Source organism: Achromobacter sp. T5-5, assembly GCF_055397965.1.
This window is the reverse complement of record NZ_AP027919.1, coordinates 3,052,182-3,164,973: the sequence shown is the minus strand read 5'-3', so window position 1 is coordinate 3,164,973 and position 112,792 is coordinate 3,052,182. Positions and strand designations below refer to the sequence as shown.

103 protein-coding genes and 3 pseudogenes (2 of these 106 only partly in view) are annotated in these 112,792 nt (G+C 67.4%); 57 read left to right on the top strand and 49 right to left on the bottom strand.

All coding sequences use genetic code 11. The annotated features are described in order from the left end of the window. Both ACZ50Q_RS14310 and ACZ50Q_RS14305 read left to right on the top strand, forming a co-directional pair. Positions 1–1,128 carry the 3' portion of a hypothetical protein gene (locus ACZ50Q_RS14310; protein WP_464078724.1) on the top strand. The gene continues 336 nt to the left of window position 1, outside the view, so only the last 1,128 of its 1,464 coding nucleotides appear in the window; the start codon falls outside the window, past its left edge; it ends in the stop codon at positions 1,126–1,128. A gap of 113 nt (positions 1,129–1,241) precedes the next feature. Beyond that, positions 1,242–1,895, top strand: a complete 654-nt coding sequence (locus ACZ50Q_RS14305; protein WP_464078723.1) for a ProQ/FinO family protein — start codon at positions 1,242–1,244, stop codon at positions 1,893–1,895. An 84-nt stretch (positions 1,896–1,979) separates the two neighbouring features. Here ACZ50Q_RS14305 and ACZ50Q_RS14300 read toward each other — a convergent pair whose 3' ends face one another. Further along, positions 1,980–2,576: a DUF4202 domain-containing protein gene (locus tag ACZ50Q_RS14300; protein ID WP_464078722.1), complete on the bottom strand. Its 597-nt coding sequence runs from the start codon at positions 2,574–2,576 to the stop codon at positions 1,980–1,982. Between the two features lie 289 nt (positions 2,577–2,865). Here ACZ50Q_RS14300 and ACZ50Q_RS14295 point away from each other — a divergent pair, with 289 nt between their 5' ends. The 14 genes from ACZ50Q_RS14295 to ACZ50Q_RS14230 all read left to right on the top strand — a co-directional run bounded on the left by ACZ50Q_RS14295 (position 2,866) and on the right by ACZ50Q_RS14230 (position 18,377). After that, positions 2,866–3,600, top strand: coding sequence for a FadR/GntR family transcriptional regulator (locus ACZ50Q_RS14295; RefSeq protein ID WP_464078721.1), 735 nt, complete (start codon positions 2,866–2,868; stop codon positions 3,598–3,600). A 215-nt stretch (positions 3,601–3,815) separates the two neighbouring features. Then, positions 3,816–5,321 (top strand): ABC transporter substrate-binding protein, encoded by a 1,506-nt coding sequence (locus tag ACZ50Q_RS14290; protein WP_464078720.1) that lies wholly within the window; start codon positions 3,816–3,818, stop codon positions 5,319–5,321. A gap of 105 nt (positions 5,322–5,426) precedes the next feature. Next, positions 5,427–6,344, top strand: a complete 918-nt coding sequence (locus tag ACZ50Q_RS14285; protein ID WP_464078719.1) for an ABC transporter permease — start codon at positions 5,427–5,429, stop codon at positions 6,342–6,344. Continuing rightward, positions 6,341–7,210, top strand: coding sequence for an ABC transporter permease (locus tag ACZ50Q_RS14280; protein ID WP_464078718.1), 870 nt, complete (start codon positions 6,341–6,343; stop codon positions 7,208–7,210). Before ACZ50Q_RS14285 ends, ACZ50Q_RS14280 begins: the two co-directional genes overlap by 4 nt. A gap of 4 nt (positions 7,211–7,214) precedes the next feature. Continuing rightward, complete coding sequence (locus ACZ50Q_RS14275) at positions 7,215–8,213, top strand: ABC transporter ATP-binding protein (protein WP_464078717.1); 999 nt, start codon at positions 7,215–7,217, stop codon at positions 8,211–8,213. Further along, positions 8,210–9,022, top strand: coding sequence for an ATP-binding cassette domain-containing protein (locus tag ACZ50Q_RS14270; protein WP_464078716.1), 813 nt, complete (start codon positions 8,210–8,212; stop codon positions 9,020–9,022). The genes ACZ50Q_RS14275 and ACZ50Q_RS14270 overlap by 4 nt, the downstream gene beginning before the upstream one ends. Next, the gene (locus ACZ50Q_RS14265) at positions 9,019–10,152 is read left to right on the top strand and encodes a lactonase family protein (RefSeq protein WP_464078715.1); all 1,134 of its coding nucleotides are present in this window, start codon (positions 9,019–9,021) and stop codon (positions 10,150–10,152) included. Before ACZ50Q_RS14270 ends, ACZ50Q_RS14265 begins: the two co-directional genes overlap by 4 nt. A gap of 67 nt (positions 10,153–10,219) precedes the next feature. Then, on the top strand, positions 10,220–11,215 hold the full coding sequence (locus tag ACZ50Q_RS14260; protein ID WP_464078714.1) for a TRAP transporter substrate-binding protein: 996 nt from the start codon (positions 10,220–10,222) through the stop codon (positions 11,213–11,215). Next, positions 11,215–11,691 (top strand): TRAP transporter small permease, encoded by a 477-nt coding sequence (locus tag ACZ50Q_RS14255; RefSeq protein WP_464078713.1) that lies wholly within the window; start codon positions 11,215–11,217, stop codon positions 11,689–11,691. The genes ACZ50Q_RS14260 and ACZ50Q_RS14255 overlap by 1 nt, the downstream gene beginning before the upstream one ends. Before the next feature lie 2 nt (positions 11,692–11,693). Then, on the top strand, positions 11,694–12,977 hold the full coding sequence (locus ACZ50Q_RS14250) for a TRAP transporter large permease (protein ID WP_464078712.1): 1,284 nt from the start codon (positions 11,694–11,696) through the stop codon (positions 12,975–12,977). Beyond that, positions 12,974–13,903, top strand: coding sequence for an HpcH/HpaI aldolase/citrate lyase family protein (locus ACZ50Q_RS14245; protein ID WP_464078711.1), 930 nt, complete (start codon positions 12,974–12,976; stop codon positions 13,901–13,903). The genes ACZ50Q_RS14250 and ACZ50Q_RS14245 overlap by 4 nt, the downstream gene beginning before the upstream one ends. Beyond that, a complete protein-coding gene (locus ACZ50Q_RS14240) occupies positions 13,900–15,612 on the top strand; it encodes a thiamine pyrophosphate-binding protein (RefSeq protein ID WP_464078710.1) in 1,713 nt (570 codons plus the stop codon). Before ACZ50Q_RS14245 ends, ACZ50Q_RS14240 begins: the two co-directional genes overlap by 4 nt. An 18-nt stretch (positions 15,613–15,630) precedes the next feature. After that, a complete protein-coding gene (locus tag ACZ50Q_RS14235) occupies positions 15,631–16,881 on the top strand; it encodes a Zn-dependent hydrolase (RefSeq protein WP_076520768.1) in 1,251 nt (416 codons plus the stop codon). Beyond that, positions 16,878–18,377, top strand: coding sequence for an aldehyde dehydrogenase (locus tag ACZ50Q_RS14230; protein WP_464078709.1), 1,500 nt, complete (start codon positions 16,878–16,880; stop codon positions 18,375–18,377). Before ACZ50Q_RS14235 ends, ACZ50Q_RS14230 begins: the two co-directional genes overlap by 4 nt. Positions 18,378–18,390: 13 nt before the next feature. Here the strand turns inward: ACZ50Q_RS14230 and ACZ50Q_RS14225 are convergent, their stop codons facing one another. The 5 genes from ACZ50Q_RS14225 to garD form a co-directional block, all read right to left on the bottom strand. Beyond that, entirely contained in the window at positions 18,391–19,584 is a 1,194-nt protein-coding gene (locus ACZ50Q_RS14225) for a Fic family protein (RefSeq protein WP_464078708.1), read from the bottom strand. A 103-nt stretch (positions 19,585–19,687) separates the two neighbouring features. Beyond that, positions 19,688–20,041, bottom strand: a complete 354-nt coding sequence (locus ACZ50Q_RS14220) for a hypothetical protein (RefSeq protein ID WP_464078707.1) — start codon at positions 20,039–20,041, stop codon at positions 19,688–19,690. A gap of 149 nt (positions 20,042–20,190) precedes the next feature. Further along, on the bottom strand, positions 20,191–21,168 hold the full coding sequence (locus tag ACZ50Q_RS14215; protein WP_464078706.1) for a Bug family tripartite tricarboxylate transporter substrate binding protein: 978 nt from the start codon (positions 21,166–21,168) through the stop codon (positions 20,191–20,193). 71 nt (positions 21,169–21,239) lie between these two features. Beyond that, a complete protein-coding gene (locus ACZ50Q_RS14210; RefSeq protein WP_076520763.1) occupies positions 21,240–22,289 on the bottom strand; it encodes an SMP-30/gluconolactonase/LRE family protein in 1,050 nt (349 codons plus the stop codon). Between the two features lie 60 nt (positions 22,290–22,349). Beyond that, positions 22,350–23,918, bottom strand: coding sequence for a galactarate dehydratase (gene garD, locus ACZ50Q_RS14205; RefSeq protein ID WP_092576210.1), 1,569 nt, complete (start codon positions 23,916–23,918; stop codon positions 22,350–22,352). Positions 23,919–24,161: 243 nt separating this feature from the next. Between garD and kdgD (ACZ50Q_RS14200) the strand changes: the two genes are divergently transcribed. Next, the gene (gene kdgD / locus ACZ50Q_RS14200) at positions 24,162–25,076 is read left to right on the top strand and encodes a 5-dehydro-4-deoxyglucarate dehydratase (protein ID WP_076520761.1); all 915 of its coding nucleotides are present in this window, start codon (positions 24,162–24,164) and stop codon (positions 25,074–25,076) included. 116 nt (positions 25,077–25,192) lie between these two features. Next, on the top strand, positions 25,193–26,776 hold the full coding sequence (locus ACZ50Q_RS14195; RefSeq protein ID WP_464078705.1) for an aldehyde dehydrogenase (NADP(+)): 1,584 nt from the start codon (positions 25,193–25,195) through the stop codon (positions 26,774–26,776). A gap of 107 nt (positions 26,777–26,883) precedes the next feature. Here ACZ50Q_RS14195 and ACZ50Q_RS14190 read toward each other — a convergent pair whose 3' ends face one another. Further along, positions 26,884–27,807, bottom strand: coding sequence for a LysR family transcriptional regulator (locus tag ACZ50Q_RS14190; RefSeq protein ID WP_464078704.1), 924 nt, complete (start codon positions 27,805–27,807; stop codon positions 26,884–26,886). A gap of 68 nt (positions 27,808–27,875) precedes the next feature. On the opposite strand from ACZ50Q_RS14190, the pseudogene ACZ50Q_RS14185 reads away from it, so the two are divergent. Beyond that, positions 27,876–28,493, top strand: a pseudogene (locus ACZ50Q_RS14185) (LysE family transporter). A gap of 52 nt (positions 28,494–28,545) precedes the next feature. Here ACZ50Q_RS14185 and ACZ50Q_RS14180 read toward each other — a convergent pair. Next, entirely contained in the window at positions 28,546–29,532 is a 987-nt protein-coding gene (locus ACZ50Q_RS14180) for a Bug family tripartite tricarboxylate transporter substrate binding protein (protein ID WP_092582903.1), read from the bottom strand. Positions 29,533–29,802: 270 nt separating this feature from the next. Between ACZ50Q_RS14180 and kdgD (ACZ50Q_RS14175) the strand changes: the two genes are divergently transcribed. From kdgD (ACZ50Q_RS14175) to ACZ50Q_RS14145, 7 genes are all read left to right on the top strand, one after another. Further along, the gene (gene kdgD, locus ACZ50Q_RS14175) at positions 29,803–30,717 is read left to right on the top strand and encodes a 5-dehydro-4-deoxyglucarate dehydratase (RefSeq protein ID WP_464078703.1); all 915 of its coding nucleotides are present in this window, start codon (positions 29,803–29,805) and stop codon (positions 30,715–30,717) included. 251 nt (positions 30,718–30,968) lie between these two features. Further along, on the top strand, positions 30,969–31,694 hold the full coding sequence (locus ACZ50Q_RS14170) for a FadR/GntR family transcriptional regulator (RefSeq protein ID WP_076520755.1): 726 nt from the start codon (positions 30,969–30,971) through the stop codon (positions 31,692–31,694). A 395-nt stretch (positions 31,695–32,089) separates the two neighbouring features. Beyond that, positions 32,090–33,106, top strand: coding sequence for an amino acid ABC transporter substrate-binding protein (locus ACZ50Q_RS14165; RefSeq protein WP_092582896.1), 1,017 nt, complete (start codon positions 32,090–32,092; stop codon positions 33,104–33,106). A gap of 97 nt (positions 33,107–33,203) precedes the next feature. Next, positions 33,204–34,412, top strand: a complete 1,209-nt coding sequence (locus ACZ50Q_RS14160) for an aminotransferase class I/II-fold pyridoxal phosphate-dependent enzyme (RefSeq protein WP_464078702.1) — start codon at positions 33,204–33,206, stop codon at positions 34,410–34,412. A 3-nt stretch (positions 34,413–34,415) separates the two neighbouring features. Beyond that, positions 34,416–35,606: an amino acid ABC transporter permease gene (locus ACZ50Q_RS14155; RefSeq protein WP_464078701.1), complete on the top strand. Its 1,191-nt coding sequence runs from the start codon at positions 34,416–34,418 to the stop codon at positions 35,604–35,606. 1 nt (position 35,607) lies between these two features. After that, a complete protein-coding gene (locus ACZ50Q_RS14150; RefSeq protein ID WP_464078700.1) occupies positions 35,608–36,708 on the top strand; it encodes an amino acid ABC transporter permease in 1,101 nt (366 codons plus the stop codon). Positions 36,709–36,726: 18 nt separating this feature from the next. Next, positions 36,727–37,467, top strand: a complete 741-nt coding sequence (locus ACZ50Q_RS14145) for an amino acid ABC transporter ATP-binding protein (protein WP_076520751.1) — start codon at positions 36,727–36,729, stop codon at positions 37,465–37,467. A gap of 124 nt (positions 37,468–37,591) precedes the next feature. Here the strand turns inward: ACZ50Q_RS14145 and ACZ50Q_RS14140 are convergent, their stop codons facing one another. The 14 genes and pseudogenes from ACZ50Q_RS14140 to ACZ50Q_RS14075 form a co-directional block, all read right to left on the bottom strand. Continuing rightward, the gene (locus tag ACZ50Q_RS14140; RefSeq protein ID WP_464078699.1) at positions 37,592–37,915 is read right to left on the bottom strand and encodes a hypothetical protein; all 324 of its coding nucleotides are present in this window, start codon (positions 37,913–37,915) and stop codon (positions 37,592–37,594) included. A gap of 371 nt (positions 37,916–38,286) precedes the next feature. Continuing rightward, a complete protein-coding gene (locus tag ACZ50Q_RS14135) occupies positions 38,287–38,673 on the bottom strand; it encodes a hypothetical protein (RefSeq protein ID WP_464078698.1) in 387 nt (128 codons plus the stop codon). Between the two features lie 194 nt (positions 38,674–38,867). After that, a pseudogene (locus ACZ50Q_RS14130) lies at positions 38,868–39,044 on the bottom strand (RHS repeat-associated core domain-containing protein); the annotation flags it as partial. A gap of 86 nt (positions 39,045–39,130) precedes the next feature. After that, the gene (locus ACZ50Q_RS14125; protein ID WP_464078697.1) at positions 39,131–39,385 is read right to left on the bottom strand and encodes a hypothetical protein; all 255 of its coding nucleotides are present in this window, start codon (positions 39,383–39,385) and stop codon (positions 39,131–39,133) included. Then, positions 39,382–40,110 (bottom strand): annotated as a pseudogene (locus ACZ50Q_RS14120) (RHS repeat domain-containing protein); the annotation flags it as partial. The gene ACZ50Q_RS14125 and the pseudogene ACZ50Q_RS14120, both read right to left, overlap by 4 nt. 1,124 nt (positions 40,111–41,234) lie before the next feature. After that, positions 41,235–42,317: a porin gene (locus tag ACZ50Q_RS14115; RefSeq protein WP_464078696.1), complete on the bottom strand. Its 1,083-nt coding sequence runs from the start codon at positions 42,315–42,317 to the stop codon at positions 41,235–41,237. A gap of 14 nt (positions 42,318–42,331) precedes the next feature. After that, positions 42,332–43,501, bottom strand: coding sequence for an acetyltransferase domain-containing protein (locus ACZ50Q_RS14110; RefSeq protein WP_464078695.1), 1,170 nt, complete (start codon positions 43,499–43,501; stop codon positions 42,332–42,334). 265 nt (positions 43,502–43,766) lie between these two features. Beyond that, positions 43,767–44,744: a Bug family tripartite tricarboxylate transporter substrate binding protein gene (locus ACZ50Q_RS14105; RefSeq protein WP_464078694.1), complete on the bottom strand. Its 978-nt coding sequence runs from the start codon at positions 44,742–44,744 to the stop codon at positions 43,767–43,769. Between the two features lie 91 nt (positions 44,745–44,835). Further along, the gene (locus ACZ50Q_RS14100; protein WP_464078693.1) at positions 44,836–45,711 is read right to left on the bottom strand and encodes an HpcH/HpaI aldolase/citrate lyase family protein; all 876 of its coding nucleotides are present in this window, start codon (positions 45,709–45,711) and stop codon (positions 44,836–44,838) included. A gap of 11 nt (positions 45,712–45,722) precedes the next feature. Beyond that, a complete protein-coding gene (locus tag ACZ50Q_RS14095; RefSeq protein ID WP_464078692.1) occupies positions 45,723–46,496 on the bottom strand; it encodes an enoyl-CoA hydratase/isomerase family protein in 774 nt (257 codons plus the stop codon). A 1-nt stretch (position 46,497) separates the two neighbouring features. After that, entirely contained in the window at positions 46,498–47,694 is a 1,197-nt protein-coding gene (locus ACZ50Q_RS14090) for a CaiB/BaiF CoA transferase family protein (protein ID WP_464078691.1), read from the bottom strand. Between the two features lie 36 nt (positions 47,695–47,730). Beyond that, positions 47,731–48,663, bottom strand: a complete 933-nt coding sequence (gene kce, locus ACZ50Q_RS14085; RefSeq protein WP_464078690.1) for a 3,5-dioxohexanoate:acetyl-CoA acetone transferase — start codon at positions 48,661–48,663, stop codon at positions 47,731–47,733. A 53-nt stretch (positions 48,664–48,716) separates the two neighbouring features. After that, entirely contained in the window at positions 48,717–49,883 is a 1,167-nt protein-coding gene (locus tag ACZ50Q_RS14080) for an acyl-CoA dehydrogenase family protein (protein WP_464078689.1), read from the bottom strand. 84 nt (positions 49,884–49,967) lie between these two features. Beyond that, positions 49,968–50,432, bottom strand: a complete 465-nt coding sequence (locus ACZ50Q_RS14075) for a MaoC family dehydratase (RefSeq protein ID WP_464078688.1) — start codon at positions 50,430–50,432, stop codon at positions 49,968–49,970. Positions 50,433–50,565: 133 nt separating this feature from the next. Between ACZ50Q_RS14075 and ACZ50Q_RS14070 the strand changes: the two genes are divergently transcribed. Both ACZ50Q_RS14070 and ACZ50Q_RS14065 read left to right on the top strand, forming a co-directional pair. Further along, positions 50,566–51,588, top strand: coding sequence for an NADP-dependent oxidoreductase (locus ACZ50Q_RS14070; protein ID WP_464078687.1), 1,023 nt, complete (start codon positions 50,566–50,568; stop codon positions 51,586–51,588). Beyond that, a complete protein-coding gene (locus ACZ50Q_RS14065; protein WP_464078686.1) occupies positions 51,589–52,113 on the top strand; it encodes a MarR family winged helix-turn-helix transcriptional regulator in 525 nt (174 codons plus the stop codon). 112 nt (positions 52,114–52,225) lie between these two features. Here ACZ50Q_RS14065 and ilvA read toward each other — a convergent pair whose 3' ends face one another. Further along, entirely contained in the window at positions 52,226–53,797 is a 1,572-nt protein-coding gene (gene ilvA / locus ACZ50Q_RS14060; RefSeq protein WP_464078685.1) for a threonine ammonia-lyase, biosynthetic, read from the bottom strand. Positions 53,798–54,415: 618 nt separating this feature from the next. Here ilvA and ACZ50Q_RS14055 point away from each other — a divergent pair. Then, on the top strand, positions 54,416–56,644 hold the full coding sequence (locus tag ACZ50Q_RS14055) for an NADP-dependent isocitrate dehydrogenase (protein ID WP_464078684.1): 2,229 nt from the start codon (positions 54,416–54,418) through the stop codon (positions 56,642–56,644). A 205-nt stretch (positions 56,645–56,849) separates the two neighbouring features. Here the strand turns inward: ACZ50Q_RS14055 and ACZ50Q_RS14050 are convergent, their stop codons facing one another. The 3 genes from ACZ50Q_RS14050 to ACZ50Q_RS14040 form a co-directional block, all read right to left on the bottom strand. Continuing rightward, positions 56,850–57,602 carry an amino acid ABC transporter ATP-binding protein gene (locus ACZ50Q_RS14050; RefSeq protein ID WP_464081997.1) on the bottom strand — a complete coding sequence of 251 codons (753 nt, stop codon included), beginning with the start codon at positions 57,600–57,602 and terminating at the stop codon, positions 56,850–56,852. A 31-nt stretch (positions 57,603–57,633) separates the two neighbouring features. Then, positions 57,634–58,287, bottom strand: a complete 654-nt coding sequence (locus ACZ50Q_RS14045) for an amino acid ABC transporter permease (RefSeq protein ID WP_056561483.1) — start codon at positions 58,285–58,287, stop codon at positions 57,634–57,636. 128 nt (positions 58,288–58,415) lie between these two features. Continuing rightward, positions 58,416–59,207, bottom strand: coding sequence for an amino acid ABC transporter substrate-binding protein (locus ACZ50Q_RS14040; protein WP_092578084.1), 792 nt, complete (start codon positions 59,205–59,207; stop codon positions 58,416–58,418). Between the two features lie 178 nt (positions 59,208–59,385). Here ACZ50Q_RS14040 and ACZ50Q_RS14035 point away from each other — a divergent pair, with 178 nt between their 5' ends. Further along, the gene (locus tag ACZ50Q_RS14035; protein ID WP_464081928.1) at positions 59,386–60,258 is read left to right on the top strand and encodes a TlpA family protein disulfide reductase; all 873 of its coding nucleotides are present in this window, start codon (positions 59,386–59,388) and stop codon (positions 60,256–60,258) included. 9 nt (positions 60,259–60,267) lie between these two features. Here the strand turns inward: ACZ50Q_RS14035 and ACZ50Q_RS14030 are convergent, their stop codons facing one another. From ACZ50Q_RS14030 to ACZ50Q_RS14015, 4 genes are read right to left on the bottom strand one after another with little or no spacing between them, the layout of a single operon-like run. Beyond that, positions 60,268–60,594: a Zn-ribbon domain-containing OB-fold protein gene (locus tag ACZ50Q_RS14030; protein WP_092578086.1), complete on the bottom strand. Its 327-nt coding sequence runs from the start codon at positions 60,592–60,594 to the stop codon at positions 60,268–60,270. After that, the gene (locus ACZ50Q_RS14025) at positions 60,591–61,745 is read right to left on the bottom strand and encodes a thiolase family protein (protein WP_464081927.1); all 1,155 of its coding nucleotides are present in this window, start codon (positions 61,743–61,745) and stop codon (positions 60,591–60,593) included. The genes ACZ50Q_RS14030 and ACZ50Q_RS14025 overlap by 4 nt, the downstream gene beginning before the upstream one ends. Continuing rightward, positions 61,742–63,055: an MFS transporter gene (locus tag ACZ50Q_RS14020; protein WP_464081926.1), complete on the bottom strand. Its 1,314-nt coding sequence runs from the start codon at positions 63,053–63,055 to the stop codon at positions 61,742–61,744. Before ACZ50Q_RS14020 ends, ACZ50Q_RS14025 begins: the two co-directional genes overlap by 4 nt. 37 nt (positions 63,056–63,092) lie before the next feature. After that, the gene (locus ACZ50Q_RS14015; protein ID WP_464081925.1) at positions 63,093–64,661 is read right to left on the bottom strand and encodes an ATP-dependent acyl-CoA ligase; all 1,569 of its coding nucleotides are present in this window, start codon (positions 64,659–64,661) and stop codon (positions 63,093–63,095) included. Positions 64,662–64,798: 137 nt separating this feature from the next. Between ACZ50Q_RS14015 and ACZ50Q_RS14010 the strand changes: the two genes are divergently transcribed. After that, positions 64,799–65,707, top strand: coding sequence for a LysR family transcriptional regulator (locus tag ACZ50Q_RS14010; protein WP_464081924.1), 909 nt, complete (start codon positions 64,799–64,801; stop codon positions 65,705–65,707). Here the strand turns inward: ACZ50Q_RS14010 and ACZ50Q_RS14005 are convergent. Beyond that, complete coding sequence (locus tag ACZ50Q_RS14005; RefSeq protein ID WP_464081923.1) at positions 65,692–66,870, bottom strand: alpha-hydroxy acid oxidase; 1,179 nt, start codon at positions 66,868–66,870, stop codon at positions 65,692–65,694. The genes ACZ50Q_RS14010 and ACZ50Q_RS14005 overlap by 16 nt on opposite strands. A gap of 177 nt (positions 66,871–67,047) precedes the next feature. Here ACZ50Q_RS14005 and ACZ50Q_RS14000 point away from each other — a divergent pair, with 177 nt between their 5' ends. From ACZ50Q_RS14000 to ACZ50Q_RS13990, 3 genes are all read left to right on the top strand, one after another. Continuing rightward, entirely contained in the window at positions 67,048–67,947 is a 900-nt protein-coding gene (locus ACZ50Q_RS14000) for a LysR family transcriptional regulator (protein ID WP_092578094.1), read from the top strand. Positions 67,948–68,172: 225 nt separating this feature from the next. Continuing rightward, positions 68,173–69,216 (top strand): hydroxyacid dehydrogenase, encoded by a 1,044-nt coding sequence (locus tag ACZ50Q_RS13995; RefSeq protein ID WP_464081922.1) that lies wholly within the window; start codon positions 68,173–68,175, stop codon positions 69,214–69,216. A 79-nt stretch (positions 69,217–69,295) separates the two neighbouring features. Then, complete coding sequence (locus ACZ50Q_RS13990) at positions 69,296–70,315, top strand: Bug family tripartite tricarboxylate transporter substrate binding protein (protein ID WP_464081921.1); 1,020 nt, start codon at positions 69,296–69,298, stop codon at positions 70,313–70,315. A gap of 6 nt (positions 70,316–70,321) precedes the next feature. Here the strand turns inward: ACZ50Q_RS13990 and argC are convergent, their stop codons facing one another. Next, entirely contained in the window at positions 70,322–71,254 is a 933-nt protein-coding gene (argC, locus tag ACZ50Q_RS13985) for an N-acetyl-gamma-glutamyl-phosphate reductase (protein WP_464081920.1), read from the bottom strand. 205 nt (positions 71,255–71,459) lie between these two features. On the opposite strand from argC, the gene ACZ50Q_RS13980 reads away from it, so the two are divergent. The 6 genes from ACZ50Q_RS13980 to ACZ50Q_RS13955 all read left to right on the top strand — a co-directional run bounded on the left by ACZ50Q_RS13980 (position 71,460) and on the right by ACZ50Q_RS13955 (position 76,917). Continuing rightward, positions 71,460–72,365 (top strand): LysR family transcriptional regulator, encoded by a 906-nt coding sequence (locus ACZ50Q_RS13980; protein ID WP_092578099.1) that lies wholly within the window; start codon positions 71,460–71,462, stop codon positions 72,363–72,365. A gap of 104 nt (positions 72,366–72,469) precedes the next feature. Continuing rightward, positions 72,470–72,922, top strand: a complete 453-nt coding sequence (locus ACZ50Q_RS13975) for a MarR family winged helix-turn-helix transcriptional regulator (RefSeq protein ID WP_092578101.1) — start codon at positions 72,470–72,472, stop codon at positions 72,920–72,922. Positions 72,923–73,041: 119 nt separating this feature from the next. Continuing rightward, a complete protein-coding gene (locus tag ACZ50Q_RS13970; RefSeq protein WP_092578102.1) occupies positions 73,042–74,205 on the top strand; it encodes an HPP family protein in 1,164 nt (387 codons plus the stop codon). A 56-nt stretch (positions 74,206–74,261) separates the two neighbouring features. Further along, positions 74,262–75,701, top strand: coding sequence for a sensor histidine kinase (locus tag ACZ50Q_RS13965; RefSeq protein WP_464081919.1), 1,440 nt, complete (start codon positions 74,262–74,264; stop codon positions 75,699–75,701). After that, positions 75,698–76,312, top strand: coding sequence for a response regulator transcription factor (locus ACZ50Q_RS13960; RefSeq protein ID WP_076520726.1), 615 nt, complete (start codon positions 75,698–75,700; stop codon positions 76,310–76,312). The genes ACZ50Q_RS13965 and ACZ50Q_RS13960 overlap by 4 nt, the downstream gene beginning before the upstream one ends. Before the next feature lie 116 nt (positions 76,313–76,428). Continuing rightward, positions 76,429–76,917 (top strand): GlcG/HbpS family heme-binding protein, encoded by a 489-nt coding sequence (locus ACZ50Q_RS13955; protein ID WP_464081918.1) that lies wholly within the window; start codon positions 76,429–76,431, stop codon positions 76,915–76,917. 109 nt (positions 76,918–77,026) lie between these two features. Here ACZ50Q_RS13955 and ACZ50Q_RS13950 read toward each other — a convergent pair whose 3' ends face one another. Then, the gene (locus ACZ50Q_RS13950) at positions 77,027–78,592 is read right to left on the bottom strand and encodes a hypothetical protein (protein ID WP_464081917.1); all 1,566 of its coding nucleotides are present in this window, start codon (positions 78,590–78,592) and stop codon (positions 77,027–77,029) included. Between the two features lie 217 nt (positions 78,593–78,809). Next, positions 78,810–79,328, bottom strand: a complete 519-nt coding sequence (locus tag ACZ50Q_RS13945) for a Dps family protein (protein ID WP_092578109.1) — start codon at positions 79,326–79,328, stop codon at positions 78,810–78,812. 225 nt (positions 79,329–79,553) lie between these two features. On the opposite strand from ACZ50Q_RS13945, the gene ACZ50Q_RS13940 reads away from it, so the two are divergent. The 4 genes from ACZ50Q_RS13940 to ACZ50Q_RS13925 all read left to right on the top strand — a co-directional run bounded on the left by ACZ50Q_RS13940 (position 79,554) and on the right by ACZ50Q_RS13925 (position 83,663). Further along, on the top strand, positions 79,554–81,515 hold the full coding sequence (locus tag ACZ50Q_RS13940) for a PAS domain-containing sensor histidine kinase (RefSeq protein WP_464081916.1): 1,962 nt from the start codon (positions 79,554–79,556) through the stop codon (positions 81,513–81,515). Next, positions 81,512–82,162 (top strand): response regulator transcription factor, encoded by a 651-nt coding sequence (locus ACZ50Q_RS13935; RefSeq protein WP_092578113.1) that lies wholly within the window; start codon positions 81,512–81,514, stop codon positions 82,160–82,162. Before ACZ50Q_RS13940 ends, ACZ50Q_RS13935 begins: the two co-directional genes overlap by 4 nt. A 115-nt stretch (positions 82,163–82,277) precedes the next feature. Beyond that, positions 82,278–82,664, top strand: coding sequence for a response regulator transcription factor (locus ACZ50Q_RS13930; RefSeq protein ID WP_092578115.1), 387 nt, complete (start codon positions 82,278–82,280; stop codon positions 82,662–82,664). A 162-nt stretch (positions 82,665–82,826) separates the two neighbouring features. Next, positions 82,827–83,663 (top strand): alpha/beta fold hydrolase, encoded by an 837-nt coding sequence (locus ACZ50Q_RS13925; RefSeq protein ID WP_076520719.1) that lies wholly within the window; start codon positions 82,827–82,829, stop codon positions 83,661–83,663. Here ACZ50Q_RS13925 and ACZ50Q_RS13920 read toward each other — a convergent pair whose 3' ends face one another. Further along, entirely contained in the window at positions 83,664–84,497 is an 834-nt protein-coding gene (locus ACZ50Q_RS13920) for a DUF4189 domain-containing protein (RefSeq protein ID WP_464081915.1), read from the bottom strand. A 308-nt stretch (positions 84,498–84,805) separates the two neighbouring features. Between ACZ50Q_RS13920 and ACZ50Q_RS13915 the strand changes: the two genes are divergently transcribed. Then, on the top strand, positions 84,806–85,372 hold the full coding sequence (locus tag ACZ50Q_RS13915; RefSeq protein WP_464081914.1) for a hypothetical protein: 567 nt from the start codon (positions 84,806–84,808) through the stop codon (positions 85,370–85,372). Here the strand turns inward: ACZ50Q_RS13915 and ACZ50Q_RS13910 are convergent. The 4 genes from ACZ50Q_RS13910 to ACZ50Q_RS13895 all read right to left on the bottom strand — a co-directional run bounded on the left by ACZ50Q_RS13910 (position 85,357) and on the right by ACZ50Q_RS13895 (position 89,773). Further along, positions 85,357–86,988 carry a PepSY-associated TM helix domain-containing protein gene (locus ACZ50Q_RS13910; protein ID WP_464081913.1) on the bottom strand — a complete coding sequence of 544 codons (1,632 nt, stop codon included), beginning with the start codon at positions 86,986–86,988 and terminating at the stop codon, positions 85,357–85,359. The genes ACZ50Q_RS13915 and ACZ50Q_RS13910 overlap by 16 nt on opposite strands. Positions 86,989–87,005: 17 nt before the next feature. After that, complete coding sequence (locus tag ACZ50Q_RS13905) at positions 87,006–87,314, bottom strand: hypothetical protein (protein ID WP_464081912.1); 309 nt, start codon at positions 87,312–87,314, stop codon at positions 87,006–87,008. After that, positions 87,301–87,588, bottom strand: a complete 288-nt coding sequence (locus tag ACZ50Q_RS13900; protein WP_464081911.1) for a hypothetical protein — start codon at positions 87,586–87,588, stop codon at positions 87,301–87,303. Before ACZ50Q_RS13900 ends, ACZ50Q_RS13905 begins: the two co-directional genes overlap by 14 nt. A 76-nt stretch (positions 87,589–87,664) precedes the next feature. Continuing rightward, entirely contained in the window at positions 87,665–89,773 is a 2,109-nt protein-coding gene (locus ACZ50Q_RS13895) for a TonB-dependent receptor (RefSeq protein WP_092578129.1), read from the bottom strand. A gap of 570 nt (positions 89,774–90,343) precedes the next feature. Here ACZ50Q_RS13895 and ACZ50Q_RS13890 point away from each other — a divergent pair. Continuing rightward, positions 90,344–91,678, top strand: coding sequence for an MFS transporter (locus ACZ50Q_RS13890; RefSeq protein WP_464081910.1), 1,335 nt, complete (start codon positions 90,344–90,346; stop codon positions 91,676–91,678). Positions 91,679–91,681: 3 nt separating this feature from the next. On the opposite strand, the gene ACZ50Q_RS13885 is transcribed toward ACZ50Q_RS13890, so the two are convergent. Both ACZ50Q_RS13885 and ACZ50Q_RS13880 read right to left on the bottom strand, forming a co-directional pair. Then, positions 91,682–93,595 (bottom strand): B12-binding domain-containing radical SAM protein, encoded by a 1,914-nt coding sequence (locus ACZ50Q_RS13885; RefSeq protein WP_076520716.1) that lies wholly within the window; start codon positions 93,593–93,595, stop codon positions 91,682–91,684. Positions 93,596–93,677: 82 nt separating this feature from the next. Continuing rightward, positions 93,678–94,883, bottom strand: a complete 1,206-nt coding sequence (locus tag ACZ50Q_RS13880; RefSeq protein ID WP_464081909.1) for an alpha/beta hydrolase family protein — start codon at positions 94,881–94,883, stop codon at positions 93,678–93,680. Between the two features lie 267 nt (positions 94,884–95,150). Here ACZ50Q_RS13880 and ACZ50Q_RS13875 point away from each other — a divergent pair, with 267 nt between their 5' ends. Genes ACZ50Q_RS13875 through ACZ50Q_RS13855 form a run of 5 tightly spaced genes read left to right on the top strand, consistent with a single transcriptional unit; the run spans position 95,151 to position 100,036 of the window. Next, positions 95,151–95,804: a hydrolase gene (locus tag ACZ50Q_RS13875; protein ID WP_092578137.1), complete on the top strand. Its 654-nt coding sequence runs from the start codon at positions 95,151–95,153 to the stop codon at positions 95,802–95,804. Positions 95,805–95,817: 13 nt separating this feature from the next. Next, complete coding sequence (locus ACZ50Q_RS13870) at positions 95,818–96,117, top strand: XapX domain-containing protein (protein WP_076520713.1); 300 nt, start codon at positions 95,818–95,820, stop codon at positions 96,115–96,117. Continuing rightward, positions 96,110–98,023, top strand: a complete 1,914-nt coding sequence (locus ACZ50Q_RS13865; RefSeq protein WP_464081908.1) for an amidohydrolase — start codon at positions 96,110–96,112, stop codon at positions 98,021–98,023. Before ACZ50Q_RS13870 ends, ACZ50Q_RS13865 begins: the two co-directional genes overlap by 8 nt. Further along, positions 98,020–98,430: a DoxX family protein gene (locus tag ACZ50Q_RS13860; protein ID WP_076520711.1), complete on the top strand. Its 411-nt coding sequence runs from the start codon at positions 98,020–98,022 to the stop codon at positions 98,428–98,430. The genes ACZ50Q_RS13865 and ACZ50Q_RS13860 overlap by 4 nt, the downstream gene beginning before the upstream one ends. After that, positions 98,417–100,036, top strand: a complete 1,620-nt coding sequence (locus tag ACZ50Q_RS13855; RefSeq protein ID WP_464081907.1) for an MFS transporter — start codon at positions 98,417–98,419, stop codon at positions 100,034–100,036. The genes ACZ50Q_RS13860 and ACZ50Q_RS13855 overlap by 14 nt, the downstream gene beginning before the upstream one ends. A gap of 15 nt (positions 100,037–100,051) precedes the next feature. Here the strand turns inward: ACZ50Q_RS13855 and ACZ50Q_RS13850 are convergent, their stop codons facing one another. After that, positions 100,052–101,164 (bottom strand): Crp/Fnr family transcriptional regulator, encoded by a 1,113-nt coding sequence (locus ACZ50Q_RS13850; RefSeq protein WP_464081906.1) that lies wholly within the window; start codon positions 101,162–101,164, stop codon positions 100,052–100,054. A 284-nt stretch (positions 101,165–101,448) separates the two neighbouring features. Between ACZ50Q_RS13850 and ACZ50Q_RS13845 the strand changes: the two genes are divergently transcribed. Then, positions 101,449–102,360, top strand: a complete 912-nt coding sequence (locus ACZ50Q_RS13845; RefSeq protein ID WP_464081905.1) for a helix-turn-helix domain-containing protein — start codon at positions 101,449–101,451, stop codon at positions 102,358–102,360. A gap of 36 nt (positions 102,361–102,396) precedes the next feature. Here ACZ50Q_RS13845 and ACZ50Q_RS13840 read toward each other — a convergent pair whose 3' ends face one another. Both ACZ50Q_RS13840 and ACZ50Q_RS13835 read right to left on the bottom strand, forming a co-directional pair. Continuing rightward, the gene (locus ACZ50Q_RS13840) at positions 102,397–103,323 is read right to left on the bottom strand and encodes a helix-turn-helix domain-containing protein (protein WP_464081904.1); all 927 of its coding nucleotides are present in this window, start codon (positions 103,321–103,323) and stop codon (positions 102,397–102,399) included. Positions 103,324–103,464: 141 nt separating this feature from the next. Then, the gene (locus tag ACZ50Q_RS13835; RefSeq protein WP_464081903.1) at positions 103,465–104,370 is read right to left on the bottom strand and encodes an alpha/beta fold hydrolase; all 906 of its coding nucleotides are present in this window, start codon (positions 104,368–104,370) and stop codon (positions 103,465–103,467) included. Between the two features lie 196 nt (positions 104,371–104,566). Here ACZ50Q_RS13835 and ACZ50Q_RS13830 point away from each other — a divergent pair, with 196 nt between their 5' ends. Beyond that, entirely contained in the window at positions 104,567–104,953 is a 387-nt protein-coding gene (locus ACZ50Q_RS13830) for a MerR family transcriptional regulator (RefSeq protein WP_076520706.1), read from the top strand. 52 nt (positions 104,954–105,005) lie between these two features. Next, positions 105,006–106,790, top strand: a complete 1,785-nt coding sequence (locus ACZ50Q_RS13825) for a SulP family inorganic anion transporter (protein WP_464081902.1) — start codon at positions 105,006–105,008, stop codon at positions 106,788–106,790. A 73-nt stretch (positions 106,791–106,863) separates the two neighbouring features. Here ACZ50Q_RS13825 and ACZ50Q_RS13820 read toward each other — a convergent pair whose 3' ends face one another. Further along, entirely contained in the window at positions 106,864–107,340 is a 477-nt protein-coding gene (locus ACZ50Q_RS13820; protein WP_092578150.1) for a YMGG-like glycine zipper-containing protein, read from the bottom strand. Between the two features lie 335 nt (positions 107,341–107,675). On the opposite strand from ACZ50Q_RS13820, the gene sorT reads away from it, so the two are divergent. From sorT to ACZ50Q_RS13805, 3 genes are read left to right on the top strand one after another with little or no spacing between them, the layout of a single operon-like run. Next, positions 107,676–108,902, top strand: a complete 1,227-nt coding sequence (gene sorT / locus ACZ50Q_RS13815) for a SorT family sulfite dehydrogenase catalytic subunit (RefSeq protein ID WP_464081901.1) — start codon at positions 107,676–107,678, stop codon at positions 108,900–108,902. 2 nt (positions 108,903–108,904) lie between these two features. After that, the gene (gene sorU / locus ACZ50Q_RS13810) at positions 108,905–109,294 is read left to right on the top strand and encodes a SorU family sulfite dehydrogenase c-type cytochrome subunit (RefSeq protein ID WP_464081900.1); all 390 of its coding nucleotides are present in this window, start codon (positions 108,905–108,907) and stop codon (positions 109,292–109,294) included. Between the two features lie 27 nt (positions 109,295–109,321). Further along, entirely contained in the window at positions 109,322–110,155 is an 834-nt protein-coding gene (locus tag ACZ50Q_RS13805; protein ID WP_464081899.1) for an alpha/beta fold hydrolase, read from the top strand. On the opposite strand, the gene ACZ50Q_RS13800 is transcribed toward ACZ50Q_RS13805, so the two are convergent. The 4 genes from ACZ50Q_RS13800 to ACZ50Q_RS13785 form a co-directional block, all read right to left on the bottom strand. Beyond that, a complete protein-coding gene (locus ACZ50Q_RS13800) occupies positions 110,152–110,703 on the bottom strand; it encodes a sugar O-acetyltransferase (RefSeq protein ID WP_464081898.1) in 552 nt (183 codons plus the stop codon). The genes ACZ50Q_RS13805 and ACZ50Q_RS13800 overlap by 4 nt on opposite strands. 98 nt (positions 110,704–110,801) lie before the next feature. Then, complete coding sequence (locus ACZ50Q_RS13795) at positions 110,802–111,239, bottom strand: hypothetical protein (RefSeq protein ID WP_464081897.1); 438 nt, start codon at positions 111,237–111,239, stop codon at positions 110,802–110,804. After that, the gene (locus tag ACZ50Q_RS13790; protein ID WP_464081896.1) at positions 111,236–111,655 is read right to left on the bottom strand and encodes a hypothetical protein; all 420 of its coding nucleotides are present in this window, start codon (positions 111,653–111,655) and stop codon (positions 111,236–111,238) included. The genes ACZ50Q_RS13795 and ACZ50Q_RS13790 overlap by 4 nt, the downstream gene beginning before the upstream one ends. 94 nt (positions 111,656–111,749) lie before the next feature. After that, positions 111,750–112,792: the 3' portion of a citrate synthase gene (locus ACZ50Q_RS13785; RefSeq protein WP_464081895.1), read on the bottom strand. It continues 124 nt past the right edge of the window; only the last 1,043 of its 1,167 coding nucleotides appear in the window; its start codon lies beyond the right edge, outside the window; its stop codon occupies positions 111,750–111,752.

The following is a 112,792-nucleotide window of genomic DNA, read 5'->3' as shown; positions in this document are numbered from 1 at the left end:
GGGCCGTTCGCCGAGTCCGCGACCGGCTTTGGCGTGGGCATGCTGGGCACCGTCATGCTGATCCGCCCGCTCGACCTGAAGCCGCGCGACACCATGGTGTTCGCGCTGCTCAGCCAGACCCTGATCCCTTGGGGCGCGATGGGCAGCGGCACGCTGCTCGCATCGGCTTATGCGCGCGTTCCGCCGACGCAGCTCGCCCTCTACAGCATGGCGCCCGTGGCCCTGCTGATGCTGGTCTGGATGGCGCTTTACTGGCGCACCGCCCAGCGCGCGGGAATGCATGCGCCTGCCTCGGAACTGGGGCGCGAAGCCGGCTGGATGGCCGCGAGCCTGGCCGCGCTGGCCGCCGCGACGGCGTTGCTGGGACCGGAAACGGCCCTGCTGGCGGCATACGGCCCGCTGATCGTGCTGCGCTTTCTGGCCGACCGCAAGCCCGACTTCGCGCAGGCGCTGGCTGCGGCGCGCCGCGCGCTGCCTTACATCGTCCTCATTGCCTGGCTGGTGGCCACGCGCCTGGTGACGACGCTCAATCGCGGCCTTGCCGGCCTGGCCGACCTGCGCCCGTATGCGGACCTGCCCGCCTGGATGCCCTTCCTGCATGCCGGCAGCTGGCTGATCGCCGGCGCGCTGGCCATGGCGGCATGGCAATCCGGCCGCGGCGCGCTCGCGGCGCAGGCCCGCGCCGCCTGGATGACGGGGCGCCATGCGGTGCTGTCGGTCTTTCTGTTCGCCATGATGGCCGAGGCGCTGGCGGGCGCCGGCATCTCGCAGGCTTATGCCAACGGCCTATTTTCCAGCCTGCGCGACTGGACTATCCTGATCACGCCGCTCCTGGCCGGCGCCTTCGGCATCCTGGCCAACAGCGGCAACGCGCCGAACAGCCTCTTCATGCCGTCCCAGCTATCATTAGCGCTTCAGGCCGGCCTGAGCGTGCCTGCAGCGGCCGCGCTGCTGCATGTATCGGGCACGTCCATGGGGATTTTTTCGCCGGTCCGGATGTCGATAGCGGCCGGTCTGGCCCATGGCCGGGGGCAGGAACGCGGCGTGTATGTTCTACTACTGCCGTTTGCCCTGGCCGCGTTCGGCATTTTGCTGTCGCTGGCGCTGCTCGTGGTCGTTGCCGGGTAGCGGTTTTCCTGGGCGGAAATCCAGCGCCGTACCGGCATTAACGGTGCTGGAAGGCCGACAACTGGCGGCGTAGCGGACACGCTCGCGGCTTCAACCTTTTTTTTGTGTAGCACATGGGACTAGAACAGTTAGCCGCCATCCGGGAATTGCTCATCAAGCAGTCGCCTGACAAGGCGGGCTCCAAGAAAGAATCGCGTCCGCAAGACGCAGACAAGCCGCGCCGCCCGCAGGGCGCCGCCAAGGGTCCGCGTCCGCAAAAGGGCGACAAGAGCCAGCGCGCGCAAGGCGGCGAAAAGGGCCAGCGCGCCCCGCGCCCCGAAAAGCGCGACACGCCGGTCGACCCCGTCGTCGTCGCCATCTCGCGCCTGCAGCGCCACTTTCCCAAGGCCTTCCCCAAGAACCCCGCGCCCAAGCTTCCGCTCAAGCTCGGCGTGCTGGCGGACCTGGTGCAACATGCTGAACAATTGCAGCTCGACGAGGCGCAGATCAAGGAAGCGGTCAAGACCTGGTGCGATGGCCGCCGCTACTGGACCAGCATGGTCGAGAACGCCCCGCGCGTCGATCTGAACGGCGAACCCGCCGGCGCCGTGACGGCCAACGAGGCCCGTCACGCCAAGCGCATGGCATCGCGCAATGCGTCGCGCAACGCCGCGCGCGTGCGCGCCGAAAAGAAGGCCCAGGCGGCTGCGGCCGAAGCGCCGGCATCCACCGACGAGGCACCCGCCACCGCCGCGCCCGCTGACACGGCGCCTGAAGCGTCCGAATAAGCCGGTCCAACGGCAAGACAGGCCTGCGGCAGGCCGGGAATCGCATCCCGGCCTGCCGCAGGCCTGTTTGCGTGGGTGCGGCGTCTAGCGCCCGGCTTCGACCGCGGCGATCGCCTGCTTGAGGTATCCCATCCCCACCGTCGAAAACGGCAGCGTCAGCGCCTGCTGGTGGCCCGCGGCATCCATCTTCAACAAGGATTTGCGCAGGATCTCGACGATCTTGTCCTTGTGGGCCGGATGGAAGGCCTCGTACTGATACTGCAGGAACACGAGGCACAGCGCGTTTTCCATCACCTGCACGTCCGGATCCTGCTTGATCCCCTGCTTCATCAGGATCGCCGTCACGCGCTCGCAGTCCTCGGGTGCGTAGCCGGTCTCTTTCATGATGGCCTGCGCAATGTGCGCGTGATGCCGTGCCAGCGCCTTGCGCCAGGTCAGATAGCCCACGCGGCCTTCGGGATAGCTGTCCCGCGCGATCTCCCAGCGGCCGATGTGCTGGCAGCGCGACGCCAGGATCAGCGCTTCGGAAGCCTCCGGCGCCAGCTTCATCACCCATTCGTGCAGCTTCTGCGCAAGAAACAGTTCCTGCGGACAGGCGTGGCCTTCCCATTCGAATGCATTGGGATCGGCGGCGTTGTAGTCGTCAAAGCGGCGCAGGGTCTGTTGCAGGCGGTCTGTCATGCGTGGGGCTTCCAATGGGACGGCGAAATGTCGCCGTTCGCGGGTTCTGTGATTAGAGGGAATTCATCATACCGGGACCGATTCGGCGCTAGTGGTTTTCCCTGAAAACCGCCGAAAAGCGCTTTTGCCCCGTTCCCAACGCGGTTCTCGTCCGGTACATTTCGTCCAGTGGCCTGACCACTGGACCATCAGGCACCCAGACACCTTGCCGATCCTGCAATGCCGTGCGAGACACCGAGGCCCGGAACCCATTACGCTCTACATCCCAGTTCAACCTCATCCAAAGACAATGACATCTCTGCAGGCCGTCGCCTCCACCCGCCTTTACCGCATGATTGCCGACCAGATCGCCGCGCGCATCAAGGCGGGCGACTTCCCCGCGGGCGGCCGGTTGCCCGCCGAGCGTGAACTGGCCGAGCAACTCCAGGTAAGCCGCGCGTCCGTGCGCGAAGCGCTGATTGCGCTTGAGATCCAAGGCTATGTCGAGGTGCGCGTGGGTACGGGCGTGTTCGTCTGCCCGGCGCGCGAAGACGGCCAGTACCGCGAAACGCGCGAGGCGCAGCCTGAGGTCAATGGCGTCGAAGCCACCGACATCGGCCCCTTCGACCTGCTTGAGACGCGCCTGCTGATCGAACCCGAATGCGCCGCGCTGGCCGCACAGAAGGCTTCTCCCGCCCAGATTGCCGCGATCCGCGCCGCGCACGAAGGCATGTCGCTGACCGAATCGCCCAGCATCCACGACCGCGCCTTCCACGGCGCGATCGCGGCGGCCTGCGGCAACGCCGCGCTGGCGGCCGCCATTTCGCATATCTGGCATCTCAGCACGCTGAGCCCGGTATTCCATCGCCTGGAAGAACACTTCGTGACCACCAAGGTGTGGATCGAAGCCCAGAAGGAACATGAACGCATTCTCGCGGCCATCGTCGACCGTGATCCCATCCGCGCGCGTCACGCCATGCATGACCATCTGGTCGGCATCCTGGCGCGCTTGCGGGAAGACTTCGGCAGCGTCGGCATGCGATGACCTGACGCCCCGCTAACCCTGTGCAGCCCGGCGCGCGAACGCGCCGGCGACCTCCCCTCCGACCGTGCATGCACCGCCGGCGCCTGATGGCGCCGCCCGCGGCCAGGGGAGCGGCTTGCCTGTCGATTTGCAGCACCCGCAGCACCCGCAGCACCCGCAGTCCCCGCAGTCCCCGAAGTCCCAGACACATACTTAAAACATATCAAGGTGAAAACATGCAGCTGACCCGTACCGTGAAGCTCGTAAGCGCGGCGCTATTGGCGCTAGGCGCCCATGCCGCCCAGGCCAACAAGGCTGACAACTCCCTCAACATCGCCTTTGACGCGGCGCCCGCCACGTTGGACGCGTACAAGGAATCGGACCGTCCCGGCCTGGCGCTCGCGCGCATGGTCTTCTCGGGGCTGCTGCAGAAAAACCAGGACACGGGCGAATTCGGGCCGGCCATCGCGACCGGCTACAAGTTCATCGACGACACGACCATCGAACTGCCGATCCGCAAGGACGTGAAGTTTCACGACGGATCGCTCCTGACCATCGACGACGTGCTGTACACGCTGAACCTGGTGTCCTCGGAAGGCTACAAGGCGCGGTTCCAGAACCAGGTCGCGTGGATCGCCAAGGCCGAGAAGGCGTCGGACGACACGGTACGCATCAAGATGAAGACGCCCTACCCGCTGGCGCTGGAGATGCTGTCGGAGAACCTGCCGATCTACCCGCGCAAGTACTACGAGGCCAACCAGTCCGACATGGGCGCCAAGCCCATCGGCACCGGCCCCTACCGCCTGGTGGAAAGCCAGCCCGGCAGCCGCTACGTCTACGAGCGCTACGAGGACTACTTCGGCCCCAAGCCCGCCGTGAAGACGCTGGTCGTGCGGGTGCTGCCGGACGCGAACACGCAATACGCCGAGCTGCTGTCGGGCGGCCTGGACTGGATCTGGCGCGTACCGCCTGACGTGGCCAAGCGCATGGAAAAGACGCCGTCCGTCACGGTCAAGAGCAGCAGCATCATGCGCATCAGCTACATCTCGCTGAATCCGCGTTTTGACGACGGCAAGTCGCCGCTGGCCAAGCAGGAAGTCCGCCAGGCGATCAACTACGCGATCGACCGCGAAGCGATCCGCAAGGCGCTGGTCGGGGGCGCATCCAAGGTCATCAACGCCGCCTGCAATCCGGCCCAGTTCGGCTGCGCGAGCGACGTCCAGGCCTACAAGTTCGATCCCGCCCGCGCCAAACAATTGTTGGCGCAGGCCGGCTATCCCAATGGCGTCACGCTGGACCTGGTGATCTCCGCCCCGCCGCGCGCCATCCTGGACGCCGCCGCCGCGCAGATGGCCAAGGCCGGCATCAAGCTAAACCTGGTCGAGCAGCAATACGGCACCGCCATGACCAACTGGCGCGACGGCAAGATCGCCATGCTGTCGTCCAACTGGGGCTCTTACGGCATCGCCGACGCCGCGCTGTCCACCAGCAACTTCTTCCGCGGCGGTCCGGACGACCAGGCCAGGAACCCCGAGGTCATCAAGCACCTGCAAACCGCGGACACCACCGTGGACCGCGACGTGCGCGCGAAGAACTACGCGGCGGCCCTGAAGATCGTGGCCGAACAGGCCTACTGGGTACCGCTGTGGAACCACTCGCTCAACGCCGTGCAGGCCAAGGACCTGAACTTCTCGGTCGACGGCGACGAGTTCCCGCGCTTCTACAAGGCCGCCTGGAACTGATACGGCCTGCCGGCCGCGCCGGCGCGCATTGCCCCTTCCGATCCGGACGTTCCGTGCGTCCGGGCGGAGCGCTGCGCGCCCGCGCCAGAGGACAAAGGTTGACCCATGATTGCATTCCTGTTCCGCCGCTTGTTCGTCGCCGCCCTGTTGGTGGTGTTCGTGTCGCTGATCAGCTTTTCGCTGGTGTTCGCGTCCGGCAACCCCGCCGCGCGCCTGGCCGGCGAAGGCAGCGCGGCCGACGCCGCCCGCCTGTCGCAGCTGCACGGCTTTGACGATCCCATCCTGACGCAGTACGGACGCTGGCTGGCCGGCGTCGTGCGCGGCGACTTCGGCGACAGCCTGTACTTCAGCCGGCCCGTTGCCGAGCTGCTGGCGCAGCATTTCCCGGCGACCGCCAAGCTGGGCCTGGCCGCAATGGCGTTTGCGCTATTGCTGGCGATTCCGCTGGGCGTGCTGGCCGGGCTGCGCAAGGGGTCGCTGATCGACCGGGCCACGATGATGCTGTCCGCCTGCGCGCAGGCGATGCCGCCCTTCTGCCTGGCGTTCCTGCTGATCATCGTCTTCAGCGTGCGCAACCAATGGCTGCCGGCGTCCGGCTTCGACACCTGGAAGCATTACGTGATGCCGGTCGTGGCGCTGGGCCTGTTCGCCATGCCGGCGATGCTGCGGCTGATGAAGTCTGAAATGGAGTCGGTGCTGGCCACCGACTACATCCGCACCGCGCGGGCCATGGGCCTGGGCAGCGCTAGCGTGGTGGGCAAGTACGCCCTGCGCAATGCGCTGCGCCCGCTGGTGTCGCTGGCGGCCGCGCAGATGGGCACGCTGCTGGCCGGCTCCGTGGTGATCGAAACCGTCTTCGCCATCAATGGCGCCGGCCTGCTGGCCTGGACGTCCATCCTGCGCGGCGACTTCCCCACGATGCAGGCGCTGATCCTGATCTTTGCGCTGATCTACATCGTCCTGACCCTGGCGGCCGACCTCATCAACGGTTGGCTGGACCCCCGAGTGCGAGTCGCGTCATGAGCAATACCCTTGCCTCCCCCCTGCCCGCCGCCCCGCGCGGCGCGCGCCTGGCCCGCTTCGGCCGCAACGCGGGCCTGGCCGCGCTGGCGCTGCTGGTGCTGGCCGGCCTGATCGGCCCCTACCTGATTCCGCACGACCCGTACTCGCAGGATCTGCTGGCGCGCTTGCAGGAGCCGGTCTGGGCCGAAGGCGGCGACTGGAACCACATCCTGGGCACCGACCAGCTCGGCCGCGACGTGCTGGCGCGCGCCCTGTACGGCGTGCGCGTGTCGGCGCTGATCGGCGTGTCGGTGGCGTTGATGGGCGGCCTGATCGGCACCACGCTGGGCGTCATGGCCGGCTACTTCGGCGGCGCGGTGGACCGCGTCGTCTCGTTCCTGATCACGGCGCGCCTGGCGCTGCCCATCATCTTGGTGGCGCTGGCCGTGGTGTCGGTGGTGGGCGCCTCGCTCACCGTGGTGGTGCTGGTGCTGGGCCTGCTGCTGTGGGAACGCTACGCCCTGGTCGCGCGCACCATGGCGGCCGGCCTGCGCAATGCCGAGTTCGTCACCGCCTCGCGCCTGCTGGGGTGCTCGCACCTGCAAATCATCTGGCGCGACATCCTGCCCAATCTGGTCGGCAACCTGCTCATCATCGGCACGGTGGACGCCGCGATGGCGATCACGCTGGAAGCCTCCCTGTCGTTCCTGGGCCTGGGCGTGCCGGCGCCGATGCCTTCGCTGGGACTGATGATCGCCGAGGGCAAGGAAAACATGCTGTTCCAGCCATCGCTGGTGGTGATTCCCAGCGTTGTGCTGTTCCTGCTGGTGCTGTGCGTGAACCGCGCCGGCGAAAGCCTGCGCGCCATCCAACTGAAGAAGGGGTGACCCGATGACCGCCACCCACGCTCCGCTGCTGCGGGTCCAGGACCTGCACATCGACATCCACGCGCCCACGCACACCAAGCACGTGGTGCGCGCCGTGGACTTCACCCTGGAACGCGGCAAGACGCTCTGCATCGTGGGCGAATCCGGCTGCGGCAAGTCGCTGACCGCGCTGGCCCTGCTGGACCTGCTGCCGGCCGCAGCGCGCCGCCGCGTGGCGCGGCTGGAGTTCGCGGGCCAGGACCTGTCGGCGCTGACGCCCGCCGCGCTGGCGCAGCTGCGCGGCGCGCGCATCGCCATGATCTTCCAGGATCCCATGACGTCGCTCAATCCGGTGTTCGACATCGGCACGCAGCTCATCGACGTGCTCCGCCGCCACAAGCGCGTCAGCCGGCGCGAAGCCGCCGAACGCGCCGAGTACCTGCTGCGCCGCGTCGGCATCGCCAACCCCGGCGAGCGCATGCGCCAGTACCCGTTCGAACTGTCCGGCGGACTGCGCCAGCGCGTGATGATCGCGATGGCGCTGATGTGCGGCCCGGAACTGCTGATCGCCGACGAACCCACCACGGCGCTGGACGTCACGGTGCAGGCCGAGCTGCTGGACCTGCTGCGCGACATCCAGGCCGAATTCGGCCTGGGCATGGTGTTCATTTCGCACGACATGGGCCTGGTGGCGCGCATCGCCGACCACGTCATCGTGATGTACGCCGGCGACATCGTCGAAGGCGGCACGGTGCGCGAGGTGCTGGAGCGCCCCAGCCATCCGTATACCTCGATGCTGCTCAACTGCATTCCGCAGCCCGGGCGCACGACGCCCCGGACCGACCTGGCCACGATCTCCGGCGCGGTGCCCTCCCTGGACACCCCGATCACCGGCTGCGCCTTCCGGGAACGCTGCCCGGTCGCGGAACCGCGCTGCGCGCAGCCCTTCCCGCAACAGCAGCAGGACGGCCACCGCTGCCTGTGCGTGAAACCCGGCGCCCTGCGCCATGGAGTCCCCGCATGAGCCAGCCCGCCACGCACCACGCCGGCATCAGCCTGAATGGGCTGTCGTTCCAGTACGCCCGCGCCAGCCTGTTCTCGCGCCGTCCGGCGCCCCGGATCCTGCACGATATCGACCTGCACGTGCCTCCCGGCCGCACCGTCGGCCTGGTGGGCGAGTCCGGCAGCGGCAAATCCACCATCGCCAAGCTGATGCTGGGCCTGCTGGCGCCCACGCAGGGCCAGGCGCTGCTGGACGGCGGGCCGCTGGCCGCGATGCCCGCGCGCACCCGCGCCCGCCGCATCCAGATGGTGTTCCAGGACCCCTATTCGTCGCTGAACCCGCGGCGCACCATCAGCGAGATCCTGACCGCGCCGCTGCGCGTGCACGGCATCGGCGATGCGGCCTCGCGCGCCGCCTCGGTGCGCCGGATGATGGACGCGGTCGGACTGGTGCCGGCCTTTGCCGGCCGCTATCCCCGCGAGCTTTCCGGCGGGCAGCGCCAGCGCGTGGCGATCGCCCGCGCCCTGATGCTGGAACCGCAACTGCTGATCTGCGACGAGCCCACCTCTGCCCTGGACGTGTCGGTACAGGCGCAGATCCTGAACCTGCTCATGGCCCTGCAGCGCGAGCGCGGCCTGGGCTACCTCTTCATCAGCCACAACCTGGCCGTGGTGCAGCACATCGCCGACGACATCGTGGTGCTGCAAGGCGGCCGCGTGGTCGAACGCGGCGACGCCGGCCAGGTCTATTTCGCGCCCCAGCATCCCTACACCCGGCAGCTGATCGGCGCCACGCTGGCCGTGCCGCAAGTCCAGGAGCTGGCCGCATGAACGCGCGCACCCCGCATTTCCTCTTGGTCGGCAACGACGAGAAAGTCACCTGGGACGACGGCCAGATCCGCTTCCTGGCGCCCGGCCGAGACACGCTCAGCATCTTCGATGCCAACGCCGACCCCGCGGCGCCGGCGCTTGTCGCGACGCTGGCGCTGCCGAACTCGCTGTTCGGCCCCCCGGTCAACCTGGCGGTGGCGCCGGACCAACGGTTGGCGCTGATCGCCGATTCCATGGAATGGCTGCCCCACGCGGACGGCAATGGCTGGCAGCCCACGCCCGGCCGCGACGTCCACGTGATCGACCTGGCCGCCACGCCGCCCGCCGTCGTGCAGACGTTGCAGGCGGGCCTGCAGCCCTCCGGGCTGTCGATCAACCGCGCCGGCACGCTGGCGCTGGTGGCCAACAAGGCCGGCCGTTCGGTATCGGTGCTGCGCCTGGCCGGCGGCCGGGCCGACGTGTGCGGCGAGGTCGACATGGGCACGGCGGTGGTCGCCGTGTCCTTTGCGGCGGACGGCAGGCGCGCCTTCGTGGTCAAGACCGACACGCACCGGCTGGGCGTGCTGCATATCGATGAAAGCGGCCCGACGCCGCGCGTTTCTCACGACCCGTCCGAAGACCTGACCACCGGCCTGGTGCCCTTCAATCTCGTGGTGTCGCCCGACGGCGCGCTGGCCCTGGTGGTCGACATGGGCAGCGCCACCGCGTCGGACGGCCACGCCGATTCGGTCAGCGTGGTCGACCTTTCCAGCACGCCGCCGCGCGTGGTGGACCGCGTGATGGTCGAGGACGGCCCCGAGGGCATCGCCATCAGCCCGGACGGGCGCTACGCGGCGGTCGCCATCGTGCAGGGCTCGAACAATCCGTCCAGCGCCTGGTTCCATCATCCGCGCGGGCAGATCGTGCTGTTGCGCATCGAGGGCCTGCGCGTGACGCGCGCCGGCGCCATCGAGGTCGGCGCGCTGCCCGAGGGCGTCGCCTTCAGTCCCGATAGCCGCTTTCTGTACGTGGGGAATTTCCTCGACGCCAGCATGCAGGTCCTGGCCGTGGGAGACAACGGCCTGTCCGACACCGGGACGCGCGTCGCGCTGCCCGGCCACCCCGCCTCGATGCGGGGGCAATCGTATTGAGCGGGGCCGCACCCCGCCGACCCTCCACCACCATCCTTTTCCGATCTTCCGATCCTGGAGCCTTGCCATGACCTTCGCCCACCGAAAACTCGCTTCCCTGCTCGGCGCCGCCTTGTTCGCCGGCGCCGCCCTTGCCCCGCTTTCCGCCCACGCCCTGGACATCAAGCTGGGCCACGTGCTGGCTCCCAGCCATAGCTGGAACAAGGCCGCCGAAGGCTTTGCCGCCGAGGTCAAGGAAAAGACCGATGGCCGCGTCAACTTCGTGCTGTTCCCGAGCGGCCAGCTCGGCAATGAAAAAACCATGCTCGAAGGCCTGCAGATCGGCAGCCAGGGCGCCGCCATCATCGGCTCGGGTTCGCTGCAGCCCATCGAGCCCAAGTTCGGCGTGGTCGAGCTGCCCTACACCTGGTCCACGTCCCAGCAGGCCTACAAGGCCTTTGACGGCGACCTGGGCGCGGCGCTGGCCAAGCTGGCCGACAAGAAGAACCTGACCATCATCTCGTGGTGGGAAAACGGCTTTCGCCACGTCACCAACAACCGCGGCGCGGTGAGCAAGCCCGCCGATCTGTCCGGCCTGAAGACCCGCGTGACGCCGGACAAGATGCGCCTGGACACCTTCACCGCGCTGGGCGCCAACCCCGCCCCGCTGGCCTTCGGCGAGCTCTACTCCGCCCTGCAGCAGAAGGTGTTCGACGCGCAGGAAAACCCGCTGTCGATCATCTACACCTCGTCCTTTTTTGAAGTGCAGAAGTACCTGTCGCTGACCGGCCACGTCTGGGGCCCCGCCAGCCTGATCATTTCCAAGCCGGTCTGGAACCGCATTTCCGCCGACGACAAGAAGATCGTGCAGGCCGCCGCCGACAAGTGGCGCGATGCCCAGCGCAAGATGATCAGCGACAGCGACCAGCAGCTCGTCGCCCAGCTCAAGGACAAGGGCATGCAAGTCAATGACGTGGACAAGGCCGCCTTCGCCGCCGCCGTCGAGCCGGTCTGGAAGACCTACTCGGTCACCTACGGCCCCGAACTGATGGCGCTGGTCCAGAAGTACCGCGAGGCCAAGTAATGCTCAACCGACTGTCCGCCATCCTGTCGGGCATCAGCAAGGCCGTCGCCGCCCTGGCGGTGGCCTTGCTGGCGATCCTGATCACCTACGTGGTGTTTTCCCGCTTCGTCACCCACACGACGCCGCACTGGGCCGAGGAGCTGCCGCGCCTGGTGCTGGTGTGGTCCGCCTTCGTCGGCGGGGTCGTGTGCAGCTTCGAGCGTTCGCACCTGATGGCCGGCCTGCTGCCCTTCGTGGTGCGCAATCCGCGCGTGCTCGACGCGTTCGAACGCCTGAACCAGGTGCTGATCATCGTGGGGCTGGTGGCGCTGGGCTATGCCGGCTGGCAACTGGCCGAGCTGACGATGGACCAGACCCTGCCCGCGCTCGACGTGTCCGCCGGCGCGGTGTACCTGGCGTTGCCGTTCGCCTGCGCGGTCACCGTCGTGGTGCACCTTGCGCAACTGTTCACTCCCGCTCCCGCCGTAAAGGAATAACGATGTCTTCGGGTGCTCTCTTTCTGATGGGCGTGTTCACGATCACGGTGCTGATCGACATGCCCATTGCCTTCGGCCTGGTGTTGTCCTGCCTGGCCTATCTGGCGGTCTACGATGCCGCGCCGCTGATGGTGGCGGCGCAGCAGTACGTGGTGGGGCTGGACAGCTTCACGCTGCTGGCGATTCCGCTCTTCATCCTGGCGGCACAGCTCATGAACGGCGCCGGGCTGACCCAGCGCATCGTGCGGCTGTGCGCCGCCATCGTGGGCGACATCAAGGGCGGCCTGGCCGTGGTCGCGGTGCTGGCCTGCCTGATGTTCGGGGCCTTGTCCGGATCCGGCGTGGCCGACGTGGTGGCCATCGGCAGCCTGCTGCTTCCGGCCATGGCGCGCAGCGGCTACGACAAGGGGTTCTCGTGCGCGCTGGTGGGCAGCGCGGGCGCCACGTCCACCATCATCCCGCCCAGCATCGTGCTGATCGTCTACGGCACCATCACCGACACATCGGTGGGCAAGCTGTTCATGGCCGGCATCATCCCAGGCATCCTGCTGGGGCTGTCGCTGATCGGCGTGGCCATCTGGCAATCGCGCAAGCACAACTGGGCGGGCGGCCAGCCGTTCTCCTGGGAAGAGCTGAGCGCCGCCGCGGTCGACGCCCTGCCGGCGCTGATGGTGCCCGTCCTGATCATCGGCGGCATCCGCTTCGGCATCTTCACCGCTACCGAGGCCGCGTCCAGCGCCATCCTCTACGCCGTGCTGATCGGCTTTTTCTGGTATCGCACGCTGAGCCTGCGCTCGCTGTGGGAAAACCTGAAGTCCACCGGCGAAAGCAGCGCCTCCATCCTGCTGCTCATCGGCGCCTCGGGGCTGTTCGCCTGGGTGCTGGTGGCCGAACAGGTGCCGCAGGCGCTGTCCACGCTGCTGGTCGAATGGACCGACAGCCGCGTCGCCGTGCTGCTGGTGCTGACCGTTGTGCTGTTGCTGCTGGGCACCTTCATGGAGGCGATCCCCGTCATCATCATCGTCGCGCCGGTCGTGATGCCGGTGCTGGCCCACTACAACATCGATCCGGTCCACTTCGGCATCCTGCTGTCGATCAACATGGCGATCGGCGCCAATACGCCGCCGGTGGGCGTGGACCTCATGGCCGCCTGCAAGATCGGCGGCATCAACATGATGCAGACGCTGCGTCCGCTGTCGTGGATGATGCTGGCCATGACGGCCGTGATGCTGCTGCTGACCTTTGTCCCTGAACTCGTCCTGTTCCTGCCGAGGCACGTGCAATGACCCCTGTTTCCTCCCTGCGCCGTCCGGCGGCCCTGCGCCGTAGCTGGATGTTCGTGCCTGGCATGGATGCCGCGGCCCAGGCCGCGGGCCTGGCCAGCGGCGCCGACGCCCTGGTCGCCGACCTGGAAGAGTTCACCGCGCCGGCCGAACGCCCGGCCGCGCGTCCGCGCATCGCCGCGCTGTTCGCCGACTGCCGCGCCCATGGCGTGGTGGCGGCCGTGCGCATCAACAAGCTGGAAGAGGACGGCCTGGCGGACCTGCGGGGCGTGATGCCCGGCGCGCCGGACGCCGTCTTTCTGCCGCATGCGGAAGGCCCCGCGCAGATCGCCGCGCTGGACCAGGCCATCACCGCGCTCGAAGCGGAGCTGGGCCTGCCCGCCGGCGGCACCGAGATCGTCCCCACGCTGGAATCCGCCCTGGGCGTGCACCGCGCCTACGAGATCCTGACCGCCAGCCCGCGGGTGTCTGCCTGCCTGCTGGCGGCCGAAGACCTGACGGCGAGCCTGGGCGCGGAGCGCGGCAAGGACGGCATCGAGCTGCACCACGTGCGCGCCCGCTTCCTGGTGGACTGCACGGCTGCCGGCTGCGCGCCGATCGACTGCCCCTACAACTACCGCGACCTGCCCGCGCTGGAGGCCGACGTGCGCTGGGCGCGCCGGATCGGCCTGAAGTCCAAGTGCGCCACGGTCGCCGAACAGATCCCCGTGATCCACGCCATGTTCACCCCCGCGCCCGCCGAGGTCTCCGCCGCGCTGGACTGCGTGGCGCGCTTCGAGGCGCAGCGCGCCGGCCGCCAGGACGCCGAGCGCATCGACCCGCCCGTCTACAACACCGCGCGCCGCCTGCTGGCGCGCCACCGACAATTCGAACAATGGGCCGCCGAGCGCCGCGCGCAGGCCGCCCCGCAACTAGGAGACTGCGCATGACGTCAGCAGCAATTCCCGAACGCAACGGCGGTCAGATCCTGATGCAGCAGTTGCGCATCCATGGCGCGCGCCGCGTATTCATGATTCCCGGCGAGAGCTATCTGCCCTGCATCGACGCGCTGAACGAGCACACCGGCGCGATCGAGCCGATCGTCTGCCGCCAGGAAAGCGGCGCGGCCTACATGGCCGAGGCCTACGGCAAGCTGACCGGCGAACCCGGCATCTGCTTTGTCACGCGCGGACCGGGCGCCACCAACGCCAGCATCGGCGTGCACACCGCGTTCCAGGACTCCACGCCGATGATCCTGTTCGTGGGCCAGGTCGGCAACGACTTCATCGAGCGCGAGGCCTTCCAGGAGATCGACTACCGCCGGATGTTCGGCCAGATGGCCAAGTGGGTCGCCCAGATCGACCGCACCGACCGCATCCCCGAGTTCATCTCGCGCGCCTTCGCCGTGGCCACCAGCGGCCGTCCCGGCCCGGTGGTGCTGGCGCTGCCCGAAGACACGCTGTGGGGCCGCGCCCGCGTGGCCGACCTGCCGCGCTACCCGCGCGTGCACAGCCACCCCGGCGCCGCCGACCTGGCGCGCATGACCGAACTGCTGGACGCCGCCGAGCGCCCCTTCCTGCTCGTGGGCGGCAACGGCTGGCGCCAGGCGTCCATCGACCAGATCGCCGGTTTCGCCGAACGCTTCGAATTGCCCGTGGGCACCGCGTGGCGCCGCCTGGAGTGCTTCGACCAGCGCCACCCCAACGCCGCCGGCCACGTCGGCTGGGCCATGACGCCCGCGCTGCGCCAGCGCCTGCGCGACGCCGACCTGGTGCTGGCCGTGGGCACGCGGCTGGGCGAGGCCACGACCGAGGGCTACACCCTGCTCGAAAGCCCGCTGCCGCGCCAGAAGCTCATCCACGTGTATCCCGACGCCGCCGAACTGGGCCGCGTGTTTTCGCCCACGCAGGCCATCGTTGCCGACGTGGCGAGCTTCGCCGCCGCCGTGGCGGGCCTGGCGCCCGGCCATGCCGCGCCGCGCGGCGACAAGGTGCGCGCCGCGCACCAGGAACTGGTCGACAGCCTGGCGCCGCTGCCCTCGCCCGGCCCGATGAGCCTGGACGCGGCCGCCGCCTACGTGGACGCGCACCTGCCGGCGAACGCCTGCGTCACCGTGGGCGCGGGCAATTACGCGCTGTATCCGCACCGCTACCGCCGCTACGCCGGCCCGGGCACGAGCCTCACGCCCACCGTCGGTTCGATGGGCTACGGGCTGCCGGCGGCGATTTCCGCCAAGCTCGAAGACCGCCAGCGCGCCGCGGTCTGCTACGCGGGCGACGGCTGCTTCCAGATGAACATGCAGGAACTGGGCGTAGCCATGCAGTACCGCCTGGGCGTGGTCGTGCTCGTCTTCAACAACGGCATCTGGGGCACGATCCGCGCCCATCAGGAACGCGAGTTCCCCGCCCGCGCCATCGCGCTGGGCTTCGAGAACCCCGACTTCACCCAGATCATCCGCGGCTACGGCGGCTACGGCGAGGCGGTCGAGAACACCGCCGACTTTGGCCCGGCCTTCGAGCGCGCGCTGGCGTTCGCCGAACGCGAGAGCCTGCCCGCGTTGCTGGAGATCCGCTACGACGCCAACGGCATCGCGCCCGGCGAAACCCTCATGGGCATCCGCGAGGCCGCGCAAGCCCGCATCGCCCGCTCGGGCCAATGAACACACGGACCTTTTGACATGACGACCACGATTTCTATCAATGGACAGCGGCTGTGGCAGTCGCTGATGGACCTGGCCCGGATCGGCGCCACGGCCAAGGGCGGCAACTGCCGGCTGGCGCTGACGGCGCTGGACGGCCAGGGCCGCGACCTGGTCACGGGGTGGATGCGCGAGGCAGGCATGACGCTGCGCGTGGACCAGGTGGGCAACATCTTCGCGCGCCGTGCCGGCCGCAACAACGACCTGCCTCCGGTCATGACCGGCAGCCATATCGACACCCAGCCCACCGGCGGCAAGTTCGACGGTTGCTATGGCGTGCTGGCGGGCCTGGAGGTCATGCGCAGCCTGAACGACCACGGCGTCGTCACCGAAGCGCCGCTCGAGGTCGCCATCTGGACCAACGAGGAAGGCTCGCGCTTCCTGCCCGTGATGATGGGCTCGGGCGTTTTCGCCGGGAAATTCCCGCTGGAAGTGGCCCTGTCCGCGCGCGACCACGACGGCAAGTCGGTGGCAGACGAGCTGGCCGCCATCGGCTATGCCGGCGCCGACCCGGTCGGCGGCCGCCCGGTGGGCGCCTATTTCGAGGCGCATATCGAACAAGGCCCCATCCTGGAACACGAGGAAAAGGTGGTCGGCGTGGTGACCGGCTCGCTCGGCGTGCGCTGGTACGACGTGTGCGTGACCGGCATGGAAATGCACGCGGGTCCGACCCCGATGCCGATCCGCCGCGACGCGCTCTATGCCGCCAGCTTCCTGCTGCAGGCCGTGGTGGGCATCGCCAACGACAACCAGCCCCACGGGCGCGGCACGGTGGGCGAGATCCACGCCCATCCGGGTTCGCGCAACGTCATCCCGGGCCAGGTCCGCTTCACGGTCGACCTGCGGCACGAGGACGAGGCCACGCTGGCCGGCATGGACGAACGCTGGCTCGCCGTCTGCGCCGACGTAGCCGAACGCCACGGCGTGACGGTGGACGTCAAGCAGGTGCAGTACTTCCCGCCCACGCCTTTCGACCTGGACCTGGTGGGCAAGGTGCGCGACGGCGCGGCCCGCCGCGGCCTGCCCGCGATGGACATCGTGACCGGCGCCGGCCACGACGCGGTCTACATGGCCAGCGTCACGCCCACCGCCATGATCTTCGTCCCCTGCAAGGACGGCGTGAGCCACAACGAGATCGAGGACGCCAAGCCCGCCGATCTGGAAGCCGGCTGCAACGTGCTGCTCGACGCCATGGTGGCGCGCGCCAACGACGCGCAGGTGCGCGCATGAGCGCCCGCGACGCCGCCTATTGGCGCGACCGCGCCGCGTCCCTGGCCATCGGCGGCCAGGCCTATATCGACGGCGCCTATTGCGACGCCGCCGACGGCGCCACGCTCCCCGCCACCAGCCCCATCGACGGCCGCAGGCTGGCCGACGTGGCGGCCTGCGGCCCCGCCGACGTGGACCGGGCGGTCCAGTCCGCCCGGCGGGCCTTCGAGACGGGCGTCTGGAGCGGGCTGGCCCCGCGCCAGCGCAAGGAACGCCTGCTGCGCCTGGCCGCGCTGATCGAGGCGAACCAGGAAGAACTGGCCCTGCTGGAAACGCTGGACATGGGCAAGCCGATCCGCGACGCGCTGGCCTTCGACCTGCCGGAAACCGCGCGCTGCTACGCCTGGTACGCCGAGGCCATCGACAAGATCTACGACGAGATCGCGCCCACCGGGCCGGACGCCCTGGCCACGATCACGCGCGAAGCGCTAGGCGTCGTGGCCGCGGTGGTGCCGTGGAACTACCCGCTGATGATGGCGGCCTGGAAGGTCGCTCCGGCGCTGGCCGCGGGCAACAGCGTGATCTTGAAGCCGGCCGAACAGGCCTCGCTGTCGGCGATCCGGCTGGCCGCGCTGGCCAGCGAGGCCGGCATTCCGCCCGGTGTCTTCAACGTCGTGCCCGGCCTGGGCGCGGTCGCCGGCCAGGCGCTGGGACGGCATCCGGACGTCGATTGCATTGCGTTCACAGGGTCCACCGCCACCGGCAAGCGCTTCATGGAGTATTCGGGCCAGTCGAACCTGAAGCGCGTGTGGCTGGAATGCGGCGGCAAGTCGCCGCACATCATCTTCGACGACTGCCCCGACCTGGACCGGGCCGCACAGGCCGCCGCACTGGCGATCTTCTCGAACCAGGGCGAAGTCTGCATCGCGGGATCGCGCCTGTATGTGCAGGACGGCATCTACGATGCCTTCATGGAAAAGGTTGCCGCCTTCGCGGCGGGCCTGCAGCCCGGCGACCCGCTGGACCCAGCGACCGCCATGGGCGCCATGGTCGACGAACGCCAGATGCGCGGCGTGCTGGACCGCATCGCCGCAGGCAAGGCCGAGGGCGCCAGCCTGCGGATGGGCGGCGGCCAGGCATTGGCGGCGACCGGCGGCTACTACATCGAGCCCACCATCTTCGATTGCGCCGGCCAGGATAGTTCGCTGGTGCGCGAGGAGATCTTCGGCCCGGTGCTGGCGGCCCAGCGCTTCACGTCGGAAGACGACGCCATCCGCCTGGCCAACGACTCGGTCTACGGTCTGGGCGCGGGGCTGTGGACCGCCAACCTGTCACGCGCCCACCGCCTGTCGCGCCGGCTGCGCGCGGGGCTGGTGTGGGTCAACTGCTACGCCGACGGCGACATCTCGGTGCCGTTCGGCGGCGTCAAGCAGTCGGGATTCGGCCGCGACAAGTCGCTGCACGCGCTGGACAAGTACTCGGACCTGAAGACGACCTGGATCAGCCTGGCGGTTTGAGCGTCGGCGCGCGCTATTCTCCGACGCCATACAGGGCGGGAAACAGCACCGGCAAAGCATCCAGAGGAAACGCGAAGCGTACGGGAGCCCGAGAAGTTTCGGATGCGGCCAAACCGCACTTCAATACTGCAGACAGTGCTGCCCGCCCCGTGCGTTCGCCCAACCCCGTCATCTGGATAAACTCACCCCGGGTGGCGGGGCCTGCCGCAAACAGGTGGTATAGCGGTAGCGCGACTTCTTCGCGCAGCCTCCCTTTTGCTGCCTCCACCTGGACAGCCGCCTTGATCTTCGCTTTCATTGAATCGAGCGCCAACATTCGGACCATATATTCCAATTGGTCCTCGCAAGCGCGCAAGAAGTAGTCGACCCACTGGAGCAGCCCCTGTTGAGAGAGGTTTCCCCGACCGTCCAGATCTCCCTGTCTCGGGGCGTCTGCGGCAGCCAGATGGTCGTAGTAGTGCTGCACGCCGCGCGCCAAACCTCGGTTAACCGACCAGAGCCCCTTCGTGATGGGCATCATCGCAGCGTGAGTCTGGAGGCGGGTCGCACGCCCATTGCCATCGGTGAACGGATGCATCCAAGCCATGCGATGGTGCGCGCAAGCGATGGCGATGAGTTGGGATTCCGCCGCTTGCAGGCGGGAATAGTGCTCGGTGAAAAAATCCATGAACCTGGGCAATGACTGCCAGGTTGGCGGGTTGTGTCGCCCGACGCTTACGTCGATGCGGCGTAGCGCACCGGGCTCAACGATCAACCCATCTTTGGTTGTTCTGTCGGCAGCCGCCAATCGCCCATATAGCGCATCATGCGCAATCTGGACAAACTTCGCATCAAGCGGAGCGACAGCCACGTCCGGCTGCTCGACCGCGCGCTCCGCGTCGATGTGCGCTAAAGCGATTCGCTGCAACCGCGCCACTTCCGGTTGATCCGAAAAGTCGTGGTGCAGGGCTGCATCAATGTTCCTGGGCGTGGTGCTCTGTCCTTCAATCCGATTGCTGTAATACGAATTCATGCTCCGCAGCATCTCTCGCAGCGCGTCACGTGTTGCTGGATGAGCACGCCCTCCCAGCTCCGCGGCGCCATTTACGATAGCGGACGCGCGTTCGCGATAGGGTTGAAGCAGATGGGCAGCGGGTTGCAGGGGCAGGAACTGATGCGGAGAATCGTACATTTTTGCCGGTTTCACTACCGATTCATTGGTTTGCAAGATTCTGATATTAAAGTCTTTTTTTGCACAGCCATCCTTCCTTTCGCCTTCTTTTTCCGGTTTATTTGCCGGTTTATTTTCCGGAGGACTGTCGTTCGTTCTTCTACCTTGGCAGCGCCGGCGCCGGCGTCAGAGGCCCGATGGGCGGTTGACCCGGCCTTGGCGGCATGGGGGGCAGCCACGACTTGGGCGCGCCCCTCAAGCCCGGCTGGTCCTGCGGTCTTGGGGAGGCCTGGGCCGGGGATGGATATCGGGACCCTGGGCAGGACGTGCCCAGGCAGTCGCGGTTCAGCTTGCCCGGATCCACGATGCGCGGACAGTCCGTGCCCAGGCAGGTGTCGGGCACGGTGCGCGCGGATGCGGGCGGCTGGGGAACGGCAGGCAGCGCATCACGCGCCATTGCGGGATGGCACCAGACCGCAGCCGACAGCGCCGCCAGGGCGACCAGGGATTTCATCGGTAGGCTCCACCGGGATGGCCCGGCTGGGTCGACGCCGGCCGCAACGGTCGGGGCCGCCCGGATCGGGCCGGTTCATTCCCAGTGTGCGCCCTTCCCCCGCCCCTCGCAAGGCGGGGGAGTTGCAGCGTGTATCGAAGCCGCGGAGATCAATCCAGGCGGATGTCCGTGGTGGCCACGACCTTGGCCCAGCGGGCACGCTCGCCGTTGAAGAACTGCGCCAGCTCGGCCGGGCTCTTGGTGACGATCTCGGCGCCCTGCTCGTTCAGTTTCGCGGCGATTTCGGGCTCGCTGATGATCTGCGCCATCAGTGTGGACAGGCGCGTGGCCACCGGGTCGGTCATGGTGGAGGGCGCCATCACGCCCTGCCAGGTGCCCGATTCGAAGCCCTTGACGCCCTGCTCCGAGATGGTCGGGATGTCCGGCACCAGCTTCATGCGTTCGCTCTTGGAAATCGCAACGGCGCGCAGTTTGCCGGACTTGATGTGCGGCAGCGTGGCCAGGAGACCGTTCATGATGATCTGCGTCTGGCCGCCGATGGTGTCGGTGACCGCCTGCGAGCCGCCCTTGTACGGCACATACTCCCATTGCGCGCCCGTGGCCTGCTGGACGGCCACGGCGGCCAGGTGCGGCGCGCTGCCGATGGCGGTGACCGCGAAGTTGATGCGCTCTTTCTTGGACAGCTCGACCAGGTCCTGCAACGTCTTGGCCGGCACGTCCGGATGCACCGCCAGCACGTGCGGCGAGTAGGCAAGCATGCCCACCGCGCGCAGGTCCTTGGACGGGTCAAAGGTCAGCTTGGTGTAGACGGACGGGCTGATCGCCAGCGCGCCCACGTCGCACAGCAACACCGTGTGGCCTTCCTGCGCCGACTGCACGACCAATCCCGCGCCCAGGTTGCCGTTGGCGCCGGGCTTGTTTTCGACGACCACGGTCTGCTTGAGCGCTTCGGACAGCCGGGGCGCCAGGATGCGCGCGATGATGTCCGACGAACCGCCAGGCGGGTAAGGCACGACGATGCGCACGGGGCGCGTCGGCCAATCGGCCGATTGGGCCCATGCTGGCACCAGCGGCGTCAGGCAAAGCGCGGCGGCGCTGCCCAGGAACTGTCTTTTGCTCGGGTTCATGCTGTCTCCACACGGTTTGGTATGTGTGCTGAAGTGTTCCGCGGCCGCGTGAGGCCGCGGTGGGGATATGCCTATGCCGCGCCGCGCGTCTCCACGTACAGGGCATAAAGCGAATGGCTGCTGGCCATGAACAGGCGGTTGCGCTTGGCGCCGCCGAAGCACAGGTTGGCGCAGCGTTCCGGGAGCCGGATGTGGCCGATGGGTTTGCCGGCCGGGTTGAAGACCATCACCCCGTCCAGCTCCTCGGGCTTGGCGTCGGGCGAGCCGTTGCTGCCCCAGCCGCACCACAGATTGCCGGCCTCGTCGCACTTGATGCCGTCCAGGGCGCCGGGTCCCTGGGCGTCGATGTGCAGGCGCTTGTTGGACAGCGCGCCGTCCGCGCCCACGTCGAAGGCCCAGACCACGCGGTGGGGCTGGTGGCGCGACTCGACCACGTAAAGCACTTTTTCGTCGGGCGAAAAGCACAGGCCATTGGGCGCGGCCATGTCGCCGATCGCCAGCGTCACCCGGCCGTTGGCCGGATCGATGCGATAGACCGATAGCGGCAGTTCCGGGGTAGCCTTTTCGCCTTCCCAGTGCCCGCCGATGCCGAACGGGGGATCGGTGAACCAGATGGCGCCGTTGCGCTGGCAGACGATGTCGTTGGGCGAGTTGAAACGCTTGCCGTCGAAGCGGTCGGCCAGGACGGTGATGCTGCCGTCGTATTCCGTGCGCGTGACGCGGCGCGTGAGGTGTTCGCAGGTCAGCAGCCGGCCCTGGCGGTCGCGCGCCAGTCCATTGCTGAAATTGGACGGGTGGCGGAACACGCTGACCTGGCCGGTGGTCTCGTCCCAGCGCAGGATGCGGTTATTGGGAATATCCGAGACCAGCAGATAGCGCCCGTCGCCGAACCAGACCGGGCCTTCCAGCCAGCGAAAGCCGGTGGCCAGTTGTTCGACGCTGCTGCTGTAGATGCGGTACTTGGTGAATTCCGGATCCAGGATCCGCACCGACGGGTCCGGATACCGCTGCTGCGGGGTGAAGCTGAACGATTGCGCCTGGACCAGGCTGGCGGGTCCCAGCGCAAGCGCGGCGCCCAACAGCCGGCGCCGGCCGGCCTGGACTTTGGGGTCAATTTCCATCGGCTGTCTCCTCTCGGTGGTTTTATTCTGCGATGGCACTGCGGATCGAAGGGGCCCCGATCAGGTCACGGGGCCGGGGTTGAACAGCGCCAAGGCGTTGTGCAGCTTGAGTTTTTCCGCACAGGTCTGCTGTTTGCCGCTGGCCACGTCCAGCATCATCTGGAAGAGCTGCCAGCCCACTTGTTCGATCGAGGCCTGGCCCGTGGCGATGACGCCGGCGTCCACGTCCATCAGGTCATGCCAGCGGCGTGCCAGCGCCGAGCGCGTGGCGACTTTGATGACCGGCACCTGCGCCAGCCCATAGGGCGTGCCGCGGCCGGTGGTGAAAATGTGCAGGTTCATGCCGGCCGCCAGTTGCAGCGTGCCGCAGATGAAATCGCTGGCGGGCGTGGCCGCAAAGATCAAACCCTTGCGCGTCAGGCGGTCGCCCGGCGACAGCACGCCATGGATCGGCGAAGAGCCGGACTTCACGATCGAGCCCATCGCCTTCTCGACGATGTTCGACAGGCCGCCCTTCTTGTTGCCCGGACTGGTGTTGGCGCTGCGGTCCGCCATGCCGCGCTGCAGGTAGGCGTCGTACCAGGCCATTTCGCGGATGAGCGCCTCGGCCACTTCCGGCGTTTCGGCGCGCGCGGTGAGCTGGTCGATGCCGTCTCGCACTTCGGTGTTCTCCGAGAACATCACGGTACCCCCGGCGCGCACCAGCAGGTCCGTCGCAAAGCCCACGGCCGGATTGGCCGTCACGCCGGAAAACGCGTCGCTGCCGCCGCATTGCACGCCGACGGTCAGGTCGGACACGGGGCAGGTCTCGCGCTGGCGGGCGTTGAGTTTTTGCAGATGGCGCTCGGCGGTGCGCATGATGAGCGCGATCATCGATTCAAAGCCGATGTTCTCTTCGTCCTGCAGCACGATGGTGTCCACGCCCTCCCCGGCCATGCCATCGCCCGCCCGGATGGGAATGGCGTTGGGCGCCAGCAGGCGCTCGGGCTGCAGTTTTTCGCAGCCCAGGCTGACGACCATGGACGTGCCGCCGAAATTCGGGTTGCGGGCGATGTTGTGCAGGGTGCGGATGGGAATGGCCGCGCCGGGCGCGTCGATGGCCACGCCGCAGCCGTAGGTATGCTCGATGCCCACCACGTCGTCCACGTTCGGGTACAGCGGCAGCAGTTCGCGGCGGATGCGCGCGACCGCGTGCTCCACGACGCCCTGCACGCACTGCACCGTGGTGCTGATGGCCAGGATATTGCGCGTGCCCACCGTGCCGTCGGCGTTGCGGTAGCCCTGGAAGGTGTAGCCCTCCAGCGGAGGCAGCGGCGCGACGCGGGTGGACACCGGCAGGTCTTCCAGCGTGCGTGCGGCCGGCATGGTCGTGACGCGCTCGTTGATCCAGCTGCCGCGCGGCAAGGCCTTGGCCGCGTAGCCGACCACCACGTTGTAGCGCACCACCGCGTCGCCCTCGGCCAGGTCGACCAAAGCAACCTTGTGCCCTTGCGGCACCGCGTCGACCAACTGGAGCCCGTCGGGCAGAACGGTTCCCGCGGGCAATCCGCCATCGTTGGCCACGATGGCGACGTTGTCGTCGGGGTGAATCTTGATAAGCACTGGCGCCTGCTCGACTGCAACCTGCATGTTGAATCCTTTTGCCTGATGGATGTCCCGCTGCGGACACCGTACGTTATCGTACAACCAAGAGAATATCGCTGAAAGCCTTCAGAAAGGAATTTCGGGTTTCCCCTTGTAAACGGTGCACCTCATGGGGACATGCCTTGAATCCGGCAATTTGATGTTGTACGATGACTCACCTTTTACCACCGCATCCCGTTCGCAAGCACCCCCTCCCGCCTGCGACGGCCATTTAGGGATGAGCGCAACATGACGACTCCGCAGGAACTCAAGGGCATTGTTTCGGAAGGATTGCTTTCCTTCCCGGTGACCGACTTCGACCAGAACGGCGACTTCAACGCCAAGAGCTACGCGGCTCGCCTGGAATGGCTGGCCCCCTACGGCGCCACCGCCCTGTTCGCCGCTGGCGGCACCGGGGAGTTCTTCTCGCTCGCGCCCCAGGAATACTCCGACGTCATCCGCACCGCCGTGCAGACCTGCAAGGGCAAGGTGCCCATCCTGGCCGGCGCCGGCGGCCCCACCCGCACCGCCATCGCCTACGCCCAGGAAGCCGAGCGCCAGGGCGCCAAGGGCGTGCTGCTGCTGCCCCACTACCTGACCGAAGCCTCGCAGGACGGCATCGCCGCCCACGTCGAGCAGGTCTGCAAGTCCGTCAACATCGGCGTCATCGTCTACAACCGCGCCCAGTCGCGCCTGTCCGCCGACAGCCTGGCCCGCCTGGCCGACCGTTGCCCCAACCTGGTCGGTTTCAAGGACGGCATCGGCGACATCGAATCCATGGTCCGCATCCGCCGCAAGCTGGGCGACCGCTTCTCGTACCTGGGCGGCCTGCCCACCGCCGAGGTCTACGCCGCCGCTTACCGCGCGCTGGGCGTGCCCGTCTACTCGTCGGCCGTCTTCAACTTCGTGCCCAAGATGGCCATGGAGTTCTATAACGCCATCGCCGCCGGCGACAGCGACACCACCAACCGCCTGCTGGATGACTTCTTCCTGCCCTACCTGGAAATCCGCAACCGCAAGGCCGGCTACGCCGTCAGCATCGTCAAGGCCGGCGCCAAGCTTGTCGGCCATGACGCAGGCCCGGTGCGTGCACCCCTAACCGACCTGACCGGCGAAGAAATGGAAATGCTGGCCGCCCTGATCAAGAAGTCCGGCGCCGAGTAAGCCTCGCGCCACCCGCTTAGTGCCTGCCCCCGGTCCGGGGGCATTTTTTTCCCCGGACCCGCCGCAGGCAAAACCGCCCGTCGTTTCGACCGGGCGTCCCTTTTTTGGAGATGACCATGAACCTGACCGGCCAGATGTTGATCGGCTCGACCGCCGTCCTGGGCGCGGGCGCTGCCCAATACGCCATCAATCCCGCCACGGGCGAACGCCTGGAACCCGCCTACCCCGCCGGCTCGTCCGATGACGTGTCCCGCGCCGCCGAATTGGCCCGCGCGGCCTTCGACCCGTACCGCGCCCTGCCGCTGGAGACGCGCGCCCAGTTCCTGGAAAGCATCGCCGAGGGCATCCTGGCCCTGGGCGATGCGCTGATCGAGCGCGCCCACCAGGAAACCGGCCTGCCCGTCGCCCGCCTGCAGGGCGAACGCGGCCGCACCGTGGGCCAATTGCGCCTGTTCGCCCGCGTGGTGCGCGACGGCTATTTCCTGGACGCCACCATCGACCCGGCGCAACCCGAGCGCCAGCCCCTGCCGCGCGCCGACCTGCGCCTGGCGAACGTGCCCCTGGGTCCGGTCGCGGTGTTCGGGGCCAGCAACTTTCCGCTGGCCTTCTCGGTCGCGGGCGGCGACACGGCCTCGGCGCTGGCCGCGGGCTGCCCGGTCGTCGTCAAGGCGCACAACGCCCACCCCGGCACGTCCGAACTGGTCGGCCGCGCGATCCAGCAGGCCGTCGCCAAGCACGGCCTGCCCGAGGGCACGTTCTCGCTGCTGTTCGGCGCCGGCAATGAAATCGGCACGGCGCTGGCGATCCATCCCGCCATTACGGCCATCGGCTTCACCGGTTCGCGCCGCGGCGGCCTGGCGCTGGTGAACGCCGCCAACGCCCGCCCGGTGCCCATACCTGTCTACGCGGAAATGTCCAGCATCAACCCCGTGTTCCTGATGCCGGCCGCGCTGGAAGCGCGCGCCGAAGCCATCGCCAAGGGTTTCGTGGACTCGCTGGCAATGGGCGTGGGCCAGTTCTGCACCAACCCGGGCCTGGTCATCGGCATCGAGGGCCCGGCGCTGGACCGCTTCCGCCAGGCCGCCGCCGACGCCGTCAAGGCCAAGGGCGCCGCCACCATGCTGACGCCGGGCATCTTCTCGGCCTATGAGCAAGGGGCCGATGCCCTGGCCCGCCACGCCAGCGTATCGACCGTGGGCCGTGGCGAACCGTCCAATCCGGCCTGCAACGCGGCAGGCGCCGTGGTGTTCGGCGCCAGCGCCGACCAGTTCCTGGCGTCGCGCGAACTGGAAGCCGAAGTCTTCGGCCCGGCCTCGCTGGTCGTGGCCTGCAAGGATGCGGCGCAGGTCCGCGCCGTGGCCGAGCACCTGGAAGGCCAGCTCACCGCCACGCTGTTCGTGGACGATGCCGACCTGGACGACGCGCGTGCGCTGCTGCCCGTGCTGGAGCGCAAGGCCGGCCGCATCCTGGCAAACGGCTACCCGACGGGCGTGGAAGTGAGCCATGCCATGGTCCATGGCGGCCCCTTCCCGGCCACCTCGAACCCGGCCTCGACCTCGGTCGGCGCCACCGCCATCCGCCGCTTCCTGCGTCCGGTCTGCTACCAGGACCTGCCTGACGCCCTGTTGCCCGACGGCATCAAGCGCGAAAATCCGCTGGGGCTGACGCGCATGGTGGACGGCAAGTTGGCCGTTGCTTGAGGGCCGTTGCTTGATGGCCGGTGTGATGGCCATTGTTTGACGGCGATTGCTTGATGGCCATTGCCTGACGTCCGATCCACAGGCGCCGCGCCATGCGGCGCCTGCGGCTATGCCATCGCCTGTAGCCACGCCAGCAGGTCGCCCTGCGGGCTGCCCGGCTGCACGGGCTGGGGCGCAAGCAGGCAGTACCGGGATCCGTCTTCGACGAAGCCCATCGGGGCGGCCAGCACGCCGCTCTCCAGGTCGTCGCGCACCAGCGGCCACGGACCGATCGCCACCCCCAGGCCCGCCACCGCGGCCTGCAGGCTGAAATAGAAATGATCGAAGGCCTGCCCCGACCCATCGGGCGCAGGCTGCCCGGCCGCGGCCGCCCATTCCCGCCACGCGCCCGGCCGCGTGCGCGTATGCAGGCGCGGCGCGTCCGCCTTCAGCGCCAGGCCCGCATTATTCTGGTCGAACCACGCGGCCAGCTTGCCGGGATGGCACACCGGGCCCACCCGTTCCGCGAACAAGGGCGCGGCGTAATGGCTGTCGGGCCAGGCAAAGTCATCGCGGCGGATCGCCAGGTCGATGCCGCTGGCAAACGAAAACGGCCCGCCGCCCGCCACCAGATGCACGTCGATATCGGGATGCCGCGCCTGGAAATCCGGCCAGCGCGGGATCAGCCAACGCATCAGCAGCGTCGGCTCGCACGACAGCACCCAGCGACGCCCCAGCCGCGCACTGGCGCGCAACTCACCGACCGCCTGGCGCATCAGGCCCAGGCCACTGCCCACCGCGCGGGCCAGCGTGCGGCCGGCGTCGGTCAGGAACACGCGCCGATTGCGCCGATCGAACAGCGCCACCTGCAACTCGTCTTCGACGAGGCGCACGGCCCGGCTGACCGCGCCATGCGTCAGATGCAGCTCGGCCGCCGCATGGCTGAAATTCTCATGGCGGGCGGCCGCCTCGAAGCACCGCAGCGCCAGCAAGGACGGCAGGCGCGCATCGGATGATGGTGAGTCCAAGTCACCATGATTGTCAGAAAACATCGTTATACGCCTTCGATCCCAGCCGCTAGCATCCTGGCCATTCAGTGTTTTATTCGCCAGGATACGCCATGACCGAACTGATAGCTGTCATCACAATTACCATGCTCGCCGTCGTGAGCCCGGGGCCGGACTTTGCGATGGTCACACGCAACAGTTTGATGCTGTCTCGGCGCGCGGGCGTGCTGACGGCCCTGGGCATCGGCCTGGGCGTCCTGATCCACGTCGGCTACACGCTGGTGGGCGTCGGCCTGCTGATCCAGTAGTCGATCTGGCTCTTCAATGCCATCAAGCTGGCCGGCGCGGCCTATCTGGTCTATCTGGGCATCACGATGCTGCGCGCCCGGCCCGCCGGCCCGGCCGGCGACGGCGCCAGGGCGGCGATGTCCGATGCGGCGGCCCTGCGCACCGGGTTGCTCACCAATGCGCTCAATCCCAAGACCACGGTCTTCATCGTGAGCCTCTTCATGCAGGTGGTGCGGCCCGACACGCCGCTGGCGGTGCAGATCGGCTATGGCGCCTTCACCTCGCTGGCGCACGTGGCGTGGTTCAGCGTGGTGGCCGTGTGTTTTTCATCGGGTGCGGTCCGCGACCGGCTGCTTGCCGCGCGCCAGGGGATCGATCGCGTATTCGGCGGCCTGCTGGTCGCCTGCGGCGTGTTGCTGGCGGCGGCCAGCGGTTCCCGGTAAAGCACGCGGGCCGGCTCGCAGCCGGCCCCGCGCTTTCATGTCCTGCCACGCATCACTGCGGCTTGAGCTTGCCGTCCGCAATGATCTTTGCCCACTTCGCCTGCTCGGCGGACTGGAAGTCCGCGAACTGGGCCGGCGTGTTCGGCGTGTAGGCCAGGCCCAGTCCCTGCATCTTCGCGCTCACCTCGGGCTTGGCGACGATGTCGGCGATGGTCTTGTTCAGCTTCTCGACCACGGCGGGCGGCGTATTGGCCGGCGCGTAGATGGCTTGCCAGCTGCTCACGTCAAAGCCCGACACGCCGGCTTCCTGCATGGTCGGCACGTCCGGCAGCACGGCGGTCCGCTTGGCCGACGTCACGGCCAGCGCCCGGACCTTGCCGCTCTGCACGTACGGCAGCGCGACCAGGGCGGTCTCGAACGAGCTGGGAATCTGGCCGCCGATCAGGTCCTGGATGGCCGGGGCGCTGCCGCGGTACGGCACGTGCGTCAGGTGCGCGCCCGTCAATTGTTTGAACACTTCGCCCGACAGGTGCTGCGACGTGCCCTGCCCGGCCGAGCCGAAGGCGATCGTGTCCGGGTTGGTCTTGGCCGCCGCGACCACGTCCTGCACGCTCTTGTACGGCTGATTCGCGCCCACCAGCAGCACGTTGGAAATGCTGCCCAGCAGGATCACCGGCGAAAAGTCCTTCGCGGCGTTGTAGTTGATGCTCGGCAGCAGCGACGGGTTGATCGCGTGCGTGGCGATGGTGCCCAGCAGCAGCGTGTAGCCATCCGGCTTGGCACGCGCCACGGCATCCGCGCCCAGCACGCCGCCCGCGCCACCCTTGTTTTCGACCACGACGGTCTGTTTGAGCGTGGTGCCCAGTTCCTGCGCGATAAGGCGGCCCAGGATGTCGGACGTGCCGCCAGCGGCAAACGGAACGATCAGGGTAATGGCCTTGCCGGACGGCCAATCGTCGGCAGCGTGGACGGGAGCGGCGCACACGGCGGCGAGCGCCAGGACGGCGGAAAGACGGCGCAACACGGGAAATGCCTTCAAGCTTGTCTCCTAGGGATATGGAATTGTCGTCATTCTTGTACGTTGTCGTACGACAATGAAGCGGGAGAATAGCTGGGCCTACGCCGGGATTCAATCTAGGGAAATTCCTAAATCGCCATTCGCTACGGCGGCACGTTGTGCGACAACAATTTACTAAAGACCCGGTTGTTATCCCAACTTGTATGTTGTACGATGACTTACATCGCAGGTTCGGCAGCGACCGCGCTTCGGCATCCCCTCTCATCCCATTCCTCTATTTGGAAGACAGCCATGACGACTCCGCAGGAACTCAAAGACATCGTTTCGGAAGGATTGCTTTCCTTCCCGGTGACCGACTTCGACCAGAACGGCGACTTCAACGCCAAGAGCTACGCGGCTCGCCTGGAATGGCTGGCCCCCTACGGCGCCACCGCCCTGTTCGCCGCGGGCGGCACCGGGGAGTTCTTCTCGCTCGCGCCCCAGGAATATTCCGACGTCATCCGCACCGCCGTGCAGACCTGCAAGGGCAAGGTGCCCATCCTGGCCGGCGCTGGCGGCCCCACTCGCACCGCCATCGCCTACGCCCAGGAAGCCGAGCGCCAGGGCGCCAAGGGCGTGCTGCTGCTGCCCCACTACCTGACCGAAGCGTCGCAGGACGGCATTGCCGCCCACGTCGAGCAGGTCTGCAAGTCCGTCAACATCGGCGTCATCGTCTACAACCGCGCCCAGTCGCGCCTGTCCGCCGACAGCCTGGCTCGCCTGGCCGACCGCTGCCCCAACCTGGTCGGTTTCAAGGACGGCATCGGCGACATCGAATCCATGGTCCGCATCCGCCGCAAGCTGGGCGACCGCTTCTCGTACCTGGGCGGCCTGCCCACCGCCGAGGTCTACGCCGCCGCTTACCGCGCGCTGGGCGTGCCCGTCTACTCGTCGGCCGTCTTCAACTTCGTGCCCAAGATGGCCATGGAGTTCTACAACGCCATCGCCGCCGGCGACAGCGACACCACCAACCGCCTGCTGGATGATTTCTTCCTGCCTTACCTGGAAATCCGTAACCGCAAGGCCGGCTACGCCGTCAGCATCGTCAAGGCCGGCGCCAAGCTCGTTGGCCACGACGCAGGCCCGGTGCGCGCACCCCTGACCGACCTGACCGGCGAAGAGATGGAAATGCTGGCCGCCCTGATCAAGAAGTCCGGCGCGGAGTAAACCCGCGCCCGCGTAAGCGCCAGAACGCCCTCCGCCGGAGGGCGTTTTGCTTCTTGATGCAAAGAAAATTTGGCGAATCGCGGGCCGTATGTTGTCATATGGCTCAATGCTGTCCCGCGACCGCGCCGCCTGGCGACGCGCTCCCGCGCCCGGGCCGGACACCCGCGGCGCGCCCCGGGAACGCGTACACTTGCGGCTGCGCGCGCGGGGCCGCCTGCCCTGCCCGCAGCGATTTCCGTATAAGAGAGACAATGCAAACTCCTGCCCGGCCTCCCCGCTCGCGCCTCACCGACTACGTCATCGATGAACTGACCAAGCGCCTGGATGCGCGCCAATACCGCGCGGGCGACAAGCTGCCTTCCGAGCACGCGCTGTGTGACGAGTTCGAAGTCAGCCGCACGGTCATCCGCGAAGCCGTCGCCTCCATGCGCCTGAGCGGCCGCCTCGTCAGCAAGCCCGGCATCGGCGTCTTCGTGACCGAAGACCGCGAAAAACCCATCGATTTCGTCGTCGAACCCGCCACCGATCCGCGCTGGGCCCTGCACATCATGGAGCTGCGCGCCGGCCTGGAAGTCGAGGCCTGTGGCCTGGCGGCCGAGCGCCGCAGCGCGTCGGACCTGAGCGGCATCGTCGAAGCCTTCGACGCCTTCAACCGCGCCACGCGCGACATGGAAGCGGCCGTCAAGGCCGACTACGAGTTCCACCTGTCGATCGCCCGCGCGTCCAACAATCCGCACTTTCCCGCCTTGCTCAAGGCCGCGGTGCGCGACGTCATGCTGGACCTGAACATCAAGCATGGCGGCAAGACGCCCGAAGAACTGGAAATGTACGAAACCCGCAACGTGCGCGAACACGAAGCGATTTTGACCGCCATCATGCGCCGTGATCCCGGCGCCGCGCGCGCCGCCATGGCGCGCCACCTGGGCGACAGCATTGCGCGTTACCGCAAGCTGCTGTCCCACCCGCCGGCGCAATAACACCGAAGCCAGACCCTTCCCGTGTGTCGAATTACGGGAATCCCCTTACTTGTCTACTTGTATGACGGCTGCCATCATACGTCTTATTGGTGACGCACCGCGTCGGCCGCGATAACGGCCCTCGTCCCGCGCGCCGCCACTAGACCCATGACGTACCAGTGCCGCCGATGAGCCCCATTCTTACCCTCCGCAGTACGTACCACCGCTACACCACGCGCCGGCACCGGCGCGACGCTTGACCGGCCCCGCCGGCCTGCCTGCCTCACCTCCCTTTTCGACCCCCGTCCGAATGCGCGACGCGCCATCCCCGGCTTTGCCGGGGCGGTCCCCGCACGCTTGGCCGTTTCCGACCCATCCGCTTTTTCAAGCACTTTCGATCTCCAGGAGAAATCTCCATGCGCAAGTTTCTGAGCTCCGCCGTCGCGGCGACCTTGCTGTGCGTTGCTTCCGGCGCGCAGGCCGGCGTGACCTTCGACGCCGTCAAGAAAAAGGGTTTCCTGCAATGCGGTTTTGCCGGCATCCCCGGCTTCTCGGTGCTCGACAGCAAGGGCGAATGGACCGGCCTGGACGTGGACATGTGCCGCGCCGTGGCGGCCGCGATGTTCGGCGACGCCTCCAAGGTCAAGGGCAACGTGCTGACGGCGCAGGCGAAATTCACCGCGCTGCAATCGGGCGAGATCGACATGCTCTCGCGCAACACCACCCAGACGCTGACCCGCGACACCACGCTGGGTTTGATCGGCGTGGGCGTGAACTTCTATGACGCCCAGGGCCTCATCGTGAAGAAGGCGATGAACGTCAAAAGCGTCAAGGAACTGGACGGCGCCACCATCTGCGTGCAGCCCGGCACCACCACCGAACTGAACCTGTCGGACTACTTCCGCAGCCGCGGCCTGACCTTCAAGCCCGTGCTGGTCGAGAACTACGACGAGAACTTCCGCCTGCTGGAATCCGGCCGCTGCGACGCCTACACCAACGACAAGTCCAACACCGCGGCCAACATGCGCACGCGCCTGGCCAACCCGGACGACTGGGAGATCCTGGCCGAGAACCTGTCCAAGGAGCCGCTCGGCCCCATGGTCCGCCAGGGCGACGAGCAGTGGTTCAACGTCGTGCGCTGGTCGCTCAACGCCATGCTCGAAGCCGAGGAATACGGCATCACGTCCAAGAACGTCGATGAAATGCTCAAGAGCACCAACCCGAACGTCCAGCGCATCCTGGGCGTGACGCCGGGCATGGGCAAGAACCTGGGCCTGGACGACAAGTGGGCCTACAACATCATCAAGCAGGTCGGCAACTACGGCGAAAGCTACGACCGCGCGATGGGCAAGAACAGCCCGCTCAAGCTGGAACGCGGCCTGAACAAGCTGTGGACGCAAGGCGGCCTGATGTACGGCTGGCCGGTGCGCTAAGTCCCGGCATGACGCGGCTGCGCCTCACGCGCAGCCGCCCTCTTTTCCTGGCGTGCGGGCGCGGCCCGCCCCTGAATCACCTTTACGCAGCAACACCATGAACAGCATCGTCAACGCCCGACTCAAACAGATCAAACCCTCGCCCAGCATGGCCGCCAAGATCGTCGTGGACGAACTGCGCCGCCAGGGCCGCGAGATCGCCGACTTCACGCTGGGCGAGCCCGACATGCCCACGCCGGCGCACATCGCGCGCGCCGGGCAGGACGCCATCGCCGGCGGCGACATCCGCTACACCAGCCCCAACGGCACGGTGGGCCTGCGCCGCGCCATCGCCAACAGCCTGGAGCAGACCCTGGGCGTGCGCTACGGCATGGACCAGATCGCCGTGGGCGCGGGCGCCAAGCAGATCATCGCCGCCGCGCTGACCGCGAGCCTGGAGCCCGGCGACGAAGTCATCGTGTGCGCGCCGTACTGGGTGTCGTATCCGGACATGGTGCTGCTGGGCGAAGGCAAGCCGGTCGTGGTGACCGGCCCCGAATCGCAAGGTTTCAAGCTGGACGCAGCGACGCTGGAAGCGGCCATCACGCCGCGCACGCGCTGGCTGATCCTGAACTCGCCCAGCAATCCCAGCGGCGCCGTCTACAGCGCCGCCGAACTGCGCGCGCTGACCGACGTGCTGCTGCGCCATCCGCACGTGTGGATCCTGAGCGACGAGATCTATGCGCCCTTCACCTACAGCGGCCAGGCGCACGCCTCGCCCGTGCAGGTCGAGCCCCAGCTCATCGAACGCACGCTCGTGGTGAACGGCATGTCCAAGTCCTACGCCATGACCGGCTGGCGCGTCGGCTATGGCGCCGGCCCGGCCGAGCTGATCAAGGCGATGAGCACGGTCATGTCGCAAAGCACGTCATGCCCCAGCGCGATCTCGCAGGCCGCGGCCCAGGCCGCCCTGGAAGGCGACCAGTCCAGCGTCACCGAGATGGTCCAGATCTTCAAGGCCCGCCGCGACCTGATCGTGCGCCGGCTGAACGACATTCCGGGCGTTTCGTGCGCCATGCCGGACGGCGCGTTCTACGTGTACGCCAACGTGCAGGGCCTGATCGGCCGCAAAGGCCCCGACGGGGAGCTAAAGACCGACCTGGACGTGAGCCTCTTTTTCCTGCGCGAAGCCGGCGTGGCCGTGATCGACGGCGGTTCGTACGGCCTGTCGCCCTATGTCCGCTTCTCGTTCGCGACCTCCACCGAGGTCATCGAGCAAGGCATGGACCGCCTGGCCGTTGCGGTCAGCGCGTTGATGGCGGGCTGAACCGTGGCGCCGCATATCGCTCAACGCCCGGCGCAGCGGCCGCCGCGCCGGGTCTCCTGGAACGACCCGGCCACGCGCGCGCTGGTCTACCAGGCGCTGGCCCTGGCGCTCGTCGGGGCCGCCGTCTGGTTCCTGGTGCACAACACGCTGCACAACCTGTCGCTGCGCAACATCTCGACCGGTTTCGGCTTCCTGAACCGCGAGGCGGGTTTTGCCATTGGCGAAACGGTCATCGCCTACTCCCCCGCCGACACTTACGGGCGGGCCATCTTCGCCGGGGTGCTGAACACGCTGCGCGTCGGGCTGCTGGCGCTGGTGGCCGCGACCGTCCTGGGCGTCTTCATCGGCGTAGGCCGCTTGTCCAAGAACTGGCTGGTCAACAAGATCACCTCCGTGTACGTCGAAGTGATGCGCAACGTCCCGTTGCTGTTGCAGCTCTTCTTCTGGTACGCGCTCATCACCGAGAACATGCCGGGTCCGCGGCAGGCGCACAATCCGCTCCCGGGCGTCTTCATCTCCAATCGCGGGCTGAAGGTGCCGGGGCTGGAAGGCGCGTCGCTGGACTGGATGCTGGGCGGACTGGCGCTGGCCATCGTGGCGATCGTCGTCCTGGGGCATTGGGCCACCAAGCGCCAAGAGGCGACCGGACAGCCGTTCAAGCTGGGCCGCACGGCCATCGGCCTGCTGGTCGCGTTCCCCATCATCGGCTGGCTCGCGAGCGGCGCGTCGCTGACGCTGGACATGCCGGCGCTCAAGGGCTTTAACTTCGTCGGCGGACTGACGCTGACGCCGGAGTTCGTCGCCCTCTTCCTGGGCCTGACCGTCTACACCTCGGCCTTCATCGCCGAGGTGGTGCGCTCGGGCATCCAGGCGGTCAACAACGGCCAGTGGGAAGCCGCCGGCTCGCTGGGCCTGCCGCGCCGCCTGGTGCTGCGCCTGGTGATCCTGCCGCAGGCGCTGCGCGTCATCATCCCCCCGATGACCAGCCAGTACCTGAACCTGTTGAAGAACAGTTCGCTGGCGGTGGCCATCGGCTACCCCGACATCGTGTCGGTCGTGAACACCACGCTGAACCAGACCGGCCAGGCCATCGAAGGCATCCTCATCATCATGGGCGCCTACCTCACGGTCAGCCTGTCGATCTCGATATTCATGAACTGGTACAACAAGCGCATCGCGCTGGTGGAGCGTTGAGATGAGCAACACTACGCAAACCCTGGGCGCGGACCTCGCCCCGCCCGGCGCGCAGACCGGCGCCTGGGCCTGGATGCGGTCGCGCCTGTTCTCGTCGCCGCTCAATCTTCTGATCACCGTGCTGCTGGCGTGGGGCCTGCTGATGGCGGTGCCGGCGCTGGTGGAGTGGGCCTTCATCAAGGCGAACTTCGACGCGGCCAACGCCCAGGAATGCCGGGCCTCCGGCGGCGCCTGCTGGGCCTTCATCATTGAAAAGCACCGGCTCATCCTGTTCGGCACGTATCCCTTCGACGAACAATGGCGGCCGCTGATCGCCACCGTGATCCTCATCGCCGTGATCGTGGCAAGCGGCATGCGCCGTTTCTGGAACGGCAAGCTGGCGCTCATCTGGACGCTGGGCCTGACGGCCGTGGCCGTGTTGATGTGGGGCGGCGTCTTCGGCCTGACCTACGTCGAAAACGCCCGCTGGGGCGGCCTGCCGCTCACCTTGATCCTGGCCACCTTCGGCATCGCCTTCGCCTTTCCGGTCGGGGTGCTGCTGGCCTTGGGACGCCGGTCGAAAATGCCCGCGATCAAGGCGCTGTGCGTCGTGTACATCGAGCTGATCCGCGGCGTGCCGCTCATCAGCCTGCTGTTCATGTCCTCGGTGATGCTGCCGCTGTTCCTGCCCGAAGGCTTCACCATCGACAAGCTCCTGCGGGCGCAGATCGCCATCATCATGTTCGCCGCGGCCTACATCGCCGAAACGGTGCGCGGCGGCTTGCAGGCCATCCCGAAGGGACAGTACGAAGGCGCGGATTCGCTCGGCCTGAACTACTGGCAGCAGATGCGCAAGATTATCCTGCCGCAGGCGCTCAAGATCGTGATTCCGCCGCTGGTGGGCATCTTCATCAGCCTGTTCAAGGACACCTCGCTCGTCGTGATCATCGGCATCTTCGACCTCACGCTGGCGGCCAAGGCGGCCCTGTCCGACGCGGCATGGCGAGGTTTCGGGGTGGAGGCCTATCTCTTCATCTCGCTGATCTACTTCGTCTTTTGCTATTCCATGTCCAAATACAGCCGCGCGCTCGAGCAGCGCCTGGCCACCGGGCACGCCCGGTAAACCCGAAGGAGACCAGGCATGTCCGATGCCATCATTCGCCTGCAGGACGTCAACAAGTGGTACGGCCAGTTCCACGTCCTGCGCAACATCAATCTGAACGTCGCCCAGGGCGAACGCATCGTGGTGTGCGGGCCCTCGGGCTCGGGCAAGTCCACGATGATCCGCTGCATCAACCGGCTGGAAGAACACCAGAAGGGCCAGATCATCGTCGACGGCACGGAGCTCACCAGCGACCTCAAGCACATCGAGACCATCCGCCGCGAGGTCGGCATGGTGTTCCAGCATTTCAACCTGTTCCCGCACCTGACCGTGCTGGAAAACCTGACGCTGGGCCCCATGTGGGTGCTCAAGCAATCCCGCGCCCAGGCCGAAGCCACGGCCATGAAATACCTGGAGCGCGTGCGCATCCCGGACCAGGCTCTCAAATTCCCTGGCCAGCTATCCGGCGGCCAGCAGCAGCGCGTGGCGATCGCGCGGTCGTTGTGCATGAATCCCAAGGTCATGCTGTTCGACGAACCCACGTCCGCGCTGGATCCCGAAATGGTCAAGGAGGTGCTGGACGTGATGGTCACGCTGGCGCAGGAAAGCGGCATGACGATGATCTGCGTAACGCATGAAATGGGCTTCGCGCGCAAAGTCGCCAACCGGGTGATATTCATGGATCGTGGCGAGATCATCGAAGAGAACAACCCGGACGACTTCTTCGATCATCCGCGGAATGAAAGGACCAGGCTGTTTTTGAGTCAGATTCTGCATTGAGCCCGGGGCAACGATTGAAGTGTGCTTCGCGCACAGGCGAGCGAGGTCGCCGCCTGTGTGTCGAGCGCCCGGCTTTCATAGGGGCTTGATATCTGCAACCGCATCATCTCTGATGTCGTCCAGACTATTCAACGAACTGGTCGATGTCGTCCAGTGCATCTTGCGCTCTTCCCGACAGCACCGGGTTATCAAGTTCACGGTCGAGAATTGGCATCACCTTGTTTCGATCAATCCACTTATGCATTCTGGCGACGTGCCCAATGCAGGTAATAGCCAGCCCTTTTATCTCATCATCTCCGCCATCCTTAATTGCCTGGATGCATTTATCTAGGATCCATTCCGGGTCGTCCGAGTTGAAACACAGATTCAGCAATGCATCTGCAACGACACTCCTGTCGGTGGACCCAAGCAGACGTTCGATTTCAGATTTGGTGTAAAGATTCGCCATTCTGCTATCTCCCGAGTTTTCCTTTGCTTGTAGCCATTCCAGACCTCTGTAATGCGGAGCGGTGCGTATCATGCAAGTCGCACCAGCACCGCACATGTCCGTGAAATTCTTCATCTCCAAAGAGAACAACCCGGACGACTTCTTCGATCATCCGCGAAACGAGCGGACCAGGCTGTTTTTTAGTCAGATTCTGCATTGAAGTGGGAGGGGTGATCGGAGAGCGCTTCGCGCCGGGGCGGACAAGTCGCCGCCTAGGCGTGAAGGCCTGAGGCGTTCGAATGCCAAGCCGGGCGGGGGCGGAAGGCGACTGAGATCGAGGTTCGACCGAGTCTACCTAGGGACGGCGCGCGGAAGGCGTCATTCCGCGCCTCTCATTCAATTATCCGGCCTCTCACGGAGCGGCCTGTCACGTAGCATTCCCCGAATTCTCTAACTTCATCCATCGATTGAGGATTGCCGGCCATGATGTAATTTCCATCGACATCAAGGCACCCAAAATCTTCGAATCGAAGCAGCTTGACGCCAGAGCATATGGCGTTGTCGTGAGCCCCGCTGACCTTTGAAAACAGCTCTTGTACGTCAAGAACCTCGATTTCCACCTTATTCCAGACATTCCCCGTGCATGAATGATTCCTGGAAAAAAATACCATCTTTGCATTTAGTGGCTGATCGTCTTCGTAAGAGTACGAAAAGGACAGCAATAGGCCATCGTCAAAGTTGTGAAATTGCTTCAGTAGCGTGAAAACACTTTCACACATCGCTCACTCCTATTCTCCTATGGGTGTCGCAGGTATCAGGCCCTCGGGAATAGTGCTCCACCCATCGGGCACACTCTCAGGGGCCAGGTGCACCGCGTACAGCCCATGCGCGGATTTGAAATTTCCCGGTGGGTTAAGTATGTGCCCATGTCCAGAGCCTTGTCTTTCCCGGTGGGCTGACCATCGTCGCCAACCGCCAAGCCGCACGGATCAACCCACCCCACCGGGTCGTCCGCATACTGGTAAAAATTCAACCCACCCGCAAATCCGATCGGGTCCTTCGTAACGAACCGCCCGATCTGCGGATCATAGTAGCGATGACGTTTGTAGAGCAGGCCAGTTTCGGGGGCCAGGTATTGGCCCTGGAATCGGAACTTCTATTACCGTGTCAGGCTCCGGATTTAGCAGCTTTGCAACGAGCTTCTCCATGCAAACAATCAATATTGTTCTCGCTGGTTCACTCTCCTTGCTGCCACACTCGCTTATCCAGAGAGCAGAATCCCGACACAATATCCATCAACTCCAAAATCCTGTCTTCAATATCTTCCGGCATGCCGATCCTCGACTCGTCCAGGAGCCGATACACAGATTCTGAGCGGAAATTTTTTTCCCGGTATTTCACGAGAATCGCCCGTAGTTCTTCAATTTCTCGATTTTCCGCCAAGGCATCACGCAATTCTTTATCTAGGTCGCTATCCAGTTCAACATTCATTGCTTGACCCATTTATTTCGAGTTGAGGCGAGGGCCGCCTGGTATTCAGACAATGACATGCTTGTACTAGGCTGAATCGGCCCGTGGTTGACGCTATCCTGCACGTACTTGAGGGTAGTTGGAAGACTCGCCGTGTTCAGCATGCATGGGCAGTCCTTTCCAATGCCGCCCATATTTGCCGGACGCCTATGAGGCGGGAGATTAACGGCTGTCCCTGGCGCAACCGAGATACCCCCGGTCTCTGGGTGAACCATCCCATCAGAGCCGACTGGAATGTCGTCTCCCGGACTTGCACCAAGTCCACGCGCAGTGGGCTCCGCAATAGGGAGATCATGATTTCCGGTTTTCATCGCTCGATATAGGTCCTGCCCTGTTAGTCCGAGCGGGTCGATCCATTCAATCGAGTTTGGCGCATATTGATAAACATTTAACCCCCCAGCAAACCCGATCGGATCCTTCGCAATGAACCGCCCGATCTGCGGATCATAGTATCGATGCCGGTTGTAATGCAGGCCCGTTTCCCAGTCCAGATACTGCCCCTGGAATCGGATCGGATTACTTATCCCCGCCGCGCGGGCGGCATCGCTGATGGCTTCTTTCGCCGCGCCCCACGCGTGGTAGTGCGTGCTCCAGGCAATTCCGCCTTGCGCGTTGGTCAGTTCCTGCGGCGTGCCCAGGTGATCGCAGTGATACCAGGCCATGGCATCCACCGGGTCCGGGTCGGGCGAGGTCGTCCATATTCTCAAACGAGGCGTCCGCGTTGGCGGGCACGGTCAGACTGACCAGGACATCGGCCAGCGCCCGGATGATTTCTTCTGCCTTGGCCCCGGCATCCTGCAGCAGCCCTTCCAACCGTGCCTGCGCCTGTTGCGCGAAGTCTTCGATGTCGCCGGCGATGTTTTCGCTCAAGTGCGCGGCCAAGGCCATGATGATCGCGTTACCCAGGCCCGCCTTGGCCTGGCGTGCGACCTCCTTTTGCACGAGAAACAGCGCAGGCCGCAGGCTCATGCGCGCAGCCGCCGTGCCCGGTACCGGCACCACGCCGAAGAGGTTTATGCCCAGGCTCACCCAGTCCAGGAATTGGGTGGGATTGCTGTCCACCAATGTCGTGATGTCGCCGATGGCGTCCACCAGCGCCATGAGGTTGCCGAGCACCGGCGCCGCGCCCGCTGCCGCCTTGATGCGCGGCAGGGTGACCCAGCCGTCGCTGTTCTCGCGCAGCCACTGGTCAAAGGCGTTCTGGCCGGCTTCGACGTCTTCGGGGGCAATGGTGTTCAGCGGGGCGACCACGCCTTGCGGGCCGTCCAGGTTTTCGTCGCTCCATTCGATGCCGTCGTTCTCGGCTTCGGCTTCTTGGTACTCGGCGTCGGTGTAGTCCTCGTCGACCGGCGAGGCGATTCGATTTGGAACAGATGGGGCGCTGCCTGGCGGGGTTGGCATGAAGGAGTCCGGTGTCGTCACAAAGGCCTTCAAGAGGCCGGAGGCATCCCGTTGTCGGGAATGCGGCGACATATGCGAAATCCGTGCCAGGGTTAGCGGTGCACAGAAAACCCCTGCGACATCAAGGCCTTGAGGCTGAAGCTCGCGCGAATCAGCCCGCCGATCGCCATCGCGGCTCAAGAAAAGCCGCGGTTTGGCCGGAAAATCGGGCCAAATTTGGCCCGTTTATTTCCAAGTCATTGATAAATAAGAAAACGCACCGGGCCAGATTTGGCCCGGCCGGGTCAAATCTGGCCCGAAGCGCCCGTCGGAACGCGATCAGCCGCGACGCAGCGCACCCGTTTCGCCGTGGCTATCCAAACAAACGCGAGACCCCGGCGGCCCCGCCGACGCCCCCTGCCGCGCCAGGTCAGAACCGGTGCCGCATTCCCACCGCATACTGCGCCTGGTGCCACGACGGATCGTCCCAGGCGCCCCGCATGTAGCCGTAGATCGCGTACACGTTGGTGCGCTTGGACAGGTCGTACACATAGCCCGCCGAATACACCTGCTGGGAGTGCGTGGCGTCGTCGCGTTCAAGGGAACCACCGCCCGGCAGGCTGGCCTGCCATGACGCCATCACCGTGCCCGCCCCCGCGCGCCATGTCGCGCCCGCCATCACGCCGTGGACCGTGCTGCCCGGGAAGTAGCTGCGCTGGCCGGGCGATTGCACGGCCGGGATGGTGGACCCATTGCGCATCACGGACCAGCCGGCATAGAGCGTGAACGCGTCCACCGTGGCGCGGCCCGCGAGCGTATAGGCGAAGGGCTGGCGATCGGCGCCGGCCTTTGACATTGCCGCGGACTGCGCCGTGCCATCGGCCCAGCGCGCGCCTTCGTAGGTCGCGGCGATCGAATAGCCCGGCCGGTCAAACACGATCGCGGCGCTGTACAGCTTGTTGGTGGAGCTGGTCTGGAAGCCGCCTCCGCCGTCGTAGTCCAGGCTGGCGTCCACGCCCGCGCGCAAGCCGCCGACGGACGGCGTCCAGTAGGCCACGGTGTTGTCCGCGCGATTGGCGTTGTAGGGCAACAGTGTCGTCTGCGCGCCGGTGATCAGGTACGACGCCAGGAAGGCGTCGTAGTCGGCGAGCGTGGCGGAAGACGCCGACGTCTGCCGGCCCAGCCGCAGGTCGCCAAAGCCGCCCGACACGCCCACCCACGCCGCGCGCCCGAACAGGCGGCCGCCCTGCGCGGACTTGCCGTTGGTGGCAAGGACGCCGCTTTCGAGCTGGAAATTCGCGCGCAACCCGTTGCCGAGGTCTTCGCTGCCGCGCAGCCCCCAACGCGAGCCGGACTGCACGCCCGACTGCATGTTGATCGCCGTGCCGCGCTCCTGCGTGGAAAAGCCTGCCACGCTGAGGTCGACGACGCCGTACAGCGTCACGGCGCCCGGCTGCGCGTCGGCCGCGCACGGGGCCAGCAGAACCGCGATGCCCGCGGAAAATTTTCGCACCGCCATCGCCGGCCTCACAGGTACTTGAGCCAGGCGATGTCGCGGCGCGCCGCCTTCAGGCGGCCGAACCGGCGCACGGGCCAATACAGCGCCACGGCGAGCAGGATCGAGATCGCCCACACCGCCCCCATACCGTCCACGCCGAAATACTTGCCCTGGTTCAGGCCCCAGATGGCCTCGCCCGCAAGGTACAGCGCCTTCAGCACGTACAGGTGCAGCAGGTAGAAGAACATGGGCGCGGCCCCGAAAACGCACAGCGCCCGCACCCACGCGGCCGACTTCGCCTTTTCGATCAGCACCAGCAGGCACAGGCCCAGGCCCAGCGTGAGCAGCAGGAACAGCAGCGACGGCGGATACTTGGTGATGTTCAGAAAGCTCATTGCCGTATGCAGCGCATCGTCCTGGACGCCCCAATGCTGGGACTGGCCGTAGCCGTTCAGCATCCTCAACACCACGAAGCCGGCCACGGCGGCCAAGCCAGCCGTCCATAGACGACGCTGGCGCACACCGGCCTGCACGCCCGGCTGAAACCAGGCGCCCGCCGCATAGCCGAGCGCGATCACGCCGATCCACGGCAGCAGGGGGTACGACGTGCGCAGGCGCAACGTTTCACTAACCTCGAGCCAGCCGCGGTCGTGCAACACCGCCCACGGCACGTGCATGGCATGGCCGGCCGCAAAATGCAGGCCGTCCAACGCGTTGTGGCCCGCCACCAGCACGACGCCGGTCACGACGAGCGCCCAGCGCGGCAGCCAAAGCAATGCCGCCAGCGACAGCATGGACAGGCCGATCACCCAGATGACCTGCAGGTAGACGACGGTAGGCGGAAACTGGAAGGTCCAGGCGAAATTCACCACGATGACTTCCAGCGCGATGAGAAAGAGGCCCCGCTTGGCGAGGAACGCGGCGGTCGCACCCCGGCTGCCCGCCTTGGCACCGTACAACCAGGCCGACAGGCCCGTCAGGAAGACGAACACCGGCGCGCACAGGTGCGCCAGCAGCCGCGAGAAAAACAGGTCCGGCGGCGTGGCCGCCACGTCCATCGGATCGCCGACCTGATGATGCAGGAAGAAGGTTTCGCGCACGTGGTCCAGCAGCATGATCACGATGACCAGGCCGCGCAGGGCGTCGATGGATTGCAGGCGGGCGCTGCCGTGGACGGGTTGGGAAATAGGGGAAGCCATGTTGGACTGCAATGTGGGACTGCAATGTGAAATGCCACCGGCCGTGCCTGGCCGGCGCAATGGAAAAAAAGGCGGAATAGTAATGTAATAACATTACTATTCCAAGACAAAAATGGAGCCGGATCGATCGTCCTGTCCTCTCGGCGCCCTTCTGATGCAAAAGGGCCGTCGATGACGACGGCCCTTGGCGCATTCGGCGAGTGCTTGTCCCTGAGGAAACTGGAATGCGTCTGCCTGCCCGCGTCTGCCCGACGCGGGTCTCAATCTATTCGGCCTGAATGCCCGCTTGCCGGACCTTGTCTCCCCACACCTTTTCCTGCTGCACGACAAAGGGTCCGAATGCCGACGCCGGCGCGGGCGTGGGTTCGGCGCCCATCTGTGTCAGTTTCTGCCTGATGTCTTCAGACGACACGATCTTGTAGAGCTCATCCCCGAGCCGTTTCGCGATGGGCGCAGGCAATTTCGCCGGGCCGAAAATGCCTACCCAGGCCGCCAGGTCAAAACCGGGTTGTTTGAGCGCCTCGGAGACACTGGGCAGATTCGGCGCCAGCGCGCTGCGCTTTTCCGTGGATACCGCCAAGGCTTTGAGCGTGCCCGCCTGGATGTGCGCGGCGGCCGAGGCCAGGTCCACGAACATGAACGTGGCGCGTCCGCCGATGATGTCAGTCATGGCCTGCGGCGTGCTCTTGTAGGGAACGGCGGTCGCGTTCAACCCGGTCAGCTTGTCGAATGAAGCGGCAGATATCTGGCCGGTGCTGTTGCCGTAAGCGTAATTCAGGCTACCAGGGTTGGCCTTGCCGTAACGCAGCAGGTCATCGACGCTGCCGATGGGCAGCTTGGCACTGACCGCCAGCACGAAGGGAAAATTGCACACTTGCACCAGCGGCGTGAAATCCTTCACAGGGTTGTACCGCAGGCTCTTGTACAGATGCGGGTTGGATGAGTGGGTCGTGTTCGTAGCCAGCATGATCGTATAACCATCCGGTTGGGAGCGCGCCACGAGGTCGGCGGCGACCTGGCCCGAGGCGCCCGGCCGGTTCTCGACGATCACGGGTTGCCCCAGCGCGGACTGCAGGCGCTCGGCGATAAGCCGGGCGACGATGTCGCTGGCGCTGCCCGCGCCGAATGCCGTGATCAGCTTCACAGGCTGAGCGGGATAGTCCGCCGACTGCGCTGCGGGCCCTGCCAGGCTGCACGCGAGCAGCGCCGCCGCGCATAGCGGCTTGAACAATGTACGCATCATGTCTGTCTCCTTGGTGCGACGCCGTCCCTGTGCCGGGTGGTCGCCATGGGGGTAGCCGCGGCAGGCCTGCCGCGGATGCTGCAGCCCGCGGTCAGTCCGGGGCGGGCACCGTGGCAAGAATGCGCAGGGCCTGCTTCAGATGCGGACGATCGAGCATTTCACCGTCGAGCTGCAATGTGCCGACGCCCGGCGCCGCCTCGAACGCCTGGACGATGCGCCGCGCCCGCGCCACATCGGCGGCGTCCGGCGTGAACGCCTGGTTGATGGGGCCGACCTGGTCCGGGTGGATCGCGATCTTGCCCGTGAAGCCCGCGCGACGCGCGCGCGCGGCATCCTTGAGCAGCCCTTCCCCATCCCGGAAATTGCCCCAGATCGTGTCGATTGCGGGCACGCCGGCCGCGTTCGCGCCCAGCAGGCACAGCGACCGGGCGAGTTGATAGGTGAAGTCATGCTCGCCGTCCTCGCGCCGGTTGCTGGCCGCGCCCAGCACGGCAGCGAGGTCCTCCGCGCCCCAGGTCAACCCACGCAGCCGGGGGCTACAACCGGCGTAGCCGCCCAGATTGAACATAGCGCCCGCGGTCTCGGTGGCGACCGGCATGATGCCGATACCGCCTGCCGGCAGGCCATCGCGCGCCTCCAGCGCGGTCAGGTAGTGGTCCAGCACCACGATGTCGCGCGCGCCCTGCCCCTTGGGCAACAGGATCGCATCGGGCCGGGCCCTGACCACCGCAGCCAGGTCGTCCAACGCCAGGCCGGAATCTAGCGGGTTGATGCGTACCCACAGTTCGGGGCCCGACGCTGGCCGCGCCGCCAGGTATTCCCGGACCATTTCACGCGCCACCGGCAGCCGCGCGGCGTCCACGGCGTCTTCCAGGTCCAGGATCAGCGCGTCCGCGCCGCTGGCCAGGGCCTTGGCCAGCTTGCGTTCGCTGTCCCCGGGTACGAACAACATCGATCTCAATGCCATTTCCATGCTCCTCACCGTCCTTGAAATCGGGGCGCCCGCCGTTCGGCGAACGCCTGCCTACCTTCGCCGACATCTTCCGAATCCTGCAGCAACCGCAGGAAAAGCTGCTCCAGGCGCAGGCCTGTCGCAAGATCGGCATCGCGGCTGCGAATTGCCAGTTCCTTGGCCGCCTGCACGGCCAACGGGGCATTTGCCGCCAGGCGACGCGCATACGACAGGGCCGCGGGCAGCAGTTCCTCGCGCGGCGCCACCCGGTTCACCAGCCCCCAACGCGAGGCCGTGTCGGCGTCGATCGCATCACCAAGCAGCAGCATCTCCATCGCGATGGCGTGCGGAAGCTGCTGCGCGATGCGCTGCGTGCCCCCGTTAGCGGGAAACACGCCGCGCTGCACTTCCGTGAGGCCGAAGGTGGCTGTGGGGACGCACACACGCAGGTCGGTGGCCAGCAGCAGCGTCATGCCGCCGCCCAGGCAATGACCATTGACGGCGGCCACCACCGGCTTCCACACCTCCAGCCCGCGATTGAGCAGTTGCCCCTGCTGGGTGTTCATCAGCGCCGCAAGGCTGGGCGGCGCGCCCACGAAGGATTTGAGATCCGCGCCGGCGCAAAATGATTTGTCCCCCGCTCCCGTGATCACCGCCACGCGGATCGCGTCGTCGTCGCGCACCTGCCGCCAGGCCAGCGACAGGGCGTCGTAGTGCGCATGGTCCAGGGCATTGCTTTTGTCAGGGCGGTTGATCGTGACCAGCGCCACGCCGTCCTCCACATGAAAGTCGATCGACATCTCAGGCCACCTCCCCGACCGGCGGCGCCAGCGCGTCCAGGTAGCGCTGGATGGTCGCATCGTCGTAGCCAAGCTCCGCCAGGACCTGCCGCGTGTGTTCGCCGACTTTGGGCGGCGGGGACACGGGCTTGGGACGTTCGCCGTCAAACCGCAGCGGCTGGGACACCACGTTCAATTCGCCGTGCGCGGAATCGGCGAAGCGATAGATCATTTCGCTGGCGGCCATGTGCTCGTGCGCCAGGACCTCGCCAACGCCCTGGATCGGCGCGCACGGGATGCCCGCGCGCGCCAGCCGCGCGATCCAGGCGTCGCGGCTGTCCTCACGCAGGATGTCCGATACGCGCGCCAGCACCTGCGGCCGGTTGCGCACGCGGTCTGCGTTGGTGGCATAGCGCGGGTCGTTCGCCAGGTCGGGCTGGCCAGCCTCATTGCAGAAAGTGCGCCACAGGGAATCGTTGGCCACGCCCAGCAGCAAGGGGCGGTCACTTGCTTCAAATACTTGGTAAGGGCACAGGGATTCGTGGGCTGACCCCCACCGCCGCGGCTCGCTGCCGCGCTCCCAGTAGCTCTGCATCACATAGCCCATGAAGCCGACGGAGGTGTCGAAGAGCGACGCCTCCACCTGGCAGCCCTTGCCCGTGCGCAGTCGGCGCACGACAGCAGCCAGGATGCCGGTGGCGGCGTGCATGCCCGTGGCCTGGTCGATGGGAGAGATGGGACTGCGGATCGCCGGCCCGTCTTCTTCGCCGGTGATGGACATCATGCCGCAGAACGCCTGGAGGATGACGTCGTAGCCCTTGCCCCGGTTCAGCGGTCCCTTGCTGCCAAAGCCCGAGATGCTGCAATAGACCACGTCGGGACGCAGCGCGGCGGCACTGGCGTAGTCGATGCCCAGGCGCGCCGCCACCCCGGGGCCGAAACTCTCGACCACGATGTCGGCCGTGGCGATCAGCCGATGTGCTGCCTCGCGGCCTTCAGGCGACTTCAGGTCCAGCGCCACGCTGCGCTTGTTCCGGTTCACGCTCAGGAACACCGTGCCGTCATCCTGGCGAAATGGCGGCCAGCGCCGCGTGTCGTCGCCCTTGAGCGGCTCGACCTTGATGACCTCGGCGCCCATGTCGCCCAGGTACTGCGTGCACAACGGCCCGGCCAGCACCTTCGAAAAATCCACCACCCTCAACCCTTGCAAGGCGTCCATCGCGTCCTTCTCCTTTATGTTTGGGGCAGCGCCGGCTCAGAACGCGACGTTGTCGCCGCCCTTGGTCTGGATCATCGCGCGCGCCTCATCGGGCGAGGCAATCTCCAGCGACAGTTCCTCGAGGATCCGGCGGATCTTCGCGACCTGCTCCGCGTTGGAAGTCGCCAGCTTGCCTCGACCCGCGTACAGGCTGTCCTCCAGGCCGACCCGGACGTTGCCGCCCAGCAGCGCGCTGGCGGTGACAAACGGCATCTGGTGTTTTCCGGCCGCCAGCACCGACAGGTAATAGTCGTCGCCAAACAGACGGTCGGCGATGGTGCGCATGTGCAGCAGGTTGTCATGGTCGGCGCCGATGCCGCCCAGAATGCCGAAGATGCACTGCAGGAAGAACGGCGGCTTCGCCAGGCCGCGGTCGACGAAGTGCGCGAGGTTGTACAGGTGTCCGACGTCATAGCATTCGAATTCGAAGCGCGTGCCCACCTCGGACAGTTCGCGCAGGCCCCGGTCAATCTGCGAGAAGGTGTTGGACAGGATGAAGTCGCGCGTCATCTCCAGATACGGCTTTTCCCAGTCGTACCTGAATTCGCTGATTCGTTCGCCCGCGCCTGCGATGTTGAAGTTCAGCGACCCCATGTTCATCGACGCGACCTCGGGTTGCGCCCATTTGGCCGGCGCAAGCCGCTGGTCCAGCGACATGCCCAGCCCGCCGCCCGTCGTGATGTTCAGAATGGCATTGCTGCGCGCCTTGATTTCGGGCAGGAACTGCGCGAACAGCCGCGGGTCCTGGTCCGGCCTGCCCGTCTCGGGATCGCGCGCATGCAGATGCAGCATGGCAGCGCCCGCTTCGGCGGCGGCTACGGCGTCGTCCTCGATTTCCTTGGGCGTGACGGGCAGGTACGGCGACATCGACGGGGTATGGATCGAACCCGTGACGGCGCACGTGATGATGACCTTCGGGGATTTGCGCATGCATTGTCTCCTTCGGGTTGTCGCGGAGCGCCTCTGCCGGGCGCCGCCCGCGCTCAGTAGGATTTGGGCAGGCCCAGCACCTTCTCGGCGATGTAACAGAGGATCAGTTGCGGCGACACGGGCGCGATGCGGGGCAGCATGGCTTCGCGGAAATAACGCTCCACGTGGTATTCCTTCGCGTAGCCCATACCCCCATGCGTGAGGACGGCGGTCTCGCAGGCGCGAAAGCCGGCTTCGGCGCAGAAGAACTTGGCCGCGTTGGCTTCGGCGCCGCATGGCAGGCCCTGGTCGTACATCCAGGCGGCGCGGCGGTACAGCAATTCGGCCGCTTCCAGTTCCACCCAGCGCTCGGCCAGCGGGTGCTGCACGCCCTGGTTCTGGCCGATGGGACGGTCGAACACCACGCGCTCGCCCGCGTAGGCGGCGGCCCGTCTCAAGCCCGCGCGCCCCAGACCGGTAGCCTCCGCCGCCAGCAGGGCCCGTTCGGGATTCAGGCCATGCAGGATGTACGAAAAGCCGCGACCCTCTTCGCCGATGCGGTCCTCGACCGGCACCTCCAACCCGTCGATGAAGAGTTCGTTGGAGTCCACCGCCTTGCGCCCCAGCTTTTCGATCTCGCGTACGCTGATGCGGCTGCGGTCCAGGTCCGTATAGAACAGGCTAAGCCCCTGTGTCGGTTCCTTTACCTGGTCCAGCGGCGTGGTGCGCGCCAGCAGCAGGATCTTGCTGGCCACCTGCGCCGTGGAGATCCAGATCTTCTGGCCGTTGACGACGTAACGGTCGCCCTGGCGCACCGCGAGCGTGCGCAGCTTGAGCGTGTTCAAGCCGGTATTGGGTTCCGTGACGCCAAAGCAGGCTTTCTGTTCGCCGCTGATAATGGGCGGCAGCCAGCGCGCGCGCTGTGCATCGCTGCCGTGGACCACCACCGGGTGCAGGCCGAACACATTCATGTGGATGGCGGAAGCGCCCGACATGCCGGCCCCGGACGCCGCCACGGTCTCCATCATCAGCGCCGCCTCGAGGATGCCCAGACCGGCGCCGCCGTACTCGGCAGGCATCGCGATGCCCAGCCAGCCGGCGCCCGCCATGGCGGCGTAGAAATCCTCGGGGAACCCTCCCTCCTTGTCCTTGCGGGTCCAATAGTCGTCATCGAACCCGGCGCACAGGTCCTGCACGGCGCGGCGGATGGCGTTCTGCTCTTCGGTCAGCGCGAAATCCATGGGCAACCCTTAAAAACAGGGAAATCAGCAAAACCTGCACAAGCGGGCGCGGAAACCGCCGCACCGCGTCGCGCAACCCGCCATTCAAGCGGCCCGCGCCGCGGGCTGGCGCAGCATCAGCGCCACGCGGCGGCACGTCGCCACCAGTTCGTCGCGCTGGTTGTACGCGCGATGCCCGAACACGACGATGCCGTTCTCAGGCCGCGACCGGCTCTCTCGCAATTCCAGCACCTCGGATTCAACCCGCAGCGTGTCGCCCGCGAACACCGGCGCGGGAAAGCGCACGTCGTCCCAGCCCAGGTTGCCGACCGTGGTGCCATGGGTGGTGTCGCCCACGGAAATGCCCACCATCAAACCCAGCGTAAACGCGCTGTTCACCAGCGGGCGGCCGAATTCGGTGGTCTTGGCATACTCCGCGTCCAGATGGATCGCGGCGGGGTTCAGGGTCATGGTGGTGAACAGCACGTTGTCGGTCTCGGTGACCGTGCGCCGCACGTCGTGCGTGAAGTGCTGCCCGACTTGGAATTGCTCGAAATACAACCCGGCCATCGTTGTCTCCTTTGGCGCTTGCGGGATATCTTGTTCCCGTCTGGGCATGGGCATCCATGCCTGTTGCGTTAAACTGAACGCTAACATACTGTATGCATGCCTACAATATTGGGAACAACCCGAGGAGACCCCCATGCCCATCGCCAATCCGACCAACCGGCAGGTCGTCCTGAAGTCCCGCCCGCTGGGCATTCCACAGGCCGAACACTTTGAAATCCACACCGCCGCCGTTCCCGAGTTGAAGGACGGCGAGGCGCTGGTGCGCAATCTTTTCCTGTCGGTGGACCCGGCGATGCGCGGCTGGGTGAACGCCGCCGCCAACTATTCGGATCCCGTGGCCATCGGCGAGGTCATGCGCGCCTTCGCCGCAGGACGAGTCATCGCGTCGCGCAACCCGCGCTACCCGGAGGGCAGCCTGGTGATGGGCCTGCTGGGCTGGCAGGACTACGCCATCACGGACGGCAAGGCGATTCGCCGCCAGGTGCTGGAAACCGACCTTCCGCTGTCGCACTCGTTGGGTATCCTGGGCCTGAACGGCGTGACGGCCTACTTCGCCCTCAACGCGTGCGGCGAACCCAGGTCGGGCGAGACCGTGGTGGTGTCCACCGCAGCGGGCGCGGTCGGTTCCGTGGTGGGCCAGTTGGCGCGACTGCAGGGCTGCCGCGCCGTCGGCATTGCGGGCGGCGTGGAAAAGGCGCGCCTGTGCGTCGAGGCGTTCGGCTTCGATGCCGCGCTGGACTACCACGCGCCCGACATGGCGCAAGCGCTGGCGCAAGCCTGCCCCGACGGCGTTGACGTGTACTTCGACAACACCGCCGGACGCATCAGCGACACCGTGATCGCGCAGATCAACCGGCATGCCCGCATCGTGATCTGCGGCACTGCGTCCGTCAGCAGTTGGGACCCCTGGCCCACGGGGCCGCGCGTCGAGCGACATCTGCTCAACAAGGCGGCCCGCATGCAGGGGTTCCTGGTCTGGGACTACGAGCACCGCTACGAGGAAGCCATCTCCGTTCTGGCGCCGCTGGTGCGGCAAGGCAAACTACGTTTTCGCGAGGAAATCCTGGATGGCATCGAGGCCGCGCCGGGATCGATCGCCGATCTTTATCAGGGCAAGAACATGGGCAAACGCCTGATCCGGCTGGAGGATGCTTGAATGGCCACGAAGGTTGCAGCACGCGCGCACACGCCAACGCAAGACAAAGAGGACCATGACGCGCAGCGCAAGGCGGCCGGACCCGAAAACTGGGACCAGCGCCTGGGCTTCCTGATGCACGACGTATCCCGACTGCGCCGCAAGGTGTTCGACGAAGTCATGAAGCCCGAAGGCATTACGCGTTCGCAGTGGTGGGTCATGGCGCACCTGTCGCGCCATGACGGCATGTCGCAAAGCGATCTGGCGGACGTGCTGGACCTGGGGCGCGCCGCGTTGGGCGGGCTGGTCGACCGGCTGGAAACGCTGGGCTTTGTGCGGCGCGGCGCCGACGAGCAGGACCGGCGCACCAAGCTGGTCCTGCTGACGCCCGAAGGGCGAGCGATGATTGAGCGCATGCGGGTCAAAAGCGACGTGATGAGCGAAGCCATCCTGCAGGGGCTCAGCGCGGCGCAACGCCACCAGCTCGCCGACATGCTCGGCATCGTCAAGCGCAACCTGCTGGCATTCGACACCTCGCGCGCCTGACCGGAAGCGCCGTCGGAGCAACCGCGCTATCCCGAGGGCGAGGATCCACTGCGGCACCTTCTTCCGCGCCCGCCCGCCTTCGCGAGTTCGACCGGCCCGACCCGCGCCGCAGTCACATCAGGAACTGCCGGTAAGCCGCGTTGCCCGTTTCTTCGGCATGCGCGTAGCCCAGTTGCCGCAGGAATGCGTCCAGCGCCGCGTCGTCGGCGACCGGGGCCTGGATGCCCACCAGCGCCGAACTGAAATCGGCGCCCTGGTTGCGGTAATGGAACAGGCTGATGTTCCAGTTGGGCGCCATCGCCGACAGGAATTTCATCAGCGCGCCCGGGCGCTCGGGGAATTCAAAGCGGAATAGGCGCTCTCCGCCCGCCAGTGGCGACCGGCCGCCCACCATGTAGCGGATGTGCTGCTTGGACACTTCGTTGTGGGTCAGATCGGTGGCCGAGAAGCCTTCGGTGGTCAGCGCGGCCATGATCTCGGCGGCCTCGCCGCGGCGCGCGATCTGCACGCTCACGAAAATGTGGGCGGTGCGCGCATCGGCGATGCGATAGTTGAATTCGGTCACGCTGCGCTGGCCGATCACGCCGCAGAAGCGCCGGAAACTGCCGCGCTCTTCCGGGATGGTCACGGCAAACACGGCCTCGCGCGCCTCGCCCACCTCGGCGCGGTCCGCCACGAAACGCATGCGGTCGAAGTTCATGTTGGCGCCCGAAGTGATCGCCACCAGCGACTGCCCGCGTGCGCCCTCCCGCTCCACGTACTTCTTCAGGCCCGCCACCGCCAGCGCGCCCGCAGGCTCCAGCACGCTGCGCGTATCCAGGAACACGTCCTTGATGGCTGCGCACACCGCGTCCGTGTCCACCAGGATCACCTCGTCCAGGTACTCGCGACACAGGCGGAAGGTTTCCTCGCCGACCAGCTTGACGGCCGTGCCGTCCGAAAACAGGCCCACTTCGGCCAGGATGACACGCTCGCCCACGCGCAACGATTGCGCCATCGCGCAGGAATCCTCGGTCTGCACGCCGATCACCTTGACGCCGGGATGGACCGCCTTGACATACGTGGACACGCCCGCCGCGAGGCTGCCTCCGCCGATGGGCACGAAGATCGCGTGCAGCGGCTCGGGGTGCTGGCGCAGGATCTCCATGCCGACCGTGCCCTGCCCCGCGATCACGTAGGGGTCATCGAAGGCGGGCACGAAGGTCAGGTCCTGTTCCCGCGCCAGTTTTTGCGCATGGGCGTAGGCGTCGTTGTAGGAATCGCCGGCCTGCACCACCGTGACGGTCGGTCCGCCATGGGCCCGCACGGCATCCACCTTGACCTGCGGCGCGGTCTGCGGCACCACGATGATGGCGCGCACGCCAAGCCGGGCCGCCGAGATCGCCACGCCCTGCGCGTGATTGCCGGCCGATGCCGTGATCACGCCCCGGTCCAGCGCGGCCTGCGGCGTATTGCGCATCTTGTTGTACGCCCCGCGCACCTTGAACGAAAACACCGGCTGGTTGTCTTCGCGCTTGAAGTGGACGGTGTTGCCGAGCCGCGCGGACAGGCCGCGCGCCAGGTCCAGTTCGGTTTCACGGGCGATGTCATAGACCCGCGCGGTCAGGATGTGACGAAGGTATTCCATGGGCGAGGCGTTGCCGGCCTGGAAATCCGGGGTCGTGGTGGGAGATGGTGCGGACATGGACTCTCTGCTTGGGTAGGCTTGCCCGGCAGAGGCGGCCACAAAAAACCCGCCTCGTGGGGCGGGTGGCTGTGACTGTTGCGGTCGCGCGCTAACCCACCATTCCAGGAATGATGGTAATAATCAGCGAAATGCGAACCGCGCGGAAATTCATGCCCGCTACTTTCCTCTCAACGGACGGCTTTGTCAAACGCGGGATGCCATCGGCGTGCCCGCCGGGCGGGGTCCGCAGCCGCTTGTCATCCGGGCGGCAGACCGCAGCGCGTTCCGCCCGGCCCCTTATCCGTCCCCGGTAAATGCCATTAGCTTATTCCGGCTTATTCCTGTTTATTTCAGCCCAAGCAGGAAATAGAACCATTTCCGCCGCGAAATGCGTAGCACGGTATTACAATGGAAAGTTCGTGGCAGCCGCACTTTCCAAGGCGGACCCGGATTTGGCCCAGCGTTTCGGCAGATCCGGTCCAGTCAAAAAATAGGACGGGCGGCCGTCATGTTGGGGGGACGCTCGGCCTGCGCGTCCGCCCATACGAACCCACTCTCGACAACATCTACCGGCTCACGCCGCATAGCATGTTCGGGTTTGCGCGTCAGCGCCTGAGCCGAACAGATTCAAGGATCATGTCTCTTACTCCTAAGATTATCTATACCCTCACCGACGAAGCTCCGGCACTTGCAACCCGTTCGCTGCTGCCCATCGTCCAGGCATTCGCCAAACCCGCAGGCATCACGGTCGAGACCCGCGACATTTCGCTGGCTGGCCGCATCATCGCCCTGTTCCCGGATTACCTCGACGACAGCCAGAAGCTGTCCGACGCCCTGGCTGAGCTGGGCGCCCTGGCGGTCAAGCCGGAAGCCAACATCATCAAGCTGCCCAACATCAGCGCCTCGATGCCCCAACTGAAGGCGGCCATCAAGGAACTGCAAGACCAGGGCTACAAGCTGCCGGACTACCCGGACGCCCCCGCCAACGACACCGAGCGCGACGTCAAGGCCCGCTACGACAAGGTCAAGGGCAGCGCCGTGAACCCGGTCCTGCGCGAAGGCAACTCCGACCGCCGCGCTCCGCTGTCGGTCAAGAACTACGCCCGCAAGCACCCGCACAAGATGGGCGCCTGGTCGTCTGACTCCAAGTCGCACGTCGCCCACATGAGCGAAGGCGATTTCTACGGCACCGAGAAGTCCGCCCTCATCGCCCAGGCCGGCGACGTGAAGATCGAACTGACCGCCGCCGACGGCACCAAGACCGTCCTAAAGGAAAAGACCCCGGTCAAGGCTGGCGAGATCATCGACGCCGCCGTGCTGTCGACCGCCAAGCTGAAGTCCTTCCTGCAGGCGCAGATCGACGACGCGCGCGCCACCGGCGTGCTGTTCTCGGTGCACCTGAAGGCCACCATGATGAAGGTCTCGGACCCCGTCATCTTCGGCCACGTGGTCTCCGTGTTCTACAAGGACGTCCTGGCCAAGCACGCCGACGCCCTCAAGCAAGCCGGCTTCGACCCCAACAACGGTATTGGCGACCTGTACGCCAAGATCCAGTCGCTGCCCGCCGACCAGCAGGCCGCCATCACCGCCGACATCGACGCCGCCTACAAGACGCTGCCGCAACTGGCCATGGTGAACTCCGACAAGGGCATCACCAACCTGCACGTACCCAGCGACGTGATCGTCGATGCGTCCATGCCCGCCATGATCCGCGACTCCGGCAAGATGTGGAACGCCGAAGGCAAGCTGCAGGACGCCAAGGCCGTCATTCCCGACCGCAGCTACGCCGGCGTCTACCAGGCCGTCATCGACGACTGCAAGCGCAATGGCGCCTTCAATCCGGTCACGATGGGCAGCGTGCCCAACGTCGGCCTGATGGCCCAGGCTGCCGAGGAATACGGTTCGCACAACAAGACCTTCGTCATCCCGGCCGCGGGCACCGTGCGCGTCACCGACGCCGCCGGCACCGTGCTGCTGGAGCAGGCCGTCGAAGCCGGCGACCTCTGGCGCATGTGCCAGACCAAGGACGCCGCTATCCAGGACTGGGTCAAGCTGGCCGTTGCCCGCGCCCGCGCCACCAAGACGCCCGCCGTCTTCTGGCTGGACGAAAAGCGCGCCCACGACGCCCAGGTCATCGCCAAGGTCAAGCAGTACCTGAAGGACCACGACACCAGCGGCCTGGACCTGCGCATCCTCGACCCCGTCGAAGCCACCAAGTTCTCGGTCAAGCGCATCCGCGAAGGCCTGGACACCATCTCCGTGACCGGCAACGTCCTGCGCGACTACCTGACCGACCTGTTCCCCATCATGGAGCTGGGCACCAGCGCCAAGATGCTGTCGATCGTCCCGCTGGTCGCCGGCGGCGGCCTGTTCGAGACGGGCGCCGGCGGTTCCGCGCCCAAGCACGTGCAGCAATTCCTGGAAGAAGGCTTCCTGCGCTGGGATTCGCTGGGCGAATTCATGGCGCTGGCCGAGTCGCTGGACCACCTGGGCCGCACGTACAAGAACCCGACCGCCCAGATCCTGGCCAAGACGCTGGATCAGGCCACGGCCAAGTTCCTGGACGAGAACAAGTCGCCCGAGCGCAAGGTCGGCGGCCTGGACAACCGCGGCAGCCACTTCTACCTGGCGATGTACTGGGCCCAGGCCCTGGCCGCCCAGACCGAAGACCGCGCCCTGGCCGCGCAGTTCGCGCCCGCCGCGGCCGCGTTGTCGGAAGGCGAAGGCAAGATCCTGGACGAGCTCAAGGCCGCCCAGGGCAAGCCGGTGGACATCGGCGGCTACTACCAGCCGAACGAAGCCCTGGCCAGCCAGGCCATGCGCCCCAGCGCCACGCTGAACAAGGTGCTGGCCGCCATCGGCTAAGCGCCCTGCGTTGCTGGCCGGCGTGAGCGGGCCAGCAGGAAAAAGCCGGCAGTCCCAATCGGGGCTGCCGGCTTTTTTTGTGTGCGACTTGCTGCAGGTTTGGTCTTGCACCCGAAAAATGGAGTGCGGCCCTGTCGATGTGGATCGGGGCGGCCTTCTCTACAAATTGCGAGTCAACTGCCCCGCCCCCCGGACAGCGCACCGCTCAGAGCATGTGCGCCAAAAACTCCCGGCTGCGCGCGTGCTGGGGCGCGGCGAAGAAATCGCTCGAAGGCGCTTCCTCGACGATGCGCCCTTCGTCCATGAAAATGACCCGGTGCGCCACTTCGCGCGCAAATCCCATTTCGTGGGTCACGACCAGCATGGTCATGCGCTCATCCGCCAACTGCTTCATGGTGCGCAGCACTTCGCCGGTCAGTTCCGGGTCCAGCGCCGAGGTCGGCTCGTCGAACAGCATGATGTCCGGCTCCATGGCCAGCGCGCGGGCAATGGCGACGCGCTGCTTCTGGCCGCCCGACAGGCGCGTGGGATAGTTGTCGCGTTTGTTCAGCAGGCCGACCTTGCGCAGCAGCTCTTCCGCCTTGGGCACGATCTCGGCGCGCGCCATGCGTTTTACGGTGATGGGCGCCTCGATGATGTTCTGCAGCACCGTCATGTGCGGAAACAGGTTGAACGACTGGAACACCATGCCCATCTTGCGGCAGATGCGCCGCACGTCCGCGTCGCTGGCGTACTGGCTGCGTCCGCCGGGAACGGCGGCGGCCATGGTTTCGCCCTCGATGTCGATGCTGCCTTCGTCGATGGTTTCCAGATGGTTCAGGCACCGCAGGAAGGTGCTTTTGCCCGAGCCGGACGGGCCGATCACCGCCACCACCTCGCCCTGCTCCAGCGTCAGCGACACCTGATCCAGCACGCGGTTCGCGCCGAAGGACTTGACGATGTTGCGGGCCTGGATCATGGCGGGTCGCGCGATGGCGCCGGCCGGGGAATTACTGGTCATATTTGGCATAGCGCTTTTCCATGTGCTGGAAGAACCACGTCAGGAGCAGCGTCATCAACAGGTAGAAGGCGGCGGCGACGAGGAACGGCGTGGTCGTGAAATCGCGCTGCACGATGCCCCGCGCCGTGCGCAGGATGTCGTTGAGCGCCAGCACGTAGATGAGCGAGGTGTCCTTGACCAGGGTGATGGTCTCGTTGCTCATGGGCGGCAGCACGCGCTGGACCATCTGCGGCAATACGATGCGGCGCAGCGTCTGCAGGTACGTCATGCCCAGCACCTTGCTGCCCTCGTACTGCCCGCGGTCCACCGACTGGATGCCGGCCCGGAAGATCTCGGCGAAGTACGCCGCGTAATTCAGGGCGAACGCGACGACCGCGGCCGGGAAGTCGGGCAGCCGGATCCCGATCACCGGCACGAACGGCAGCGCGAAGTAGATGAACAGCATCTGGAGCATGAGCGGCGTGCCGCGCATCAGCCAGATATAGCCATTGACCGCACGGCTCAGCAGCGGCCACTTCGAGATGCGCGCCAGGGCCAGCACCAGGCCCAGCGGCACGGCGAGCGCCAGCGTGATGAAAAACAGCGTCAAGGTCACTTTCGCGCCTTGCGCCAATGGCCCCAGAAGGGAGAGTACGTAGTCCATGCAGTGGGTTCGCGCCGCGGGGGCAAGTGGAAATCAGGAGCAAGCCCGCCTGGCCTCGCGGCGCGGCGGCGGGCTGCGGACTGCAACGCCATGGCGCCCCGGCCGGCTGGCCGCGGGCGCCTTCGCGCTTACTTGATGATGTTGGCGCCGAACCACTGGGTGGCGATGCGGCCGGCGGTGCCGTCCTGCTTCATCGAATCCAGCGTCTTGTCCAGCTTGGCGAGCAGTTCGGTGTCGTCCTTGCGCACGCCGACGCCGTAGTCTTCCGTGCCGAAGTTCTCTTCCAGCACGCGGTATTCGCCCGCGCGCTTGCTGATCAGGTACCGGCCCACGACCTCGTCGACGACGATGGCGTCCAGGCGACCGGCGGCCAGGTCCATCAGGGCCGTGACGTTGTCGCCAAACTTCTTCACTTCCTTGATCTGGGCGGCCACGGGGTCCTTGGCGATGGCGTCGGTGGCGCTGCTGCCGTCCTGCGCGCCGATGACCTTGCCGGCCAGGTCATTCTTGACCTTGATGGGCGAGGTGTTGCCCACGATGATGATCTGGTGGTTGGCCATGTAGGGCGCGGTGAAGCTGATGTTCTTCTTGCGCTCTTCGGTGATGGTCAGGCCGTTCCACAGCACATCGACGCGCTTGCCGTTCAGTTCGGCTTCCTTGGCGCTCCAGTCGATGGGCTTGAATTCCACTTCGATGCCCAGGCGCTTGCTGGCTTCCTTGGCCATGTCGATGTCAAAGCCGACGATCTGGTTGCTGGCGTCCCGGAATCCCATGGGCGGGAAGTTGTCGTCCAGACCGACGACGACCTTCTTGGGGGTGGCCGGCGCCTGGGCACCCGCGGCGGGCGCGTTGTCGCCGGGACCGCAGGCCGTGAGCAGCGTGGTTGCGGACACAAGAAGTACAGCAGTCAGTTTTTTCATCGTTGTGGGTGCGCCAGGCGCGAGGAGTGAAGAATGCCGGAAAGACGGGCATAAGCCGCGAGGCGGTATTTTAGCCTCCTCGCCGGGAAGTGCCGGCGCGCGCCCTGGCCCGGGCTGCGTCCGCCTGGCGGACGCGCCCGCCATGCTAGGCTGGCGCCCTTCCCCGCCTGGAGTCCGCATGTCGCCCGCCATTCGTCTTGGTCCCCTGGTCTTTCCCGCCGAACTGGCGGTGCTCGCCGCCGCGGCGGCCATCGGCCTGCTGGCTGCGCGCCTCCTGGACCGTCCGGCCCGGGAGAGGCCCGGCGCGGACGCGGCGGGCGTCCTGTGGCGCGCCCTCATCGCCGGGCTGGTGGCCGCCCGGCTGGGGTTCGTCTGGCAGTACCGGGACCTGTTTGCGCAGGATCCGCTGTCCATCCTGGACGTGCGCGACGGCGGCTGGGCGGGCATGACGGGCCTGGCGATCGGCTGGATCTATGCGGTGGTCGCCATGCTGCGGCGCGGCGCTCGCCGCCCGGCCGTGCTGGGAGCCCTGGCCCTGGCCAGCGCGGCATGGCTGGCAGGCGGCCGGATGCTGGCCCCCGAGGGCCAGCCGCAGCCCGCGCTCGCGGCGCTGACGCTCCAGGACCTGAACGGCGTCCCAGCCGGGCTGGCCGCCTTTCAGGGCAAGCCCGTCGTCGTCAATCTGTGGGCAAGCTGGTGCCCGCCGTGCCGCCGCGAAATGCCCGCTTTCGCGCAGGCGCAGGCCAGCCGCCCCGACGTGCACTTCGTCTTTCTGAACCAGGGCGAGGCCAGCCCGCAGATCCTGCAGTATCTGCGGCAACATGCCCCCGGCCTTCGGAATGTGCTGCGGGACCCGGCCAGCGAAGCCTCGCGCAAGTTCAGCAATCGCGGGCTGCCGGCCACGCTGTTCCTGGATGCCGGCGGACGGCTGGTGGACCTGCGCGTGGGGGAATTGTCGGCGGCAACCCTGGCCCAGCGTCTGGACGCGCTGGGCGCAACGGGCGGGCAACCGGTACCGGCGAAGGCCAGCACCGCGCCGACCAGCAAGTAGCCGAGGAAGTCAGTCCGGCAAGACCCGCCCCCAGGGCAGCGGCTGGCCCTGCATCGAGCGCTCAATCGAACGCTCAAACAGGTCGACCCGCTGTCCGATCCGCGACGGCGCGGCTTCAAGCCGCACGACCAGGACAGGACCGTCAGGCAACGCGCGCACGGTCGCGACGACGGCAGGCGGCGCCGAGCCCTGCGCCGGAGCCACCGTCCAAGCCTGGATCTGCGCCGCTTGCACCGGCGCGGAATGCATCCGGTCGTGTCCGCAGGCCGGGCACCAGAGGCGCGCCGGAAAAACCCGGTGTCCGCAGGCGCTGCATTGGCTGATCTGGACGCTCATGCCTCTTCCCTCGCCAGCACGGCGGCATTCGCGCACATGCCATATCGCAGTTGCACCATGCCATAGCCCGTCGCAACGCCAAACCGCGCGCCGTTCAATTGCCGCCCCTGCGCGCGGCCCAGCAACTGGCGCGCGACCTCCACCAGGCCGTGCATGCCGCCCGCCGTGCCCGCCTGCCCCGCCGACAACTGACCGCCTGCCGTGTTGACCGGCAACGCCCGGGAAGCGATCCGGCGCGCGATGAAACCCGGAAGGTCGCCGGCGTTGGCGATGCCCAGATCGCAAAGCTGCGCCAACGCCATCGCGGGATAGTCGTCATAGACGCTGATCACGTCCATGTCCTGCGGCCCCACCCCCGCCTCCCGCCAGAGCGCCTGCGCGAAGTCGGCTATGCCCGTCTGCAGGCCGTCGCCCTCCTGCTGATCCCAGTTGTAGCGCGCGCCGCTCGCCAGCAGCCGCACCCGGACGCCTTCGGGCCGCGCGCGCAGCACCAGCGCGCTGGCCCCGCTGACGACCGGCACGCAGTCCAGCCGCCCCAGCGGCGGCGCCACCATGGGGGCATCAAGGTATTGCGCCAGCGTCAGCGGCTGCCTGTACGCCGCGTTTGGATTGGCCGACGCCCAGGCGCGCTGCGCGACGCACAGGCGGCCATAGTCTTCGCGTTGCAGGCCCGTGCGGGCCATCTGGCGCTGCGTCACCATCGCGAAAAGCGGGTTCGGCCCCGCGCAGCCCAGCGGGCTCAGATAGTCCTGGGCGCTGCGGTTGTATCCGCGCACGAGCGCCGCAAAATCCGCTTCCGCGAAGTGGTCGCCAGCCACCAGCACTATCGTCTCGGCCTGGCCCGCCTGCAAGGCCAGCCAGGCGTGGCGCAGCATATTGATCGCGCCGGCTCCGCCCATCTCGTCCTGCATGCACCATTTCAGGCGCAATCCCAGACGCCAGCCCAGGTCGATCGCCCGATCCGGACGCAGCGTGAAGGATGCCACCCCCAGCCCGTCCACTTGCGCAGGCGTAAGACCGGCGCTGGCCAGCGCCTCCCGGATGGCCTGGGCCATCAGCGCCGCCGTGGAGCAATCGGGGCCAGGGTGGCGCAGCGAGGGCGTTTCGCCCACGCCGACCACGCCGGGACCGCGATCCGGATCCGCCCTCATGCCTCGGCCTGACGGTTGGGTTCACGCGTGAGCAGCAACGTGACCACCGTGACGGCCGCCATGCCGACCAGAAACCACGCCACCGGCGTGGCCGACTCATATTTGCGCAGCAGCGCCATGGCGATCAGCGGCGACAGTCCCCCCGCGAACACGGACGCCAGTTCGTGGCCCAGGGCCAGCCCCGTGTAGCGGACCTCGGCCGGGAACAGTTCCGCGAAGTACGCGGGCTGGGTCCCGATCATGGCCGCGTGGCAGAGGGTATTGCCCAGGAAGAACGCAAGAAAGATCCACAACGGCTCCTTGGTCTGCACCATCCAGAAAAACGGAAAGGCCACCAGCATCAAGCCCACCGACCCGATCAGATAGACGGTGCGGCGTCCGATGCGATCGGAAAGGTGGCCGAACCACACCAGGGTCCCCAGCTCGATGAACATGGAGAGCAGCACGCCGCCCAGCATGACGTCATTGGGGATGCCCAGGAACTTGCCATATGCCAGGGCAAAGGCCAGAAAGATGTAAGACCCGCCGTTTTCCGCGACACGCAGGCCCATCGCGGTGAAGACCTGCCGCGGGTAGCGCCGGAATACCTCCACGGCGGGCATGCCACGCTTGGCCGTCTTGGTCGCCTGCACGAACTCTTCGCTTTCCGGGATGTGCTTGCGGATGTACAGCCCCACGCCGAAGATCAGCACGCTCAGGATGAAAGGCAGGCGCCACCCCCAGCTCATGAACGCCTCCTGCGGCAGTTGCTGCGCCAGCATGAACACGCCGGAGGACAGCACGAAGCCGCCCGCCACGCCCAACTGGCTGAACGACGAAAAGTAGCCGCGGCGCTTGCCCCCCACCGCCTCGCTGATCAGCAGCACGCCGCCGCCCCACTCTCCGCCGGCCGCCGCGCCCTGCAGGATGCGCAGCACGACCATCGCCACCGGCGCCCAGACGCCGATCTGTTCGTAGGTCGGCAGCAGCCCGATCAGGAACGTTGCCGCGCCCATCAGGCCCAGGGTCCATTCCAGCGCCAGCTTGCGGCCATAGCGGTCGCCGATGTGGCCGAAGATGACACCGCCCAGCGGCCGCGCCAGAAAGCCCACCGCAAAGCCCGCGAAGGCGCCCATCGTGCCCAGCAGCGGGTCGGTGCCCTTGGGAAAGAAGAGCTCGCCGAACACCAGCGCGGCCGCGGTGCCGTAGATGAAAAAGTCGTACCACTCCATCGCGTTGCCCGCGATGGAGGCCATCACGACGCGCCGCGTGCGCTTTCTGCGCGCATCCTCGCCGGCGGACACCGCCGTCCCCTTGTATGCCATCGTCATTGCCGCCCCTTGTCTATCTGAATGGATCAAATGGCGCCTAGCGCGCCACGCGATAACCGGCGGCGTCCCGGTCCCAGGTGTCGCCGGTGATGCCTTCCTCCCGCAAGCGGAACTTGCGGACCTTGCCATTCTCGGTGCGCGGCAGATCGTCCACGACGCGCAAGTAGCGCGGCACGGCGAAATACGGCATGCGCGGCTGGCAGAAATCGAGGAGCGCCTGCGGCGTGATGGCCTGGCCGGTCTTGTAGACGAGTGCGGCCATGACCTCATCCTCGGCCAATTCGGATTGCACGGCATACACGGCGGCGGCGGCCACGGCGGGATGCGCCTGCAGCACCTGCTCCACTTCAAAGGACGAAATGTTCTCGCCCCGCCTGCGGATCGCGTCCTTCATGCGATCCAGGAAACGGTAGTAGCCGTCGGCGTCCCGCAGCACCCTGTCGCCCGTGTGGAACCACAGGTTGCGCCAGGCTTGCACGGTCTTGTCGTCCATCCCGAAATAGCCCGTCGCGATGGCGAAGGGCGGACGCGCGCGCAGCAGCAGTTCTCCGGGCTGACCGTCCGGCACCGGTGCATCCTGCGCGTCGGCCACCATGGCGTCGAACTCCGGCACGACGCGGCCCATGCAGCCGGTGCGCTGCTCCGCCAGCGTGCCCCCGAGCGCGAAGTTGGTCTCCGTGGATCCGTAGCCCTCGAGCAAGGCAATGCCCGTGCGCTCGACGAAGGCTGAATGGAAACGTTCCGGCACGCCGGGCGCCAGGGCGATGCGCGTGCGGTGCTGGCGCTCGGCGCCTGTCCGCTCCTGGGCCAGCAGCATCGGCACCATTGCGCCGAGCAGATAGGTCACGGTCGCGCCGCAGGCCGTCAGCCGGTCGAAATAGCGGCTGGCGGAAAAGCGTTCGTCGCAGACGATGCTGGCGCCGGTCACCAGCGCCTGGAAACAGGCGTTCAGCGCATTGGTGTGAAAGAGCGGCAGGCTCGTGTAGAGAATATCGTCCTGCGTGATTTCCAGATTGCGCGCCGCGATCCTGCCCCACCAATAGAACTGCGCGTGCGGGCAGCACACGCCCTTGGACAGGCCAGAGGTTCCCGACGTGTAGAGGATGGCAAGCGTCTCGCCGGGCTGGATGTCCGCTGCCGGCAAACCTTGTTCAGGCGCGGTGGGCGGCGCCTCCACCGCTGCGGGCAGCGACCCGGCATCCGCGCCGTCGTCCAGCAACCAGACGCGGACCAGGGCCTGGGGCCAACTTTCCAGCGCCGCCAAGGCAGGACAGCTTGCGGCGTCCGCCACAACCAGCGTGCAGCCGCTGTTGGCCAGGATGTGCTGCAACTGCATGCCCCGCGACGCGGTGTTGATCGGCACCACCACGGCGCCCAGCCAGCCGCAGCCCAGCACCACCGACAGGAATTCAATGCGGTTCCCGGCCATCAGGCCGACGCGGTCGCCACGCCGGATCCCGGCCGACGCCAGGCTCGCCGCCCACTGCGCCGCCAGTGCGGGCGCATCCGCATATCGCAAGCTGCCGCCAGGCGCCTGCACCCACAGCCGATCGCCCAGGCGGGCGCCCTGTTCCCGCAACAACGACGGCAATGTCAACGCTTGCATGGCGACGCTTCCCCTGTTGTGCGGCTGCGGCCAGACGGCCCCGCAGCCTTCTGGATTTAGTCTAGGAATCAACTATTTATGTGTCAAATTTATGGGTATTATTCGCCTTATAAACGCCATTGATATCAAGGGCATGCATGGAACTGGACCTGAATCTGATGCGGGTTTTCCTGACCGTGTTGCAAGAGCGCAGCGTGACGCGGGCCGCGCAACGGCTGAACCTGACCCAGCCCGCCGTGAGCTACGCGCTGGGGCGGCTGCGCGAACAATTCGGCGATCCGCTATTCCTGCGCACACCGTCCGGCATGCAGCCGACGCCGATCGCGTTTGCGCTGGCCGACCCCATCGAACGCGGCATGAACAGCTTTGCCGAAGCGGTCAGCCTGCGCCTGCGCTTTGAGCCCGCCACCAGCACGCGCCGGTTTCAACTGTCAATGTCGGATATCGGTGAAATGGTGTTTCTGCCGCCGATCATGGAGCGTGTGCACGCGCAGGCGCCGCGCCTGCGGATCGAGGTCCGCGAAGTGCCGCTGGAGGACTTGCCACAGGCGCTCAAGGACGGCGCGGTGGATCTTGCCATCGGCAACCTCGCGGGGCTGGGACGCCAGACCTGCCATGCCGATCTCTTCAGCGAACGCTATGTCTGCATGGGGCGTCGCGGCCATCCCGTGCTGGCGACAGGCCTGACGCGCGGGCAGTACAAGCGGCTCGACCACATCCTGGTGGCCTCGCGCGCCAGCGCGCACCGCCTGCTCGACGACGTGCTGGCCGAGGCCGGCCTGCATCGCCAGCCCTACCTGACGCTACCGCATTTCTCGGCAGCGGCCGAGATCGTCCGCCGCACGGATCTGACCGTGACGCTGCCCTACCGTGCCGCCGTCTGGTTCAACCATGACGACGCGTTCGAGGTGCGCCCGCTGCCCATTGCGCTGCCGGGGCTGTGCGTCACGGTGCATTGGCACGCACGCTTTGAAAGCGATCCCGGCACCACGTGGCTGCGCCAGTTGGTGGTGGACACGCTGGCGGATCATCACGAAGCGCGATAGCCCTCCTCCCCCACCCGCCGCAGAAAGCCCGCGTCCAGCTCCCGCAAGTCCACCACGCCCAACAGGCCCATGTTCCGCTTGACCTCTTCGGTGATCAGGCCGATGGCGTGGGCCACGCCGCGCTGGCCGGCCACCGCGGCCGCATAGTTGAAGGGACGCCCCACGAACACGCAGCGCGCACCCAGCGCCATGGCCTTCAGCACGTCCGACCCGCGCCTGACGCCGCTGTCCAGCATCACTTCCATATCGCCCGCCGCGTCCAGGATCGCCGGCAAGGCATGCAGGGGCGACATGCTGCCGTCCAGTTGCCGGCCGCCGTGGTTGGACACGATGACCGCGTCCATGCCCAGCGCGCGGGCGGACCGCGCGTCGTCCGGATGCAGGATGCCTTTCAACACCATCTGGCCCTGCCAGCGCCGCCGGATGGCCGCCACGTGCCGCCAGTTCAGGTGGCCGCGGTCGGAGAAGTCGCGCAGCACGCTGGCCGACAGTATCGGGGCGCCGCGCGTCGCGTAGTTGTTCTCGAAATGCGGCATGCCGTGGCGCGCCAGCGTGCGCAGAAAGGTGCCGAAGAGCCATCGCGGATGCGTCAGTCCCTGCCATGCAAGGCCCGCGCTGGGCCGCAGCGGCGTCGAGAATCCGGCGCGGACGTTGTTCTCGCGATTGGCGGCGACCGGCGTGTCGACCGTCAGCACCAGCGTGGTCACGCCGGCGGCGGCAACGCGATCGATCAGGGCCGCGATCTGCGCTTCATCGCCCGGCAGGTACGCCTGGAACCAGGTGCCGGGCGCCGCCTCCATGACCGTTTCCAGACGGATCAGCGACGAGCCGCTCATGATGCACGGCACGCCGGCCTCGAAGGCCGCCCGTGCCAGCACGATGTCCCCGCGGTAGCAGGAGAGCGCCGAAATCCCCATGGGCGCCACGCCCACGGGCGCGGCGTATTCCCGTCCCAGCACGGTGCAGCGGGTGCTGCGGGCGGACACGTCCACCAGCACCTTCGGCCGGAACGCATACCCGGCGAATGCCTCGCGGTTGCCCCATTCGGACTGGCCGTCCTCGACCGCGCCGGATACGTACGCGTGGATGGGCTTGGGCAGACGCTTCCTGGCGGCGGCTTCGAAGTCGTGCAGGCTGAGCATGCGGCGCAATGGGTCGGGCATGATGGCTCCTCGCAGCGCCCGCAAGGCGAGCCGCCGCGCTGTGGTCTGGTCTCAGGGTGTCGTGGTGACGGCGGATGACTATAGGCTCGGTGTCCGTTTGAATAAAGTGACTTTATTGATCACCCTCTTTACACTTTTATTCACTCTTAGCGACTTTTGCGCCGACCGCCCGCCGCCATGACCCTCAAGCAACTCGAAGCCTTTTATTGGGCCGCCACCTGCAAGAACTTCGCCATCGCGGCGAACCGCCTGAATATTTCCGTGTCCTCGCTGTCCAAGCGCATCGGCGAGCTGGAGTCTTCCCTGGGCGCCGAGCTTTTCAGCCGCAGCGCCCGCAGCGCGACGCTGACCGCGCTGGGCGAGCAGCTCGTGCCGCACGCCAAGGACCTGCTGCGCAATGCCGACCAGTTCATGCAGCAGGCCAGCACCAACCGCAGTTATTCCGGCCGCTGCCGCTTCGGGGCGGGCGAGCTGACCTCTCTGACCTGGATGGCGCGCCTGATCGAAGTCATCCAGCAAGCCCATCCGGATCTGCTCGTCGAACCCTTCGTGGGCGTGGGAGAACTGGTGGAGCGGGGGCTGGAAGAAGGCGAGCTCGACTTCGCCGTCATCGCCGGCCCCTCGTCGCGCCCCGCACTGGCCTCGCGCGTCATCGGCAGCGCCCACTTCGAGTGGGTGGCGTCCGTCCGGGCCGTGCCCGACCCTGCCACCCTCACGCCGGCCGACCTGCCCGGCCTGACGCTCATCACCTTGCCGCAAAGCTCGGGCGCGATCCGCATTCTGGACGACTGGCTGACCGAACAGCGCGTCTCCCCCGGGCGCAATCAATGCTGCAACAGCTGGGGCGGCATCGCGGCCATGCTGCGCCAGGGCCTGGGGCTCGGCTTTCTGCCCGCGGCGTGGGCGCGCATCCTGATCGATCGCGGCGATCTGATGCCGCTGCCGGGTTTCGCGCCGCTGCGCCCGCTGACCTACACCTTCCAGTGGCGCCGCGACGATACCCGGCCCATGCTGGAAAGCCTGCGGGCGCACGCGCAGGCCTGCCTTGATTTCCACGCGCCGGCGGGCATGGTCTAGCGTCTGCGCCCCCGGCATTGCGCCTAAATGGTTTCCAAAAAGCGTTTCTTTCGACGGCAAATTATTCGCTTTATCTCCGGACACACCCGGCGTAGAGTCGCCCCGGATACACCTCTGGAGACAACGCGCCATGCCGGAAATCGGATTCCCCTTGCACGACTGCCCGAATGGCGGCCCCTTGGACCGCGCCCCGGTCGACGCCGCCCCCACGGCGCGAGGCGCGCTGTGAACGCGGCCGCGCCCCGCAAGACCGCGCGGCTCTGCCGCCTGGATCTTTGGCTCAACCCGGTGTTCGACGAGATCATCCGCGCCACACCCGGCGTGTCCTTGTCGGTGCTGCCGGCCAAGGGCGATGACGCCCGCACGCTGGCTGGCCTGAAGACGGCGCACGCCTATCACGTCTCCGCGGCCAAGGACGAGCTGCCTCGCGCGTGGTTCGTCAGCGCCGAACTGATCGCGCAATGTCCGGAATTGGTCTGCGTGTCCTCGGGCGGCGCGGGTTACGACACCATCGACGTGGCCGCCTGCACGGCGGCCGGCATCGCGGTCGTGAACCAGGCCGGCGGCAACGCGGAGTCCGTGGCCGAGCATACCTACGCGCTGCTGCTGGCCGTGCAACGCCGCGTGGTCGAATCGCACAACCGCCTGCGCCACGACACGGGTTTTACCCGGGAAGACCTGATGGGCCATGAGATCCACGGCAGCGTGATCGGCCTGGTAGGCATCGGGAAGATCGGCACCAGCGTGGCGCGCATTGCGCGCGGCTTCGGGCTGCGCGTGATTGCGCACGATCCGCTGCTCGGCGCCGCGACCATCCGCAGCCGCGGCGCCGAGCCCGTGGCGCTGGACGAGTTGCTGGCGCAATCCGACATCGTGTCGCTGCATTGCCCCCTGGATGCGTCCACGCGCGGACTGTTCGGCGCGCAGGCCTTCGCGGCGATGAAGCGCGGCGCGGTGTTCGTGTCGACGGCGCGCGGCGGCATCCATGACGAGAACGCGCTGCACGACGCGCTGCGCAGCGGACACCTGCGGGGCGCCGGGCTCGACGTGTGGGAACAGGAACCGCCCGATCGTTCGGCCCCATTGCTGGCGATGGACAACGTCGTGGCGACGTTTCATACCGCCGGGGTGACGCACGAAGCGCGGCGCAACGTCGCGCGATCATCCGCGAACCAATTGGCCGCAATGCTGCGCGGCGAACGGCCGCCGCAGCTCGTCAATCCGGAAGTCTGGCCGCGGGCCGCCCAACGCATTGCCAATCTGACATAACAAGGCGGCATGCGCGCCTGTCCGCGCCGCAAGGCCGGCGCAGGCCCATGACCGCCACCACAACCCCAAGGAGACAACCATGCAACACCAGAACAATCTACGACAGCACAATCAACGACGCCACAAGCGCCACACGCTGCGCATCCTGGCGACCTTCCTGGCAGGCGCCGCGCTTTGCTCGGGCGCCGCGCAGGCGGCCGGCTATCCCGATCGACCGATCAATCTGATCGTGTCCTACGGCCCCGGCGGCGGCACCGACCTGGTGGCGCGGATGATGGCCCCGTATCTGCAGAAGCACCTGGGCGGCGACGCGCGCATCGTGGTGTTGAACCGCCCCGGCGCGGGCGGCGCCATCGGCTTCGCGGAACTGGCCCGCGCCCAGCCCGACGGCTACACCATCGGCTTCATCAATACGCCCAACCTGCTGACGATTCCCATCGAACGCAAGACCGGCTTTACGTGGCGCAGCTTCGACCTGCTGGGCAACCTGATCGACGATCCCGGCGCGTTCACGGTGTTGCAGGACAATCCGCTGAAGAGTCTTGCCGACCTGACGGCCTATGCCAAGACGAATCCCGGCAAGGCCACGGTCGGCACCACCGGCACGGGGTCGGACGATCACCTGGCCATGCTGCGATTCGAGCGCACCTCGGGCACCAAGCTCAGCCACATCCCCTATAAGGGGGCTGGGGAGGTGCGCGGCGCGCTGGCAAGCGGCGAAATCACCATCGGAGCCATCAACGTCGGCGAAGCGCTCCAGTACCAGAAAGGCGGCACGCCCCTGCGATTCCTCGGGCAGATGGGCAAGACGCGCTCGGCGGCATTGCCCGACGTGCCCACCTTCAAGGAACAGGGCTTCGATTTTGAACTGGCGTCGCTGCGCGGCCTGGCCGCGCCCAAGGGCCTGCCCGACGACGTGCGCATTAAGCTGGTCACGGCCGTGAAGCGCACCGTGGACGATCCGGAGTTCCAGGCCAAGGCCAGGGAGATGTTCGCCCCGCTGCGCTACCTGCCGCCCGCGGACTACGCCAAGGAGCTGGCGGCGGGCGAGGCCGAGTTTCAGCAGCTTTGGAAAGACGCGCCGTGGCTTGACAAGTAATCGCCCTCAGCGCAGCGCCGCCAGCATCAAGTCCAGATTCTGCACCGCCGCGCCCGACGCCCCTTTGCCCAGGTTGTCGAAGACGGCGGTCAGGAGCGCCTGGCCGTGCTGCGCATTGCCGTACACCGCCAGGCGCAGGTCGTTGGTGCCATTCAGGACCTGCGGATCCAGGTGCGTATGGGACGCGGCGTCCTCGGTCGCCACCACCTGCACATGGGCCGCGCCGGCGTAGTGGCGTTGCAGGACGCCGTGCAGCGTCGCGGCGTCCACGCCCGCCGGCAGCAGGCGCAGGTGCAGCGGCACCGTCAGGACGATGCCCTGGCGGAAGGCGCCATAGGACGGCACGAAGACCGGGCGCTGCGACAGGCCGGCGTGGCGCTGGATCTCGGGCGTGTGCTTGTGCGCCAGGCCCAACCCATAGACCTGGAATGCGGGGCCGCGCGCGCCTTCCGGGTCCTCGTACGCCTGCACGCTGGCGCGGCCGCCGCCCGAATACCCCGACACGGCGTGCACGACCGCCGGATAGTCCGCGGGGACCAGGCCAGCCTGGACCAGCGGACGCAGCAGCGCAATCGCCCCGGTGGGATAGCAGCCGGGATTGCTGACGCGCTGCGCGTGGGCAATGCGTTCGGCCTGGCCCTCGCTCATTTCCGGAAAGCCGTACACCCAGCCGTCATCCGTGCGGTGCGCGGAGCTGGCGTCGATGATGCGCACCTTGGGGTTGACGACGGAGGCGGCCGCCTGGCGCGCGGGTTCGTCGGGCAGGCACAGGATCGCGATGTCGCTGGCGTTGATCGCCTCGGCGCGGCGCTGCGGGTTCTTGCGGTCGGCCTCGGGCAGCGTGAGCAGGCGCAGATCGGTACGGCCGTGCAGCCGTTCATGGATCTGCAGGCCGGTCGTGCCCTGGTCGCCGTCGATGAAAACAAGGGGTTGGGTCATGATGCTGTCCGCGTGGTTCGGGGTTGCCTGATGCGCTCAGGAAGGGCTTTATCTTCGATCCAGGATGCCGATAAGAAAAGTCGAATATCATGATCATTCAATTCAGCTTTTCTGAACGACAGCTTTTCTGAACGACACAAGCGGCGCGCAAGGCATACATGCCCCAGCGACCCAGCGCCCCAACACCCAGCCACCCGGATCTGCAATGCGAGAAATCAGCCTGGACCGCCTGCGCACCCTGGTCGCGATCGCCGACCTCGGCTCGTTCGCCGATGCCGCGCGCGCCCTGCACCTGGCGCCGCCCACCGTCAGCCTGCACGTGGCGGACCTGGAAGACCGGGTCGGCGCGCCGCTGCTTACGCGCAAGCGCGGCCAGGTCCGGCCCACGGCCATCGGCGAAACGCTGCTGGATCGCGCCCGCCGCCTGCTGGCCGAAGCCGATCAGGCGCTGGATGACGTGCAGCGGCAGGTCCAGGGGCTGGCCGGCCGCGTGCGCCTGGGCGCCTCGACCGGCGCCATCGCGCATCTGCTGCCGCAGGCGCTGGAAACGCTGGGGCGCGACCACCCCGGCATCGACGTGCAGGTGGCGGTGCTGACGTCACAGGAAACCTTGTTGCGGCTGGCCAACGGCACCCTGGACGTGGGACTGGTGGCGCTGCCGCAGCCGCCGCTGGACGGGTTGGTGCTGCGCCCCTGGCGCCGCGACCCGGTGATGGCTTTCCTGCCCGCGGCCTGGAAGGCGCCCGCGCGCCTCACGCCGGCCTGGCTGGCCGAGCGGCCACTCATCCTGAACGACGCCAGCACGCGGCTGTCGCGCCTGACGGGGGAATGGTTCGCCGCCGCCGGGCTCAATCCCCGCGCCCGCATCCAGCTGAACTACAACGACGCCATCAAGAGCCTGGTGGCCGCGGGCTACGGCGCCACCCTGCTGCCGCACGAAGCCACCGCGCCGCAGCCCGACCCGCGCGTCATCATGCGGCCGGTGCGCCCCGCCCTGTGGCGCCCGCTGGGCATGGCGCACCGCGCCGGCCAAGTGGAGCAGGCGACGCAGCATGTGCTGGATGTGCTGTGGGAACTGCGCGCTTCCGGCGGCCGCGCCATGGCCGCGTGACGCGCGGCCGGTCGTGGCGCGGGCCCGCACGCAGAGACCCAGAGGCGCAGAGCGTTTGCGATAAATCATCTATATCGCTGCACGACCTAGATTAGAATCGCGCCGTGAACGCCTCTCCGACTCCTCCCCGACTGTCCGCCGCCGACTACGAACTGCTGGCGGACTTCCGTTATGCGCTGCGCAAGTTCGCGGCGTTCAGCGAAAGCGCGGCAGCCGCCCTGGACCTGATGCCGCAGCAGCACCAGGCCTTGCTGGCCATCAAAGGCACCCGCAAGAATGCGCCCGGGCGGCGCGGACTGTATGTCGGAGAAATCGCCGATCGCCTGCTGATCCGGCCCCACACCGCCGCCGAACTGGTGGGGCGCCTGGCGCGGCTGGACCTGGTCCAGCGCGAAGCCGACCCCGAAGACGGTCGCCGCGTGGAGGTCGTGCTGACGACCAAGGGCGAACGCACGCTCGAAGACCTGTCCGCCGCGCACCTGGAAGAACTGCACGCCATGCGCCCGCTCCTGACGCGGCTGCTGGCGCGCATGGGCGCCGACACCGGCCCGACCTGATCCGGCCCCACCCCGCGCGCTGTCCCGCCTGCCGGGCATAAGCCCATGCCGCCCGGCAATCTGCCTCGTGATAAAGTGTCGCCCCGCGATATATCTTTGACTCGCGAGGAGAGACTGTTTTGGGTGTTGCATTCAAGCGCTGGCTGGGCTCGTTCGCGCCGGCGCCGGTGGGCGTCAACGGGCGCGAGAAACTCTACGGCGTGTTGGGCGCGCTGCTCGGCCTGTTCTGCACCGAGTGGGTGGGCCGCCATGCGCTGGGCGCCGCCAATCCCTGGTTCATCGCGCCGATGGGCGCGTCCGCCGTGCTGCTGTTCGCCGCGCCCGCCAGCCCGCTCGCCCAGCCGTGGTCGCTGATGGCGGGCAACCTCGTGTCGGCCCTGATCGGCGTCTTCTGCGCCCAGTTCATTGCCCCGCCGGGCGTAGCCGCGGCCGTGGCCGCGGCGCTCGCCATCGGCGCCATGTTCTCGCTGCGTTGCCTGCACCCGCCCGGCGGCGCGGTCGCGCTGACCGCCGTGCTGGGCGGACCCGCCGTCGCCAAGCTGGGCTTCGGGTTCGCGCTGTGGCCCGTGGCGCTGAACTCCGCCATCCTCCTGTGCATCGCCGTGGTCTTCAATGGCGCGCTCAAGCGCAACTACCCGCGCCGCCATGCGGAGCCGGCCGCCGGCCACCACACGCGCGATCCCATCCCAAGCGCCCGCCTGGGCTTTTCACTTTCCGACCTGGACGCAGCGCTGAGCCAGCGCGGCGAGCTGCTGGACATCAGCAAGGAAGACCTGGAGGAAATCGTGCTCGACGCCGAACTGCGCGCCAGCGTGCGGCGCTTTGGCGACGTGCGCTGCGCCGACATCATGTCGCGCGACGTGGTCACGGTCAGGGAACAGGATCCGCTGGACTACGCCGTCCGCCTCTTCGACCGGCACCGCCTGCAGGCCCTGCCCGTGCTCGATTCGGCGGGCCGCTATGCCGGGATGGTCGCCCAGGGCGACGTGCTGGCGCGCAGGAGCCGGCTGACGCCGGTCGCCGCCGACGCCCAGCCCGCGTCCGATCTGCTGGTGGCGGACTGCATGCGTAGCGAAGTGCCCTTCGCCACGCCCGGCCTGCCCGCGATCGAACTGGCCCGCCCGATGTCCGACAGCCTGCACTGCGTGCCCGTGCTGGACGAGGCGCGCACGCTGCTGGGACTGGTGACGCAGTCCGATCTGGTGGCGGCGCTGTACCAGATGGCGGTGTCGGCCAATTCCCGGCCCGCGGACGACGCCAGCCCGCACCAGCGGGCGGCCTGACCCTCCGTAGCCCTACGGATTCCGGCGCGCGTTTGCCGCAAGGCATAATTCCGGGCGTGAACCCCCTCTCGCGCACGCGCGCCCTTTTCTGCTGGCTGGCCCTGTTCTGTGCGGGCGCGATCTGGATCGCGCGCCAGGAATACGTGGACCAGTACGAACGCTTCTTCCAGAGCACCAGCATTGCCCAGCGCATGCTGAGCCAGAAGACGGTGCAGCATGAAGCCGTGCTTGCCACGCTGGCGGCGTTGTCGCACCCGCCCGCTCCGGAGCGTCTCTATCCCAGCCTGCAGCCCGCGATGCCCCAACTGCTGGGGCTGGGCCATCTGCCCGGCGGCGTCTGGGCCGGCAGCCAGCCGGAGCCGCCCGGCCTGTCCGCCGCGGCGGGGCGCGCGCAACAGCTTGGCCGTCCCGTGACCATGCCCGTGGACGGCGCGCGCTACTGGCTGGTTTCGCCGTCCGGGTGGAGCCTGCTCATCGACGCGCGCCAGCTCGTGCCCCCAGCCGACTTTCCGCCCGGCCTCGGCCACCTGACCCTGACGGTGGATCGCGAACCCCTGTCCCTGCTGGACAAGCCGTCCGAAGGCGGCCTGCCCGGCTGGACGCTGGCGCTGCAAAAGCCGCTGGGCGCGGCAAGCCAGCCGTTCCCGATGCGCAGCACCCGCACGCTCACCCCCGCCACCTGGCCGTGGACGGCCTGGCTGGGCTGGGCCGCGGCCAGCGGCCTGCTGGTGGCCGGCGCCGCCGCCTGGCAACGCTCGCGCGCCGAAGCGCGCCGCCAGCAGGAACAGGCGCGTCTCGCGGCGATGGCGCGGCTGAGCACGCTGGGCGAAATGGCCGCCGGCATCGCCCATGAACTCAATCAGCCGCTGACCGCCATCCTGGCGCAGACGCGCGCCGCCGAGCGTCTGCTGGATGACGACGAGGAACGGCCCGCCGTGCGCCACGCCCTGCTGGCCAGCGCCGAACAGGCCAGGCGCGCCGCCGACATCATCAGCCGCATGCGCGCGCTGGTGCAGCCCAGCCCGCCCGCGCGGCGCGAGGCCCTGGATCCCGACGCGCTGGTCGCGTCGCTGCGCTTTCTGCGCGAACCCGAACTCGCCAGGCAAGGTATCCGCCTGACCTGGACCAATGCCACGCCCGGCGCGCGCCCGCTGGGCGACCGCGTGGCGCTGGAGCAGATCCTGCACAATCTGGTCCAGAACGCGGCGGACGCGCTGGCCGGCGTCCCGGGGGCGCGCCACATCGCGCTCGAAGGCCGGGCGGTGGACGGCACTTACCAGTTCAGCGTCAGCGACACCGGCCCGGGCATCGCCGCCGACGCGCTGCCGCGCCTGTTCGCCCCGTTCTACACCACCCGCGAGCAGGGCATGGGCCTGGGCCTCGCGCTGTGCGACACGCTGGCCGGCTCCATGGACGGCCGCATCGCCGCGCGCAATCTCAGCCCGGCGGGCGCCTGCTTCACCGTGAGCCTGCCGCAAGCGGGCATCCCCGCATGACGCCGAACGATCAATCCCCCCTGGTGTACCTGGTGGACGACGACGACGCGGTCCGCGACGGCCTTGCGCTCTTGCTGCGCAGCGTCGGCCTGCGCAGCGCGGGCTTCGGCGATCCGATGGCGTTCCTGGACGCGCTGGCGCAGCCTGCGATCGGCTGCGTGGTGCTGGACATCCGCATGCCGGGCATCAGCGGGCTGGACGTGCTGGCGCGGCTTGCCGAGCGGTCGGACCTGCCCGTGGTCATGCTGACCGGCCACGCCAACGTGGACCTGTGCCGCCGCGCCTTCAAGGGCGGCGCCATGGAGTTCCTGCAAAAGCCGGTCGACGACGACGTGTTCCTCGACGCCGTGCAGGCCGCCGTGCGCACCCACATCGCCAGCCGCGAACGGCTGGCCGTGACGCAGGCGGCGGCGGACCGCCTCGCGCGCCTGTCCGGACGCGAACACGAGGTGCTGGCGCGCATCGTGCGCGGCATGAGCAACAAGGAAATCGCCCGCGAATTCGCGCTCTCGCCGCGCACCGTCGAGACCTACCGCGCCAATGTCTTCGCCAAGCTGGAAGCCGACTCGCTCGCCCAGCTCATCCGCCAGTACGCGAGCCTGCTGGATTGAAGCGGCCTCCGTAACGCTACGGAGGCGCGCGCGTAGTCGGGCGTATACCGCCCGCGCGGCCTTTTGGCCACACTGTCTGCTCCTTACCGCACCACCCCTACAAGGATGCAGACACCATGATGAAACGTTCCCTCGCCGCCCTGATTTCGACGGTTGCTTGCGCCGGCGCTGCCCACGCCGCGGTGCTGAGCGAAAGCAACCTGTCGATGGCCGACGCGCAGAAGCTGGCCACCGCGACCGTCGCCGCCTGCCAGGCCAAGGGCTACAACGTCAGCGCCGCCGTCGTGGACCGCGCCGGCCTGCTCAAGGCATTCGCGCGCGCCGACAACGCCGGCCCGCACACCATCGAAGCCAGCCGCGCCAAGGCCTTCACGGCCGCGTCGGCCAAGACGCCGACGCTCGCCATGCTGGAGAACACGCAGAAGAATCCGGGCGCGGCCACCCTGACCGACATCCCGGGCTTTCTGGTCCTGGGCGGCGGCGTCCCCATCAAGGCTGGCAATGGCGTGATCGGCGCCATCGGCGTGGCGGGCGCGCCCGGCGGCCACCTGGACGCGCAATGCGCCGAGGCCGTGCTGGAAGAAAACGCGGCGCTGTTCAAGTAAGCGCACGTTGGCGTCATTGATCGCGAGGGCGCGATGACGCAATGGTGGGATGACGCGATGCGGGGCCGGGCGACAACCGCCGCCCGATTCCCTCAGCGCTTGCGCGCCCTCAGTCCTGGCGCTCTCGCGCCACCGCGCTGGCCAGCGCCAGATGCTTGCCCAGCAGCATCGCGTCCGCCGCGGCCGGATCGCGCCGTTGCAGGCGCTCCAGTTCCGTGGGCTCCAGGTCCGCGGACCGCACCAGCGACATCAGGTCGCGCGTGCGGGTCTCAAGCACCGGCGTCAGGGTGTCTTCCGTCAGCTCACCCTTCACGTACGCCTGCACCCGCGTGGACAGGTTGCGCGTGTGCGTCAGGGTCGCTTCGGCCAGCAGGCCCTGCTCGTAGCGGATGCCGGTCTGGCTGGTGACTTCGTCCTTGATCTGGTGGAAGCGGTAGTACTGCGAATCCTTGTCCTGCGTCAGATCGAGCTTTTGCTGCGGCGTCAGCGCGGTGTGGAAGCTGGCGGTCAGGTTCGCGCGTTGTTCCTGCCTGACGCCCAGGTCGAACAGGGGCCGGCCGCTCACGCTGCTGCTTTGCGAGACCTGATAGGTGAACTGGTCGATCTCGCCGGTCTTGTAGGGATTGCTGGCCGTCATGGTCTGCGAGACCGAGGCCGAGAAGTCCGCCACGCCCGACAACAGGCTGCGGTAGGTGTAGCCGGCCGACGCAATGCGCGGCGCCTGGCTGGACGGGGCGGCCGCCGCGTCGTAGCTCTGGTGCAACTGCGCAAACGCATCCTTGAAGATCGACATCAGCGCCTCGTCGCCGCGGCCCCGGGTGCGCGCGGCCTCGAACTGCTGGAGGTAGTTGCCCACTGCCGCGGCGCGCTGCTGCGCGTTGCCAAAGAGCGCGGATTTGCTTACGTCGACGTCCACTTTCACGACGCCTTCGGCGTTCTTGACGGTCAGCGACCGCTGCGTGCTGTCCGCGACAAATTCGACAGACTGCGACACGACGCCTTGGGCGGTCGTGGTGGCCTGTAGCGACACCGAGGACAGGACCGCCGTGTCGAACTTGCCCAGGCTGGACCAGGCCATGCGCGGCGGCACCGATGCCAGGCCGTCCACGGCATCCTGGAATGCCTTGGACAGGCCGGCGATGGCGTTGCGCTCGGCTTCCGCCAGCTCGCCTTCGGCCACGTCGATCTGCACCTCCAGGCCATCGGGGCCGCTGCGCAGGCCCACCTCCACTTTCACCCCGCTGGCCGTGGTGATGCGCAGCGTATAGGCATCCTCGGACTGCGCGGACGCGCCGGCCTGCAAGGCGCCCAATGCGTCCACCTGGGCAGCGCCCGGTGCGAACGTGGCGGACTGCGAAAAACTGCCGCCGTCGGTCTTGAAACGGTCAAGCAGCGCCGCGGCGACGCCTTCCACGCGGCCGGCCAGCGTGCGGGCCGAGACCGTGTTGGCCATGGTGGTGGAAACCGCGTCCGCCGCTTCGCGCGCCAGCGTCACGCCTGCCGCGACGGGCAGCGGCGTGTAGGTCAGCGCCGGGGACGCGCCCTGGCCCAGCGTGACGGTCGTGGAAGCGGGCACGACGGCCACGTCTTCTCGGGGAACCGCGCGGATCACGCCGGCTGCCGGCGGCGCCAGGCCGATCGTGGTGCCGGCGCTGGTGGGGGCAACGGATGTCATGACGTCTCTTCCTCCTTGGGAATCGCGGGCATGCGTGCGCGCCCGGCCGGGATCCCATGGAAAATGTAACGGCAGCAATCCGCCAGACTTAAACCCGCCAGACTCGCCAGACTCAAGACCGAGGGCGGGCGCACCCGGCGCGCGGACGGCGCGCCGTCTGGGCCATCGACCACGCCACCCGCTCGGCCTTCAGCGTGGAGCCTTCAACGTTCAACGTTCAACGTTCAGCCCGGGTCGATTCGTAGAGGAACCAGGTGCGGCGCTCGGCCTCGTCGATCCAGTTCTCGATCAGGCTGGTCGAGGCGACGTCATTGTGGCTCTCGCACACGGCGTGGGTGGCGCGCAGAAAGCCCGTCAGGCGGCGGTTGTCGTCGGCCAATTCGGCCAGCATGTCCTCGGGCGTGACGTAATCGGCGTCGTTGTCGAGCAGGCGCTGCAGGCGCTGGATGTGGCCGATCGAACGCAGCGTCGTGCCGCCGATCTTGCGGGCGCGCTCGGCGATGGCGTCGGTCGTGGCGAAGATCTCGTCGCCCTGCTCATCCAGCATGAGGTGGTAGTCGCGAAAGTGCGGGCCCGAGACGTGCCAGTGAAAGTTCTTGGTCTTCAGATACAGCGCGAACATGTCGGCCACCAGGGCCGTCAGCGCGGCGGCGATGTCGATCCTGGCCTGCGCGCCCAGGTCGGAGGGCGTGTGCAGGGGGGCGGTCATGCGGGATTGAAGCGAAAGATCGTTCATGGATTTCTCCGGGTTGGCTGCGGAAACCGGGCATCGATTTCCGATGGAAACCAGCATAGCGATGGCCCCGCGCCGGAAAAATCGGCTCATCGTTTCCTCGGCTCATACCAAGGTTTACCCGGAAAATACGGGTGTTTCGTGGCAAAGTTCGCGGATAATGTGCGCGTCTCATTGCGCGCCCCTGGTTTTCCGCCCGATCCGCGCGCTCCCAACCAGAGGTGGATCTTGCTCACGTCACCACTCGGCCGCACGCCTGGCCAGCCGCCGCGGTCGCGTCCCGACGCGCCGGAGACGGCCGGCCCGCGCCGCATGCAGTTCCTGTTCCGCGCGGCCGCGCTGGTCCTGGCGCTGGTCATCGCGCTGGTCGACACCTTCACCGACTTCGACGGCGCGGTCGCGGTGCTGTATGTGGTGGTCGTGCTGCTGGCTGCACGCACCTCGCGGCGCCTGGACATCATCGTGGCCGGCGCCGCCGGCATTGTGCTCACCATTGCCGCCTATCTGAACTCGCACGGGCTGAACCACGTGGGCTCGCCCACCGCGCGGGCGCTGGTCAGCCTGGCGGCCATCGGCATCACCGCTCTGCTCGCGCTCCAAAACCAGCATGCGACGCGCCGGCTGGCGTCGCAGGCCCGCCTGCTCAATCTGTCGCACGACATGATCTTCGTGCGCGACCATCACGGCGTCATCACTTTCTGGAACCGCACCGCCGAGGACGTCTACGGGTGGCCCGCGAACCTGGCCCTGGGCCGCATCGCCGACACCCTGCTGCAGACCCGCTACCCCGATCGCCGCGAGGCCATCGAGGCCGAACTCCTGGCCACGGGCGCCTGGGACGGCACGCTGGAACAGAAGACCCGGGCGGGCGCCACCCTGGTGCTTGAAAGCCGCTGGGTGCTGCAGCGCGACCATCATGGCCGCGTGACGGGCGTCATGGAAACGCACCGTGACGTCACCGACCGCAAGGCCGCCTATGCCGCCCTGGTCAGCAGCGAAAGGCGCTATCGGCGCATGTTCGACGCCAGCCGGATCGGCGTCGTCCAGGAGGACTGGCGCGCCGTGCGCGCCGCCCTGAGCGCCCTGGGCATCATGGACGGCCCCACCCTCACCGCGCACCTGGCCCGCCATCCCGAGTTCATCGGCCAGGCGCGCCTGCTGACGAAGGTCGATGACATGAACCCGGCGTTTCTCGCGATGGTCGGCCGCTGCGGCCCGGCGCCCGGGCTGGAGTCGGTTGACGACATCCTATGCGATGACGACCGCATGTACGCGCAGTCCCTGCTGGCGTTCGCGCAGGGCGAGGCCTTCCACGAAGGCGAGACCGAGGTCGTGCGCCCGGACGGCGCGCGCGTGCCGGTGCTGTTCACGATCACCTTTCCGTCGGCGGATGACCCGGACGGCGCCGTGCTCGTATTCGTGGTGGACAACACCGAGCGCAGGCAGGCGCAGGACGCGCTGCTGCTGGCCCAGACCGAACTCGCGCACGCCGCGCGCGTGGCGACGCTGGGCGAACTGACCGCCTCCATCGCGCACGAGGTCAACCAGCCGCTGATGGCGGTCGTGACCAGCGGCGACGCGGGCATGCGCTGGCTGCGCCGTCCGCAGCCAGACCTGCACGAAGTCGAGCTGGCGATGGCGCGCATCGTCTCTGAAGGCCGGCGCGCCAGCGAGATCGTCAAGCGCATCCGCGCGTTCCTGAGCAAGGCGCCGGTGCAGCAGGCGCCGCTGGACATCGGGACCGTCATCGAAGAGGCCACGCGCCTGGTGGCCCACGAGCTCACGCGCGAACGCGTGGCGCTGCAGGTCGAGATCGCGCCCGGCCTGCCGCCCATCACGGGCGATCGCATCCAGCTGCAGCAGGTGCTGGTCAACCTGATGGTCAACGCCAGCCAGGCCATGGCTGGCCAGACGCGGCCGCGCCAGTTGTCCGTCCGCGCGGCGCGCCGGGAGGACGGCATGGTCGCGATAACCGTGACCGACACCGGCCCCGGCATCGCCGCGGGCGACCTGGAGCGTCTGTTCGATCCGTTTTTCACCACCAAACCGCAAGGCATGGGCATGGGCCTGCCGATCTGCCGCACCACGGCGCAGGCGCATGGCGGCAGCCTTGCCGTCGACAGCACGCCGGGCGCAGGCGCGGCATTCACGCTGACACTTGCGGCCACGCAGGGGAACCCTTCCGCATGAACCACCGAACCCCACCGACTTCCGGCACCGCCGCCCCGCCCTCGCAGGTCATCGTGGTCGATGACGAAGCCAGCGTCCGCGACTCGCTCGACAGCCTGTTCCGGTCCGTCGGCCTGCGCACCACGCTGTGCGCGTCGCCCGCCGAACTGCTGCAGGCGCCGATCCCGGACGCGCCGGGCTGCATCGTGCTGGACGTGCGGCTGCCCGGCATCAGCGGCCTGGACTTCCAGGACCAGCTGGCGCGGCACGGCATCGACCTGCCCATCGTGTTCCTCACCGGCCATGGCGACATTCCCATGACGGTGCGCGCCATGAAGGCCGGGGCGGTCGACTTCCTTTCCAAGCCATTTCGCGAACAGGACATGCTGGACGCCGTCGCCGCCGCGATCGAACGCGACACCCAGCGCCGTTCCCGCGACGCCGCGATGGACGGCCTGCGCGCCCGCTACGACACCCTCACCCCGCGCGAACGCGAGGTCATGGCGCACGTGGTGTCGGGGCTGATGAACAAGCAGGTGGCCGGGCTGATCGGCCTGAGCGAGATCACGGTCAAGATCCACCGCGGCCACGTGATGCGCAAAATGGGGGTGCGGTCGCTCGCCGACCTGGTCCGCCACGCCGAGGCGCTGGGCATTTCCGCGCCTTGACTGTGCCGGGGACAAACCTCTGTATGATTTTCCTGGCGGTTGCAAAGGTTCATAAGGAGACTTGCCGGGCATCGGATGCGCAATGTGATCCGTCCGGGCCGAAGGATCTTCCTACATGAATCACACTCCCACTATCGCGGTTGTCGACGATGACGATGGGGTCAGAATCTCGCTGTCCAGCCTGTTGCGCTCGCTCGGCTACGAGGTCCGGGCCTACGGGTCGGGGCCCGACTTCCTGAACGACCGGGGCGCGGGCGACCCCGACTGCATGATCACGGACGTCCAGATGGCGCCCATGACGGGCGATCAGCTCCAGGCGGAACTCATCGCCGCCGGACGCCGCTTTCCCCTGATCTTCATGACCGCCTTTCCCACCGAGGCCGCGCGCCTGCGGTTGCTGGCGCTGGGCGCCTGTGCCTACCTGGACAAGCCCGTCGATGGCGAGGCCATGGCCCGGTGCGTGGCCGATGCCTTGCGGCACGGACGCGACGCGACGAATTAGCGGGAAGCGGCGGAAAACGGCGGGAGGCGGAGGATTGGACACATCCGCCCGCGACACCCGCCTATACCTTTGTATTACGCGCCAAGCCCAGCGTAGGATGTTCCGGGAACGCATAAGGCCCTAGTCTATCCCTGCGGTCCAACCAACCCGGAGAATCCCGACATGAGCACGATCACCACCCCCGATGGCGTTGAAATCTTCTACAAGGACTGGGGCCCCAAGACAGCCCAGCCCATCATGTTCCACCATGGCTGGCCGCTGTCCAGCGATGATTGGGACACGCAGATGCTGTTCTTCCTCGCCCAGGGCTTTCGCGTCATCGCGCACGACCGGCGCGGACATGGACGTTCCAGCCAGGTCAGCGACGGCCACGACATGGACCACTACGCCGCCGACGCGGCGGCCGTGGCCCAGCACCTGGACCTGCGCAACGCCGTGCACATCGGCCACTCCACGGGCGGCGGAGAAGTCGCTCGCTATGTCGCCCGCCATGGCGAACCGCAAGGCCGCGTCGCCAAGGCCGTGCTGGTCAGCGCCGTGCCTCCCCTCATGGTCAAGACGGACGCCAACCCGGGCGGCACGCCGATCGAAGTGTTCGATGGCTTTCGCAAGGCGCTGGCCGACAACCGCGCGCAGTTCTTCCTGGATGTCGCCGCGGGCCCGTTCTACGGTTTCAACCGCGATGGCGCCAAGGTGTCGCAGGGCGTGATCAACAACTGGTGGCGCCAGGGCATGATTGGCGGCGCCAAGGCGCACTACGAAGGCATCAAGGCTTTCTCGGAGACCGACCAGACCGAGGACCTGAAGGCCATCACCGTGCCCACGCTGGTGATGCACGGCGACGACGACCAGATCGTGCCCATCGACGACGCGTCGCGCCTGTCGGTGAAGCTGCTCAAGAACGGCACCCTGAAGGTCTACCCGGGCTTTCCCCACGGCATGCTCACGACCCATGCCGACGTGATCAACGCGGACCTGCTCGCGTTCATCAAGAGCTGATCAGTTCGCCTTCTGATCCTCGCCCGCATAGCCATCGATGTACGCCCGGCCCGAGCAGCGCACCATCGCCACGCAGGCCGGGCTTCCCGTTTTTGCGGTGCAGGCCGCGCGCGAGGCATCGCGGGCGGCTTTCGGATCGGGGTCGAGCGCGGTGAAGCTCGTGCCCCGGCCCTTGATTCCCTTGGCCCAAGCCAGGCCGACGCAGCTATCGGTGTAGGTCAGCACCTTCTTGCAGCCTTGGCAGTCGTCCCATTCCAGCAATTGCGACAGCGCGTCCTTCTCGTGGGGATAGCCGTCGGCATAGACCAGGTCGCCGGTCTCCTTTTCGGCGATGGCGCCCCAGTACTCTCGTTCGTCCATCCGCGCCGACAGGCTTTCCAGGTCGGCGGGCGTGGCCTTGACGGGCGCCTGCAGGTCGGCCGCGCTGTAACCCGGACCCACGCACAGCGGCATGGTCGAAAGGCGGCACTTTCCGTCGGGGCTGGCGGCGGTGCAGCGGCGGATGGCCTTCTTGGCGGCCATCTCGGGCGACACGCTGTTGCCCGGAAACAGGTCCTGCACGGAATTGCGGGCATAGACCATGCAACTGTCGGAAAACCAGCTCAGCACCTTGCACTCCTTGCCCCCCGCCTTGCGGCATTGGGCCAGGGCCGCGGCTTCGGCCGCCTTGCCGTCGGTTTCGGGCAGCACCCAGAAAATCCTGGAATGCTTGCCGTCGGTGGCGATGCCGCCGTAGAGCTTTTCGGCGGCATGGGCGGCCGGGGAAGCCAGTCCCGCCACCAGGACGAGTGTGGCGAAGGCGGCGCGAAGCAAGGCAGATAGGCGAGCGGGCATGATCGTCAGGAAGTCCGTGGAATTGAGCGGGAAAATCTTATCCCAGCGCGCCTCGGTTCCGTCCCTCTATGAGACGCCCGTCCCGGCATATTAGGTAACAAATTTCACATCTGCCGGACCGGACTCCGCCCCCGTTTATCGGTAAAAATGTGGCACTTTTTGAAGCCGGCCGTCAGCACACTGGCCGTGCGAACCTGCGCACCGGCCGACAGGGCGCGGTTCTCGTGTCACGAACAGAAACAAACGGCGCCGCGCCGCTCGCATTGTGCAGAGCGGCAGGCGGCCAGTCTCGGAGCCTGGACACCCGCATGAACACGCCACAGCATCCCCTTCCCCGCCACGGACGGCGCTTTTTGTTTGCGGGGGTTCTGACCGCGCTGGGTGTGGCTGGCTGCGCGCCGATGCCCACGGGCGGCAGTTCCACCCTGCCTTCGCTCAGCCAGGTGTTCAAATCGGGGCTTTCGTTCTCGCCCAGCGTGAACGTGGCCAAGAACATGGAAGGCCGTTCCATCGACGACGCCATCGCCGCGCTGGGCGAACCGTCCCACATCCGGCCCGTCGGCAACACGATGGAGCTGGAATGGTCCGACTACCAGTCCGCCCCGTACTCGGAATGGGTCGTGGACAGCTCCAGTCAGCAGGTCGTGGGCATGATCCCCGGCAACCGGAACAGCGCGCCCACGCCGGTGTTCCAGACCAACACCACCGGCCACTATGCCAACCGCACCCGCATCTACGAATGCACGGTGCTGATGCGCATGCAGAACAGCCTCATCGTCGACACCTCCGTCGACGGCAATGTCTGCCCCGAGTTCATCTCCGCCCTGCGCAAATGGGCGGGCGAAGCCGAAGCCAAGAATTACGTGGTGAAGTGAGGCACGGGGCGCGGCTGCGCCCACGCGCTGTCCGCATCCCCGCGCGCCAACCGGCGTCGGGTCACCACCGCCATCCAGGCAAAACCCAGTCCTACCGCCAGCGCGGTCGCGTCGACTCCCAGCGCGGCAGGCGACGCGTGTGCCCACAGCCCGCTCGCGGGCCAGAGCAGGCCCAGCAACGACGTCGCGGGGATGGCAAGCGTCAGGGCCGCGGCCAACCTCAGCAAATGCACGCCCGCCGCCGCGCCGCCGCGCAGGAACGACCAGGCGATGCCCGCGAAGAACATCGCGTAGTACGTGCCCTTCAGCCAGGCATCCAGGTCCCCTACCCGTCCGTGCAGCGCCTTGGCCGCGATCATCATCAGCGAAATGCCGCACACGCTGCCCAGGCACACGCCCACGGTCGCCGACGCCATCAGCCGCGTATCCCGCCGCTGCGCCGGCACCGCTCCCGTGCGCCGGTCCGTGCGCTTGCGGCGCGTCTCGATCCAGAGCAGGTTGCCGCTGTAGAACAGCCATGCGCCGGCCAGGCCTAGCAAGAAGTACAGCCACTGCACCGCTGCCCCGCCGAACGACGCCATGTGCAGCGCGAAAAAGCTGCTGATCCACAGGTTGGCCGCGTCCTGTCCCCCGGGCAGGTAGTCGGTGTTCAGGACCTTGCCGCCATACGGATCGATCGCGACGAATCCGCCGCGCGCCCGCGGCGAGACCGCGGCCGGATCCTTGCCCCAGATGCGCACCACGGCCCGTGGCGAGGTGACCTGGGCGTATTGCAGCGCGATGGGCTCGAACGATGGCGACAGGCTGCGCGCGCGCGCCAGCAGCTCGGCGGGCGGGAGCATGGCGGACGGGTCGCGCGGCGCGGTGTCCGCCGCCGGTCCCCCGGACCGCTGGAACACCGACGCCAGCTTGCCTTCGTACATCAGCCGGTCCTGGATGTCGTAGATCCCGTCGTGAAACGCGAAGACGACCGAGCTGAGCGCCATGACAAGGTGAAACGGCAGCGAAATGATGCCGACCACGTTGTGCGCGTCGAGCCACATGCGCTTGAGATTCCTGCCCACGCGCAGCGCAAAGAAGTCCTTGACCAGCGAAGGCAGCAGCACGATCACGCCGGACACCAGCGCGATCGCGTACAGGGACGCCACCACGCCCATGAACCAGCGGTTCGGGTCGCTGTCCACGGGCAGGCCCACCACGCGATGCAGCACGTCGATGAAGTTGCCCAGCCCGCTGGGGTGCGCCTCCTCGATGCGCACCGCGCCGTCCGCGTCCAGGCGCGCCAGGTAGTGCCGCACGGCCGATTCGTCGTGGTCGTCGGCCTGGGGGTCGCGCACTTCCCAGCCCATGCGCGCGGGCACGTTTTCGTCGTCCTGCAGGTGAATGGTGAAGCCCTGGGCCACATCGGGCCGCGCCGCGAGCGTCCGGGCGATGAGGTCGGGCGCCGACTCCAGCGGCGCCAGCGCGGCCGCCGCGTGCGGCGAGGCCCAGCGGGCGATCGGTTCCTTGAACACGGTCAGCGCGCCCGCGTAGAAGGCGATGAAAAGCGCCATCCCGGTCAGGATGCCCGTCCAGGTGTGGACCGATTTGTAGATGCGGATGTAGTCGGCTCGCATGGTCGCGGCCCTCCTGATCAGAGCGCGCCAGCGGCGTAAAGGCCGCCATAGAGCGCCAGGCATGCGCCGCCCAGCCAGCCCCAGGCGCGCAGGCCGCTGCCAAAGAAATAGACGGTGGAAAGAATGCCCAGCCATACGGGCGGCACCAACCACATGGCCAGCTGCGATCGCGTGGCAAGCGGCACGCCGGCGGTCAGCGCCGCCAGCAGCACGCTGGCGCCCAGCGCGATGGCCAGGCCCAGCACCGCGCCCGCCAGGCTCTTGGAGATCCAGTCCCGGCGGATGGGCGCGGGCTTGGCGGACTTGGCCGGATCAGCGGGCTTCATTCGCGTCTCCCCGGCGCAATTGCCGCAGCACGGCGAGGTAGGGAACGAGGCAGAAGAACAGCATCAGCGCCGTGCAGAACACGAACACCGCCGCCAGCACCGTATGGGCCGCCAGGCACCCCCAGGCGCCCAGCGCCAGTAACGCCACGCCCGACACCCGCGCGGGCGCGACGGGCCATGGCGCGGCGCCCCATCGCTGGTTCGGCGAAGCACGATAAAGGCAGAAGCAGCCCAGCAACACGGCAGCGAGGCTGGAAAGGATCAAGACGGGCATGGTCGACATTCGAGGAACAAGGGTTTTGTACCCGCGCGCCCGGATGCAGCGGTCCGGGCGCGGCAGGCAGCGGCGTTCAGAAGCTGATCGTGGCCGATGCCATGACGCTGCGGGCCGGGCCCAAGGTCGCGATCGGCGTGGTGTCGCTGAAGATGCCGGCGTAGTAGTACTTGTTGAACACGTTGTTGACGTTCAGCCGCAGCACCACGTCGCGGCCATTGACCTGCGTGGCGTAGCGCGCGCCCAGGTCGACCTGGCCCCATCCCGGGATCTCGATGTTGTTGGCCGAGTCCGCGTATTGGCGCGACGTGGCCTGGATGCGCCCCGACAGCGTCAGGCCCGGCACCCAGGGCGTATCCCACTCCAGTCCCGTGTTGACCTGCCAGCGCGGCGCGCCCACCGCGGTGTTGCCGTCGTAGCGGCCATACGAGGTCTTGACCTGCGTGCCCTGCGTGTACGTCACGCCGCCCAGCACGCGCACGCCTTGCGCGATCTCGCCGAACGTATTCCATTCCACGCCGCGCACGCGCTTTTCGCCGCCGTCCGCGTAGGTGGGATTGGACGTCGACCCTTCGGTCACCAGCATGGGCTTTTCGATCTCGAACAGCGCCAGCGTGTTGGTGAAGGTGCCGGCATTCCACTTCACGCCCAGTTCCTTCTGCTTGGTCTTATACGGCGCGAAGACTTGTCCGAAGTTGGTCGCGGTGGTGTCGGTGACGCTGTCGCCTTTGCTGAGGCCCTCGACATAGTTGGCATAGAACGACAGGTCCGGGCCCCACGGCTTGACGACGAGGGCGACGGCCGGCGTCACCGCGTCTTTGTCGTAGCGCGCCGTGGTCTTGCCGGTCTTGTCGAAGTTGCTGGTCTTTACGCGCTGGTTGCGCAGCCCGGCGGTCAGACGCAGCTTGTCGTCCAGGAACGACATGGTGTCGACCAGCGCCAGGCTGGTCAGCGTGTTCTCGCTGCTCTTGGGCGCGCTGTCCGGCACCGCCGGCATGACCGGCGTGATGGGATGGTAAATGTTGGACTTGAACACCGAGGCAGGGCCGGTGGCTGAACCGTCCTCCAGCTTGAGGTACGAGGCCTGCAAGACGAGCTCATGCCCCACGCTGCCGGTCCTGAAGCGCGAGCGCAGGCCGCCCTCGGCGGTCATGGCGTCGGTGTAGGCGCGCTGGCCCACCATCTGGCCCGTGAAGTTGCCGTTGGCATCGATCTGCCGCGCGTGGGTGCCGTTGATGAGGCCGGACTGGTCACTGTCGCGCCAGCCGACCCCCGCGAACGCCGAGACGTGCTCGTTGAAGCGGTACTCCGCCTGGCCCATCACCGCATTGCTCTGGATGCTGCCGTAGGCGGTGCTGAACTGGTTGATGCGGGGATCGGGCGCGACCGGCACCACGGGGCCGGCAAACCAGAACATGGCGGGTGTGCCGCCGGTGAACGATTCCTGGCTGTGATAGGCGTCGATCGACGCCGTCAGCGCGCTGCCGCGGTAGTCCAGCCCGGCGGACAGGAACTCGCGCTTGCGGGACTGGCCGTCCAGCGTGGTCGCGCCGTCGCTGAACGAGCCGTTGACGCGCGCGCCCCATTCGTTGTTCGCGCCGTAACGCCGGCCGGCGTCGATGGTGGTGCCCAGTTGCCCGTCGGACAGCCAGTTCACGCCGAACGTGGCGGTGGGCGTGTCGGTCGCGCGCTTGGTCACGAGGTTCACCGTGCCGCCCACCGCGCCGCTGGGCGCCATGCCGCTAAAGAGCGCATTGGGGCCCTTCAGCACCTCGACCCGCTCGACGAATTCCACGGGCGTGCGCCCCATGGGCGCCAGGCCGTACAGCCCATTGATGGCCACGTCATTCTGGTTGACGTCGAACCCGCGAATGCGGAAGTTCTCGTACGCATGGCCGCTGGACGTGGTGAAGCGCACCGACGGGTCGTTCGCCATGACGTCGGCCAGCGTGCGGGCCTGCTGGTTCTTGATCAGCTCGGACGTGTAGCTCGTGACGTTGAACGGCGTGTCCATCACGGACTGGTTGCCCATCAGCCCCAGCCGCGCGCCCTCCGCGACCTGCCCGCCCGCATAGACGGGCGGCAGGTCTCCGCTGTCCACCGCGCCTCCGGTGACCGTCACCGGCTGCAGCGTGGTGGTCGGCTGCGCCTCCTGCGCCCATGCCGCCGGCCACGGCAGCAACATGCTCAACGCGACGCAAGGCGCGATCCGCCCTGCCCGCGACGCGAGAAGAAATGGCCTTTCCCCAGACACTTTCCTACCCCTAGTAGTTAATGCAAATGCGAATCATAGTCGCTTATGCTACTCCAATTGTCGTTAACAAGGCAGTGTTCTGGGGGCAATAAAGGGGGGATTTGCGCTTCGTCAAAGCCGATCATGCGGCCCTTTTTTTGGGCGGCGCGACGGCGTCTTCTTCGGCGTCACCAAGGCCCTGCCCGTCCTGAATCACGGCGCGTCCATCATCCTGGTCAGCGCGATCGCCGGCGCCAACATCCGGGTCGATGGCGGGATGGCGCTGACCTAACAGTCGCGCGGACGTCCTGGCGGGCCGGCCTGCCGGAACGTCCCGCAATCGGCGCTACAATCCGCGCCGGATTCCCGCCGCGCCCGCGCGCCCGCGCCGGCCGGCCCGCGCCCAAGCGCATGGCATTGCCCTCCCAAGCCAGGCGAACCATGACGCATTCCCCCCTCCCCCATTGATCGTTTGTCCGGTCTCACCGGATGCTTTTCGCTGTTCTGGAAATCGAGGATTTCATGTCTCGGCAGTTGTTGGGCCTGGTGCTCGGGCCCTTGCTTGGCTTGTTCGTTGTCTGCATCGGCAACGCGTTCATCTCTTCCCTCACGACCCTGCAATTGGATGCCGCCGGAGAGTCGGCCACCGTCATCGGCGTCATTTCGTCGTCGTATTTCATCGGCCTGACGCTGGGCGCCATCTTCAATGACCGGCTGATCCTGCGTATCGGCCATATCCGCGCCTACAGCAGTTTTGCCTCGCTCATCGCCGTCACGGTGCTGCTGCAGGGCCTGATCTTCAACCGCGAAGCCTGGTTCGTGCTGCGCCTGATCAATGGCTGGGCCAGCGTCGGCGTGTTCCTGGTGGTCGAAAGCTGGCTGCTGCTGGCGGGCGACTCCCGCATGCGCGGACGCCTGCTGGCCCTGTACATGATCGCGCTGTACGGATCCGGCATGCTTGGGCAGCTGGAGCTGGGCGCGATCACGCGGCTGGGCGACATGGCGCCCTTCATGGTGGCCGGCCTGCTGGCGTCGCTGTCGGTGCTGCCCATGGTCATCATTCCGCGCGTGTCGCCGCTGGTGGAACGCGTCGAGCCGCTGCTGCCGCAGCACCTGGCGCGCATGACACCCACGGGCGTGATGGGCTGCTTCGGGTCGGGCGTGGCGATCGCCGCGGTGTACACCCTGCTGCCGCTGTATTTGCAGCGCATCGGCCTGGACGTGGCCGAGGTGGGCAAGATGATGGGCGCCGTGATCCTGGGCGCGATGGTGCTGCAGTATCCGGTCGGCCGCTGGTCCGACCTGCGCGACCGCCAGGTGGTGCTGATCGCCCTGGCCGTGTTCTGCGCGCTGCTCAGCCTGCTCATCCTGGCGCTGCCGCCGGCCTCGCCGCTGTTGATGCCGCTGCTGTTTCTTCTGGGCGGCGGCGTGTTCGCCATCTACCCGGTGGCGGTCAGCCACGCCGCGGACCGCGCGCCCGCCGATGCGCTGGTGCGGATGATCCAGGGATTGCTGCTGATCAACTCGCTGGGGTCGGCGCTGAGTCCGCTGGCGATCTCGCCCGTGATGGCGACGTTCGGGGAAGCCGGGCTATTCTGGTGTTTCGCCTTGCTCAATCTGAGCCTGGTCACCTTCTTTGTCTGGCGCCGCAACGAGCGCCCGGCGCCCGCGCCCGTGGCCCCCTTTGCCGCCGCCGCGCAGATGTCGCCGGTGGGCGTGGAACTGCGCGTGACCGAAGACCTGTTCCAGGGCGCGCTGGACCACGAAATGACCGAGGACCTGACGAACGCGGTGCCGGGCGCCGAGGCAGCCGAACCGATCCTGTCGGCCGCCCAGGACGCGCCGCCCGCCAACTAGGCCTCAGCCGCGCCGGCTCAGCGCGCGCGCGATGCGCTGCCGCGCCACTGTCGTGCGCGGCACCTTGAACGGGAACCAGCTGCGCACGTCTTCGTCCAGGCCGATGCCGTGCATGTAGTTGTAGATGGCCTTCTTCAGCCCCCGGCCCAGCGCATCGTGGTCCACGCCCGTGGGGTCGTGGAAACCGACGTCGTTCTTGGCGAACGTGATGTCCGGCAGCGGCTTGAGCCGGATGCCGTATTCCTCGGGGTTCTGTCCCACCGGCGAGTGCACCGTACAGGCGAAGCGGTGAAAGAACCCGCTCTGGATGCAGTCGTTCTCGAACAGTTGGCGCACGTATTCCAGCGCGTCCACCGTGTCCTGCACGGTCTGCGTCGGAAAGCCATACATCAGGTAGGCATGCACCAGCACCCCCGCATCGGTGAAAGCGCGCGTCACCCGCGCCACCTGGTCGATCGACACGCCCTTCTTCATCAGGTTGAGCAGCCGGTCGGACGCCACCTCCAGGCCGCCCGACACGGCGATGCAGCCGCTGTCGGCCAGCAGTTCGCAAAGCTCGGGGCTGAAGGTCTTTTCAAAGCGGATGTTGCCCCACCACGAAATCCCGGCGTTGCGTTCGATCAGCTCGGTGGCCAGGGCTTTCAACGCCTTGGGCGGCGCGGCCTCGTCCACGAAGTGAAAGCCGGTCTGGCCGGTTTCAGCCACGATGGCTTCGATGCGGTCGGCCAGCACGGTCGCCTCCGCGCCTTCGTAGCGGCCGATGTAGTCCAGGCCCACATCGCAGAAGCTGCACTTCTTCCAGTAGCAGCCGTGCGCCACGGTCAGCTTGTTCCAGCGGCCGTCGCTCCAGAGCCGGTGCATGGGATTGAGCATGTCCAGCAGCGACAGGTAGCGGTCCAGCGGCAGGCCATCCCACGTGGGCGTACCCACTTCCGCGAACGCGACGTCGGGCTCGACCAGGTTGACGTAACGCACGGCGCCGCTGTCGGCGTCGCGCAGAAACGTGCGCACCAGGCGCTGGCGCGAGCGCTTGCCCTGCACGTGCTCCAGCAGCGCAAGCAAGGGGCGCTCGCCCGCGTCGAGCGTCACGAAATCGAAGTAATCGAATACCCGCGGGTCCTTGAGTTCACGCAGTTCGGTATTGACGAAGCCGCCGCCCAGCACGATCACGATGCCCGGGTCCTGCGCCTTGATCGCCTGCGCAATCCGGAAGGCCGCGTACACCGCGCCAGGGAACGGCACCGACAACAGGACCATCGTCGGCTTGTGGCGCGCCAGCGCGTCCATCGTCAGCGCCCGCAACGTCTCGTCCACCAGATTCAAAGGCGCGGCCAGCGCCTCGGCCAGCGGATCGAAGGTAGGCTGGCTGCCCGCCAGCGATTCGGCGTAGCGCACGAACTCGAAGCGCGGATCGATGGCGTCGCGCAGCACATCGGCCAGATCGTTCAGGTAGAGCGTGGCCAGGTGCTTGGCGCGGTCCTGCAGGCCCAGCGCGCCGAACGCCCAGCCCAACGGATCGCCGCCTTCCTCGTCCAGGTAGACGTCCAGCGAACTGAAGCGCGGGCCTTCAGGCAGATAGTTGCGGCCGGCGATGCGGTGCGCCAGCGTGGAGTCGCGGCCTTGCAGGAAGGCGATCACTGGCCCGATGGTGGCCAGATAGCGCGGCTGCATGGCAACGAAGGCCTGGATCGCCGGGGTGTGCTTTTCAAGGGGAAGCGCATCCACCTGCTGCGCGACGGCCCGCAGGCCATCGGCCGACAGCAGGCGCAGCACCAGGGCGAGCGCCAGGTCCTCCTGGAACGACGTCACGCCGCGAGAACGCAGGAAGCCGGTCAGGTAGGCAGTGGACGGATAGGGGGTATTCAGCTGCGTCATCGGCGGAATCACCGACAGCACGCGCAAAGGCAAGGTGGACATGAGGCACGGCAGGTCTGCCGTCAAAAAACGCGGGAATCGACGCAATTATAGGCAGCGCTGGCGCCGCGGCCTTGCGCCGCCCTCACAGCACACCGTCCAGCCAGTCCAGCACACGGCGGTTCAGCAGCGACCGGTTGGCCGATTCGCAGTGGTCGCCCGCGCCCTCGTCGGCGGAAAACCGCAGCAAGTGCTTGGGGCAGCGCAGGCGGTCGAAGAACTGTTCGGTGTCCGCCGCCAGGGGGTCGTTTCCGGCGACCGTCATGAGCGTCGGGCACGCAATGTCGTCGACCCGGCCATCCATCGTGAACTGCTCGATCGCGCGCAGGTAGTCGCGCAGGTTGTCCACGCCATGCACCCAGAAGCCGCGTTGCACGATCTTCCACGTCAGCGCGGGGTTGGCCATGACGAACTGCCACAGGCGCTCCAGCACGGGCGGCTCCAGCTCGCCCAGATTGGCCGCGGCGTCGGGGCTGGCGCCCAGCTTCACGGCCAGGGGCCGGAACAGCCCCGCGATGCTCCATTGGCCGGGATCGGCGATGCAGGCGGCCAGGCGATGCTCGCCCGACGCGGCGCGCGGCGCCAGATGGCCGCCCAGGCTCCAGCCGCTGAGCGCGATGCGTTTCGGATCGACGATGGGCGACTCCACGGCAAGATCGACCACGGCCCCCACCACCGTCTCCCAATCGGGACGCATGGGCACGCCCTGTTCGTACAGCATGCCGCCCTGGCCGGGGCCATCGAACACCAGGGCGTGATAGCCCCTGCGGGTAGCGGCCACGGCGCAGGCGAAGTACATATCCGTCACGGTGGCGTCATACCCATTGGTGAAGATGACGAGCGGCCGCACCTCGGTCTCGCGGCCTTCGGCCGGCAACAGGTACGCGGGCATGTGCCCGCCCGCCAGCGGGATGCGCAGGGGCTCGACCGGATGCCGCGACAGCGCCAGCCCCCGGTCGAAGGCGGCCATCTGCTTGCGAAAGGCCGCCAGCAGCCGCGCGTCCGTGGGCGCGCCGTACAAGGGGCGATACGCCGTCGAATAGAACGCGCTGGCGCGCAGATGCAGTTCGCGGGCGCTGGCCCGCAGGTTGCGGCGTTCGGCATCGAGCGCCTCGGCGGCAAGGCGGTCGCCCGCCGCCATCCAGGCCTGGAAGAACGCCGTGTCGTCTCCGTCCCCCACGGCCCGTCCCACCGCCAGGATTTCACCCAGGTCCGCCCCGCCATAAGGCAGATAGGCCACCGGCCGCGTGCCGAACTCGTCGTGCAATTCGTTCTGGAAGGCCAGTCCCATGGTGAGTCTCCGGTAGCGGACAGCGTTGGCGCGGCGCAGCGGGAGCGTCCCGGCCCTGGACCCGGACCTACGCAGCCTACCCGAGCCGCCCGCCCGTGGCGATACCGGCTATCCCTGATGCCTGATGCCTGATCCGCGCGGCGTTGGTTGAATTGCGCGGCCACCGCAATCACAATCTTCAAACCGGCGGACTATCGTTCAATACGTTTCGCCTGCCCGCTGGCACATTGCGGGGGTCCCTCACCACGGCAACCCACGGAGTCATCCATGCCCATCACCGCGACCCCCACCCCCGGCGCCAAGCTGCTGTCGCCCAATGACCACACGCTCATCATGATCGACTTCCAGTCGCAGATGGCGTTCGCCACCCACTCCATCGACGCCGTCACGCTGCGCAACAACGCCGCGCTGGTCGCCCACGCCGCCGCCGGCTTCGGCGCATCCACCATCCTGACGACCGTGGCCGAAAAGAGCTTCTCGGGCCCCATGTTCGAGGAAGTCACCGCCCCGTTCCCCGGCCAGGCCCTGCTGGACCGCACCTCCATGAACACCTGGGAAGACGCCGCCGTCATCAAGCAGGTCAATGAAATCGGCAAGAAGCGCATCGTGCTCGCCGGCCTGTGGACCAGCGTCTGCATCGTCGGCCCGGCCCTGTCGGCGCTGGACCAGGGCTTCGAAGTCTATGTGATCACCGACGCTTGCGGCGACGTGTCCGCCGAAGCCCACAACCGCGCCGTCGAGCGCATCGTGCAGGCCGGCGGCCAGCCCATCACCGCCCTGCAATACCTGCTGGAAATGCAGCGCGACTGGGCCCGCACGGACACCTACGACATGACGACCGGCATCGCCAAGAAGTTCGGCGGCGCCTATGGCCTGGGCATCATCTACGCCAAGTCCATGTTCAACGCCCACGAAGGCTGATGGGAGCACGCCGATGAAGGTCTACCTCGTTTCGCTGGGACTCGGCCTGCTGGTCGGGGTCATCTACGCACTCTTTAACGTGCGATCGCCGGCGCCCCCGGTGATCGCCCTGGTAGGCCTGCTCGGCATCCTGGCGGGGGAACAGATTCCCCCGCTGGTCAAGCGCCTGCTTGCGGACGAGCCGGCCCGCGCGTCGTTCATCCATGAGCAGGTCAAACCCCATATGTTCGGCGAACTGCCCAGCTGCCCCAAGCCGGCCGCCGACTCCGCCCGCCAACCCGCCGATGCATGTGGAGACAAGCGCAATGGCTGACATCCTGGACCCCGCGCGCGAAGGCGCCCCCGACCTCATCCTGCACCAGGGCCGTTTCACGACCCTGGACCCGGCCAATCCCGTCGCCGACGCCGTCGCCATCAAGGACGGCCGCTTCACGCGCGTGGGCGCGGCCAGCGACATCCTGCCCCTGGCCGGTCCCGGCACGCGCGTGATTGCGCTGGGCGGGCGCGGCGTGCTGCCCGGCCTGATCGACAACCACCTGCACATCATCCGCGGCGGGCTGAACTACAACATGGAGCTGCGCTGGGACGGCGTGAGAAGCCTGGCGGATGCCATGGCCATGCTGCGCCGCCAGGTCGCCATCACCCCCGCCCCGCAATGGGTGCGCGTGGTCGGCGGCTTCACCGAGCACCAGTTCGCCGAAAAGCGCCTGCCGACCATCGAAGAGCTGAACGCGGCGGCGCCCGATACGCCCGTGTTCATCCTGCACCTGTACGACCGCGCCCTGCTCAACGCCGCGGCCCTGCGCGCCGTGGGGTACGACAAGAACACCCCGGCGCCGCCCGGCGGCGAGATCGTGCGCGATGGCGCGGGCAATCCGACCGGCCTGCTGCTCGCCAAGCCCAACGCGTCCATCCTGTACGCCACGCTGGCCAAGGGCCCAAGGCTGCCGGTCGAATACCAGCTCAATTCCACGCGCCACTTCATGCGCGAACTGAATCGCCTGGGCGTGACCGGGGCCATCGACGCCGGCGGCGGCTTCCAGAACTACCCCGAGGATTACCAGGTCATCCAGCAATTGGCCGACGCCAATCAGCTTACGATCCGGCTGGCCTACAACCTCTTCACGCAAAAGCCCAAGCAGGAAAAGGAAGACTTCCTGAACTGGACGGCCACCTCGCAGTACAAGCAGGGCACGGACTACTTCCGCCACAACGGCGCGGGCGAAATGCTCGTGTTCTCGGCCGCCGACTTCGAAGACTTCCGCCAGCCGCGCCCCGAGATGGGCCCCGAGATGGAAGGCGAACTGGAAGAAGTGGTGCGCATCCTGGCGCAGAACCGCTGGCCGTGGCGCATGCACGCCACCTATGACGAGACCATCTCGCGTTCGCTGGACGTCTTCGAACGCGTGAACAAGGACGTGCCGCTGGCCGGCCTGAACTGGTTCTTCGACCATGCCGAGACGATCTCGGAACGCTCCATCGACCGCATCGCCGCGCTGGGCGGCGGCGTGGCCGTGCAGCACCGGATGGCCTACCAGGGCGAGTACTTCGTCGAACGCTATGGCGCGGGCGCCGCCGAGGCCACCCCGCCCGTCAAGCGCATGCTGGAAAAAGGCGTCAACGTGTCGGCGGGCACCGACGCGACCCGCGTCGCGTCCTACAACCCGTGGGTGTCGCTGTCCTGGCTGATCACCGGCAAGACGGTAGGCGGCCTGCGCATCACCCCGCAGCGCAACTGCCTGGACCGCGACGCGGCGCTGCGCATGTGGACCGAGAACGTCACCTGGTTCTCCAACGAACAGGGCAAGAAGGGCCGCATCGCCGCGGGCCAGCTTGCCGATCTGGTCGTGCCCGACCGCGACTTCTTCGCGTGCCCGGAATCCGAGATCGCCGACACCACCAGCCTGCTCACCGTCGTCGGCGGCAAAGTGGTCTGGGGCGCGGGTGAATTTGCCGGGCACGACGAGGCCGCGCCGCCGCCCGCCATGCCCGACTGGTCGCCCACGCGCCTCTTCGGCGGGTACGGGGCCTGGGGCGATGCGGATGGCGAGGGCAAGCCCCTGCAGGCCACGCTGCGCGAAGCCGCCGCGGCCTGCGCATGCGCCAACGACTGCAACGTCCACGGCCACCAGCACGCCGGCGCGTGGGCCAGCAAGCTGCCCGTGTCCGACCTCAAGGGGTTCTGGGGCGCGCTGGGCTGCGCGTGCTGGGCGGTATGACGGCGCGCCGGCTGTTGACCGCGCCGGCGGTGCGCTGGTTCGCCCTGCTGGCGCTGTGCGGCGCCTACATCCAGGGCGGGCTGGTCAAGCTGCTGGACTTCGACGGCGCCCAGGCCGAGATGGCGCATTTCGGCCTGCAGCCCGCCGCGCTGGCGGCGGTGGCCGTCATTCTTCTTGAACTGGGCGCCAGCGCGCTGGTGCTGTCCGGCCGCCTGCGGTGGCTGGGCGCGCTGGCATTGGCGGCCTTCACCGCCGCCGCGGCGCTGATGGCCAACCGCTACTGGGAGTCGCCGCCCGACGCGCGCTTCATGACGATGAACGCCTTCTACGAGCATTTCGGGCTGGCCGGGGCATGGGTCCTGGTCGCCTGGCACGATTTAACGGAGCGCCCGCATGGCCGGAGCTGACCGCAGTACCCCGCCGCCCGCTACTGGCGGCATGGCGCCCCTAAAACACACGCTTTTCGCGGTGCTGTGGGGCGCCACCATCCTGGGCAACATCGGCAGCTTCATGCGCGACGTGGCCAGCGCCTGGCTCGTCACCGACCTGTCGAGCAACCCGGCCGCCGTCGCCATGATGCAGACGGCCGCCACCCTCCCCGTCTTTCTGCTGGCCATCCCGGCGGGTGTGCTGTCCGACATCCTGGACCGGCGGCGTTTCCTCATCGTCATCCAGGTGCTGCTCGCCTGCGTCAGCTTCACGCTGTTGATGCTGGCCAAGACCAACACGATGACCGTCGAATACTTGATCGCGCTGACCTTCATCGGCGGCGTGGGCTCGGCGCTCATGGGGCCGACCTGGCAGTCCATCGTGCCCGAACTCGTGCCCAAGGCCGAACTGAAGGCGGCGGTGGGCCTGAACTCGCTGGGCATCAACATCGCCCGGGCGCTGGGACCCGCCGTGGGCGGCATGCTGCTCGCTGCCTTCGGCGCCGCGGCCGCCTATGGCGCCGACGTGCTGAGCTACGTGTTCGTGATTGCCGCGCTGCTGTGGTGGAAGCGGCCCAAAAAGGTGGACGACGGCCTGTCCGAACAGTTCTTCGGCGCCTTCCGGGCCGGCGTACGCTATGCCCGCGCCAGCCGCGACCTGCACGTCGTGCTGCTGCGCGCGGCGGTGTTCTTCATCTTCGCCAGTTCCGTCTGGGCGCTGCTGCCCCTGGTGGCGCGCAAGATGCTGGGCGGCACCGCGGGCTTTTACGGCCTGCTGCTGGGCGCGGTGGGCGTGGGCGCCATCCTGGGCGCGCTGGTCCTGCCCAAGCTGCGCCAGAAGCTCGATGCCGACGGCCTGGTGCTGGCGGCCGCGACCGCCGCCGCCGTCGTGATGGCCGCCCTGTCGTTCGCGCCGCCCCAGTGGGCCGCCGTGCTGCTGCTGTTGCTGCTGGGCATGGGCTGGATCGTCGCCCTGACCACGTTCAACGGCGTGGCGCAGGCCATTCTGCCCAACTGGGTGCGCGGGCGCGGGCTGGCGATTTACCTGATGGTGTTTAACGGCGCGATGGCCGCCGGCAGCCTGGGCTGGGGCCTGCTGGCCGAGCAGATCGGGGTGCCCGCGACGCTGCTGGCCGGAGCCGTCGGGCTGCTCGTTGCCGGCTTCGTGCTGCATCGCATGCGCCTGCCGCGCGGCGAAGCCAACCTGGACCCGTCCAACCACTGGCCGGAACCGCTGCTGGATGCGCCGGTGGAACACGATCGCGGCCCCGTCATGGTGCAGATCGAATATCGCATCCGCGTGGCGGACCGCCCCGCCTTCCTGCAGGCGCTCAAGGCCGTGGCCGAGGAACGTCGCCGCGATGGCGCCTACGCCTGGGGCATCGCCGAACACACGGGCGACCCGGAACGGGTGCAGGAATGGTTCCTGGTGGAATCCTGGGCCGAGCACCTGCGCCAGCACCACCGGGTGTCGCAGGCGGACGCCGACCTGCAGGGCGAAGCGCAGCGTTTTCACGTCGGGCCGGACAAGCCTGTGGTGCATCATTTCCTGGCGCTGGACATGCGCCAGGCCGGGCCACGATAAGCCGGGCCGCGGCGCTCAGTGCGCGGAGGCGTCCAGGAAGCGGTGCACCACGCGCACCGCGTCCGCGCCTTCGGCGATGCTCGCCAGCACATGCTTGACCGAACCGGCGCGCGCCGCGCCCACGGCAAAGACGCCGGGCTGCGAGCTCTCGTAGGGCCGGGCCTGCATCGACCCCGCCGCGGCGCGGCCCGTGTGGATGTAGCCCTGGTCGTCGGTGTCCAGCCAGCCGTCCAGCCACGCGGTATTGGCGTCGACGGCCGGCTCCCCCGCGAGCGATTCCTGCATGCCCGTCGCCACGATGAGGCTGCGCGCCTCGATCATGCGGCCGTCATCCAGCCACACGCGGTACGGATAACAGCCGCCGTCGAAGCGGCTGACCGTGCGCCGCGGCAGCACGTGCGCGCCAAAGCGCTTGCTCTGGTCTTCGGCGCGGCGCAACAACGATCCCTCGCACAAGCCCGTGATGGTGCCCGGGAATCCCTTCAGCACGCCCAGCCCAGACCCGTCGCCGCAGGACAGCGAGCCGCCCACCAGCATGGTCTGCAGTCCCTCGGACGCGGCGTAGGCCGCGGCGGCCAGCCCAGCGGGGCCTCCGCCGATCACGGCCAGATCCATTACGGGGTCGTCCTGGCCGACCCGGGCGGCCGACCGGAGAATGGCGCCGCCGTACGGCCGCTGCCGCAGGTAGCCGATGCGACGCAGGATGAACGCGCGCAGGATGATTTCGGCCAGGGGCCGCTCCGCAAGAATCATCGCCTGCAGCGCCGCGCGGCTCAGGCGCAGCAGCCGGCTCGGCGTATCGGCCCGCACCGTGACGGCGTTGGGCCGGTCGGTGAACAGATCGAGGCTGCCCGTAAACTCACCGTCACGATGCACGAGCAAACTGTGCAGGGCGCCGTCGGCTTCGCATTCCAGCACCTCGACATAGCCCTGGAGCAGGATGTAGAAGGCCCCCTCGCGGTCGCCGCTGTTGAGCAGCACGCTGCCGGGCTCGGCCAACATCTCCTCGCCATAGGGCGCGGCGCGGTCGATCATGGCGCGGGCCAGCATCGGGAAGGCCTGCGCGTGCAGCGCGGCCAGATCCGGCGGCGGGTTGGCCGGCGGGGCGCCGGTGGCAAGACGAATCATGGGGGAAACTCCCGGGTCATCCGAGGAAAGCGGCAGGATATATGAACAAAGTAGCGAGCGGAGGCCGGGCCGTCTTGCCCACTTGCGTCCTGCTTTGTATGAAAGAGTAATGCGCGCACCGTGATCCGCCCGGCATCCTGTAGCCTCGAAGCCGGGCCGCAGCGCGCTTTCGTGCAAACCAGCGCACTTGCGTCCAATCCTTCCGGTGCGCGCCTGCCTAGCATGACGCCATCTTGCGCGATGCCGTTTGCGCAATCGCAAGCCCTGGAGATTCATCCCTGACCGTGACTGCCCTGCTCGAAGCGCCTACCCGCCTGCGCGACGCCTATCCCGGCGCGTCGGTCCAGGCCATCCGGACCAGCCCCGGGTGCAAGGCCGCGCTCGAAATCGCCCGCGTGGCCTACCCACGCCCCGGTTTCGGCACGGCGTGCGCCGAGGCGGACGGCGACGACTTCCTGCTCAGCGTATCGCTCACGCGCGCCCAGCGTGTGCTGTATTGCGCGGACCAGCCCCGCGCCATGCCGCTCGCGGCCGAGGAAATCACCATCCGGCGCACGGCCGACGGTTATCGCGCCGAACTGCACGACCCCTTCGATTTCCTGTACTTCCGCGTATCGCGCGCGTCGCTGGACCGCGTGGCCGAAGACCTGGGCGCGGGCCGCGTCGGCGCCCTCGTGTGCCCGCCCGGACGGTCCGATCCCGTCCTGGCCCGCCTGGGCAACGCGCTGCTGCCCGCGCTGGCCCACCCGGCGCAGGCCGATCCGCTGTTTGTGGATCATCTGGCGCTGGCGGCGCAGGCTCACATGATCCAGGCCTATGGCGCGCCGGGGGACGAACCGCCCGCCAGCCATCTCGCGGCGCGCGGCGGCCTCGCGGGCTGGCAAGAGGCATTGGCCAAGGAAATGCTCGCCGCCGACCTGTTGGGCGACGTTTCCATTTCGGAGGTCGCGCAAGGCTGCGGCCTGTCGCGCAGCTACTTCATCAAGGCCTTTCGCCAGACGGTCGGCACGACGCCGCATCGCTGGCTGCTCGAGTGCCGCATTGAGCGCGCAAAGGCGCTGCTGCTGGCGTCTGCATGCCCGGTCTCGGACATCGCGCGGGACTGTGGATTTTCCGACCAGGCCCATATGACGCGCGTCTTTGCCAGCGTGGTGGGCGCGCCGCCCGCGGCGTGGCGGCGCCGGAACCAACGCTGATCGCGCGGCGCATGCCCGGCGGCGGATCGCCCGCAGTCAGGCGCCGTTTTCCCTGCGCCAGGCGCCGGGAGACGTCCCGACCACGCTCGTGAACACCCGCGTCATATGCGCCTGGTCGGCAAAGCCGCACAGCAGCGCAATCTCGGTGATGGACCGGCCCGGCGACCGCAGCAATGCCTGCGCCTTCTGCACGCGCTGTTCCAGCAGCCACCGATGCGGCGTCGTGCCCACCGTCTGGCGAAAGGCCTTGATGAAGTAGCTGCGCGACAGATTGCAGGCGTCGGCGATATCGGCGATGGACGCCTCCTCGCGCACCGAGGCCAGCAGCATGTCCTTGGCCCGCGCCTCCAGCTTGCGCGACAGCACGCGCGCCCCGCCCGAGTCGGCCCAGCCGGTCGTCGCGCCGGCGCCGTATTGCGCCAGCAGGTGCGTGCCCATGGCCAGGCTCAGGTGATCCACGAACAGGCTGCTCGCCTGCGCGGGATTCGCCACCACGCTCGCCAGCACCTGCGACAGCTGCCCCAGCACCGGATCCGGCTCGCCATTGCGCGGCAGCAGGCTGCTGACCCGCGCACCGCCCTTCTCGTCATTGACCCGCTCGATGAAGTCGCGCGACAGTTCGATCAGCATGAAATCGAACCCGCCTTGCAGGTCGGCGCGGTAATCGTCGTTGAAGTCGCGGATGTAGATCGAGCCCACGTCAAAATCGTGGGTCGACGCATGATGGCCATGCATGATGCGGCGCCGATGCCCGCCCCGCAGCGCCACGCCCACCAGAAAGCCGCGATCAGACGCCGGCGTCTCCACGCTGCCGAAATGCGCGTTATCCGTGCTCTTGCGATAGAAGGTCAGCCCGCCTCCGTGGAACTCCTGGTTCAGGACCAGCTTGCTGGCTGAGCAGCCCAGCGTGTCGGTGGACGGCAAAGGTTGCGGGTCGGAGGACAGTAGCGGGCTGGCGGGCATGGGCAATGTTCAAGTCTGGGCAAAGGCCCTGTCGGGGTCGAAGATAGCAGGCGATGCTGTGTCGCAACAAGCAACAATTCGAAAAAATAGACGCTGCCCTCATCGACCCACTGCTGCCCACGCACGCGACCGCCGTATGCCTCAGCCCGGCGACACGCTGGCGGCAAACGCCGCCAGGTCCTGGTTGAACCGTTCCGCCTCCTCCAGGAACGGCGCATGCCCGGATGCCGCATACACCGTGCTGCGGATGCGCGGATTCAATTGCCGGGCTCTGTCCAGCGAAGGCGCCGCCTGCACCAGCGCATCCCGCGCGCCATAGATCAGCAGCATCGGTTTGCGCGCCGCGCCCAGCCCCTTGGCTGCGTCCACCGTCATGGACTGCACTGCGGCCTGCATGTCAAACGAAGCCAGGGCGGCGTTGGCCAGCAGCCGCTGGAACGTGGCGGCATCCGGCTGCCGCGCAAAGCACAGACCGATGAACTCACGCTCCGCATCCAGGTGGGTCTTCAGGTCTGGCGACACCATGTCGCGGTAGATCCGCGGACGCGGCACGATCTGCGCCGGGTCCAGTTCGATCACCCCGCCCACGTACACCGCCCCCGCAATCTCGGCATCGCCGTAGGCGGCCAGATAGTTCGTCGTCACGGCCGCACCCAGCGACCAGCCCACCACGACGGGGCGACGCGCGCCCGAGGCTGCGATCACGGCGGCGAGATCGTTGGCCCAGCGCCGGCCATCGGCATAGGCTGCCGCGTCCGCCGGCTTGCCGGACAGGCCATGGCCGCGCAGGTCGTAGGTGATCAGCCGGTATCGCTGCAACGCGGGGCTGGCAAGCTGCGCCGCCCAACTGAGATGACTGCCCAAGAGGCCATGGACGAAGACAATCGGCGGGCCGTCGGGATTACCCGCCTCCTGCACGGCGAGCCGCAGGCCGTCGGGCGCGGTGACGGTGTACTGCCTGGTGTGGGCAATCCCGGCCAGCGTGGGCGCCTGGGCCGGGGTGATGGTGGCTGCCATGACGGAGGACGTCATGACTGTGGACGTCATGACACCGGCAATCATCAACAAGGCTGCCGCGGCCCGGCGGCTCAGGAGGGTCAGTCGGGGCAGTCGGGGCCGTTGGCGCGGTCGGCTCAGAAATGAAATGCGTGGCATGCGGGTGCATCCTGAAGGTTGAAGAATCGCCAGTTTCAACCCTCACACCGATGTCAAGGTCAAGCGCCGATCTGCTAAGCTTTTCCGCATGAAAACGTCCGCCCCTGCCCGCCCCATGTCGATCGGCGAACTGGCCCGCGAAACCGGCGCAAGCCTGCGCTCGCTGCGCCACTACGACGACCAGGGCCTGCTCGCGTCCGCCCGGGCCGGCAACGGCTATCGCACCTTTCCGGCGGCGGCGGTCGTGCAGGTCCGGCAGATTCAGCGCCTCATTGCGTCCGGCTTCACCCTGGCGGAAATCCGCGGGTTTCCCGATTGCATGCGCCTCATCGAAGGCGCGGCGGCCTGTCCCGAGACCTCCGAGGTCCAGCGCCAGCGGCTGGCATCGGTCGAGCGCCAGATCGCCGACCTGGAACGCCGCCGCGCGCGCTTGCGCAAGATGCTGGGCGAGACCCACGCCGCGCCGCCCGAATGACGCGCGGGGCAGTCCCGCACCCTGCAAGCATGCGCCTTCATAACGGGATTCCATGACCACCGCGACGCCCCGCCCCCACGACAAGACTGCTCCGCACTGGCTGCGCTGGCTGCCCGGACTTGCCCTGCTCAAGTCCTATCAGGCCGCGTGGCTGCCCAAGGACATCGCGGCCGGCCTGGTCCTGACCACCATGCTCGTGCCGGTCGGCATCGCCTACGCCGAAGCGTCCGGCGTGCCTGGCGTCTACGGGCTGTATGCCACCATCATCCCGCTGCTGGCCTATGCGCTCTTTGGCCCCAGCCGTATCCTGGTGCTGGGGCCGGACTCCGCGCTGGCCGCGCCGATCCTGGCGGTCGTGCTCAGCGTCTCGGGCGGCGACCCCATGCGCGCCATCGCCGCGGCCAGCATGATGGCCGTCGTCGCGGGCCTGTTCTGCATCGTGCTGGGCCTGATGCGGCTGGGCTTCATCACCGAGCTGTTGTCCAAGCCCATCCGCTATGGCTACATGAACGGCATCGCGCTGACCGTGCTGGTTAGCCAGTTGCCCAAGCTGTACGACATTTCCATCGACGACGCCGGACCGCTACGGGAAATGCAGCAACTCGCGCTGGCCATCATGGACGGACAGACACACTGGCCAAGCCTCGCGGTCGGCGCGTCCAGCCTCGCGGTGATCCTGCTGCTCAAGCGGTTCGATCGCATCCCGGGCATCCTGATTGCCGTGATTCTGGCCACGCTCGCGGTCAAGCTGTTCGGCCTGGACCAGCAAGGCGTCAAGGTGCTGGGCGAGATTCCGCAGGGCCTGCCCAGCCTCGCCTGGCCGTGGCTCAGCAATGCCGACTACGTCAAGATCGTGCTGGGCGGCTGCGCCGTGGCGCTGATCGCCTTTGCCGACACGAGCGTCCTGTCGCGCACCTACGCCGCCCGCACGAACACGCGCGTGGACCCCAACCAGGAAATGGTGGGACTGGGCGTGGCCAACCTCGCGGCGGGGTTCTTCCAGGGCTTTCCCATCAGCAGCAGCGCGTCGCGCACGCCGGTCGCCGAAGCGGCCGGCTCGCGCACCCAGCTGACCGGCGTGGTCGGCGCGCTGGCCGTGGCGGCGCTGCTCATCGCCGCGCCCAACCTGCTGCGCCACCTGCCCAACAGCGCCCTGGCCGCCGTCGTCATCGCCGCGGCCATCGGACTTTTCGAATTCAAGGACCTGCGGCGCATCTACCGCATCCAGCAATGGGAATTCTGGCTGTCGATGCTGTGCTTTGCCGCCGTCGCCGTGTTCGGCGCGATCCCCGGCATCTGCCTGGCCGTCGTCCTTGCCATCATCGAATTCCTGTGGGATGGCTGGCGCCCGCACTTCGCGGTGCTGGGACGCGTGCCCAACCTGCGCGGCTACCACGACCTGAAGCGCTACCCGCATGCGGCGCTGATCGACGGGCTGGTGCTTTTTCGCTGGGACGCCCCGCTCTTCTTCGCCAACGCCGAACTGTTCCAGCAAAGGCTGCTGGAAGCCGTCGACGCATCGCCCACGCCGGTGCGCCGCGTCGTCGTGGCCGCCGAACCGGTCACCAGCGTCGACGTCACCTCGGCCGACATGCTGCGCGAACTGTGCGCGCATCTGGCGCGCGAAGGCATCGCGCTGCATTTCGCGGAAATGAAGGATCCGGTGCGGGACAAGCTCAAGCGATTCGAGCTGTCGGGGCTGTTCAGCGATGATCGGTTCCATCCGACGGTGGGTAGCGCGGTGGATGATTATCTGGGTCGTGAAGACGCCAATGGCCTGGAATCGGCGGCCCAGCCGAGCTCCTCGCCGCCAACGCCAACGCATTCATCGCACTGACCAGCTGGCCGCGCGCACCGGTGCCTGCGCAACCGCGCGCGGATGCCGCCGCTTCAAGGCCGGCTTGCGGACCTCAAGGCGTCACCTGATAGCCTCGCTGCTGCATGCAACTGGCATAGGCGGACGACACGGCGGCGTCCTGTTGCGGCGCGTTCGCGCGGTCCTCACGCCGCTCCTGCCGCTGGCGAGACCCGCCCACCACCATGCCCGCGGCCGCGGCATCCTTCGCCTGGTTCTGCCGATAGGCTTGCTTGGTGTCGTCGTCCATGCGGTCATACACCTCTTCATGCTGCCGCCCGCGCGCGCCCGCGACAGCGGCGCCCGCCGCTGCGCCAGCCGCCGCGCCTCGGGCCCGGCCGCCCGCATTCGGCGTATCGGCACTGGCGCTGCCGGCCTGGGCCTGGGCCTGGGCCTGGGCCTGGCAAGCCGCGATGTCTTGCTGGGTGGTCTCGGGGGATTGTCCTTTGAGCGGGGTGACCTGCTGCGCGATGGCGGACAGGCAGAAGGCGGACAGACAAACGGCGGCGGCAGGGACAACGAACCTGTTCATGATGCGCTCCTTGGATACTCAAGGCCCTGGGTCTTCCAGATTAGCGCCGTGACAGACGCAGGCACAAGGCCGGTCTCTTGTGTCACTTGGAACGTGGCGCTCCCCATATCCCCGCGCGCAACGCCGGACGACGCAAGCGCAGGCCGCCAGCCTGGGCCGCACACCCGGAATATCCAAAACCCTTATATCTGAACAGGCTAAAAACCTATAGCCCCTTAGAACACGTTGACATATAGAAAGGCATTGCCGATGATGAAGCAGGCCGCATCCCCCGGGCCGATATAAGCAAAATACCGCGCCTGGCCCGCAGGACGCGGCAACCAGAGAGGCATGCCATGGAGACAACCCCCCTCAACCCGTCGCGGCGCCGCCTGCTGGCCGGCAGCGCCGGCGCCCTGGCCGCCGCTGGCCTGGGCGCCGCCGGTATCGCGCGCGCTGCCGACCCCGCCCCCAAACCCGCCGCCTCGGCGGCCAAACCGCTGCCGCCCTACGCGGCATGGAAAGACGCAGACAGCGTCATCGTGCACAGCGCCAACACGATCGAGACCCGGCGCAGCGCGTTTGGCGACGGCATCATCACGCCCGCGCGCCAGCTCTACGTGCGCAACAATCTGCCACCGCCCGACCCGTCCATCCTGGATGACCGGGATGGCTGGAAGGTGGAGATCCAGGGCGTCAAGCAACAGCGCACGCTCACGGTGGCCGACCTGAAAACCCTGGGCGTGGAAACGCTGGCCATGGTGCTGCAATGCTCCGGCAACGGGCGTGGCTTCTTTCCGCACAAACCCAGCGGCACACCCTGGCAGGTCGGCGCGGCCGGCTGCGTCATGTGGACGGGCGTTCCCGTGCGCGCCGTGGTCGACTATCTCGGCGGCCTGGACGGCACGCCCGCCTTCATGACCGGCACGGGCGGCGAAGTCCTGCCCGAGGGCCTGGATCCCAAGTCCCTGCTCGTGGAGCGCTCGGTGCCGCGCGAGGCCATGCAGGACGCCATGCTGGCATGGGAAATGAACAACGAGCCCCTCTCGCTGGCGCACGGCGGCCCCTTGCGGCTGATCGTGCCGGGCTACACCGGGGTCAACAATGTGAAGTACATCAAGCGGCTGGCCTTCAGCAACGAACAAAGCCCCGCCAAGATCCAGCAGACCGGCTATCGCCTGACACCGATGGGCGCCAAAGCCAGCCCGGACCAACCGTCGGTCTGGGCGATGGAGCCCAAGTCCTGGATCAACGCCCCCGGCGCGGACGGTCAGGCGGTGAAGGCCGGACGCGCCGTGGTTCGCGGCGTGGCCTTTGGGGGGATGCATGCGGTCAAACGCGTGGACGTGTCCATCGACGGGGGCAAGACCTGGAAACAGGCGACGCTGATCGGCCCCGACCTCGGCAAATACGCGTGGCGCCAATTCGCGCTGCCGGTGGAGCTGTCCGCGGGACCGCACATGCTGGTCAGCCGCGTGGAAGACACACAGGGCAATGTGCAGGTGGAAAACCGGTTCGAGAACGCGCCTGGCTACATCAACAGCAGCTGGCGCGACCACGGCCTGGCCATCAACGTGTCCTGACCATGGCGGCATCGATGCATCACAGTGAAAAGTACAGGGCTGCCGCGGCCCGCCGACTGATTGCGTGGCGGGTCCGTGCGGTCTTGTTGGCGGGCCTCTGGTTGTTCGCGAGCGCTTCGGCCTGGGCTGCGGAACCGCCCAATGCCGAAGCGGGCCGCGCCTTGTTCCTGAAAGCGACGACCCCAGCCTGTGCCGTCTGCCACACCTTGGCCGACGCCGGTGCTGCGGGTACAATCGGCCCCAACCTCGATGAACTGAAGCCGGATGCCAACCGCGTTGAGCAGGCGGTGCGCAACGGGATCGGGGTCATGCCGGCCTTCGACGCATTGAGCGATGCGGACGTGCAGGCCTTGGCGCAATATGTGTCGGGCGTCACCGGCGCGGCGCCGTAGTCAGGACACTCCCCACACAGAGGCGCCATGCTCGAACTCCCCCACACCTCCACCATTGAAGGCAATGCCATCCGCTGGGGCAGACTCGGCAACGGACCCGCGCTGGTCGCCATCCACGGCACGCCGTTCTCGTCGCAGGTGTGGCGCAGAATCGTTCCCCTGCTGTCCGATCGCAGGACGGTCTACTACTTCGATCTGGCGGGCTACGGCGTGTCTGAGATGCGCGACGGCCAGGACGTGTCGCTGGGCGTGCAAAACCGGATACTCGCGGCGCTGTTCAGGGAGTGGGAGCTGGACCGTCCCGACGTCCTCGCGCACGATTTCGGCGGCGCGACGGCGCTGCGCGCGTATTACCTGGACGGTCTGCGCTACCGGTCGCTGACGATCTTTGACGCCGTGGCGCTGGCGCCCTGGGGATCGCCCTTCGTGCAGCATGTCCGCCAGCACGAAGCCGCGTTTTCGGGCATGCCCGATTACATGCACCGCGCACTGTTGAAAGCGTATTTGCAGACCGCCGCGCACAATCCCTTGTCCGAAGAAGCGCTGGACGTGTACGGCAATCCGTGGCTCGGACCTGTCGGCCAACCGGCGTTCTATCGCCAGATCGCGCAAATGGACCAGAAGTACACGGACGAGGTGCAGGAGCGGTATGGGCGCATGGATTGTCCCGTGCAGGTGCTGTGGGGAGAACAGGACCAGTGGATTCCCCGCGAGCGCGGGCTTGCGCTGACGTCGCTGATCTCCGACCTGCCGCTCATTACCGTGGCCGAAGCCGGACACCTTGTGCAAGAGGATCGCCCGGAAGCCATCGTAGCCGCGGTGCTCAAGCACATCGAACTTGACGGCGCATCGCGGCGTTAGCTGCGCACCCGCGCCGGATTCCCCACCACCTTCGCGCCCGCCGGCACATCCCGCGTCACCACGCTGCCGGCCCCGATGATGGCGTCATCGCCCACCGTCACGCCTGGCAGGATGATCGCGCCGCCGCCGATCCACACCTGCCTGCCGATATGCACCGGACGGCCGAACTCCAGCATTGCGCGGCGTTGTTCGGGATCGTGCGGGTGGTCGGCGGTGTAGATCTGCACGGCCGGGCCGATCTGCGTGCCCTCGCCAATCGTGACCTGCACGACATCGAGGATGACGCAATTGAAGTTGATGAAGACGTTCGCGCCCAGCGAGATGTTGTAGCCGTAGTCGCAATGGAACGGCGGACGGATCAGCGCGCCGTCGCCCACCTTGGCGAACCGCTCCCGCAGCGCCGCGTGCCATTGTTCGGGCGGCTCGCCCAACAGGGCGTTGTAGCGCCTCATCCAGGCGCTTGCGGCAAGCTGGTCCGCCTGGATTTCGGGGTCGGCGGCGGTGTAGAGCTCTCCTGCGAGCATCCTCTGCTTCTGGGTTCGTGTCATGGCGATCTCCTGTCCGGTTCACGCAGCATACCCACGATGAGTTGAAATACGCAGACTCGCACAGCGGGAAAATCCGCGACGCGCCAAGGGGCGACAGGTCAATGATGCCTGCCGCCTCGCAGTGCGGACGGGGTTCTGGTTTGATCTCTCGAAACAGGCGGGCCAGCACTATCCTTTCCCAGGAGATAACCCGCAACCGCGCCGAACAGACCGACGATCGGCGTGAGCTGCTCGGTGCTGTATCCCACGATCACGAGCACCGAAGAAATCCCGAGAATGCTGATCACGCCGATGGTCCGGAGCACGTGGTAGGCGGTCGCTCTTGACCGCCAGAGAAGCACCGCGGCGATGGCGATGGCAAGCAAGGTGAAACCCAACAGGCACAGCGCCAGGAACCTGACCAGTTCCGGCGACCAGCCATGCAAAAGAAATTCTTTGGAACTGGCGGCAGCGGCCTTCGCGTCATCGAAGGCGCGTTGCGCCGTCGCCAATGCCGCCATGGGATCGGAGGCGCCCGACGTCACCGGCTTCGTCATTTCTGCGCTCCTTCCCGAGCCTCGAATTCCTTGAGCCTGGCCTCCAGCTTGTCAATTCGTTCGGCAAGGTAGGAGATGGCGGCGGTTTGCTTCGCGATCAGATCTTCAACCGTCTGTCCGGCAACCGGGCGTTGCGTGCCGGGACTCGGCCCCGGAGAAAACCAATAAGAATCATCCGTCACGATCGGCACGCCGCCAGGCCGCTGGGCCGCCCAGACTTCCGAGTCTTTGGGTGCATCAAATACCCAGTTCTGATAGCCGGTCGTTCCGGCCTTCTCCGCAGGAATGACCAGAATCCAACCGGACGGCAGCTTCACGCTCTCGACGGACTTTGCGTCAGGCTGCGCGGTGACCGGGGCTTGCGCCATGGCGGCATTGCCGACCAAGAGGGCAAATATGGCACAAGGCATCTTCATCGTTGATCTCCAAGTCCGCGGTAATCCGTAGAGGACGATTCAACATGCCAGACGACCAGCCCCCCCAACCATACCCATTATTGGGTACGCCGATTCACCCACGCCCGATTGCCGCCCCGGCGCCCGCGTCAGGCGCCACCCCCACATACCTCCCCCGCGGCCGGATGACCTGCGCCACGCTCAGTTGCTCCAGGCAATGCGCCAGCAGGCCGACGCTGCGCGCCGTGGCGAACAGGCCAAACGCCGCGTCGTCAGGCAGCTTGCAATGCGCCGCCAGCGCCGCCAGCGCGACGTCGATGTTCGGGTGCAGGCCGGTCAACTGCGTGGCTTTGTCGATGAAACGCGAAATGACGTCGGCGGGCTCGAAAAGGGCCAGCAGCGCAGCGGCGCGCGGATCGCCGTCGGGATAGAGGTGGTGTCCGAAGCCGGCCAGCGGCAGGCCGGTGGACAGGTAGTGCGCCATCACCTCGTCCTCGCCCAGGCGTTCCACGTCGTTGAACAAGGCTTTCACGCGGCCGGAGGCGTCGCCGTGCAAGGGGCCGGACAAGGTGGTCAGGCCCGACAGCAGGCAGGCCGGCAGCGACGCGCCCGTCGACGCGGCGATGCGGGCGGCGAACGCGGAGCTGGTCAGCTCGTGGTCGGCCAGCAGGACCATTGCGGTGCGCAGCAGTTCGGCGGCCTGCGGCGACAGCTTCCACGCCTGCGCAAACCGCAGGTGCAACGGGCGCTTGCCGTGCTGCGCGCCAAAGGCGTTGGCCAGTTGCCCGACGAGGCTCTGGCATTCGCCGTGCAGCACGCGCGTCATGCGGCCATGGGTGGAGTGCCCGGTGGCCGCCAGCGCGCCCAGTGAGGAAAAGGCCGCGACGCGGCCGGGCGCGCCCACGCGCGCCGCGCACGAGAAGTCTGCCGGCTGCCCGGCGTTCCATAGAAGCTGCGCGGTCTCTTCCAGGCTGGCCGAGCCCGCCAGCGTTACGGCGTCCTGGCCGCGGTAATAGAGCCGCTGGCGGTGAAAGGTGGAGATCGACGTGGGAATGCTGGGTTCCGCGCCAAAGAGCGTGTTGGTGGCCAGGGTTTCGTGCTTGCGCCCGGCCTGCTTGCGCTTGGCCAGTCCCGCCACGTCTTCCGCGCGATAGAGGC

Bases quoted from the DNA above. Each gene is read 5' to 3' on its own strand.
- ACZ50Q_RS14215 (WP_464078706.1), bottom strand. From the start codon at position 21,168: ATGAACCCGAGCAAAAGACAGTTCCTGGGCAGCGCCGCCGCGCTTTGC.
- ACZ50Q_RS14300 (WP_464078722.1), bottom strand. From the start codon at position 2,576: ATGACAGACCGCCTGCAACAGACCCTGCGCCGCTTTGACGACTACAAC.
- ACZ50Q_RS14070 (WP_464078687.1), top strand. From the start codon at position 50,566: ATGCCCATCGCCAATCCGACCAACCGGCAGGTCGTCCTGAAGTCCCGC.
- ACZ50Q_RS14270 (WP_464078716.1), top strand. From the start codon at position 8,210: ATGAGCCAGCCCGCCACGCACCACGCCGGCATCAGCCTGAATGGGCTG.
- ACZ50Q_RS14005 (WP_464081923.1), bottom strand. From the start codon at position 66,870: ATGCCCGACCCATTGCGCCGCATGCTCAGCCTGCACGACTTCGAAGCC.
- ACZ50Q_RS14290 (WP_464078720.1), top strand. From the start codon at position 3,816: ATGCAGCTGACCCGTACCGTGAAGCTCGTAAGCGCGGCGCTATTGGCG.
- ACZ50Q_RS13870 (WP_076520713.1), top strand. From the start codon at position 95,818: ATGAAGGTCTACCTCGTTTCGCTGGGACTCGGCCTGCTGGTCGGGGTC.
- ACZ50Q_RS14235 (WP_076520768.1), top strand. From the start codon at position 15,631: ATGACGACCACGATTTCTATCAATGGACAGCGGCTGTGGCAGTCGCTG.
- kdgD (WP_464078703.1), top strand. From the start codon at position 29,803: ATGACGACTCCGCAGGAACTCAAAGACATCGTTTCGGAAGGATTGCTT.
- ACZ50Q_RS14230 (WP_464078709.1), top strand. From the start codon at position 16,878: ATGAGCGCCCGCGACGCCGCCTATTGGCGCGACCGCGCCGCGTCCCTG.
- ACZ50Q_RS14280 (WP_464078718.1), top strand. From the start codon at position 6,341: ATGAGCAATACCCTTGCCTCCCCCCTGCCCGCCGCCCCGCGCGGCGCG.
- ACZ50Q_RS13855 (WP_464081907.1), top strand. From the start codon at position 98,417: ATGGCCGGAGCTGACCGCAGTACCCCGCCGCCCGCTACTGGCGGCATG.
- ACZ50Q_RS14095 (WP_464078692.1), bottom strand. From the start codon at position 46,496: ATGTCGATCGACTTTCATGTGGAGGACGGCGTGGCGCTGGTCACGATC.
- ACZ50Q_RS13930 (WP_092578115.1), top strand. From the start codon at position 82,278: ATGAATCACACTCCCACTATCGCGGTTGTCGACGATGACGATGGGGTC.
- ACZ50Q_RS13925 (WP_076520719.1), top strand. From the start codon at position 82,827: ATGAGCACGATCACCACCCCCGATGGCGTTGAAATCTTCTACAAGGAC.
- ACZ50Q_RS14125 (WP_464078697.1), bottom strand. From the start codon at position 39,385: ATGAATGTTGAACTGGATAGCGACCTAGATAAAGAATTGCGTGATGCC.
- ACZ50Q_RS14075 (WP_464078688.1), bottom strand. From the start codon at position 50,432: ATGGCCGGGTTGTATTTCGAGCAATTCCAAGTCGGGCAGCACTTCACG.
- ACZ50Q_RS13900 (WP_464081911.1), bottom strand. From the start codon at position 87,588: ATGCCCGTCTTGATCCTTTCCAGCCTCGCTGCCGTGTTGCTGGGCTGC.
- ACZ50Q_RS14295 (WP_464078721.1), top strand. From the start codon at position 2,866: ATGACATCTCTGCAGGCCGTCGCCTCCACCCGCCTTTACCGCATGATT.
- ACZ50Q_RS14285 (WP_464078719.1), top strand. From the start codon at position 5,427: ATGATTGCATTCCTGTTCCGCCGCTTGTTCGTCGCCGCCCTGTTGGTG.
- ACZ50Q_RS14090 (WP_464078691.1), bottom strand. From the start codon at position 47,694: ATGGACGCCTTGCAAGGGTTGAGGGTGGTGGATTTTTCGAAGGTGCTG.
- ACZ50Q_RS13910 (WP_464081913.1), bottom strand. From the start codon at position 86,988: ATGCGAGCCGACTACATCCGCATCTACAAATCGGTCCACACCTGGACG.
- ACZ50Q_RS14145 (WP_076520751.1), top strand. From the start codon at position 36,727: ATGTCCGATGCCATCATTCGCCTGCAGGACGTCAACAAGTGGTACGGC.
- ACZ50Q_RS14195 (WP_464078705.1), top strand. From the start codon at position 25,193: ATGAACCTGACCGGCCAGATGTTGATCGGCTCGACCGCCGTCCTGGGC.
- ACZ50Q_RS14265 (WP_464078715.1), top strand. From the start codon at position 9,019: ATGAACGCGCGCACCCCGCATTTCCTCTTGGTCGGCAACGACGAGAAA.
- ACZ50Q_RS13860 (WP_076520711.1), top strand. From the start codon at position 98,020: ATGACGGCGCGCCGGCTGTTGACCGCGCCGGCGGTGCGCTGGTTCGCC.
- ACZ50Q_RS14305 (WP_464078723.1), top strand. From the start codon at position 1,242: ATGGGACTAGAACAGTTAGCCGCCATCCGGGAATTGCTCATCAAGCAG.
- ACZ50Q_RS14015 (WP_464081925.1), bottom strand. From the start codon at position 64,661: ATGCAAGCGTTGACATTGCCGTCGTTGTTGCGGGAACAGGGCGCCCGC.
- ACZ50Q_RS13890 (WP_464081910.1), top strand. From the start codon at position 90,344: ATGTCTCGGCAGTTGTTGGGCCTGGTGCTCGGGCCCTTGCTTGGCTTG.
- sorT (WP_464081901.1), top strand. From the start codon at position 107,676: ATGGAGACAACCCCCCTCAACCCGTCGCGGCGCCGCCTGCTGGCCGGC.
- ACZ50Q_RS13850 (WP_464081906.1), bottom strand. From the start codon at position 101,164: ATGATTCGTCTTGCCACCGGCGCCCCGCCGGCCAACCCGCCGCCGGAT.
- ACZ50Q_RS14140 (WP_464078699.1), bottom strand. From the start codon at position 37,915: ATGGCGAATCTTTACACCAAATCTGAAATCGAACGTCTGCTTGGGTCC.
- ACZ50Q_RS13905 (WP_464081912.1), bottom strand. From the start codon at position 87,314: ATGAAGCCCGCTGATCCGGCCAAGTCCGCCAAGCCCGCGCCCATCCGC.
- ACZ50Q_RS14000 (WP_092578094.1), top strand. From the start codon at position 67,048: ATGACCCTCAAGCAACTCGAAGCCTTTTATTGGGCCGCCACCTGCAAG.
- ACZ50Q_RS14065 (WP_464078686.1), top strand. From the start codon at position 51,589: ATGGCCACGAAGGTTGCAGCACGCGCGCACACGCCAACGCAAGACAAA.
- ACZ50Q_RS14040 (WP_092578084.1), bottom strand. From the start codon at position 59,207: ATGAAAAAACTGACTGCTGTACTTCTTGTGTCCGCAACCACGCTGCTC.
- ACZ50Q_RS13840 (WP_464081904.1), bottom strand. From the start codon at position 103,323: ATGCCCGCCAGCCCGCTACTGTCCTCCGACCCGCAACCTTTGCCGTCC.
- kdgD (WP_076520761.1), top strand. From the start codon at position 24,162: ATGACGACTCCGCAGGAACTCAAGGGCATTGTTTCGGAAGGATTGCTT.
- ACZ50Q_RS13880 (WP_464081909.1), bottom strand. From the start codon at position 94,883: ATGGGACTGGCCTTCCAGAACGAATTGCACGACGAGTTCGGCACGCGG.
- argC (WP_464081920.1), bottom strand. From the start codon at position 71,254: ATGACCCAACCCCTTGTTTTCATCGACGGCGACCAGGGCACGACCGGC.
- ACZ50Q_RS14135 (WP_464078698.1), bottom strand. From the start codon at position 38,673: ATGTGTGAAAGTGTTTTCACGCTACTGAAGCAATTTCACAACTTTGAC.
- ACZ50Q_RS13830 (WP_076520706.1), top strand. From the start codon at position 104,567: ATGAAAACGTCCGCCCCTGCCCGCCCCATGTCGATCGGCGAACTGGCC.
- ACZ50Q_RS14220 (WP_464078707.1), bottom strand. From the start codon at position 20,041: ATGAAATCCCTGGTCGCCCTGGCGGCGCTGTCGGCTGCGGTCTGGTGC.
- ACZ50Q_RS14105 (WP_464078694.1), bottom strand. From the start codon at position 44,744: ATGATGCGTACATTGTTCAAGCCGCTATGCGCGGCGGCGCTGCTCGCG.
- ACZ50Q_RS14025 (WP_464081927.1), bottom strand. From the start codon at position 61,745: ATGAGGGCGGATCCGGATCGCGGTCCCGGCGTGGTCGGCGTGGGCGAA.
- ACZ50Q_RS13980 (WP_092578099.1), top strand. From the start codon at position 71,460: ATGCGAGAAATCAGCCTGGACCGCCTGCGCACCCTGGTCGCGATCGCC.
- ACZ50Q_RS14010 (WP_464081924.1), top strand. From the start codon at position 64,799: ATGGAACTGGACCTGAATCTGATGCGGGTTTTCCTGACCGTGTTGCAA.
- ACZ50Q_RS13805 (WP_464081899.1), top strand. From the start codon at position 109,322: ATGCTCGAACTCCCCCACACCTCCACCATTGAAGGCAATGCCATCCGC.
- ACZ50Q_RS14030 (WP_092578086.1), bottom strand. From the start codon at position 60,594: ATGAGCGTCCAGATCAGCCAATGCAGCGCCTGCGGACACCGGGTTTTT.
- ACZ50Q_RS13800 (WP_464081898.1), bottom strand. From the start codon at position 110,703: ATGACACGAACCCAGAAGCAGAGGATGCTCGCAGGAGAGCTCTACACC.
- ilvA (WP_464078685.1), bottom strand. From the start codon at position 53,797: ATGTCCGCACCATCTCCCACCACGACCCCGGATTTCCAGGCCGGCAAC.
- ACZ50Q_RS13820 (WP_092578150.1), bottom strand. From the start codon at position 107,340: ATGAACAGGTTCGTTGTCCCTGCCGCCGCCGTTTGTCTGTCCGCCTTC.
- ACZ50Q_RS13915 (WP_464081914.1), top strand. From the start codon at position 84,806: ATGAACACGCCACAGCATCCCCTTCCCCGCCACGGACGGCGCTTTTTG.
- ACZ50Q_RS13935 (WP_092578113.1), top strand. From the start codon at position 81,512: ATGAACCACCGAACCCCACCGACTTCCGGCACCGCCGCCCCGCCCTCG.
- ACZ50Q_RS14170 (WP_076520755.1), top strand. From the start codon at position 30,969: ATGCAAACTCCTGCCCGGCCTCCCCGCTCGCGCCTCACCGACTACGTC.
- ACZ50Q_RS13920 (WP_464081915.1), bottom strand. From the start codon at position 84,497: ATGCCCGCTCGCCTATCTGCCTTGCTTCGCGCCGCCTTCGCCACACTC.
- ACZ50Q_RS14055 (WP_464078684.1), top strand. From the start codon at position 54,416: ATGTCTCTTACTCCTAAGATTATCTATACCCTCACCGACGAAGCTCCG.
- ACZ50Q_RS13945 (WP_092578109.1), bottom strand. From the start codon at position 79,328: ATGAACGATCTTTCGCTTCAATCCCGCATGACCGCCCCCCTGCACACG.
- ACZ50Q_RS14250 (WP_464078712.1), top strand. From the start codon at position 11,694: ATGTCTTCGGGTGCTCTCTTTCTGATGGGCGTGTTCACGATCACGGTG.
- ACZ50Q_RS14150 (WP_464078700.1), top strand. From the start codon at position 35,608: ATGAGCAACACTACGCAAACCCTGGGCGCGGACCTCGCCCCGCCCGGC.
- ACZ50Q_RS13990 (WP_464081921.1), top strand. From the start codon at position 69,296: ATGCAACACCAGAACAATCTACGACAGCACAATCAACGACGCCACAAG.
- ACZ50Q_RS13960 (WP_076520726.1), top strand. From the start codon at position 75,698: ATGACGCCGAACGATCAATCCCCCCTGGTGTACCTGGTGGACGACGAC.
- ACZ50Q_RS14255 (WP_464078713.1), top strand. From the start codon at position 11,215: ATGCTCAACCGACTGTCCGCCATCCTGTCGGGCATCAGCAAGGCCGTC.
- kce (WP_464078690.1), bottom strand. From the start codon at position 48,663: ATGCGCAAATCCCCGAAGGTCATCATCACGTGCGCCGTCACGGGTTCG.
- ACZ50Q_RS14190 (WP_464078704.1), bottom strand. From the start codon at position 27,807: ATGTTTTCTGACAATCATGGTGACTTGGACTCACCATCATCCGATGCG.
- ACZ50Q_RS13875 (WP_092578137.1), top strand. From the start codon at position 95,151: ATGCCCATCACCGCGACCCCCACCCCCGGCGCCAAGCTGCTGTCGCCC.
- ACZ50Q_RS13825 (WP_464081902.1), top strand. From the start codon at position 105,006: ATGACCACCGCGACGCCCCGCCCCCACGACAAGACTGCTCCGCACTGG.
- ACZ50Q_RS14100 (WP_464078693.1), bottom strand. From the start codon at position 45,711: ATGGCATTGAGATCGATGTTGTTCGTACCCGGGGACAGCGAACGCAAG.
- ACZ50Q_RS14210 (WP_076520763.1), bottom strand. From the start codon at position 22,289: ATGGAAATTGACCCCAAAGTCCAGGCCGGCCGGCGCCGGCTGTTGGGC.
- ACZ50Q_RS14110 (WP_464078695.1), bottom strand. From the start codon at position 43,501: ATGGCTTCCCCTATTTCCCAACCCGTCCACGGCAGCGCCCGCCTGCAA.
- garD (WP_092576210.1), bottom strand. From the start codon at position 23,918: ATGCAGGTTGCAGTCGAGCAGGCGCCAGTGCTTATCAAGATTCACCCC.
- ACZ50Q_RS14035 (WP_464081928.1), top strand. From the start codon at position 59,386: ATGTCGCCCGCCATTCGTCTTGGTCCCCTGGTCTTTCCCGCCGAACTG.
- ACZ50Q_RS14160 (WP_464078702.1), top strand. From the start codon at position 33,204: ATGAACAGCATCGTCAACGCCCGACTCAAACAGATCAAACCCTCGCCC.
- ACZ50Q_RS14020 (WP_464081926.1), bottom strand. From the start codon at position 63,055: ATGACGATGGCATACAAGGGGACGGCGGTGTCCGCCGGCGAGGATGCG.
- ACZ50Q_RS13835 (WP_464081903.1), bottom strand. From the start codon at position 104,370: ATGACGTCCACAGTCATGACGTCCTCCGTCATGGCAGCCACCATCACC.
- ACZ50Q_RS13895 (WP_092578129.1), bottom strand. From the start codon at position 89,773: ATGTTGCTGCCGTGGCCGGCGGCATGGGCGCAGGAGGCGCAGCCGACC.
- ACZ50Q_RS14260 (WP_464078714.1), top strand. From the start codon at position 10,220: ATGACCTTCGCCCACCGAAAACTCGCTTCCCTGCTCGGCGCCGCCTTG.
- ACZ50Q_RS14245 (WP_464078711.1), top strand. From the start codon at position 12,974: ATGACCCCTGTTTCCTCCCTGCGCCGTCCGGCGGCCCTGCGCCGTAGC.
- ACZ50Q_RS14045 (WP_056561483.1), bottom strand. From the start codon at position 58,287: ATGGACTACGTACTCTCCCTTCTGGGGCCATTGGCGCAAGGCGCGAAA.
- ACZ50Q_RS13790 (WP_464081896.1), bottom strand. From the start codon at position 111,655: ATGAAGATGCCTTGTGCCATATTTGCCCTCTTGGTCGGCAATGCCGCC.
- ACZ50Q_RS13950 (WP_464081917.1), bottom strand. From the start codon at position 78,592: ATGACATCCGTTGCCCCCACCAGCGCCGGCACCACGATCGGCCTGGCG.
- ACZ50Q_RS14050 (WP_464081997.1), bottom strand. From the start codon at position 57,602: ATGATCCAGGCCCGCAACATCGTCAAGTCCTTCGGCGCGAACCGCGTG.
- sorU (WP_464081900.1), top strand. From the start codon at position 108,905: ATGGCGGCATCGATGCATCACAGTGAAAAGTACAGGGCTGCCGCGGCC.
- ACZ50Q_RS13955 (WP_464081918.1), top strand. From the start codon at position 76,429: ATGATGAAACGTTCCCTCGCCGCCCTGATTTCGACGGTTGCTTGCGCC.
- ACZ50Q_RS14275 (WP_464078717.1), top strand. From the start codon at position 7,215: ATGACCGCCACCCACGCTCCGCTGCTGCGGGTCCAGGACCTGCACATC.
- ACZ50Q_RS14080 (WP_464078689.1), bottom strand. From the start codon at position 49,883: ATGGATTTCGCGCTGACCGAAGAGCAGAACGCCATCCGCCGCGCCGTG.
- ACZ50Q_RS13885 (WP_076520716.1), bottom strand. From the start codon at position 93,595: ATGTCCACCTTGCCTTTGCGCGTGCTGTCGGTGATTCCGCCGATGACG.
- ACZ50Q_RS14165 (WP_092582896.1), top strand. From the start codon at position 32,090: ATGCGCAAGTTTCTGAGCTCCGCCGTCGCGGCGACCTTGCTGTGCGTT.
- ACZ50Q_RS13795 (WP_464081897.1), bottom strand. From the start codon at position 111,239: ATGACGAAGCCGGTGACGTCGGGCGCCTCCGATCCCATGGCGGCATTG.
- ACZ50Q_RS14240 (WP_464078710.1), top strand. From the start codon at position 13,900: ATGACGTCAGCAGCAATTCCCGAACGCAACGGCGGTCAGATCCTGATG.
- ACZ50Q_RS13865 (WP_464081908.1), top strand. From the start codon at position 96,110: ATGGCTGACATCCTGGACCCCGCGCGCGAAGGCGCCCCCGACCTCATC.